The sequence below is a fragment of the Deinococcus sp. JMULE3 genome (assembly GCF_013337115.1).
In the GTDB taxonomy this organism is placed as follows: domain Bacteria; phylum Deinococcota; class Deinococci; order Deinococcales; family Deinococcaceae; genus Deinococcus.
Genome location: NZ_SGWE01000004.1, coordinates 2,343,765 through 2,456,860, shown reverse-complemented (window position 1 = coordinate 2,456,860; position 113,096 = coordinate 2,343,765). Strand labels below are relative to the sequence as shown.

Annotated in this window: 101 protein-coding genes, 5 tRNA genes and 1 pseudogene (2 of these 107 cut by a window edge); 66 read left to right on the top strand and 41 right to left on the bottom strand. The window is 69.5% G+C overall.

All coding sequences use genetic code 11. The features are described from left to right. Positions 1 to 310: the 5' portion of a cupin domain-containing protein gene (locus EXW95_RS14740; RefSeq protein WP_174368073.1), read on the bottom strand. 5 nt of this gene lie to the left of the window's left edge; only the first 310 of its 315 coding nucleotides appear in the window; it begins with the start codon at positions 308 to 310; its stop codon lies beyond the left edge, outside the window. A 445-nt stretch (positions 311 to 755) separates the two neighbouring features. On the opposite strand from EXW95_RS14740, the pseudogene dnaG reads away from it, so the two are divergent. Next, positions 756 to 2,533 (top strand): annotated as a pseudogene (gene dnaG / locus EXW95_RS14735) (DNA primase). A 267-nt stretch (positions 2,534 to 2,800) separates the two neighbouring features. Here the strand turns inward: dnaG and EXW95_RS14730 are convergent. From EXW95_RS14730 to ald, 3 genes are all read right to left on the bottom strand, one after another. Continuing rightward, a complete protein-coding gene (locus tag EXW95_RS14730; protein ID WP_174368072.1) occupies positions 2,801 to 3,694 on the bottom strand; it encodes an aldo/keto reductase in 894 nt (297 codons plus the stop codon). Between the two features lie 175 nt (positions 3,695 to 3,869). Continuing rightward, the gene (locus EXW95_RS14725) at positions 3,870 to 5,720 is read right to left on the bottom strand and encodes an ABC transporter ATP-binding protein (RefSeq protein ID WP_174368071.1); all 1,851 of its coding nucleotides are present in this window, start codon (positions 5,718 to 5,720) and stop codon (positions 3,870 to 3,872) included. A gap of 418 nt (positions 5,721 to 6,138) precedes the next feature. Beyond that, positions 6,139 to 7,245 (bottom strand): alanine dehydrogenase, encoded by a 1,107-nt coding sequence (gene ald / locus EXW95_RS14720; RefSeq protein WP_174368070.1) that lies wholly within the window; start codon positions 7,243 to 7,245, stop codon positions 6,139 to 6,141. Between the two features lie 162 nt (positions 7,246 to 7,407). On the opposite strand from ald, the gene EXW95_RS14715 reads away from it, so the two are divergent. From EXW95_RS14715 to EXW95_RS14695, 5 genes are all read left to right on the top strand, one after another. Next, the gene (locus EXW95_RS14715; protein ID WP_110831178.1) at positions 7,408 to 7,878 is read left to right on the top strand and encodes an Lrp/AsnC family transcriptional regulator; all 471 of its coding nucleotides are present in this window, start codon (positions 7,408 to 7,410) and stop codon (positions 7,876 to 7,878) included. Positions 7,879 to 7,896: 18 nt separating this feature from the next. Then, positions 7,897 to 8,109, top strand: a complete 213-nt coding sequence (locus EXW95_RS14710; RefSeq protein WP_174368069.1) for a hypothetical protein — start codon at positions 7,897 to 7,899, stop codon at positions 8,107 to 8,109. A gap of 68 nt (positions 8,110 to 8,177) precedes the next feature. Beyond that, entirely contained in the window at positions 8,178 to 8,936 is a 759-nt protein-coding gene (locus EXW95_RS14705) for a peptidylprolyl isomerase (RefSeq protein WP_254605641.1), read from the top strand. Positions 8,937 to 9,001: 65 nt separating this feature from the next. Next, complete coding sequence (locus EXW95_RS14700; RefSeq protein ID WP_174368068.1) at positions 9,002 to 9,661, top strand: phosphatidylserine decarboxylase; 660 nt, start codon at positions 9,002 to 9,004, stop codon at positions 9,659 to 9,661. A gap of 96 nt (positions 9,662 to 9,757) precedes the next feature. Beyond that, positions 9,758 to 10,690 carry a hypothetical protein gene (locus tag EXW95_RS14695; protein WP_174368067.1) on the top strand — a complete coding sequence of 311 codons (933 nt, stop codon included), beginning with the start codon at positions 9,758 to 9,760 and terminating at the stop codon, positions 10,688 to 10,690. Between the two features lie 120 nt (positions 10,691 to 10,810). On the opposite strand, the gene EXW95_RS14690 is transcribed toward EXW95_RS14695, so the two are convergent. Beyond that, positions 10,811 to 11,251 carry an Hsp20/alpha crystallin family protein gene (locus EXW95_RS14690; protein WP_174368066.1) on the bottom strand — a complete coding sequence of 147 codons (441 nt, stop codon included), beginning with the start codon at positions 11,249 to 11,251 and terminating at the stop codon, positions 10,811 to 10,813. A 353-nt stretch (positions 11,252 to 11,604) separates the two neighbouring features. Between EXW95_RS14690 and pyrR the strand changes: the two genes are divergently transcribed. From pyrR to EXW95_RS14675, 3 genes are read left to right on the top strand one after another with little or no spacing between them, the layout of a single operon-like run. Beyond that, positions 11,605 to 12,153, top strand: coding sequence for a bifunctional pyr operon transcriptional regulator/uracil phosphoribosyltransferase PyrR (gene pyrR / locus EXW95_RS14685; RefSeq protein ID WP_174368065.1), 549 nt, complete (start codon positions 11,605 to 11,607; stop codon positions 12,151 to 12,153). Positions 12,154 to 12,179: 26 nt separating this feature from the next. Next, the gene (locus EXW95_RS14680) at positions 12,180 to 13,106 is read left to right on the top strand and encodes an aspartate carbamoyltransferase catalytic subunit (RefSeq protein WP_174369001.1); all 927 of its coding nucleotides are present in this window, start codon (positions 12,180 to 12,182) and stop codon (positions 13,104 to 13,106) included. Positions 13,107 to 13,123: 17 nt separating this feature from the next. Next, on the top strand, positions 13,124 to 14,395 hold the full coding sequence (locus EXW95_RS14675) for a dihydroorotase (RefSeq protein WP_174368064.1): 1,272 nt from the start codon (positions 13,124 to 13,126) through the stop codon (positions 14,393 to 14,395). A 61-nt stretch (positions 14,396 to 14,456) separates the two neighbouring features. Here the strand turns inward: EXW95_RS14675 and EXW95_RS14670 are convergent, their stop codons facing one another. Together EXW95_RS14670 and EXW95_RS14665 are read right to left on the bottom strand one after the other, a co-directional pair. Then, on the bottom strand, positions 14,457 to 15,665 hold the full coding sequence (locus EXW95_RS14670) for an FAD-binding oxidoreductase (protein WP_174368063.1): 1,209 nt from the start codon (positions 15,663 to 15,665) through the stop codon (positions 14,457 to 14,459). An 88-nt stretch (positions 15,666 to 15,753) separates the two neighbouring features. Further along, complete coding sequence (locus EXW95_RS14665; protein ID WP_174368062.1) at positions 15,754 to 16,863, bottom strand: Gfo/Idh/MocA family protein; 1,110 nt, start codon at positions 16,861 to 16,863, stop codon at positions 15,754 to 15,756. Positions 16,864 to 17,005: 142 nt separating this feature from the next. Between EXW95_RS14665 and EXW95_RS14660 the strand changes: the two genes are divergently transcribed. The 7 genes from EXW95_RS14660 (at position 17,006) to EXW95_RS14635 (ending at position 20,663) form a co-directional block, all read left to right on the top strand. Continuing rightward, positions 17,006 to 17,458, top strand: coding sequence for a CBS domain-containing protein (locus EXW95_RS14660; RefSeq protein ID WP_217449205.1), 453 nt, complete (start codon positions 17,006 to 17,008; stop codon positions 17,456 to 17,458). Next, positions 17,455 to 17,586, top strand: coding sequence for a hypothetical protein (locus tag EXW95_RS21080; protein ID WP_256435015.1), 132 nt, complete (start codon positions 17,455 to 17,457; stop codon positions 17,584 to 17,586). Before EXW95_RS14660 ends, EXW95_RS21080 begins: the two co-directional genes overlap by 4 nt. A 1-nt stretch (position 17,587) precedes the next feature. After that, a complete protein-coding gene (locus EXW95_RS14655) occupies positions 17,588 to 18,178 on the top strand; it encodes a cytochrome C oxidase subunit II (RefSeq protein ID WP_371810087.1) in 591 nt (196 codons plus the stop codon). Beyond that, positions 18,175 to 19,905: a b(o/a)3-type cytochrome-c oxidase subunit 1 gene (locus tag EXW95_RS14650; protein WP_174368061.1), complete on the top strand. Its 1,731-nt coding sequence runs from the start codon at positions 18,175 to 18,177 to the stop codon at positions 19,903 to 19,905. Before EXW95_RS14655 ends, EXW95_RS14650 begins: the two co-directional genes overlap by 4 nt. A 5-nt stretch (positions 19,906 to 19,910) precedes the next feature. Next, positions 19,911 to 20,336: a cytochrome c gene (locus EXW95_RS14645; RefSeq protein WP_174368060.1), complete on the top strand. Its 426-nt coding sequence runs from the start codon at positions 19,911 to 19,913 to the stop codon at positions 20,334 to 20,336. A gap of 91 nt (positions 20,337 to 20,427) precedes the next feature. Next, a tRNA-His gene (locus EXW95_RS14640) sits at positions 20,428 to 20,504 on the top strand. A 73-nt stretch (positions 20,505 to 20,577) separates the two neighbouring features. After that, positions 20,578 to 20,663: transfer RNA gene (locus EXW95_RS14635), tRNA-Leu, on the top strand. 91 nt (positions 20,664 to 20,754) lie between these two features. Here the strand turns inward: EXW95_RS14635 and EXW95_RS14630 are convergent. Both EXW95_RS14630 and EXW95_RS14625 read right to left on the bottom strand, forming a co-directional pair. Next, the gene (locus EXW95_RS14630) at positions 20,755 to 22,080 is read right to left on the bottom strand and encodes a DUF262 domain-containing protein (protein ID WP_174368059.1); all 1,326 of its coding nucleotides are present in this window, start codon (positions 22,078 to 22,080) and stop codon (positions 20,755 to 20,757) included. A 1,851-nt stretch (positions 22,081 to 23,931) separates the two neighbouring features. Next, positions 23,932 to 24,807, bottom strand: coding sequence for a tyrosine-type recombinase/integrase (locus EXW95_RS14625; protein ID WP_174368058.1), 876 nt, complete (start codon positions 24,805 to 24,807; stop codon positions 23,932 to 23,934). Between the two features lie 67 nt (positions 24,808 to 24,874). Between EXW95_RS14625 and EXW95_RS14620 the strand changes: the two genes are divergently transcribed. The 9 genes from EXW95_RS14620 to EXW95_RS14580 all read left to right on the top strand — a co-directional run bounded on the left by EXW95_RS14620 (position 24,875) and on the right by EXW95_RS14580 (position 33,384). Next, positions 24,875 to 24,966: transfer RNA gene (locus EXW95_RS14620), tRNA-Leu, on the top strand. Between the two features lie 231 nt (positions 24,967 to 25,197). Next, positions 25,198 to 26,493, top strand: coding sequence for a trigger factor (gene tig / locus EXW95_RS14615; RefSeq protein WP_174368057.1), 1,296 nt, complete (start codon positions 25,198 to 25,200; stop codon positions 26,491 to 26,493). Positions 26,494 to 26,789: 296 nt separating this feature from the next. Continuing rightward, a complete protein-coding gene (locus tag EXW95_RS14610; protein WP_174368056.1) occupies positions 26,790 to 27,839 on the top strand; it encodes a beta-ketoacyl-ACP synthase III in 1,050 nt (349 codons plus the stop codon). Further along, complete coding sequence (gene fabD / locus EXW95_RS14605) at positions 27,836 to 28,741, top strand: ACP S-malonyltransferase (protein ID WP_174368055.1); 906 nt, start codon at positions 27,836 to 27,838, stop codon at positions 28,739 to 28,741. The genes EXW95_RS14610 and fabD overlap by 4 nt, the downstream gene beginning before the upstream one ends. After that, on the top strand, positions 28,738 to 29,295 hold the full coding sequence (locus EXW95_RS14600; RefSeq protein ID WP_174368054.1) for a DinB family protein: 558 nt from the start codon (positions 28,738 to 28,740) through the stop codon (positions 29,293 to 29,295). The genes fabD and EXW95_RS14600 overlap by 4 nt, the downstream gene beginning before the upstream one ends. Beyond that, entirely contained in the window at positions 29,292 to 30,041 is a 750-nt protein-coding gene (fabG, locus tag EXW95_RS14595; RefSeq protein ID WP_174368053.1) for a 3-oxoacyl-[acyl-carrier-protein] reductase, read from the top strand. The genes EXW95_RS14600 and fabG overlap by 4 nt, the downstream gene beginning before the upstream one ends. A gap of 189 nt (positions 30,042 to 30,230) precedes the next feature. Further along, complete coding sequence (gene acpP / locus EXW95_RS14590; RefSeq protein WP_046843145.1) at positions 30,231 to 30,461, top strand: acyl carrier protein; 231 nt, start codon at positions 30,231 to 30,233, stop codon at positions 30,459 to 30,461. Positions 30,462 to 30,692: 231 nt separating this feature from the next. Next, complete coding sequence (gene fabF, locus EXW95_RS14585; RefSeq protein ID WP_174368052.1) at positions 30,693 to 31,937, top strand: beta-ketoacyl-ACP synthase II; 1,245 nt, start codon at positions 30,693 to 30,695, stop codon at positions 31,935 to 31,937. Between the two features lie 109 nt (positions 31,938 to 32,046). Beyond that, positions 32,047 to 33,384, top strand: coding sequence for a S41 family peptidase (locus EXW95_RS14580; protein ID WP_174368051.1), 1,338 nt, complete (start codon positions 32,047 to 32,049; stop codon positions 33,382 to 33,384). A gap of 88 nt (positions 33,385 to 33,472) precedes the next feature. Here EXW95_RS14580 and EXW95_RS14575 read toward each other — a convergent pair whose 3' ends face one another. Further along, positions 33,473 to 36,394, bottom strand: a complete 2,922-nt coding sequence (locus EXW95_RS14575; protein ID WP_174368050.1) for an insulinase family protein — start codon at positions 36,392 to 36,394, stop codon at positions 33,473 to 33,475. 129 nt (positions 36,395 to 36,523) lie between these two features. Between EXW95_RS14575 and EXW95_RS14570 the strand changes: the two genes are divergently transcribed. The 5 genes from EXW95_RS14570 (at position 36,524) to EXW95_RS14550 (ending at position 39,440) form a co-directional block, all read left to right on the top strand. Next, positions 36,524 to 37,513 (top strand): Ig domain-containing protein, encoded by a 990-nt coding sequence (locus EXW95_RS14570; RefSeq protein ID WP_174368049.1) that lies wholly within the window; start codon positions 36,524 to 36,526, stop codon positions 37,511 to 37,513. Beyond that, a complete protein-coding gene (locus EXW95_RS14565) occupies positions 37,510 to 37,965 on the top strand; it encodes a hypothetical protein (RefSeq protein WP_371810086.1) in 456 nt (151 codons plus the stop codon). The genes EXW95_RS14570 and EXW95_RS14565 overlap by 4 nt, the downstream gene beginning before the upstream one ends. Then, positions 37,965 to 38,486: a hypothetical protein gene (locus tag EXW95_RS14560; protein WP_174368048.1), complete on the top strand. Its 522-nt coding sequence runs from the start codon at positions 37,965 to 37,967 to the stop codon at positions 38,484 to 38,486. Before EXW95_RS14565 ends, EXW95_RS14560 begins: the two co-directional genes overlap by 1 nt. Before the next feature lie 194 nt (positions 38,487 to 38,680). Then, on the top strand, positions 38,681 to 38,896 hold the full coding sequence (locus tag EXW95_RS14555) for an RNA-binding S4 domain-containing protein (RefSeq protein ID WP_174368047.1): 216 nt from the start codon (positions 38,681 to 38,683) through the stop codon (positions 38,894 to 38,896). 1 nt (position 38,897) lies between these two features. Continuing rightward, positions 38,898 to 39,440 carry a DUF1684 domain-containing protein gene (locus EXW95_RS14550; RefSeq protein ID WP_174368046.1) on the top strand — a complete coding sequence of 181 codons (543 nt, stop codon included), beginning with the start codon at positions 38,898 to 38,900 and terminating at the stop codon, positions 39,438 to 39,440. A gap of 57 nt (positions 39,441 to 39,497) precedes the next feature. Here the strand turns inward: EXW95_RS14550 and EXW95_RS14545 are convergent, their stop codons facing one another. Together EXW95_RS14545 and EXW95_RS14540 are read right to left on the bottom strand one after the other, a co-directional pair. After that, a complete protein-coding gene (locus tag EXW95_RS14545; protein WP_174368045.1) occupies positions 39,498 to 40,142 on the bottom strand; it encodes a ComF family protein in 645 nt (214 codons plus the stop codon). A gap of 49 nt (positions 40,143 to 40,191) precedes the next feature. Further along, complete coding sequence (locus EXW95_RS14540) at positions 40,192 to 40,710, bottom strand: hypothetical protein (RefSeq protein ID WP_371810085.1); 519 nt, start codon at positions 40,708 to 40,710, stop codon at positions 40,192 to 40,194. A gap of 174 nt (positions 40,711 to 40,884) precedes the next feature. Here EXW95_RS14540 and EXW95_RS14535 point away from each other — a divergent pair, with 174 nt between their 5' ends. Beyond that, on the top strand, positions 40,885 to 41,163 hold the full coding sequence (locus tag EXW95_RS14535; RefSeq protein WP_174368044.1) for a hypothetical protein: 279 nt from the start codon (positions 40,885 to 40,887) through the stop codon (positions 41,161 to 41,163). Between the two features lie 57 nt (positions 41,164 to 41,220). On the opposite strand, the gene EXW95_RS14530 is transcribed toward EXW95_RS14535, so the two are convergent. Beyond that, the gene (locus EXW95_RS14530) at positions 41,221 to 41,880 is read right to left on the bottom strand and encodes a hypothetical protein (RefSeq protein ID WP_371810084.1); all 660 of its coding nucleotides are present in this window, start codon (positions 41,878 to 41,880) and stop codon (positions 41,221 to 41,223) included. After that, positions 41,877 to 43,343 carry an Asp-tRNA(Asn)/Glu-tRNA(Gln) amidotransferase subunit GatB gene (gene gatB / locus EXW95_RS14525; RefSeq protein ID WP_174368043.1) on the bottom strand — a complete coding sequence of 489 codons (1,467 nt, stop codon included), beginning with the start codon at positions 43,341 to 43,343 and terminating at the stop codon, positions 41,877 to 41,879. The genes EXW95_RS14530 and gatB overlap by 4 nt, the downstream gene beginning before the upstream one ends. 254 nt (positions 43,344 to 43,597) lie before the next feature. Here gatB and EXW95_RS14520 point away from each other — a divergent pair, with 254 nt between their 5' ends. Next, positions 43,598 to 44,776, top strand: a complete 1,179-nt coding sequence (locus EXW95_RS14520) for a M20 family metallopeptidase (RefSeq protein ID WP_174368042.1) — start codon at positions 43,598 to 43,600, stop codon at positions 44,774 to 44,776. A gap of 2 nt (positions 44,777 to 44,778) precedes the next feature. After that, a complete protein-coding gene (sufU, locus tag EXW95_RS14515; protein ID WP_174368041.1) occupies positions 44,779 to 45,207 on the top strand; it encodes a Fe-S cluster assembly sulfur transfer protein SufU in 429 nt (142 codons plus the stop codon). A gap of 25 nt (positions 45,208 to 45,232) precedes the next feature. Here the strand turns inward: sufU and EXW95_RS14510 are convergent, their stop codons facing one another. The 3 genes from EXW95_RS14510 to EXW95_RS14500 all read right to left on the bottom strand — a co-directional run bounded on the left by EXW95_RS14510 (position 45,233) and on the right by EXW95_RS14500 (position 50,100). Continuing rightward, on the bottom strand, positions 45,233 to 47,911 hold the full coding sequence (locus EXW95_RS14510; protein ID WP_174368040.1) for an HD domain-containing phosphohydrolase: 2,679 nt from the start codon (positions 47,909 to 47,911) through the stop codon (positions 45,233 to 45,235). A 207-nt stretch (positions 47,912 to 48,118) separates the two neighbouring features. Next, positions 48,119 to 48,730, bottom strand: a complete 612-nt coding sequence (gene folE, locus EXW95_RS14505; RefSeq protein ID WP_174368039.1) for a GTP cyclohydrolase I FolE — start codon at positions 48,728 to 48,730, stop codon at positions 48,119 to 48,121. Between the two features lie 152 nt (positions 48,731 to 48,882). After that, on the bottom strand, positions 48,883 to 50,100 hold the full coding sequence (locus EXW95_RS14500; protein ID WP_174368038.1) for an adenylosuccinate synthase: 1,218 nt from the start codon (positions 50,098 to 50,100) through the stop codon (positions 48,883 to 48,885). A gap of 211 nt (positions 50,101 to 50,311) precedes the next feature. Here EXW95_RS14500 and EXW95_RS14495 point away from each other — a divergent pair, with 211 nt between their 5' ends. Then, positions 50,312 to 51,754, top strand: coding sequence for a tetratricopeptide repeat protein (locus tag EXW95_RS14495; protein WP_174368037.1), 1,443 nt, complete (start codon positions 50,312 to 50,314; stop codon positions 51,752 to 51,754). Between the two features lie 3 nt (positions 51,755 to 51,757). Here EXW95_RS14495 and EXW95_RS14490 read toward each other — a convergent pair whose 3' ends face one another. The 3 genes from EXW95_RS14490 to EXW95_RS14485 are packed head-to-tail and all read right to left on the bottom strand — an operon-like array spanning position 51,758 to position 53,070. Further along, the gene (locus EXW95_RS14490) at positions 51,758 to 52,183 is read right to left on the bottom strand and encodes a secondary thiamine-phosphate synthase enzyme YjbQ (protein ID WP_174368036.1); all 426 of its coding nucleotides are present in this window, start codon (positions 52,181 to 52,183) and stop codon (positions 51,758 to 51,760) included. A gap of 39 nt (positions 52,184 to 52,222) precedes the next feature. Beyond that, the gene (locus EXW95_RS20740; RefSeq protein ID WP_254605639.1) at positions 52,223 to 52,399 is read right to left on the bottom strand and encodes a hypothetical protein; all 177 of its coding nucleotides are present in this window, start codon (positions 52,397 to 52,399) and stop codon (positions 52,223 to 52,225) included. Further along, a complete protein-coding gene (locus EXW95_RS14485; RefSeq protein WP_254605636.1) occupies positions 52,330 to 53,070 on the bottom strand; it encodes a hypothetical protein in 741 nt (246 codons plus the stop codon). Before EXW95_RS14485 ends, EXW95_RS20740 begins: the two co-directional genes overlap by 70 nt. A gap of 195 nt (positions 53,071 to 53,265) precedes the next feature. Here EXW95_RS14485 and EXW95_RS14480 point away from each other — a divergent pair, with 195 nt between their 5' ends. The 5 genes from EXW95_RS14480 (at position 53,266) to EXW95_RS14460 (ending at position 56,648) form a co-directional block, all read left to right on the top strand. Further along, on the top strand, positions 53,266 to 54,609 hold the full coding sequence (locus EXW95_RS14480) for a DUF4403 family protein (RefSeq protein ID WP_254605633.1): 1,344 nt from the start codon (positions 53,266 to 53,268) through the stop codon (positions 54,607 to 54,609). Positions 54,610 to 54,706: 97 nt separating this feature from the next. Next, positions 54,707 to 54,994: a hypothetical protein gene (locus tag EXW95_RS14475; protein WP_174368034.1), complete on the top strand. Its 288-nt coding sequence runs from the start codon at positions 54,707 to 54,709 to the stop codon at positions 54,992 to 54,994. Between the two features lie 166 nt (positions 54,995 to 55,160). Then, entirely contained in the window at positions 55,161 to 55,415 is a 255-nt protein-coding gene (locus EXW95_RS14470) for a cold-shock protein (protein WP_174368033.1), read from the top strand. A gap of 172 nt (positions 55,416 to 55,587) precedes the next feature. Next, the gene (locus EXW95_RS14465; RefSeq protein ID WP_174368032.1) at positions 55,588 to 56,028 is read left to right on the top strand and encodes an acyl-CoA thioesterase; all 441 of its coding nucleotides are present in this window, start codon (positions 55,588 to 55,590) and stop codon (positions 56,026 to 56,028) included. After that, positions 56,025 to 56,648: a histidine phosphatase family protein gene (locus tag EXW95_RS14460; RefSeq protein WP_174368031.1), complete on the top strand. Its 624-nt coding sequence runs from the start codon at positions 56,025 to 56,027 to the stop codon at positions 56,646 to 56,648. The genes EXW95_RS14465 and EXW95_RS14460 overlap by 4 nt, the downstream gene beginning before the upstream one ends. A 52-nt stretch (positions 56,649 to 56,700) precedes the next feature. Here EXW95_RS14460 and EXW95_RS14455 read toward each other — a convergent pair whose 3' ends face one another. Together EXW95_RS14455 and EXW95_RS14450 are read right to left on the bottom strand one after the other, a co-directional pair. Beyond that, a complete protein-coding gene (locus EXW95_RS14455; protein ID WP_174368030.1) occupies positions 56,701 to 57,297 on the bottom strand; it encodes an HD domain-containing protein in 597 nt (198 codons plus the stop codon). 68 nt (positions 57,298 to 57,365) lie between these two features. After that, the gene (locus tag EXW95_RS14450) at positions 57,366 to 57,887 is read right to left on the bottom strand and encodes a DinB family protein (RefSeq protein ID WP_174368029.1); all 522 of its coding nucleotides are present in this window, start codon (positions 57,885 to 57,887) and stop codon (positions 57,366 to 57,368) included. 130 nt (positions 57,888 to 58,017) lie between these two features. On the opposite strand from EXW95_RS14450, the gene EXW95_RS14445 reads away from it, so the two are divergent. Both EXW95_RS14445 and EXW95_RS14440 read left to right on the top strand, forming a co-directional pair. Next, entirely contained in the window at positions 58,018 to 58,884 is an 867-nt protein-coding gene (locus EXW95_RS14445; RefSeq protein ID WP_174368028.1) for a response regulator, read from the top strand. Between the two features lie 111 nt (positions 58,885 to 58,995). Next, positions 58,996 to 59,505, top strand: coding sequence for a hypothetical protein (locus EXW95_RS14440; RefSeq protein WP_174368027.1), 510 nt, complete (start codon positions 58,996 to 58,998; stop codon positions 59,503 to 59,505). 180 nt (positions 59,506 to 59,685) lie between these two features. Here the strand turns inward: EXW95_RS14440 and treS are convergent, their stop codons facing one another. Both treS and EXW95_RS14430 read right to left on the bottom strand, forming a co-directional pair. Then, positions 59,686 to 61,344 (bottom strand): maltose alpha-D-glucosyltransferase, encoded by a 1,659-nt coding sequence (treS, locus tag EXW95_RS14435; RefSeq protein WP_174368026.1) that lies wholly within the window; start codon positions 61,342 to 61,344, stop codon positions 59,686 to 59,688. Between the two features lie 146 nt (positions 61,345 to 61,490). Next, positions 61,491 to 61,564, bottom strand: a tRNA-Gln gene (locus EXW95_RS14430). Between the two features lie 307 nt (positions 61,565 to 61,871). On the opposite strand from EXW95_RS14430, the gene EXW95_RS14425 reads away from it, so the two are divergent. Beyond that, on the top strand, positions 61,872 to 63,554 hold the full coding sequence (locus tag EXW95_RS14425) for a 30S ribosomal protein S1 (protein ID WP_174368025.1): 1,683 nt from the start codon (positions 61,872 to 61,874) through the stop codon (positions 63,552 to 63,554). 116 nt (positions 63,555 to 63,670) lie between these two features. On the opposite strand, the gene ppk1 is transcribed toward EXW95_RS14425, so the two are convergent. The 7 genes from ppk1 to lon all read right to left on the bottom strand — a co-directional run bounded on the left by ppk1 (position 63,671) and on the right by lon (position 74,033). Then, the gene (ppk1, locus tag EXW95_RS14420) at positions 63,671 to 65,791 is read right to left on the bottom strand and encodes a polyphosphate kinase 1 (protein WP_174368024.1); all 2,121 of its coding nucleotides are present in this window, start codon (positions 65,789 to 65,791) and stop codon (positions 63,671 to 63,673) included. A 123-nt stretch (positions 65,792 to 65,914) separates the two neighbouring features. After that, positions 65,915 to 66,433: a hypothetical protein gene (locus tag EXW95_RS14415; RefSeq protein ID WP_174368023.1), complete on the bottom strand. Its 519-nt coding sequence runs from the start codon at positions 66,431 to 66,433 to the stop codon at positions 65,915 to 65,917. Between the two features lie 55 nt (positions 66,434 to 66,488). Then, positions 66,489 to 67,430 carry a hypothetical protein gene (locus tag EXW95_RS14410; RefSeq protein WP_254605632.1) on the bottom strand — a complete coding sequence of 314 codons (942 nt, stop codon included), beginning with the start codon at positions 67,428 to 67,430 and terminating at the stop codon, positions 66,489 to 66,491. Between the two features lie 98 nt (positions 67,431 to 67,528). Then, entirely contained in the window at positions 67,529 to 69,889 is a 2,361-nt protein-coding gene (locus tag EXW95_RS14405; RefSeq protein ID WP_174368021.1) for a hypothetical protein, read from the bottom strand. 135 nt (positions 69,890 to 70,024) lie between these two features. Beyond that, complete coding sequence (locus tag EXW95_RS14400) at positions 70,025 to 70,552, bottom strand: YqgE/AlgH family protein (protein WP_174368020.1); 528 nt, start codon at positions 70,550 to 70,552, stop codon at positions 70,025 to 70,027. A gap of 41 nt (positions 70,553 to 70,593) precedes the next feature. Next, entirely contained in the window at positions 70,594 to 71,499 is a 906-nt protein-coding gene (locus EXW95_RS14395; protein WP_174368019.1) for a hypothetical protein, read from the bottom strand. Positions 71,500 to 71,585: 86 nt separating this feature from the next. After that, the gene (gene lon, locus EXW95_RS14390; RefSeq protein WP_174368018.1) at positions 71,586 to 74,033 is read right to left on the bottom strand and encodes an endopeptidase La; all 2,448 of its coding nucleotides are present in this window, start codon (positions 74,031 to 74,033) and stop codon (positions 71,586 to 71,588) included. 243 nt (positions 74,034 to 74,276) lie between these two features. On the opposite strand from lon, the gene EXW95_RS14385 reads away from it, so the two are divergent. From EXW95_RS14385 to EXW95_RS14375, 3 genes are all read left to right on the top strand, one after another. After that, a complete protein-coding gene (locus tag EXW95_RS14385) occupies positions 74,277 to 75,335 on the top strand; it encodes an alpha/beta hydrolase (RefSeq protein ID WP_174368017.1) in 1,059 nt (352 codons plus the stop codon). A gap of 49 nt (positions 75,336 to 75,384) precedes the next feature. Next, on the top strand, positions 75,385 to 76,695 hold the full coding sequence (locus EXW95_RS14380) for a hypothetical protein (RefSeq protein WP_174368016.1): 1,311 nt from the start codon (positions 75,385 to 75,387) through the stop codon (positions 76,693 to 76,695). Positions 76,696 to 76,895: 200 nt separating this feature from the next. Further along, positions 76,896 to 78,884, top strand: coding sequence for an alpha-amylase family glycosyl hydrolase (locus tag EXW95_RS14375; RefSeq protein ID WP_174368015.1), 1,989 nt, complete (start codon positions 76,896 to 76,898; stop codon positions 78,882 to 78,884). 63 nt (positions 78,885 to 78,947) lie between these two features. On the opposite strand, the gene EXW95_RS14370 is transcribed toward EXW95_RS14375, so the two are convergent. After that, positions 78,948 to 80,066, bottom strand: coding sequence for an META domain-containing protein (locus EXW95_RS14370; protein WP_174368014.1), 1,119 nt, complete (start codon positions 80,064 to 80,066; stop codon positions 78,948 to 78,950). Between the two features lie 154 nt (positions 80,067 to 80,220). Here EXW95_RS14370 and EXW95_RS14365 point away from each other — a divergent pair, with 154 nt between their 5' ends. Both EXW95_RS14365 and EXW95_RS14360 read left to right on the top strand, forming a co-directional pair. Further along, entirely contained in the window at positions 80,221 to 80,643 is a 423-nt protein-coding gene (locus tag EXW95_RS14365; protein ID WP_160980099.1) for a cobalamin B12-binding domain-containing protein, read from the top strand. Between the two features lie 24 nt (positions 80,644 to 80,667). Further along, positions 80,668 to 81,840 (top strand): MFS transporter, encoded by a 1,173-nt coding sequence (locus EXW95_RS14360; protein ID WP_174368013.1) that lies wholly within the window; start codon positions 80,668 to 80,670, stop codon positions 81,838 to 81,840. Between the two features lie 58 nt (positions 81,841 to 81,898). Here EXW95_RS14360 and EXW95_RS14355 read toward each other — a convergent pair whose 3' ends face one another. Both EXW95_RS14355 and EXW95_RS14350 read right to left on the bottom strand, forming a co-directional pair. After that, entirely contained in the window at positions 81,899 to 83,179 is a 1,281-nt protein-coding gene (locus EXW95_RS14355; protein WP_174368012.1) for a hypothetical protein, read from the bottom strand. A gap of 232 nt (positions 83,180 to 83,411) precedes the next feature. Continuing rightward, positions 83,412 to 83,501, bottom strand: a tRNA-Ser gene (locus EXW95_RS14350). A 101-nt stretch (positions 83,502 to 83,602) separates the two neighbouring features. Between EXW95_RS14350 and plsY the strand changes: the two genes are divergently transcribed. From plsY to EXW95_RS14325, 5 genes are all read left to right on the top strand, one after another. Next, the gene (gene plsY / locus EXW95_RS14345) at positions 83,603 to 84,193 is read left to right on the top strand and encodes a glycerol-3-phosphate 1-O-acyltransferase PlsY (RefSeq protein WP_174368011.1); all 591 of its coding nucleotides are present in this window, start codon (positions 83,603 to 83,605) and stop codon (positions 84,191 to 84,193) included. A 138-nt stretch (positions 84,194 to 84,331) separates the two neighbouring features. After that, a complete protein-coding gene (locus EXW95_RS14340) occupies positions 84,332 to 84,631 on the top strand; it encodes a hypothetical protein (RefSeq protein ID WP_174368010.1) in 300 nt (99 codons plus the stop codon). A 45-nt stretch (positions 84,632 to 84,676) separates the two neighbouring features. Continuing rightward, positions 84,677 to 85,201: a hypothetical protein gene (locus tag EXW95_RS14335; RefSeq protein WP_174368009.1), complete on the top strand. Its 525-nt coding sequence runs from the start codon at positions 84,677 to 84,679 to the stop codon at positions 85,199 to 85,201. A 234-nt stretch (positions 85,202 to 85,435) separates the two neighbouring features. Continuing rightward, positions 85,436 to 86,455, top strand: a complete 1,020-nt coding sequence (locus EXW95_RS14330) for an aspartate-semialdehyde dehydrogenase (RefSeq protein ID WP_174368008.1) — start codon at positions 85,436 to 85,438, stop codon at positions 86,453 to 86,455. Between the two features lie 363 nt (positions 86,456 to 86,818). Continuing rightward, complete coding sequence (locus EXW95_RS14325; protein WP_174368007.1) at positions 86,819 to 88,615, top strand: proline--tRNA ligase; 1,797 nt, start codon at positions 86,819 to 86,821, stop codon at positions 88,613 to 88,615. 14 nt (positions 88,616 to 88,629) lie between these two features. On the opposite strand, the gene EXW95_RS14320 is transcribed toward EXW95_RS14325, so the two are convergent. The 4 genes from EXW95_RS14320 to EXW95_RS14305 all read right to left on the bottom strand — a co-directional run bounded on the left by EXW95_RS14320 (position 88,630) and on the right by EXW95_RS14305 (position 91,551). Continuing rightward, entirely contained in the window at positions 88,630 to 89,235 is a 606-nt protein-coding gene (locus EXW95_RS14320) for an HAD family hydrolase (RefSeq protein WP_371810079.1), read from the bottom strand. A 9-nt stretch (positions 89,236 to 89,244) separates the two neighbouring features. Further along, entirely contained in the window at positions 89,245 to 90,261 is a 1,017-nt protein-coding gene (locus EXW95_RS14315) for an NAD(P)/FAD-dependent oxidoreductase (RefSeq protein WP_371810078.1), read from the bottom strand. Beyond that, positions 90,258 to 90,944 carry an SDR family oxidoreductase gene (locus tag EXW95_RS14310; protein WP_174368006.1) on the bottom strand — a complete coding sequence of 229 codons (687 nt, stop codon included), beginning with the start codon at positions 90,942 to 90,944 and terminating at the stop codon, positions 90,258 to 90,260. The genes EXW95_RS14315 and EXW95_RS14310 overlap by 4 nt, the downstream gene beginning before the upstream one ends. A 148-nt stretch (positions 90,945 to 91,092) precedes the next feature. Further along, positions 91,093 to 91,551: an Lrp/AsnC family transcriptional regulator gene (locus tag EXW95_RS14305; RefSeq protein ID WP_058977725.1), complete on the bottom strand. Its 459-nt coding sequence runs from the start codon at positions 91,549 to 91,551 to the stop codon at positions 91,093 to 91,095. A 106-nt stretch (positions 91,552 to 91,657) separates the two neighbouring features. Between EXW95_RS14305 and EXW95_RS14300 the strand changes: the two genes are divergently transcribed. Together EXW95_RS14300 and EXW95_RS14295 are read left to right on the top strand one after the other, a co-directional pair. Beyond that, positions 91,658 to 92,605: a DMT family transporter gene (locus EXW95_RS14300; RefSeq protein ID WP_217449204.1), complete on the top strand. Its 948-nt coding sequence runs from the start codon at positions 91,658 to 91,660 to the stop codon at positions 92,603 to 92,605. Beyond that, positions 92,595 to 93,755 (top strand): aromatic amino acid transaminase, encoded by a 1,161-nt coding sequence (locus EXW95_RS14295; protein ID WP_217449203.1) that lies wholly within the window; start codon positions 92,595 to 92,597, stop codon positions 93,753 to 93,755. The genes EXW95_RS14300 and EXW95_RS14295 overlap by 11 nt, the downstream gene beginning before the upstream one ends. A 654-nt stretch (positions 93,756 to 94,409) precedes the next feature. On the opposite strand, the gene EXW95_RS14290 is transcribed toward EXW95_RS14295, so the two are convergent. After that, complete coding sequence (locus EXW95_RS14290; RefSeq protein WP_174368005.1) at positions 94,410 to 96,218, bottom strand: N-acetylmuramoyl-L-alanine amidase; 1,809 nt, start codon at positions 96,216 to 96,218, stop codon at positions 94,410 to 94,412. Positions 96,219 to 96,302: 84 nt separating this feature from the next. Here EXW95_RS14290 and EXW95_RS14285 point away from each other — a divergent pair, with 84 nt between their 5' ends. Both EXW95_RS14285 and EXW95_RS14280 read left to right on the top strand, forming a co-directional pair. Beyond that, entirely contained in the window at positions 96,303 to 97,400 is a 1,098-nt protein-coding gene (locus EXW95_RS14285) for a GTP pyrophosphokinase family protein (protein ID WP_174368004.1), read from the top strand. A gap of 101 nt (positions 97,401 to 97,501) precedes the next feature. After that, positions 97,502 to 98,293 carry a hypothetical protein gene (locus EXW95_RS14280; protein ID WP_174368003.1) on the top strand — a complete coding sequence of 264 codons (792 nt, stop codon included), beginning with the start codon at positions 97,502 to 97,504 and terminating at the stop codon, positions 98,291 to 98,293. Between the two features lie 187 nt (positions 98,294 to 98,480). Here the strand turns inward: EXW95_RS14280 and tilS are convergent, their stop codons facing one another. Continuing rightward, positions 98,481 to 100,079, bottom strand: coding sequence for a tRNA lysidine(34) synthetase TilS (gene tilS / locus EXW95_RS14275; protein ID WP_371810077.1), 1,599 nt, complete (start codon positions 100,077 to 100,079; stop codon positions 98,481 to 98,483). Between the two features lie 36 nt (positions 100,080 to 100,115). On the opposite strand from tilS, the gene EXW95_RS14270 reads away from it, so the two are divergent. The 9 genes from EXW95_RS14270 to EXW95_RS14230 all read left to right on the top strand — a co-directional run bounded on the left by EXW95_RS14270 (position 100,116) and on the right by EXW95_RS14230 (position 111,014). Further along, positions 100,116 to 100,580 (top strand): peroxiredoxin, encoded by a 465-nt coding sequence (locus EXW95_RS14270; protein WP_174368002.1) that lies wholly within the window; start codon positions 100,116 to 100,118, stop codon positions 100,578 to 100,580. Between the two features lie 576 nt (positions 100,581 to 101,156). Next, positions 101,157 to 103,541 (top strand): VCBS repeat-containing protein, encoded by a 2,385-nt coding sequence (locus tag EXW95_RS14265; RefSeq protein WP_174368001.1) that lies wholly within the window; start codon positions 101,157 to 101,159, stop codon positions 103,539 to 103,541. Positions 103,542 to 103,570: 29 nt separating this feature from the next. Then, entirely contained in the window at positions 103,571 to 105,913 is a 2,343-nt protein-coding gene (locus tag EXW95_RS14260; RefSeq protein WP_174368000.1) for a VCBS repeat-containing protein, read from the top strand. Between the two features lie 34 nt (positions 105,914 to 105,947). Further along, positions 105,948 to 106,655, top strand: coding sequence for a collagen-like protein (locus EXW95_RS21190; protein WP_217449202.1), 708 nt, complete (start codon positions 105,948 to 105,950; stop codon positions 106,653 to 106,655). Positions 106,656 to 106,755: 100 nt separating this feature from the next. Next, positions 106,756 to 107,673 carry a collagen-like protein gene (locus tag EXW95_RS21185; RefSeq protein ID WP_217449201.1) on the top strand — a complete coding sequence of 306 codons (918 nt, stop codon included), beginning with the start codon at positions 106,756 to 106,758 and terminating at the stop codon, positions 107,671 to 107,673. Positions 107,674 to 107,780: 107 nt separating this feature from the next. Then, positions 107,781 to 108,713, top strand: a complete 933-nt coding sequence (locus EXW95_RS14245; protein WP_174367998.1) for a PEGA domain-containing protein — start codon at positions 107,781 to 107,783, stop codon at positions 108,711 to 108,713. A gap of 97 nt (positions 108,714 to 108,810) precedes the next feature. Further along, on the top strand, positions 108,811 to 109,803 hold the full coding sequence (locus EXW95_RS14240) for an MBL fold metallo-hydrolase (RefSeq protein ID WP_174367997.1): 993 nt from the start codon (positions 108,811 to 108,813) through the stop codon (positions 109,801 to 109,803). 133 nt (positions 109,804 to 109,936) lie between these two features. Continuing rightward, positions 109,937 to 110,398, top strand: coding sequence for a hypothetical protein (locus EXW95_RS14235; RefSeq protein ID WP_174367996.1), 462 nt, complete (start codon positions 109,937 to 109,939; stop codon positions 110,396 to 110,398). 175 nt (positions 110,399 to 110,573) lie between these two features. Further along, a complete protein-coding gene (locus EXW95_RS14230; RefSeq protein WP_174367995.1) occupies positions 110,574 to 111,014 on the top strand; it encodes a hypothetical protein in 441 nt (146 codons plus the stop codon). Positions 111,015 to 111,086: 72 nt separating this feature from the next. Here EXW95_RS14230 and EXW95_RS14225 read toward each other — a convergent pair whose 3' ends face one another. Next, on the bottom strand, positions 111,087 to 112,229 hold the full coding sequence (locus EXW95_RS14225; protein ID WP_174367994.1) for a citrate/2-methylcitrate synthase: 1,143 nt from the start codon (positions 112,227 to 112,229) through the stop codon (positions 111,087 to 111,089). Between the two features lie 177 nt (positions 112,230 to 112,406). Here EXW95_RS14225 and EXW95_RS14220 point away from each other — a divergent pair, with 177 nt between their 5' ends. Beyond that, positions 112,407 to 113,096 carry the 5' portion of a hypothetical protein gene (locus EXW95_RS14220; protein ID WP_174367993.1) on the top strand. It continues 84 nt past the right edge of the window, so 690 of the gene's 774 nt are visible here — the first part of the coding sequence; it begins with the start codon at positions 112,407 to 112,409; its stop codon lies off the right edge, out of view.

Here is a 113,096-nt window from a genome sequence, read left to right as displayed (position 1 = left end):
TGTCCGTGCCGGGGGTGTTCACTTCGACGGCGGTGAGGGTCTCGGTGATGCGGTACGTGTGGGGGGCACCTGCGGGCACGCAGTAGGAGTCGCCGGGGCGCAGGGTGATGGTTTCGCCGTTCACGGTGAGGTCCATCTGCCCTTCGGTGACGTACCCGAGGGTCTCGTAGGGGTTGCTGCTTTCGGGTTTGGCGCCTGCGGGTTCTTCGCGGTGCCACAGGCGCATGCTGCTCTGCTGGCCTTTGATGAGGTGGTGTTCGCCGTCTTTGCCGTGGGTGGTGTCGCTCTGGCTGACCTTGTATTGGCTCATGCGGTTCAGCGTGCGCCGCGTGGGTGGGTGCGGGCGTGATGGGCGCCTGAAGGTGGGTTCACGCGGAGTTGGCCGGAACTTGACGCTCACTCACCAGTGGAGAGGCGAGGGGTTTTCCCCTCCCCCTTGGCTTGCAAAGCTGCGAAGCAGAGGGGGGAGGCCGGGAGGGGGTGTCCACGGGCACCGCCCGTCTCTTTTTCCCTGCGTGCGCCTGTGCCCGCGTCGCGTTTTCCGCATGTGCCTGAGTACTGTTCCGCCCCTGCCTGCGCCGGGTGTCGTGGGTGGGTCGCGTGGCGTTCCCGTGCTGGACGTATGCCCCGGTGACTGTGTTTTTTTTACCGTCCTGGCGGTCATTTTTTTCCTCTGGCGGGTTGGGCGGGCGTGGGGTACACTGGGCGTCTCCGGGTGCCCTGTGGGGTGGCCGCTTGAAAGGGGGTGAGGGTGCATGGGAACGAAAGAAGAGGTTCGTTCACGCTTGAACATTGCGGATGTGGTGGGTGAGTACGTGCAGCTCTCCCCTGCCGGGCGCGGTCGCCTGAAGGGGTTGTGCCCGTTCCATAAGGAGAAGTCGCCGTCGTTCCAGGTGGATACGGAGCAGGGGTACTTCTATTGTTTCGGGTGTAAGGCGGGCGGGGACGTGTTCAGTTTCGTGCAGCGTACGGAGAACCTGAGTTTCGGGGATGCGATGCGCAAGCTCGCGGAGCGGGCGGGGATTCAGGTGGAGGCGCGGTACGGGGAGCGGTCCAGTCGGGACGTGTTCGACGTGAACGCGTTCGCGCTGGCGTATTTCCGTGAGCACCTGCATGGGCCTGCGGGCGAGGCCGCTTTGGCGTACCTGCGGCGGCGTGGGCTGACGGACGCGACGATCGAGTCGTTCGAGGTGGGGTTCGCGCCGGACGGCTGGGATGGTCTGCTGAAGCACGCGCGGGTGAAGGGCGTGTCGGAACGGCAGCTGCTGGAGGCGGGGCTCCTGATCGAGAATCCGGAGTCCGGGCGGGTGTACGACCGGTTCCGCGCGCGGGTGATGTTCCCGATCCGGGATCACCTGGGGCGGCTGGTGGGCTTCGGGGGGCGTGTGCTGGATGACAGCAAGCCGAAGTACCTGAACACCCCGGAGACGGACGTGTTCCGCAAGGGTGAACTGCTGTACGGGCTGGACAAGGCCCGCCTGGGCCTGAAGAACGGCGGGGAACTGGTGGTGGTGGAAGGCTACATGGACGTGATCACCATGCACCAGCACGGGTTCACGGGGGCGGTGGCGAGCCTGGGCACGGCCCTGACGGCGGAGCACGCGACGCTGCTGGAGCGTCTGGGCGCGCAGAGTCTGGTGCTGCTGTTCGACCGTGACGAGGCGGGCCTGAAGGCGACCCTGTCGGGGCTGGATCAGGTGCTGGGCGCGAAGTTCCGCGTGCGCGCCACGAGCGTGCCGAGCGGGAAGGACCCGGCGGACACCCTCCTGGCCGGGGACATTGAGTTGCTTCAGCGCGCGTTGAGCAGCGGTCTGGACGAGGTCCGGTACCGCGTGCAGGCCGCCATTGAACGGCACGGGTGGGCACCAGCGAGGGCAAACGCCGCATCCTGATGGAACTCCTGCCGCGCATGCAGAACCTCGATCCGCTGGACGAGATCGCCGAGGGGGTGCGCGGCGCGGCGTGCGAGACGCTGGGCATCAAGCCCGAGGCGCTCATGGAGTGGATTGCCAGCAAGGCCAAGAGGCGCACCCTGACGGACACGCACCTGGCGGGCATGACCAGTTCACGCAGCGAGGAGGACCGTGAGATGGCCCTCCTGAAGCAGCTGCTGGTCGATCCGTCTCTGCTGGCGAAACTGGACGGCAGCATGCCGTGGCGGAACGAGTCGGTCCGCAAGGTGATGCTGGCCGCGCGCGGCGCGCAGACGCCCGACGACATTCTGGACGTGTTCCGCGGTCAGCCCGAGGAGCAGATGCTGATCCGCCTGATGTTCGAGGGTCGCGACTCGGGCACCATCGGCCGGGAGAACAGCCACCAGTACGAGCAGAAGGTGAACGGGTACGCGGCGGCCGCCGTGGACGACATCCAGGTGACCCTCAGCATCGACGCGCTGCGCGCCGAGGTGGACCTCCTGAAGAAACAGGTGCCGGGTGCCGCCCCCACCGAGCAGCTGGGCCTCCTGCGGCAGATTCAGGACCTCCAGCGCGCCATCGAAGCCGAAAAACGCGTGCGCGGGGCTGCGAGAGCGTAAGGCGCGCCCCCTCACCCTTCCGTCGCTCCGCTCCTCCCTCCCTCTCTGCTGCGCAGCTCTGTGAGTCCCACGAGGGGAGAGGGCATTTTCGACCCTCTCTCCTCGTGGGAGAGGGTGCCCCGCAGGGGCGGGTGAGGGGGCGTGTGACCACCAGCCCCGCCCACCATCCTTTTCTCCTCCCCCTTGACTTGCAAAGCCGCGGAGCAGAGGGGGGCCTGATGTTTTCTCCTCCCCCTTGAGGGGGGAGGCCGGGAGGGGGTGCCGCCCTTACACTTCCCCGCCCCATTCCAGTCCGTGTTGCGTCCACGCGGCTTCGATGTGGGTCAGGACGTCCAGTGGGAGGGGGCCCTGCTGCACGAGGTCGATGTTGCGTTCGAGGTTGTGGATGCTGGCGGTGCCGACGATGGCGCTGTGGACGCCGGGGGTGTACGCGGTGAAGCGGAGGGCGAGGTCGAGCCAGTCGAGTCCGGCGTTCTGGCGGATGGTGTCCATGTTCAGGGTGCGCAGGCGCTCCCAGTAGGTTTCGGCGTAGTCGCCTTCGGGGCGGTGGGTGAAGCGCCAGGCGGCGTTGGCGATGGGGCGTTTGGCGATGACGCCCATGCCGCTCTCGGTGGCGGCGGGGAGGAGTTGGCGGCGGCTGAACTGGTCGGCGAGGTTGACGCTGGTTTCGATGCTGCCGAAGCGGCCGCTCTGGATGGCCCAGGCGAGGGCTTCGTTCTCGCCGCTGTACGCGGCGACGCGGATGAGTCCGGCGGTGCGGGCGTCGTCGAGTGCGCCGAGGAGGTCGTCGCGGCGCAGGGTGTCGGCGGGGCAGGAGTGCAGGTGGAAGATGTCGATCCAGTCGCAGCGCAGCCGGGTGAGGGCCTGTTCGATGCCGAGGCGGATGGCCTGCGGGGTCCAGTCGTCGGCGCCGTCGGCGCTGTACCCGCCCTTGCTGCTGAGGATGAAGTCGTGGCGGCGGTAGGCGAGGTGCCGGCCGATGCGTTCCTCGCTGAGGCCGTAGCCGCGCGCGGTGTCGACCAGGGTGATGCCCCGGTCGATGGCGCGGTTCAGGAGGGTACCTGCGTGGTCCTCGCTGAGGCTGCCGTCGCCGATCTGCCCGGCGCCGAGGCCGAGGACGCTGACGCGCAGGCCGGTGTTGCCGAAGTCCCGTTGTTCCATGACGGGTATTGTGCGCCGCCCATCTTCTTGTGGGATGAAATGGAAGCGCTCATCTCGTGTTCTCTTTCCATGTTCCCCTCTCCCCTCGTGGGAGAGGGAGGGAGTCGAGAAGCGACGGAAGGGTGAGGGGGCCACCGGGCGGCCCGGACGGATCAGCCGTCGTCTGCGTCCCGGTTCAGCTGGTGGTGAGGTTCAGGTCAGTCTGGGCGTCCTGTTCGGCGCGGAACTGGAGTTCGTACAGGTCGCGGTACATGCCCCCGGCGGCGAGGAGACCCGCGTGCGTGCCGTCCTCGGTGACGCGTCCGGCGTCCATGACGAGGATCCGGTCGGCGTTCCGGATGGTGCTGAGGCGGTGCGCGATGACGAAGGTGGTGCGGCCCTGCATGAGGCGTTCCAGCGCGGCCTGCACGAGAGATTCGGATTCGTTGTCGAGGGCGCTGGTGGCCTCGTCGAGGATGAGGATGCGGGGGTCTTTCAGGATGGCGCGGGCAATGGCGACCCGCTGGCGTTGCCCGCCGCTGAGTTTCACGCCGCGTTCCCCGACGACCGTGTCGTACCCGTGCGGGAAGGCGCTGATGAACTCGTGGGCGTTGGCGGCGCGGGCGGCGACCTCGACCTCGTCGGGGAGCGCGCCGGGGCGGCCGTAGAGGATGTTCTCGCGGATGGTGCCGCTGAACAGCAGCGTCTCCTGCGGCACGAGGCCCACCTGGGCGCGCAGGTCGGCCAGGGCGTAGTCGCGCACGTCCCGCCCGTCGACGCGCAGGGTGCCGCCCGTGACGTCCCAGAAGCGCGGGATGAGGTTCACGAGGGTGGTCTTCCCCGCCCCGCTCGGCCCGACGAGGGCGACGACCTGCCCGGCGGGGACGTCCAGCGTCACGTCGCGCAGCACGGCGGCCCGCGTGCCTTCCGCGTCGCCGTCGTACGTGAAGGACACGCCGTCGAAGGACACGCGGCCCTCCGCGCGGGCCAGCGGGGCGGGCTGCGCGGGCTGCGGGAGGTCGCTGCGTTCGTCCAGCAGTTCGAAGATGCGGCCCGACGCGCCCAGCGCCTCCTGGAACTGGTTGAACACGCCGGTCAGCGCGACGACCGTGCCGCCCACCTGCAGCGCGTAGAACAGGAACGTCACCAGATTCCCCGGCGTGAGGCTGCCCGCCATGACCAGCCGCCCCCCGTACCACAGGACCACGGCCAGCGCGCCGAAGGTCAGGAAGCTCATCACGCCCGCCATGAGCGCCTGAAGGCGGGCGCGTTTCAACGCCGCCAGGAAGCTCTGCGTGACGCCCTGCCCGTAGCGGCCCGCCTCCAGGGTCTCGGCAGTGAAGCTCTGGACGACGCGAACGCCACTGATGGCCTCCTCGGCGCTGGCGTTCGCGCCTGCCACGGCGTCCTGCACCTCGCGGCTCACGCGGCGGATCCGCCGCCCGATCGTCACCGCCGTGCCGATCACCAGCGGGATAACGGCCAGGGTCAGCAGGCTCAGGCGCGGACTGGTCGTCACCAGCAGCACCACCGCGCCCACCAGACTCACGGACTGCGCCGCCAGCTGCGCCAGCGCTGTGCTCGTCACGGTCTGCACGGTGCCCACGTCCGACGTCAGGCGGCTGGTCAGGTCTCCGGTCTTGTGCTCCCCGAAGAATCGCGGCGAGAGCGTCAGCAGGTGCGCGAACACCGCCCGGCGCAGGTCCGCCACCACACCCGCCCCCACCCGCGACAGCAGGAACGACTGCGCCGCCCCGAACACCGCCGACAGCGCGAAGATCCCCAGCAGCGCCACCACCGTCCGGTCCAGCTGCGACGTGTCCGTCGACCCCACCCGCAGGAACGACGCGTCGATCAACCGCCCGAACAGCGCGGGGAACACCAGATTCAACCCACTCGACACCAGCGTCGCCACCACACCCACCACGAACACCCACCGATAAGGCCGCGCGAACGCCAGCAACCGCACGAGCTGACGCGGATCACGCCTCACACGCGAACCCTCCGGACTCAGAGGCGAAGCAGCACGACCAGGACGGGAGAACATGACCACAGGGTACGCGGGAAGCCTACTGGGCAGTGGGGAGTGAGTTGTGGGGAGTGGGAAAGGAGGCTGCTGCGCAGCGGACCCCAAACCCCTCAGTCAGCTGCGCTGACAGCTCCCCTTGAAGGGGAGCCTGAACCCATGCTTCTGCCGAAGCGAAGAAAGTAGATCAGCGGCCCGGCGCGGCCCACCCGGCACCGGACCGCCGACTGCCACCGGCCGTCGTGCGCGCAGCGCGCGGGCCTACGAGGGGGGCGGCAGGATGGCGTCGAGGCCGGACCCGTCCCCGCCCACTGCACCTCCGACGCACAAGTAAAAACTCTTGCCCAGTGCCAACGAAACCCCCCCCTGCCCCCCTGGGGTAGGGGGCTGGGGGGTGGGGCCATCAGTAGAACCTCCAGGCCAGACGCCCGGAACTCGATCAGGCCAGAGCCGCTTCGGGCGCCACGTACGGCAGTTCGAACGCGTCGGCGACGCCCTGGTACGTGAGTTTGCCCTGGTGGGTGTTCAGGCCGAGCATGAGGGCTTTGTTGCGGTGCAGGGCGTTGGCGCCGTGGTCGGCGAGCAGCAGGGCGTAGGGGAGGGTCTGGTTGGTGAGGGCGAAGGTGCTGGTGCGGGGGACGGCGCCGGGCATGTTGGCGACGCCGTAGTGGATGACGCCGTCGACGGTGTAGGTGGGGTCGTCGTGGGTGGTGGCGTGGATGGTTTCGACGCAGCCGCCCTGGTCGACGGCGACGTCGACGATGACGCTGCCTTCGGGCATGAGGCCCAGCATGTCGCGGGTGACGAGGTGGGGGGCTTTCGCGCCGGGGATGAGGACGCCGCCGATGAGGAGGTCGGTGGTGGGGAGCAGGTCGCGGATGTTGGCTTCGCTGCTCATCATGGTGGTGATCTTGCCGAAGAAGACGTCGTCGAGGTACGCGAGGCGGCGCTGTGACACGTCGAGGATGGTGACTTTGGCGCCGAGGCCCATGGCCATCTTGGCGGCGTTGGTGCCGACGACGCCGCCGCCGATGATGGTGACGTGGCCGGGTTGCACGCCGGGGACGCCGCCGAGGAGGACGCCGCGTCCGCCGACGGGTTTCTGGAGGTGGTACGCGCCGGCCTGGACGCTGAGGCGGCCCGCGACTTCGCTCATGGGGGTCAGCAGGGGCAGGCTGCCGTCGTCGAGCTGGACGGTTTCGTAGGCGACGCCGGTGGTGCCTGCCTGCAGGAGGGCGTCGGTGAGGGGGCGGTCGGCGGCGAGGTGCAGGTACGTGAACAGGAGGAGGTCGGGGCGGAGGTAGTGGTATTCGCTCTGGATGGGTTCCTTGACCTTCACGACCATCTCGGCGGCCCAGGCGTCGTCGGCACTTCCCAGGGTGGCTCCGGCGTTCACGTAGTCCTGATCCGGAATGCCGCTGCCGAGGCCTGCGCCGTGCTGGACGGTGACGGTGTGGCCGCGGCGGACGAGGGTGGCGACGCCGCCGGGGGTGAGGGCGACGCGGTTTTCCTTGACCTTGATTTCTTTCGGGAGTCCGATGTGCATGGTGTGACCTCGCGGACCGCGCAGGTGTCTCCTGCCGGCGGGTTGATGCTGTGTTGAACGCAAGGTTAACAGTTGTCGGCGCAATCAGGATTGCCCGCACATGCACTTTCCGGCCCATACCCCGCAACGGGGTTGCGCCGTTCTGCTAGAATGCGCTTCATCATGTCTCAGAGTGATCTGGATGCCATCGACCGGCAGATTCTGGGGATCCTGCAACGGGACGCCCGCATTCCGAACACGGAACTCGCGGACGAGATCGGCCTGACCCCCGCCCCCACCCTCCGCCGCGTGCGCCGCCTGGAAGAGGAGGGCGTCATTCAGCGGTACGTGGCATTGCTCGACCCGAAAACTGTCGGGCGCGAACTGATGGTGATCGTGCGCGTCACGCTGGACAAGCAGACGAAGGCGGGCTTCGAGGAGTTCGCGAAGAAGATGCAGGACCGCCCCGAGGTGCTCGAATGCTTCCTGTGCCTGGGGGACATCGACTACCTGCTGAAGGTGTCCGTGCCGGACCTGGACGCGTACCAGCACTTCCTGGTGAACACCCTGGCCGCCATTCCCGGCGTGCGGAACACCGCCAGCACGATCGTCGTGAAGCAGGAGAAGTACACGACCAGCCTCCCACTGGAGTGAACCCGGTACGCTGGGAGCATGAACATCCGGCGTGGTTTCTGGGCGGACCTGTGGGCGTTCCTGCTGGACGAGGCGCTGCGCTGGACCATCGTGGCGGCGTCCGTGCTGCTGGCCGGGGCGGGCATCCTCCTGCTGGACTGGCCCGCCTGGACGATCCTGGCCGTGCCTGCCGTGCTGATCGGCGCGGGCCTGTGGGCGCTGCGCCGCTGGGGTCCGGAACGCCCCCGCTGAGGGCAGGGGGCTCGGCGGACACCGCCACTCATGGACCTTCTCTCATGGAGGCTGTGGAAGACTGGGGCATGTCCCGACGTGCCCTGATGACCGCTTCCGTCCTGCTGGGTGCCGCGCTGGTCGCCTGTGCGCCCGCCGCCACCAACCCGGCCACCGCTCCAACCACCACGCCGCCGGTGACCGCCGCTCCGGCTCCGGTCACGCCCGCGCCGGTCTCCCCTGCCCCCGCGCCCGCCCCGGTGCTGAGCTTCCAGGCGATGGCAGAGCTCACGCAGGCCCCGGTGCGCACCTTCACCAGTGCGCCCGCGCAGATCATCGACCCGAACAAACGCTACCGGGCGGTCCTGAAGACCAGTCAGGGCGACGTGACCCTGGATCTCTACCCGAAGGTCGCGCCGGTCGCCGTGAACAACTTCGTGTTCCTCGCGCTGAACCACTTCTACGACGGCACGCGCTTCCACCGCGTGATCGACGGGTTCATGGCGCAGGGCGGCGACCCTCTGAGCGCCGACCCCGCCCAGCAGGCCCGCTGGGGCACGGGCGGCCCCGGCTACCAGTTCAGCGCGGAACTCGTCAACGGCGTCCGCTTCGATAAGGCCGGGGTGCTGGGCATGGCCCGTTCGCAGAGCCTCAGTTCGCAGGGCAGCCAGTTCTTCATCACGGTCGCGCCCGCCGACTTCCTCAGCGGGAACTACACGGTATTCGGGCAGGTGATCGCCGGGCAGGACGTCCTGAACCGCCTTCAGCGCAATTACAACAACAGTGGTCCGATTGCCGGGGCGGGCGCGGACACGCTGCTGGGCGTGCAGATCCTGCAGGAGCAGTAAGCGCCTGCTCATCCCCCAAGATTCTCTCTCCGCGGCGTGGCGCGCGTGCCCTTTAGACTGTGGGCATGCGTGTTCGCCGTCTGATTCCTGTTGCGTTGGCTGCTGGCGCGGCCCTGTACCTACGTGGCGTGTACCGCTACCGTGACCCGGTGCGCCTCCCGAAGGTGAACGAGGGTGAGGTCCTGAGTGCCGCCGACGGCGTGGTGGGCTTCGTGCGGCGGGTGGAGGATGGCCGGGCGGACGGGCTGGACGTGCCGGCGCTGCTGGGTACGCCGGGCGCGGCGGACGGCTGGCTGATCGGGGTGCCCGTGGGGCCACTGGACGTGCATTACGTGTTCCAGCCGGTGTCGGGCGCGGTGTCGTACGCGACGCATGTGGGCGCGCGGGTGAACGTGCCCCTGCTGGACGCGGCGGGCACGCTGGGCGTGCTGACGGGCCGCGCGGTGGACGCGCTGTCGTCGCGCGGGGCGCTGGAGAACGAGCGGCAGGCGGCGGTGGTGGGCACGCCGGACGGGGACGTGACGGTGACGCTGGTGGCGGGCCGCGCGGGCCTGAGCGGCACGTCGTTCACGCGGGAGGGGGACGAGGTGCGCGCCGGGTACAAGGCCGCGTTCCTGCAGCAGGGTGGGCTGGTGCTGCTGCACGTGCCGCTGGCGTTCACGCCTGCCGTGAGTGTGGGGGACCGCGTGACGGGCGCGGAGACGGTCGTGGCCCGCCGGAGCTGAGAGGCTGGGTCTGAACGCCGCAGGGGTCACGGAGCGTACAGGGCGGGGTAGGGTATGCTGCCCGGCCCGGTCGGAACCGGGAAAGGGGGTGACGTGATGACGGAAGCAGGCAGGGAGAGGTCGGAGCGGCACTCGCCGGAACGGGTCGCGGAGCGGCTGGTCGCCGATCGCAAGGTGCGCGCCGTGGCGCAGGCGGGCAGTTTCGGCACGGAGTTCCAGTGGGCGGGGAGCGTCCCGACGTTCGTGACGTTCGAGCGTGGCCTGCTGAGTGCCCATTCGGACGCGCGGGCGGGCGTGATCGTCGAGCGCTTCCCGTTCGAGCAGCTGGAAGCGTGGCGGGACTGGGACGCGGCCCGCGCGGAGGCCCCGCTGGCGCTGCTGGCGACCAGTCGCGTGCTGTACGACCCGACCGGGCATTACGGGCGGATCCAGCGGACGCTATGGAACCTCAGTGCGTCGCAGCGGGCGGCGCACCGCGCGGAACTGCTGCTGGGCGCGCAGGACGCCCTGACCGCCGCGCGCGCCGCGCATACGGGCGCGGGGCACGGCGTGCAGGAGCAGCTGCTGGCCCTCGCGGACGCCCGCGACATCGCCCTGACGCGCCTGTACCCGGCGCTGCTGACCTGGGTGCACCTCTGGCCGGAATTCGAGATCCGCCTGCCGCACGCGTGGCGCGCCTCGGCGGGCCTGCGCTTCCCGAAGGCCGTGAATCACCTGGAGAGCCTGTACGCGTTCGGCGGCGAACCCGAGGCGCGGCGGGTGCTGCTCGCCACGCGCGGCCTGGGCCTCGTGGAGCAGGAACGCCGGGCGCGGGCCGCGTTCCAGGCCGGGTACTACGACGGCGCGGTGCGCTACCTGCGCGACGAGACCGCCCGCACGCACCGCGCCGACCTGCACAACTGGCTGAACCTCACGCCCGCCCGGCGCGAGAAGCTCGGCACGCTGATGGGCGTCACGCGATCCCCACTGGGCCCGGCGGCGCTGAACATCGTGCAGGACCTGCTGGAAGCAGTCCGCGAAGGCGAGTGAGTGGGAAGTGGTGAGTGGGAAGTGGAACGGCGACCCATCCACTTCCCACTTCCTACTCCCCACTGACAGAACAGGCAGGGCGAGCCACTTGGAAGGCTCGCCCCGCTGCTGAGTTCGGGTTTACGCGCTGGCGGTGTCGGTGTCGAGGACGTGGCCGGTGCGGACGGTGATGGTGCGTTTCTGCGCGGCCTCGCTGCGGGGCACCTTGAGGGTCAGGGTGCCGTGCTGCAGGTCCGCCTCGACCTTCGTCAGGTCGTACTTGGCGGGGACGCTGAAGGTGCGGGCGAGGGTGCCGTGGGCGCGTTCGACGCGGTGGGCGGCGCGGCCCTCGCGGCGGTCGTAGGTGCGGGTGGCCTGGACGGTCAGGGTCTGGTTCTCGGCCTCGATCTGCACCTGGTCGGGGCTGACACCGGGCAGGTCGAGGGTGAGTTCGAGGCCGTGCTCGTCCTCGTGGACGTCGACGGGCGGGGCGAAGCGGGCGGGCGCGGCGGGCTGGCCGAAGGCGCGGTCCATGCGCTGGGTGAGTTCCTCGATTTCACGGAAGGGATCGAATCGCATCATGTGGTGACCTCCTGAGACTGGAAGCGCGCCGCACTCCTGCATGACATCTGAGTGCCTTGCGCTCAACTGCGGTCATGGTAAAACCTGAGTGCCATCATGTCAAGTTTGGTGCGCCGCACGCTCCCCCACCGGGCCGGACAGGCGACATGACACCCCGGCGCCCGGCGGTGTACACTCCACAAGGCCCGCCGACTGGCGCGACCCACAACTCCACACCACGTCCCTTTCCCGGCAGTCCCGTGAGGCTGCACCCGCCCCGTGAGGCAGGAGAAGGAGCCCCATGAACCACCCAACCCCGACCCGTCAGCCCGCGCTGCACGGCCTTTTTTTTATGGCCCGCACCGGAGGACACCGTGACGCCTAAAGCCACGATCCTCACCGCCGACGAGGTCCGCCGCGCCCTGACCCGCATCGCGCACGAGATCATCGAACGCAACAAGGGCGCCGAGAACCTCGCCCTGATCGGCGTGCACACCCGCGGCATCCCCCTGGCCCGCCGCCTCGCCGAGAAACTCAGCTCCCTGGAAGGCGTGGACGTCCCCACCGGCATGCTGGACATCACCCTGTATCGCGACGACCTCAGCGAGGTCGCCCAGCAGCCCATCATCCGCGAGACGCAGGTGCCCTTCGACCTGCGCGACCGCCGCGTGATCCTCGTGGACGACGTCCTGTACACCGGCCGCACCGTCCGCGCCGCGCTGGACGCCCTGATCGACCTCGGCCGCCCCGCCGGAATCCAGCTGGCCGTGCTCGTGGACCGCGGGCACCGCGAACTGCCGATCCGCGCGGACTACGTCGGCAAGAACCTTCCGACCGCCGCCAGCGAGGTCGTGAAGGTCAAGTTGCAGGAAACCGACGACGTGGACAGCGTCGAACTGTGGGACATGGAGGCGCTGCGATGACGGGCGGACAGAATGGCCCCACCAGCATGGGCGCCCGCCCACCCCACCTCCTGGACTTCCAGGACTGGACGCCCGAACGCCTGGGCGCCATCCTCGACAACGCCGACACCATGCTCCAGGTGCTCGACCGGCCCGTGAAGAAAGTCCCGGCCCTGCAGGGCCTGACGGTCTGCAACGCGTTCTTCGAGAACAGCACCCGCACCCGCACCAGCTTTGAACTGGCCGCCCGCCGCATGAGCGCTGATGTCCTCACGTTCGCCGCCGGAGCCAGCAGCGTCAGCAAGGGCGAGAGCCTGCGTGACACGCTGGAAGTCCTGACCTCCTACAAGGTCGACGCGTACATCGTCCGTCACCACGCCGCCGGCGCCGCGCACCTCGTGGCGCGCTACAGCGGCAAACCCGTCATCAACGCCGGGGACGGCCGCCGCGCCCACCCCACCCAGGCGCTGCTCGACGCGTACACCATCCGCCAGGAATACGGCAGCCTGGAAGGCAAGAAGGTCGCCATCCTCGGCGACGTCCGCCACAGCCGCGTCGCACGCAGCAACGCCGAACTGCTCCCCAAACTGGGCGCGCAGGTCGTCCTGTGCGGCCCCACCACCCTCCTCCCCCCCGGCCTCGCGCAGATGCCCGGCGTGACCCTCACCACCGACCCCCGCGAAGCCGTGCGCGGCGCCCACGCCGTCATGGCGCTGCGCCTCCAGCGCGAACGCATGAGCGGCGGGTTCCTCGGCAGCCTCCAGGAATACGCCGACACCTACCAGGTGAACGACACCCTGCTGAAAGAAGCCGAGAGCGGCGCCATCGTCCTGCACCCCGGCCCCATGAACCGCGACCTGGAAATCAGCAGCGACGCCGCCGACGGCCCCCAGAGCCGCATCCTGAAACAGGTCGAGAACGGACAGGCCATCCGCATGAGCGTCCTGTACCACCTGCTGGTCGGACGGAACTGAAGGGCGAGGGAGCAACCATGATCACGATTACGAACATCAAGCGCGTCGGGTCGGAGAAGACCGAGAGCGTCACCATCGAGGGCGGCCTGATCAAGGGCTGGAACCTGCCGACAGATCAGCAGGGGGAAGGTCAGGTCATTGACGGGCAGGGCGGCACGGTCGCGCCCGCGCTGATCGAGCTGCACGCGCACCTGCGCGAGCCGGGGCAGACGGAGAAGGAAGACCTGAGCAGTGGTCTGGCGGCGGCGGCGGCCGGTGGGTACGGCACGGTGGTGAGCATGCCGAACACCAGCCCCGTCGTGGACGACCCGGCGATCGTGCGCAGCCTGATCGAGAAGGCCAATAGCCTGGGCTTCGCGCGCCTGCGTCCGGCGGCGGCGCTGACGAAGGGCCAGAAGGGCGAGGAACTGGCCGAACTGACCTACCTGAAAGAGGCGGGCGCGGCCATGTTCACGGATGACGGGCGCACGAACGAGAACGCCCGCACGCTGCGCCTGGGGCTGGAAACCGCCGGGAGTCTGGGCATGGTGATCAGCGTGCACGCCGAGGACGCCACCCTGCGCGCGGACGGCGTGATGAACGAGGGGCCGGTCAGCGAGGCGCTGGGCCTGCCCGGCAACCCGGCGGCAGCGGAGGCGGCGCGCGTGGCGCGGGATATCGAGATCGTGGCGGGCCTGCACGCGCAGGGTGTTCCGGCACGGCTGCACATCCAGCACCTGAGTACGGCGCGCGCGCTGGATCTGGTGCGCGCCGCGAAGGCACAGGGGCTCCCGGTGACCTGCGAGGTCTGCCCGCACCACCTGACCCTGACGGACGAGGCGCTGCGCTCCTTCGACGCGATCTACAAGGTCGCGCCGCCCCTGCGCACCCAGGCGGACGCCGACCACCTGCTGGAGGGCCTGCAGGACGGCAGCGTGGACTGCCTCGCCACGGATCACGCGCCGCACACCCGCGCGGAGAAGGAACGCGACCTGCTGGACGCCCCCAGCGGCATCGCGTACATCGAACTGGCGTTCCCGCTGATGTACACCCGCTTCGGCGAAACGCTGGGTCTGGAGCGCATCCTGGACCTGATGACTGCCGCCCCGGCGCGCGTCATGGGCTGGGATGAACCCACCCTGGACGCGGGCGCGAAGGCCGATCTGGTCGTCCTCGACCTGACCACCGAACGCCCCGTGAACCCCGCCGAGTTCAAGAGCAAGGCGAAATTCACTCCCTGGGCGGGGGAAACCCTGAAAGGCTGGCCCGTGCTGACCGTCGTGGACGGGAAAGTCGCCTACCAGCGCTGAACCGGAAGGAGGGAGTGAGCAGTGGAAGTCCGTTTCCCACTGCCCACTTCCTACTGCCCACTTACCGGTCCAGCCGGAAGATCCGCAGGTCGTCACTCTCCTCTCCCTGGATCAGATCGGTGAGGAGGCGGGCGGCCTGCACGCTGTACGTGATGCCGTTCCCGCCGTACCCGAGGGCGAACAGGAGGCGGTCGCCCTTTTGCCGGGGGCCGATGTACGCGAGGCCGTCCTTCGTTTCGCCGAAGGTGCCGGCCCAGGCGAAGGCCGTTTCCGGGTGGAGGTGCGGGAGGAGCTTCCCGAGTTTGCGTTCCAGGCGTTTCTGTTTGCCGGGCAGGGCGCGTTCGCGGCGGGCGGGGTTGTGGTGGTTGTCGTCCTCGCCGCCGATGACGACGCGGCCGTCCTGGGTGGTGCGGGCGTACAGGTACGGGCGGGCGGTTTCCCAGATGAGGCAGCCGGTGGGCCACAGTTCCCCGTCGGTTTCTGCGATGGGTTCGGTCGCCAGGGCGTAGGAGTTCTTCAGCTGCGCGAGGCGTTTTCCGAGGAACTTCTCGGCCTCGTACCCGGTGGCGACGACGACCCAGCGGGCCTGGATCTTCGCGTGCCGGTCGGTGTGTGCGGTGAAGTCGATGCGGTGCTCGTCCAGGCGGGTGACCTCGGTGCGGTCGTACACCCGCGCGCCGCGCGACTGCGCCCGTTGCAGGAGATGCTGCGCGAGGCGGTACGGGTCGACCTCGCCGCCGTCGGGGCTGAACAGTGCGGCGGGCGCCGTGATGCCAAAGCGGGCCTTGAGGGTGCGGGCGTCGAGGTGTTCGACGTTCAGTCCGGCGCGGGTGCGGGCAGCGTGTTCCTGCGCGAGCATGCGGGCGTCGCGGCGGTTGCTGGCGTAGTACAGGCTGCCCCGCTCGCGGAAGCCGCAGTCGTCGGGCAGTTCGGCGGTCAGGTCGCGGACCGTGTCGATCGCGCCTCGGCACAGGTGGTAGGCGCGTTCCGCGTCGGCCTGCCCGGTCATGGGGATCAGGTCCACGAGGTTCGTGTCGATCTCGTACTGCAGCAGGGCGGTGCTGGCGCTGGTGCTGCCGAACGCGGCGTCGCGCAGGTCCGTCACGACGACGTCCAGCCCGGCGGCACTGAGCGAGTCGGCGAGCAGGGCGCCCGTGATGCCCGCCCCGATGACGAGCACGTCGGCCGTCTCATCGCCGCTGAGGGGCGGGTAGGTGTGCATGAGTCCGTTCGTGAGGGGCCAGAACGCTCGTCCGCTGCGCAGATCCATACGCCCGATTCTGGGGGGGTGGATCTGCGTGCGGGTGGGCGCGCGGCTACGGTTTCACCGCGCGGGACGTTCAGGGTTCGTTGGGGATCTACTGCTGCTTCTGCGGCAGCTGCGGTTTCGTGCCCCGGAACGCGTCGCGCTTCGTGTGGGTGGGGAGGCGCACGACCTGCCCGGTGCGGGCGCTCTCGTACAGGGCGTCCATGATGACGTGGTCCTGCACGCCCTCCTCGCCGGGTGTCCAGGGGGTGTCGCCGCTGCGGATGCACTGCGCGAAGTGGTCGAATTCCAGCGTGAACTGGTCGTACTCCGGGAAGCTGGGCTGGCGGGTGCCGTCGTCACCGGACAGGCTGAGTTTCAGGCCGTCGTACGGGAAGGCGGGGTCCATGTGCAGGCTCCCCTCCTCGCCCATGACGCGCAGGGTGCCGGTGCGGTGCGCAGCGTAACTCGTCTGGATGGTCGCACTCACGCCGCCGGGGAAGCCCAGCAGGGCGCTCATGGACGCCTCGACCTCGCGGAAGCGCGGGTCGGCGTCGGGCTGGTGCTGCGTGGCGAACACCCACTCGGGTTCCTGCCCGGTCAGAAAACGCAGGGTGTTCAAGCTGTAGATGCCCACGTCCGGCAGCGGCCCGCCGCCCGCCAACTCGCGCTTCAGGCGCCACGCCTCGGGGTCGTCCTCGACCTGCGCGTGGATGGAATGCAGCAGCCTCAGGTCGCCCAGCGTGCCGTCCTGCACGGCGTCCCTGGCCGCCCAGTGTTCCGGGGTGTACTGGCAGCGGTACGCGGTCATCAGGAGCACCCCGGCCTCCCGGCAGGCGTCCACGATGGCCTGGGCGTCCTGGGCGTTCACGCCCAGCGGTTTCTCGCACAGGACGTGTTTGCCCAGGCGGGCGGCGCGGGTGGCGTACTCGCGGTGCAGGCTGTTCGGCGTGACGATGTACACCGCCTGCACGTCCTCGCGGGCCGCCAGTTCGTCGAACTGCTCGTAGGTGTAGGCGTCCGCGTCGGTCAGGCCCAGCGCGCGCGCGAAGCCCCGCGCCTTGTCCGCCTCGCCGCTCACGAGCGCAGCGACGTACGCGTGCTCGCTGGTGCGCGCGGCGGGAATGAGTTCCTCGGCGGTCAGCTTGCCGATGCCGACCAGGGCGAACCCCACCCGCGTGTCCTGCGCTTCGGGGGGCGTGATGTCCGGTTTCAGAGGCATGACCCACCGTACGGGCGCGCCCCCGCCGGATGGCGAGGCGCACCTTGAGGGCTTCTTGCGTGTCCGCCCCCGCACCGGTCAGGGCCCTCCCGTAATGGCCCGGTAATGCCCGCACCGGAGCCTCCGGGCATGGAGGTTTCGCATGCGAGTTCTTGATCTGATGACGGCCCCGGTGATCACGGCGGCCCCGACCCTGTCCCTGCCGGACGCGGCGCACCTGATGCGGTCGCGCGGCATCCGCCGCCTGCCCGTGCTGGACGGCGCGACCCTGGTGGGGATCGTGACCGACCGGGACGTGCGCGAGGCGCTGCCGGGCCGCGTGTCGAGCCTGTCCCCGTGGGAGGCCACGACGCGGCTGGCGGCGGTCTCGGTGGCGGACGTGATGCGCCGCTCGGTCCTGACGACCACGCCGGACGCGGACGCCCGCGACGCGGCGCACACCATGCTCACCCACCGGGTGGGCGCCCTGCCGGTCGTGGACGACGGGGGGCGCGTGGTGGGCGTCGTGACGGTCAGTGACGTGCTGCGCGACTACGCGTACGAGGACGGATTGAGGCCGGACGGGTCGCAGACGGGCGCGGAGGCGCAGGCGTGAGCGGCCCGCACCACCCGCCGGAGGGCGGCGAGGCCCCCAGGGGCGCGCTGGTCGTGGTGCTCACCCTGGCGCTGAGCATCCTGAGCCTGTGGCTGCTGGCGCTGGGCGTCCTGCACGGGCGGGCCTGACGTGGGGGCGGACATCCCTCCGGCCCGGCTGGATCACCGCGCGCTGGAACGGTACGAGACCGCGTGGCTGGGCGTGGCGGTCGTCATGACGGCGCTGCTGTTCGTGGGCGTGCTCGCCAGCGTGGTCAGCGGCACGTACCCCAGCCTGAAGGCCGACGCCGGGCACGCGCACGTGGGCGGCATCGTGCGGGGCCGCGTGGACCCGAAGAATCTGGCCGCGACGCCGTTCGCGAAGCCGGGGCTGGTCGTGGACGCCAGCGGTCAGCCCGTCATGAATGACCAGGGGACGCTGGACGCGTACCTCGTGGCGGGGAATTTCACGTTCCAGCCCGCCGTGCTGCGCGTCCCGGCGGGCGTGCCCGTCACGCTGCACGTCACCGCGACCGACGTCGCGCACGGCTTTCAGGTGACGGGCACGAACATCAACGCCGAGATCCTGCCCGGTCACGTCGCCTCCCTGACCGTCACGTTCCGCCACCCGGGCGAGCAGCACGCCATCTGCAACGAGTACTGCGGGGTGGGACATCACAACATGATCACCCGCTTCATCGTCGAGTCCCCCACCCAGTCCACCACCAAGGAGACGAAGTGACCACCGCCCTCCCCTCCCAGTCCAGTTCGCGCGCGGCGCTGCCGGGCCTGGACGCCGCCACGCTGAGCAGCCTCAAGAAACTGACGCAGTACTACGCCGTGACCGCCTTCCTCGCCCTGATGATCGGCGTGCTGCTGGGGCCGCTGCAGGCGCTGAACTACGGCGGCATCAACGTGTACGACCACCCCCTGCTGAAGGTCCTGATCAGGTCCTACTACCAGGGGCTGACGCTGCACGGCGTGCTGAACGCGCTGGTGTTCACGCAGTTCTTCATCAGCGGCTGGATGCTGTACCTGCCGGTGCGGGACCTGAACGTCCGCCCGAACATGCGCTTCGCCTGGTTCACGTACCTGCTGATGACGGCGGGGCTGCTGACGGCCGCCGTGCCGCTGCTGACGAACGACGCCACCGTCCTGTACACCTTCTACCCGCCGCTGGAGGGCAGCCCGGTGTTCTACATCGGCGCGGCCGTCATGGTCGCCGCGAGCCTGCTGGTCGCCGGGCAGGTCGTGTGGCTGTGGCTGGCCTGGAAACGCGCCCACCCGGGCCGCGTGACGCCCGTCGTGACGTACATGAGCGTCGCCACGTGGCTGATGTGGGTCGTCGCGGCACTGGGACTGGTGGTCGAGGTCGTGGTCCTGCTGATCCCCTGGTCGCTGGGCCTGACGCGCGGCGTGGACCCGCTGCTGGCCCGCACGCTGTTCTGGTGGACGGGGCACCCCATCGTGTACTTCTGGCTGCTCCCGGCGTACATCTCGTGGTACGCGTTCCTGCCGCGTCAGGCGGGCGGGCGCATGGCCAGCGAGGGCCTGACGCGCCTGGCGTTCGCGATGTTCCTGGTGTTCAGCGTGCCCGTCGGCCTGCACCACCAGTACGCCGACCCGAACGTGCAGAACAGCTGGAAGATCATCCACATGTTCCTGACGTTCCTGGTCGCGGTGCCCAGCCTGCTGACCGCGTTCAGCGCCGCCGCGTCCCTGGAGGACGCCGCCCGCGCCCAGGGCGGCCGGGGTCTGATCGGCTGGGTGCGCCACCTGCCGTGGGGGAACGCCAGCATGACCGCGCAGGTGCTGGCCATGGTGTCGTTCATCTTCGGCGGGGCGGGCGGCATCGTGAACGCCTCCATCGCGTTCTCGCCGGTGGTGCACAACACCGCGTGGATTCCCGGTCACTTTCACATCACGGTCGGCACGGCGACCACGCTGACGTTCATGGGCGTGATGTTCTGGCTGGTGCCGCACCTGACCGGCAAGCGGCTCGCGTCGCCCCGAGTGGCGCTGGCGTCGGTGTGGTGGTGGTTCACGGGCATGATGCTCTTCGCGCTCGGCATGCACTGGCAGGGACTGGCGGGCGTGCCCCGGCGCGCGCAGGTGAGCGCCTCGGCGCAGCAGGGCGTGTACGACGCCATGAACCTGGGCCTGCCCAAGATGATCACGGCCGCCAGCGGCATCGTGCTGTTCGTCGCGGCTATCCTCTTCTACGCGGTGCTGTGGCGCACGCTGCTCTCCCGGCGCGTGGACGACCCGGAACGCACCCCCATCCCCACCAGTGAGGCCATCAGCCCCGCCGGGGAGGTGCTGGCCGACGCGAGCCCGCTGGTGCGCCGCACCGAGCCGCTCCTGGCCCTGACCTTCGCCGCGCTGGTGCTGGTGATCCTCGTGTACGGTCCGGTCATCGCGCCAATGCTGGCGAACTACCAGTTCATTCCCGGCCAGAGGCTCTGGTGAGCGGCATGAACGACCCGCACGGGGGCTGGTTCACGCCGGGGCAGATCGCGGGCTTCGTGGGCCTGCTCGTGCTGGGCGCGGCGCTGGGCGCCGGTTCGTATCAGGCCGGGCAGCGGCTGGCCGGAACGGGCGGCGGCGCGGTCGTCACGGCGGCCAGCACCAGCGACACCCCGGATGGCCGCGTCCTGTACGCCGGGAACTGCGCCGGCTGCCACGGCGCGAACGCCGAGGGCGCCGTCGGCCCCGCCCTGAAGGTCGCCCAGGGCTGGAGTGCCGCCGACTTCCGGCACGCCGTGCTGGACGGCAGCACACCCGACGGCCGCACGCTGGGCGTCGTGATGCCCCGCTTCGCTGCCACCGGCCTGGACGGCGCGCCCCCCACCGACGCGCAGATGGACGCCATCCAGGCGTACCTGAAGACCCTGCCCTGACCGACCGGGGCCACCTGCCGCCCGCATGGGATTGACAGGTGGCCCCCCTGCCTTTAATCTGTGTGGGCCTGACAGGACGTGGGCCAGCGTGGTGGGTTTAGCTCAGCCGGTTAGAGCGCCGCTCTGTGGAAGCGGAGGTCGTGGGTTCAAATCCCATAATCCACCCCACACCGAAATTCCGGCCCCAGGCATCAGCCCAGGGCCGGATTTCATTTCATGCCAGGGCAGGTACAACCAGCGTGCGGGGATGGCGGAATTGGTAGACGCACCAGACTTAGGATCTGGTTCCCGTAGGGAGTGAGGGTTCAAGTCCCTTTCCTCGCACCACAAACACCGTCACAGACGGTCATATCCACGGAGCACGCGCTGCGCTGAAGCCATCATAACGGCACCAGACAGCGCGTGTCCTTACTGGGTGTTAAGCGTTGGACTTTTTGAGATTGCAAAGTCTGTGAGTCAGTCGTGCGTTTTCAGGAACTGTTAGACCCCCTTTCCAATAATGCACATCGTGATCGAGGGCAGCATCGTTTATTGTTTTTATCTCTTGATTACAGATGGCGCAGGATTTATCGGAAGCGTACATCTCTTCTTTCAATTTCTTTGAGAAGAATCTCTTTTTATCATTCGGAGGTTCAGAAGACATTACGGCCTTTAGTCGACTTCTCCAAGTATCAAAAGTATAGGTGATTGGAGCAAAACCACCAGTGGCCTGCGATAATCCACGAACGAAAGCCTCATCAGTATCCATAAGATCGATGAGCGCCTCGTTAATAGAGTCTGCCCTTCTCGTAATTTGACCTATATCGTACTCAGAGAAGCTCGTCGTGACCACTTGAAACAGAGATGAATTAATCTGAGTACCATACCTTCCCTGTCTTCGCAATCTAAATGCAGATGTACCAAAAACAGTCAAAGACGCCCTCATACAGTGCTTGAAAACCTTTTTATATTCCTTTGACTTTTTGTCACTTAAATTCCTCTGCTCGCTCATAAAATCATTAAGGAAGTTTTTCATCCCCTCTTTCGCTTTTTGAGGAGTTTTTTCATAGAATGCGAGAAAGCGCAGAACTAATGCACGATCAACCATTCTCTTGTCGATGTTGCTTTGATTTACAACTTCCTGAAAGTTTTTATCTTTTGCCAATTCAGGCAGCAGGTCATTTAAGTCGCCCCTATATATACAATTTCTTATCTCCATCTCATTTAATTGAATTCCACCCGTGTTTAGTCTTTGGAAAATCAGGAACAATAGATTTTGAGAAGTCTCAGGCGTTAGTTCAAAAGTTCTCAGAGTCGCGTCTCTAAACTTGTTTTGCATTGCATCATCCAAGTCTTTGAATGATTTACCATTTAAATCCTTTAATACCTCCAATCCCTTAAGGACTAACTCGTTTTTCATAAATAGGAAAATGGAGGTCAGCCTCTGTACACCATCAATTACTTCATATTTGTTTTCTTTATTTCTAGCCAGATACACCACAGGGACGGGTATATCTAGCAAAAAAGATTCGACTAATTGCGAAGAACGTCTCTTATCCCAGACGAACTTTCTTTGCCAAGAAGGGTCAAGAATAACTCTTCCAGCCTGCCTCCACCTGTAGAATTCAGATAGACTCCTATCTGCCTTCTCAATTATCAGTCGGTCCTTCTCATTGATTGAAAGCTCTCCTTCATCATTACCTTCTGCCAAAGTAGTATCAATCGCAGTACCCAGATCACTTATCTGAATCACATCGTCTTCCATTTCGCCTCCCATATTGACTTCGGCATAATTCTTCCACAGAGGAAGGCATTAAGTAGGCGCAAATGTGCCAGGGTCGCCCTCCTCCACTGTGCCCCACCCAAGGCTCACCCTCGCCTCAAGGCTCCAGATTTTTGCAAGTGTGAAACGTGGCGCATCTCTTCTGCATGCCCACGCCCTTGCCCTCGCGCCGATCCACCCCGAGCGCCACGCTCATTTGAGGGGGTGCCCTGACTGCACCCCCACCCCCCGAATTACCCACGCGCACCATGTGAGAAAAGTGCGTGCTCTACGGTCATACATATTTACTTATAGACAAATACGTCTATATAGTTGCGTGGGCTAATTCTATTTCGCAAGTTTTGCGTCATTTCCGGCAATATCGCAATCAATCAGCCCCTTTCCGTCTACTTTTATAATAAGCCAAGACGCGCGCATTCTTGCCATGCCTCATTTAAATTTACAGTTTCAGGGATCTTACTAACCTTGTGTGGTGGCAGGAGATTGATTATTCCCCCTTTGCCATCCGGCACTCGATCACGCCCTTGACTGTCGGTGATCCGGTTCGCTATGTACCACGGCACGCCATCACTCTGGACTTTACGCAAAGCGTTTACGGGCACCCACAGCAGTTCCGGCCCATCCGACCCAAAACGAGCAGACAGGATGCATTCCCCATCCGGCATTCGCACAAACCATCCCTACTCTTTGGTACGCGTGCTCATCTCAAGCACGATGCTCCGTCCGAAGGTCACTTTGGAATCTCCGTCCACATCCCCCACGCCGTGCAGATTCACGGTGAAGTCTCGCGTGGAGTATTCCTCTGCACGGTCCTCAAAACCAAGCACCAGAGGTAATCGCCCAAGCACGCCAGCCATCGTGAGGATGGGCTAGGCACAGCGTTCGATGACTTCGCCCGTCACCCTGTCAAAATCGAAGCGCTCGCTTGAGCCGATCGCCTTGTGGCGTGCTCGCAGGCGTGGCTAAGCTCTGGCAAGTTCCTTCAAGCGCTCTACATCGCCTGTGGTAAATGCCAGATCGAACGCTGCTAAGAAGTTGGCAGTCTCCTATCGGAGCGCTTCAGGTAACTGCGTGGGACTGTCCAGTCGTTCTAGCCGTTCGATCTCCCGGCGCGTAGGCACATCCTCAGGGCAGGCAAGTGCATGCGCTTCTAGCCTCGCCAGCTTCTACGCGAGGGGCATCTTGAACCAGTCCAGTGATCTGGTGAATTCGGGGAGTGTGCGCTAGTGCTCGGCACCGTAGATGTAGCGAGGAGTCATACTCCCCTCCCATCCTGCACAGCGCATTCAAGACGCCACTCGTGCATCACTCGCTCGATTTCCTGCCTTGCTTGGTCAGGCTCAGCGTTCCAAAGGTGCCGAATCGCTCTGCTCAGACGGGTGCGCCAGATTCCACGCTCGCCCTCAGCTCCCCTCTCCACGCCCTCCGTTGCTGCCGGGAGGTAGCGCAGACACCGTTCCAGTGTGCTGATTGCGTCCACGGTTCGATGGAAGTCCCGGTATCTCAGCGCCTACCGAATCACCGACTGAGCCTTTTCTGCGTCATAGCTGGTGTTTTTCATATTTACCTCTGTCGCTGCCTGTGTGGGTGCAGGGCGTGACAATGGATTGTGGCACGGAATTTCACCGTAGTCAGACTCCCAAAAAAGCCCCTCCTGAACGGAGGGGAAGCTATTACTTGAGCCGTCTGTGTGCTGCCCTAATCGCCTGCCGTACGGCCTCTGCCAACGACTGCCCATTCACGAGAGCGAGGTGCTAGAGGAGATCGTGTGAACTCTGGTCAAGGCGAATTTCAAGGCGAATGTTCTTCTACATGCGTATAGGATACGACGACTTAACGGACGCCAGCAGCAGCGAGGGGGGAGAAGCGCTCTAGCTTGCTCTGAAGATCTTCGGGCACAAGGTGCAGGTAGAGCGCTGTCGTTGCCAGCGTGGAGTGCCCGAGAATGCGCCTGAGGCTTGCCACATCACCCCCATTCCTGAGGTAAACCGTGGCTGCCGTGTGGCGCAGCAGGTGAGGCGTGATCCGGCGCTGAAAGCCAGCACGGTCACTCATTCGGGTAATCAGCAACGTGATTGTTCGACCCGTGATGGCTCTGCCGTTGTAAAGAAAGACGTTGGGATGGCTGCCACGCCTGCCGTGGGTGACATATCGGCGCAGGAGGCGCAGCGTCGTTCGGTCAATTGGGACCAAGCGTGCTCCCGTCTTACCAGACACCTTCACGGCGCTGTCCTGCCAATCCACGTCTGCCAGTCGGAGTGAGGCAACCTCGCCAGCGCGTAAGCCTGAGCCGATCAATAGCGCGAGAATGGCGCAGTTGCGCTCTGCATACCTTTGGTCACGGCGAGCGACTTCAAACAACCTGCGCACTTCCTCTGACGTGGCAATCTGCTTGATCTGCCATTGCACCTTTGGGCGCTTCCGGCCTTTCATGGGGTCGCGTGGAAGAAGCTCAACCCCGTGCAACCACGCTGTAAAGCCCCGTAAAGCCCTGTCGTAGTTGGCGAGGGTCGCTGCCCTCACTCCACGCTCGGCTGCCACATTCACGGCGCGTGAGAGCGCAAATGGGGTGAGAGATTCGACAGACGCTGTGAGGTGCTCACGCAAAAGCCTGAAAAGGGTGTCGCCGTACCACTTTACGGTGCGTGGGGTACTACCCCGTGCCTTGTGGTCACGCTGAAACTCAAGGATCGCTTCCTGTACGTTCATCGCTGTGCTCCCGGTAAGCGCAGCAGACTACGTGAAGCGTGGAGAACCCCGGAGGGTGAAAAGTGGCGCTAGGAAGGGAGAGCGTTTTTGAGGAGACGCACCAGACTTAGGATCTGGTTCCCGTAGGGAGTGAGGGTTCAAGTCCCTTTCCTCGCACCACACTCAGAGCGGCGGTCTCACCCACAGCGGGCAGGGGCCGCCGCTCTGCTCTGCCCCGTCTCCCTGCCCACTGCGCGTAAATGCACTATCATGCTCGGCGGCATGTCGCGCCCAGGCCCCCGCAGTGGTGGGGCGCCGGTGAGCGGCAGGGCAGATTCAACAGAGGAACGCGCCGCGACCGCCCGCACCCCTGAACCGGGGGCCGGGGAAGCGGCGCAGACGGGAGACCCAATGGCAGAGCTGATCAGCAGAGAAGGCAACAAGGTGGAATTCAAGGTGTCGGTGCCCGCCGCCGAAGTGAACCGCGCCTACGACCAGGTGTGGGCCGGTCTGGCGCGCGACGTGCGCGTGCCCGGCTTCCGCCCCGGCAAGGCTCCCCGCAAGGTCATCGAAGGTCGCGTGGGCAAGGGCTACGTCGAGCAGGAAGTCCGTGACCGCCTGCTGGAAACCCACTACACCCAGGCCGCCCGCGAACTGAAACTCAGCCTCGTGGACGCCAGCATCGAGCCGCAGACCCTGGCCAGCGGCCAGACGTTCGAGTTCACCGTGAAGGGCGAGACGTACCCCGAAGTGAAACTCGCGGACTGGAGCGGCCTGAGCCTCAGCGCCGCCGCGCCCGAGATCACCGACGAGGTGCTCGAGCGCACCCTGAACGACCTGCGCGAACGCAACGCCACCTTCGAGAGCGTCGAGCGTCCCATCGAGGCCGGCGACCAGGTGACCATCGAGGAAGAAGGCGAAGATGGCGGCACGTACCCCGTGTACCTGGATGTCGCCGAGGCGCACGTCCGTGACGCGCTGGTCGGCAAGGCAAAGGGCGACACCGTGGAGATCACCGTGCCCGCGCACAGCCACGGCGACCACGAGCACGCCGAGCACACCGTGACCGTCAAGGTCGTGGACGTGAAGACCAAGCAGCTGCAGGACCTCGACGACGCGTTCGCGAGCAGCCTGAACTTCGAGTCCCTGGAGCGCCTCAGGGGCGACCTGAAAGGTGAACTGGAGCGCCGCGCGCAGCAGGAAGGCGAAGCCGCCCGCCGCGAGGAGTTCATCACCGCGCTGATCGACGGCATGGAAGCCGACATTCCCCAGGCACTGCTGGACCGCCGCCGCGAGGGCATGCTGGAAGAGATCAAGGACGACCTGGGCCGCCAGGGCGTCAAGTGGGGCGAGTACGAGGCGTTCATGCAGGAGCAGGGCAAGCTGGACGACTTCATGGCTGACCTGGGCAAGAACGCCGAGAGCCGCGTGAAGCGTGACCTGGTGCTGGAGAAACTGGCCGAGGACCTGAAGGTGCAGGTCAGCGACGCCGAGTTCAACCAGACCATGAACGCCCTGGCGCAGGCCAACGGCCTGACCCCTGCCGAACTGAGCAAGCAGCTCGGGCCGAACGGCATCAACTCGTACTACATCAGCCTCGTGCGCGAGAAGGGCCTGCAGCAGGCCATCGCCCAGCTGTCCGGCGCGAAGAGCGAAGGCAGCGAGGCCGCCGAGAGCACCGAAACCGAAGAGCAGAGCGCGGAGTAATCCCGCGTGAAGGGCCGGGGCGTTCCTGCGGGAGCGCCCCGGCTTTTCTGCTGTCCGTGAACGGACGAGGCGAAGGTGGATGGTGGCCCGCCCGTCGGGAGAAGGATGCGCTCCTCTGTTGCGGGGCCGGGTGGAGGTCACGCCCGGCTGCTGCACGCCGGAGTGCGTCCTGTTGCGGGTTCTCGCGCCCCTCGGTGCAGATGGCGGTGGGCAGGGCACCCGCCGCCGGTCTGCACGCCACCAAAATCTGAACTCAATTCATTGAACGGCCGTTCAAAGAATGCTACGGTGCCCCCATGAGCGACCCCTCCCCCACCCGGCCCACGCTGGGCATCACGGCGCTGGGCATGTACGTCCCCGAACGCGTCGTGCCGAACAGCGACTTCGAGGCCCGCATGGACACCAACGCCGACTGGATCGAGTCCCGCACCGGCATCCGCGAACGCCGCTTCAGCGCGCCGGACGAGTACACCAGCGACGTGGGCGTCGGCGCCGTGCGCGACATGCTGCGCCGCGACCCGCAGGCGCTGCAGGACGTGGACGCCGTCATCTGCGCCACCGTCAGCCCCGACGCGCTGATGCCGTCCACCGCCGCGCTGATCGGCATGCAGGTCGGCCTGACCGGCGCGGCCGCCTTCGACCTGAGCACCGCGTGCAGCGGCTTCGTGTACGCCCTGAGCGTCGCGCAGGGCCTGATCCTCGCGGGCAGCGCCCGGCGCGTGCTCGTGGTGGGCGCCGAGGCGCTGAGCAAGGTCGTGGACCAGAACGACCGCAACACCGCCATCCTCTTCGGGGACGGCGCGGGCGCCGCCGTGGTCGGCCCGGTGCCCGCCGGGTACGGCTTCCAGGACTTCATCATGGGCGCCGACGGGAACGGTGGGTCCAGCCTGTACCTGCGCTGCGCCGCCCCCCAGCTGCCGGGCGGGTTCCCCATGGGCGAGTCGGTCGGCATGAACGGCCGCGAGGTCTTCAAGTTCGCCGTGCGCGTCCTGGGCGACAGCGGCACGCAGGTCCTCGCCAAGAGCGGCCTGACCACCGCCGACGTGGACTGGGTCATCCCGCACCAGGCGAACGTGCGGATCATCGAGGCCGCCATGGAGCGCTTCGGGCTGCCCATGAACAAGACCATCGTGAACCTCGACCGTTACGGGAACACCAGTTCCGCGACCGTGCCGCTCGTGCTGCGTGAAGGCGTGGACGCCGGGCAGATCACGGACGGGCAGCAGCTCCTGCTGATCGCGTTCGGCGGCGGCCTGAGCTGGGTGGCGGGCACCATGAAGTGGTGGGGCGGCGCGCCCAGCCTGCAAGCCGAGAGCAATGCCCAGCAGGCGGAGGTGACCGCATGAAGATCGCCGCACTGTTTCCCGGTCAGGGCTCGCACAGCGTCGGCATGGGCGCCGACCTGACCGCCGCGTTCCCCGAGGCGGCCGAGGTGTACACCCAGGTCGAGCACGTCCTGCCGGGCCTGCGCGCCGTGATCGAATCCGGCCCGCTGGAGGACCTGACCCTGACCGCCAACCAGCAGCCGGCACTGGTTGCCGCGAGCGTCGCCGCGTACCACGCGTGGCGAGCGCAGACCGGCCTGACGCCCGCGTTCGCCGCCGGGCACTCGCTGGGCGAATACTCCGCGCTGGTCGCCGCCGACGCCCTGAGCCTCGGGGACGCGCTGCGCCTGACCCGCCAGCGCGGCGAACTGATGCAGGCGGCCGTGCCGGTCGGCGCGGGCGCCATGAGCGCCGTCATGGGCGACCCGGCGGTCGTCGCCGAGGTCTGCGCCGGGACCGAGGGCGCACAGCCCGCGAACTTCAACGCCCCCACCCAGACCGTCATCAGCGGCACGAAAGATGGCGTGGACGCCGCGAACGCCGCCCTGAAAGCCCGCGGCCTGAAGGCCATCCCCCTGAAGGTCAGCGCACCCTTCCACTGCCCCCTCATGGCCCCCGCCGCGGCCGGGCTCGCCCCGGACCTCCAGACGACCGCGTTCGCGCCCCCCGCCTTCCCCGTCTATGCGAACGTCACCGCGCAGCCGAACACCGACCCCACCGCCCTGCCCGGCCTGCTGACCGAGCAGATCACCGGGGCCGTCCGCTGGGTCGAGACCATCCAGTCCCTCGCCGCCGCAGGTGCGGACGTGTTCATCGAGTTCGGCCCCGGCACCGTCCTGACCGGCCTCGTGAAGCGCATCCTGCCCGACGCCCGTACCATCAACGTCGGCACCGCCGCGCAGGTCCAGGACTTCACGCTGTGAACCCCCACCGCCGCGACGAGATCCTCACCGGACTGGCCAATGCCCAGGCCGAGTGGGTCACGTTCGCGGCGAGCCTCCCGCTGGACACGTTCTTCGCGGCCCCGGCGGGAGGCTGGCCGCCGGTCACGCACCTGCGGCACCTGACCCTCACGCACCGGCGCGTCACGCAGGGCCTGCTCGTGCCCCGCCCCGCGCTGCGCGCCCTGTTCGGACGGCCTGACACGCCGCGAACCTACCCGGAACTGGTCGCCGCGTACCGCGCGGCGCTGGCTGCCGGGGGCCGCGCACCGGCCCGCTACGTGCCCGCGCCGGACACCACGCCCAGCGAGGCCGTGCGCGCCGGGGTCATGGACGCATACACACGTGGCGCACAGGCGCTGCGGGCAGCCCTGGCCCGCTGGCCGGACGACCGGCTGGACCGCAGCGCCCTGCCGCACGACCTGCTGGGCCGCGTGAGTGCGCGCGAACTGGCCTTCTTCACCCTGTACCACGACCTGCACCACCTGCGGGGCGTGCAGACTGCACTGAAGCCTCAAGCACTGGAGATCCCATGACCGAAACCCCCCGTAAAGTCGCCCTGGTGACCGGCAGCAGCCGGGGCCTGGGCAGAGCCATGGCCCTGAACCTCGCCGCCAGCGGCTTCGACGTCGCCATTCACTACGGCCGGAACGCCGACGAGGCCCGCAGGGTCGCCGACGAGGCCGCCAAGCACGGCGTCCGCGCCGAGGTGTTCGGGGCCGACCTGACCGTCCCCGCGAACGCCGGAGCGCTCGTCGAGGACGTCATCAAGACCATGGGACGCCTGGACGTCCTCGTGAATAACGCCGGGATCACGCGGGACACCCTCGCGATCCGCATGAAGGACGAGGACTGGGACGCCGTCCTCCAGACGAACCTGTCCAGCGCGTTCATGGCGTGCCGCGCGGCGATCAAGCACATGATGCGCGCCCGCTCGGGCCGGATCATCAACATCGCCAGCGTGGTGGGCCTGATGGGCAACCCCGGACAGGCGAACTACGTGGCGAGCAAGGCGGGCCTGATCGGCCTGACCAAGGCGCTGGCCAAGGAGTACGGCGGGCGCGGCATCACCGTGAACGCCGTGGCGCCCGGCTTCATCGAGAGCGACATGACCGCGCAACTGCCTGAAAATGTGCAGCAGGCGTACCTGGGCGGCATTCCCCTGGCGCGCTTCGGGCAGCCGCAGGAGGTCGCGGCGCTCGTGGCGTTCCTCGCCAGCGACGGCGCGGGGTACATCACGGGGCAGACCATCGGCGTGGACGGCGGGCTGAACCCTCACTGAACGGGGTTCAGGGCGCCTGAGGGCACCGGTCCCGAGGGCGACCCACACCGGTCCGCGAGGGAACTCCCGGTGCCGACCCTGCGTCATACCCGCCTTTTTCCGGTCCTTTGGACCCTGTTCAAATCAGCCGACTCTCATGGGCGCCGCGTGTAGACTGGCGCAGACTTCAGTATCAGGAGGTACGAACTCATGGCAACTTTTGATGATGTGAAAGACGTGATCGTGGACAAGCTGGGTGTCGACGCCGACAAGGTGAGCCCCGAGGCCCGCTTCGTGGAGGACCTGGGCGCGGACAGCCTGGAGACCGTGGAACTGATCATGGGTCTGGAAGACAAGTTCGGCATCACCATCAGCGATGAGGACGCCGAGACGATCCGCACCGTGCAGGCCGCTGTCGACTACATCGAGAGCAAGCAGTAACTTCCCCGGTCGGGCCAGCCCGACCCGAGCGGAGCGAGCAGGGAGAGGGCGGCGCTGAACGCAGCGCAGGGCACGCAGGCGCGGTTTGCCGGAGTGCCCGGAGCGGAGTTCAGTGACGCCGCAGAAGTCCGCACAGGACGTAGGGCGGGCGGGGTGCGGGCACAGATCCGCCTCCCGCCTCTACTTTTTCCGGGTGGCCCCTGTGGGCGCGCCCAGTCAGGAGGGAAGCCAGTGGGTGTTTCAGGACTGAAAAGGGTGGTGATCACGGGCCTGGGGCCGGTCACGCCCATCGGGGTGGGCGCGCAGGCGTTCGCGCAGGCGCAGCGGGCCGGGAAGAGCGGGATTGCGACCATCACGCGCTTTGACCCGGCGGACACCGCCAGCAAGATCGCCGGTGAGGTGAACGAGGACCTGTCCGCGTTCGTGGATCCGCGCGAGGCGAAGAAACTCGACCGGTACGTGCAGCTGGCCCTGGCGGGCGCGGAGCTGGCCGTGCAGGACAGCGGCCTGAGCGAAGAGCAGCTGCGCGGCGAGCGCACCGGCACCGTGATCGGTAGCGGCATCGGCGGCGTGAAGACCTTCGAGGATCAGGCCGGGGTGCTGCACTCGCGCGGCGCGGGGCGCATCAGCCCCATGTTCATCCCGATGATGATCGCGAACATGGCCACCGGGCACGTCGCGATGCGCTACGGCGCGACCGGCCCGAGCAGCACGGTCGTCACCGCCTGCGCCACGGGTACGGGCGCGATCGGGGACGCGGCGCGGTACATCCAGCTGGGCCTGGCGGACGTCATGATCGCCGGAGGCAGCGAGGCCGCCATCACGCCGATTGCCATCGGGGGCTTCTCGAACATGAAGGCCCTGTCCACCCGCAACGACGAGCCGGAACTCGCCAGCCGCCCCTTCAGTGCCTCCCGTGACGGCTTCGTGCTGGGCGAGGGCGCGGGTGTCGTCGTGCTGGAGGAGTACGAGCACGCCGTGAAGCGCGGCGCGACCATCTACGCCGAGGTCGTCGGGTACGGCACCAGCGCCGACGCGCACCACATCACCATGCCCGCCCCCGAGGGCCGCGGCGCGCAGGTCGCCATGCGCATGGCGCTCGCCACGGCGGGCGTGAACCCCGATCAGGTCGGGTACATCAACGCGCACGGCACGAGCACGCACTTCAACGACCTGCACGAGACGCAGGGCATCAAGCACGTGTTCGGCGACCACGCGCACAAGCTGGCGGTCAGCTCCACGAAGAGCATGACCGGGCACCTGCTCGGCGCAGCGGGCGCCGTGGAAGCCATCGCGGTCGCGCAGGCGCTGAAGGCCGGCGTCCTGCCGCCCACCATCAACCTCACCGACCCCGACCCGGACCTCGACCTGGACTACATTCCCCTGGAGGCCCGCGAGGCGCAGGTGGAGTACGCGCTGAGCAACTCCTTCGCGTTCGGCGGCCAGAACGCCGCGCTGCTGTTCAAGAAGATTTAACGTACAACGATGAGGCCCCCTCCAGTGATCGGAGGGGGCCTCTGCTGTGTGCTGCGCGGGGCAGGTCAAATGGCCTAAGGGTGCGCCCCTGCCCCTATCCTGCCGGTCAATGACTGCAGACTGGATAGACCGGGCCGCAGCGGAACGGGACGCGCAGGCGTTCCAGAGGCTGCTGGAGGATCACTACGCTTACCTGCACGCCAGCGGGTTCGGGCAGGAACTGCCGGGGCTGCTCGCGGACGCGCTGCGGGGGGCGCCCGAGCGGCAGGAGCGGGGCGAGTGGGCGCAGGCGCTGCAGGGCGTGCTGTCCCGCAGCGTGGACGGGCACGCCCGCGTGCGGGAGTTCCGGCCGCTGCCCGGCGCGATTCCCGCGCTGATGCACGTGTCCGGGGACCGGGTGGTGGCCGTGCGGACTGACCGGTCCGGGTTCCTGCTGCCGGACTTTCCGTTTCTGACGGCCATCGATGGCCTGGGGGTGGAGGCGTGGCTGGCCCAGGTGGGGACGCTGGTCGCAGGGAGCGGCGCGTCGTGGCGGCGCGAGCGGACCGTGAGTGGCCTGCACCTGATCCAGCAGTCGCGGCGGCGCCTGGGACGGCCCGAGACGGACACGGCGACCCTGACGCTCTCGGACGGGTCGGTCAGCCGGGAAGTGCAGGTTCCAGTGGTGCCGGAGCGGCCAGAGTACGGCGTGTGGCCCGCGCCGCAGTCCCGCTGGATCGGTGACGTGGGGTACCTGCGCCTGCCGACCATGACGCCCCGCGCCGCGCCGGAGATCGCGCGGTGGCTGCCGGAATTCGGGCCAGCGCGGGGGATGATCGTGGACGTGCGCGGGAACCCCGGTGGCATGCGGGACGTGTTCCTGCCGCTGCTGCGGGCGCTGCTGCCCCGCGAGGCCGGGCCGCGGGTCGTGAATGTCGCCGCGAGCCGCCAGCTGGACGCCGAGGGTGCCGAGCGGCTCGCGGGCCGTCACCTGCACCCTGTGGACGGCACGCACTGGACGGACGAGGAGCGGGCGGCAGTCGGGGAGACCATGGCCGCGTTCCGGCCGACGTGGACGCCTCCGGCCGGGTCGTTCAGCGGGTGGTACGCGCAGGTGGTTCACCCGGCGGCGCCGGACCAGCCTCGCGTGACCTGCCCGGTGGTCGTCCTGACCGACGGCCAGTGCTTCAGCGCCACCGACATCTTCCTGAGTGGCGTGCAGGGGCTGCCGGGCGTCACGCTGCTGGGCGAGACGAGCGGGGGCGGCAGCGGTTCCCCGCGCGTCCACGCGCTGCCCAGTGGCCTGCAGTTCCGGGCGGCGTCCATGGCGTCGTTCCGTCCGTCCGGCGAACTGATCGAAGGGCACGGCAGCGTGGTGGACGTGCGCGTGCCCGCCGCGCCGGAATCGTTCCTGGCAGGCGGCGTGGACAACGTAGTGCAGGCCGCCCTGACCCGCCTTCAGGGCTGAACGACGCGGCAGGGGCCACCTCCGGCATGTGGAGGTGGCCCCTGCCCTTGTGCTGTTCCTACTACCTACTTCCCACTCCCTACTCCCCTCAGATGGCCTGCACGTCGAATGTCAGGCCCAGTGCGGCGAGGTCGTCGCTGTTGGGGTCGCGGCCGGTGACGACGCCGTATGTGGCGCGCCCTTCGATGAGGTACGTGTCCATGACGCGGCGCAGGTCGTCCAGCGTGACGGCCAGCAGGCGGGCTTTGTAGGTCTGTTCGAGGTCCTGGGTGTAGCCGGCGTGGTCGCCGTAGATGCGGCGGCGGCCGGCGGTGTCGGGGCTGGTGAGGGGGTCGAGAATCTTGCTGGCGGAGAGGATCGCTTCGGTCAGTTCGCGTTCGCCCAGGTCGCCGTTCAGGAAGGTGCGGGCGTCTTTGAACACCTGGTAGGTGCGGGTGACGTGCGGGTCGCGGTAGCTGCTCATGGCGAACACGCCTTCGCGCGGGTCGAAGCTGGCGGCGCCGCCGTACGCGCCGCCCTTCTCGCGCAGTTCGGGCAGCAGGTACTCGCTGCGCAGCACGCGGGACAGGACGAGCAGGGCGGGGCTGTCGGGGTGGGTGTAGGGGACGGTGGGGAACGCGACGGCGTTGTACGAGACGGGCACGTCGGTCGTGCGGGCCTGCGGGGCGCGCGTGGGCAGGGTGGGGGCGGGGCGGCCGACGGGGGCGTCGCCGCTGAACAGGTCCGTGAGGGGGCTCAGGTCGAGGTTCAGGTCGTCGGGCGTGGCGGTCAGCGCGAGGAGGGGTTCCGCCGTGCGGATCAGGTCCCGCAGGCGCCCGAAGCGCTCCAGGAGGTCGTCCAGGCCGCCTTCGCCTTCCACGGTGGCTTTCAGGGTGGCGAGGGCGGTCAGGCCGCTGAAGCGTTCCTGCACGGCGCCCGTGGCGTTCAGCTGCGCGGCGGCGAGGCGTTCGGCGTAGGCGTTCCCAGCCTGCACGACGCTGGCTTTCAGGCCCGCGAGGCGCTGCTTGAGCAGTTGCTCCAGGCGGTCGCGGGTGAATTCGGGCGCATTGATCAGGTCGCGCAGCACCTCGACCAGGGCGGGGGCGTTGCGGGCGAGGGCCTTGCCGCTGAAGGTCACGGCGAGGCGCACGGCGTTCAGGTCGTCCGGGGGGGTGCCCACGCCGACGGCGGCGCCCACGCCGCCCGTGACGGCCTCGATGCGGCGCGCGAGGCTCACGTAGTCCTGCCCGGCGGCGCCGCTGCGGGTCACGGCGAAGGTGTACAGCGGCAGCGCGTCCAGCAGGTCGTCCGGCAGGGCCGGGAGGCGCAGTTGCACGTCCAGGTACGTGAGGCCGCCGGTGGGCTGCGCGGCGCGGGCCACGCGGGCGCGGCCGGGCTGCTCGGTGTGGTAGGTCACGGCGGGCGCGGCGGTGGGGATGTCGTCCAGGCCCAGGGTGGGCAGGACGCTGCGGTCGGCTTCCTGACCCTGAAGTTCCTTCAGGCGCAGGCTGTCCGCGACGATGCGGGCGCGGTCCTCGTCGGTGAAGTCGGCGCTGAGACGCTCGACCAGCGCGGCCTCGTCGGCCTCGGCGCGTTCGGCCAGGGCGGGGTCGGGCGTGACTTCCAGCGTGACGCGGTGCGGGTTGGCGAGCAGGTCACGGAGCATCGGCTCGAACACCGCGCCCTGCGCGAGGTCGGCCCGCAGGCGAGAGAGCTGAGTGTCGAGGCGCAGGCCGGTGACGGGGTCGCCGCCCTGCATCCAGGGGCCGAGCAGGCGGAACATCACGCCCAGCGCGTAGGGGTAGCCGCTGTTGCTGACCTCTTTCTGCGCGATCTCGAACTGGTGGAGGCTGCTCTCGATCAGTTCCGGCTCGATACCCTGCGTGGCGATGTCCTCCAGGGTGCGCAGCACGAGCGTCTCGACCTCGACGGCCTTCCCGGCGGGGAGGCCCTTGAGTCCGGCGGCGAAGGCCCCCTCGCGGAAGTTGTCGCGATAGCCGCTGCCGTCCGCCAGGGCGCTGCCCAGCCCGGACTCGATCAGCGGGCGGGTCAGGGGCGCGGCGGGGTTGCCGAGCAGCACGTCACTCAGGACGCTCCAGCGCAGGTTCAGGTCCGGGTCGCTGGAATGCCCGAGTTTCCAGCCGACGAGCACCTGCGCGCCGCGTTCGACGTCCGTGCCGGGGTACACGGCGCTCTCGTGGCGGGGCGCGTCGAAGGTGGGCTGGTCGGGGATGCTGACGTCCAGCGTCTGCGGCGCGAACTGCGCCATGACGTGATTCTCGATGGCGTCCAGGATGCGCGCCAGCGGCAGCTGCCCGTACGTGTAGAAGAACGCGTTGCTGGGGTGGTAGTGCGCCGCGTGGAAGGCCCGCAGGCCCTCGTAGGTCAGGTTCGGGATCTCCTCGGGCGCGCCGCCGCTGTTGTTCGCGTACGTCAGGTCCGGGTACAGCGCCTTGCCGAACGCGCGCCACATGACCGAACCGGGGCTGGCCATGGCGCCCTTCATCTCGTTGTACACGACGCCCTGCAACTTCAGCGGCGTCGTGGGGTCGTCCGGGGTGGCGAATTCGAAGCGGTGGCCGTCCTGCCGGAAGCTCTCGTAGCGCATCAGCGGGAAGAACGTGGCGTCCAGGTACACGGCCAGCAGGTTGAAGAAGTCCTTCTCGTTGCGCGTGGAGAACGGGTAGGTGGTCCAGTCGCTGGCGGTCATGGCGTTCATGAACGTGTTCAGTGACCTGGGCAGCATCGAGAAGAACGGGTCCGGCACCGGGAAGCGCTGGCTGCCCATCAGGACGACGTGTTCGAGGATGTGCGCCACGCCGGTGCTGTCCTGCGGGACGGTGGGGAACGTCACGCCGAACGCCGAGTTGTCGTCCGCGCGGATCACGTGCGCGTGCCGGGCGCCCAGTTCGTGGCGCAGCAGCACCAGCGTGCCCTGCATCTCCGGCAGGGGTTCGACCCGTTCGACGGTATAGCGGCCCAGCGTCTCGCCGACGCGCGGCGCGGCGGGCAGTGAATCCATGATCGTCATATGCCCGGCAGTCTAAACCCGCTCCCGCCGGGCCGTGCGGGAAGTCGGGCACGATTCGGGCTGCGGCGAGCCCGGCGGTATCACGGTTCGTTCACCGCCGCGCGGCCCGGCGCGGCTACACTGCGGGGCATGGCACATTCGCGTTTCGCTGCCCGGCGGGGGCTGGGCGTCCTGCTGGCCTGCGCGCTGCCCCTGATGCTGGGTGCCTGCGGGCAGGACCTGACCGGCACCTCCAGCACCAGTGCGCGCGACGCGCTGTACTTCAACGACCGCGCCAGCGGCCTGCCCGCGGTGTACCTCCAGGAACCGTATTCGGCGCCCATCGAGGTCGCGGGCGGCGCGGGGCCGTACACCATCCGCAAGATCGAGGGGACCTTCCCGCCGGGCCTGAACCTGACCGGGAACGGCACAACCCTGAGCGGCACGCCCACGAAGACCGGGACGTACACCTTCACGCTGGAGGTCACGGATTCCACGCTGAGCAGCAAGCAGAAGTCCTACACCCTGAACGTGCAGGAACTGCCGCCGCTGAGCCTCAGCCTGACCCTGCCGACGGGTGAGATCCGCGGCGAGACGCGCGTGCCGCTGCTGATCGCCGCGCCGCGCAGCGTGCGGGCCGCGCGCGTCACGTGGACCCTGCCGGCGAACGTGACGGTCACGCGCGTGCAGCCGGAGGGGGGCGCGCTGCTGTTCTGGCGGCAGGACGGCCCGCGCCTGACGGTGGACCTGGGCTTCAAGGCGGTGCCCCGCAGCGGCGCGCGCGTGGCGCTGATCAGCGTGAAACCGGGCGCGCCCGTCACCCTGAGCAGCCCCGACCTGGGCTACGAGGCGCGCGGCGGGGACGGCAAGGTGCTCGCGCAGAAACTGACGGCCGCCGAGCAGAAGACACTCGACGAGCAGAAGGCCGCCGAGCAGAAAGCGGCCCAGGAAAAGGCGGCGCAGGAAAAAGCCCCGGAGGCGAAACCGGGCGACGCGCAGCCGGGCACTTCCACCCCGACCGACGCGCCGAAGACCGGCACGGACACCACCCCGCCCACCGAGGCCCCGAAGACGGACCCGCCGAAGACCGAACCGAACCCCACTCCTCCGCCTTCTGACGGCACCGGAGGTGGCAAGTGAACGCGCGCACGCTGCTGCTGGGCGCGGCCCTGACCATGCTCTCCCCTGCCCTGGCGACCACGGCGCCCACGCTGACGCTGGCGCAGCAGGCGCAGCGGGCCGAGGTGATCGTCCGCGCCACGCTGGGCACCCCCGCCGAGGTGAAGGACGGGGAGGTCACGTACCTCGCGTACCCGCTGACCGTCACCGAGACCATCGCCGGGGACGCCGCGAAGCTGCCTCAGCAGGACGGCAAGCCCGCCCTGTTCGTCCTGAAAGGCGTAGACGGCCTGCCCGACCTGCGCGCGGGGCTGGAGGTCGTGGCGTTGCTGTACGCGTCCAGGCTGGACAGCCCGGTCGTGGGCTTCAACCAGGGGCTGTACCCCGTGACCGCCGGGAAGGTCGCGGCGGGCGACATCACCGACCCCGCGAAACTGCGTGAGGCGCTGCTGGGCGCCAGAGGAGGCAAGTGATGCGCGCCCGGACCCTCCTGCTGCCTGCCCTGCTGACCCTCGCGGGGACCGCCGGTGCCGTGACCGTCAAACTCCGCCCGCAGGGCGAGGAACTGACGAAAGCCGTGCAGGCCGCGCTGGCCGCCCTGTCCACGCCGGACTTCCCGGTCACGCTGGACACCAGCGGCGGCCCCATCCTGACGCTGGGCGGCGCCGCGCCCTTCAGTCCGGACGTCGCCGCCCGCAGCTTCGGCAGCGGCACCGAGCGCCGCATCGAGTTCAACCCGCGCGGCCCGCTGAACCTGCAGGACGCCATCCGCGCCGAACTGACCCGCGAGTGGAACCTCACCGACTGGACGACAGCCAGCGCCCGCGCCCGCCTGAGCGGCGCGGACCTGAACGGCGACGGGAAGATCGACCTGACCGACCTGGCGCTGCTGATGAACAACTACGGCAAGTCGACCAGCATCGGCGACCTGGACGGCAACGGCAAGGTGGACGACGCCGACCTGAAACTGTTCAGCGCGCAGTACAAGCTGTGACTCCGCTGGGCTGGTCGGCACGACCAGTCCAGTCCGAGCGGAGCGAGTGGGAGACATGCGGGGTCCGGGCGTGGAGCTGACGACCCGGCGCCCTTCCGGGTCGTCAGCGGAACAGACGGAATCCGCCAGAGTGAGCCCACATCCCACAATCCCATCACAGACAGGTGGGGCGGGGCGCTGCTACGCTGCGCGGCATGACTGGTGAACGAGGGTATCCCGAGCAGGACACGATCGACCTTCAGGACTTCCTGAAGATGCGCGGCATGGTGGAGACGGGCGGCGAGGCGAAGTTCCGCGTGCAGGGCGGCGAGGTGCGCCTGAACGGTGAGATCGAGACTCGGCGCCGCAAGAAACTGCGCCGTGGGGACGTCGTGGAGTACGCCGGGGAGCGCGTGCGGGTGGATTTCTAACGTGACCGCCTCGGCGTACGAGGCGGCGGTGCTGGACTTCCGCCGCCGCAAGGACGAGCATTTCGCGGCGGGGCGCGGTCCGGTGGACCCGGCGGCGTTCGCGGGCCTGTCGTACTTCCCGCCGGACGAGGCGTGGGCGTTCACGGTGCTGCTCGACCCGCTGCCGCAGGACGGGGGCGCCGAGTGGACGCTGGAGACGAACACCGGCGAGACGCGCACCATGGCCCGCGTCGGGCATGTGCAGCTGCCCCTGCCCGACGGCGAGCGGACGCTGCTGGTCTTCGCCCCGCTGGGTGAGGATCGCCCGGAGCGGGTGTTCATTCCGTTCCGCGACGCCACCAGTGGCGACACCACGTACGGCGCGGGCCGTTACCTGGACGCCCCACTGGACCGGCAGCTGGGTGGGGACGGCGCGCTGGTGCGGGTGGATTTCAATCTGGCGTACCATCCGTACTGCGCGTACGGGGACGGCTGGACCTGCCCGCTGCCGCCCCGCGAGAACTGGCTGCCGGACGCCGTGACGGCAGGCGAGCGCCTGAGCTGACGCAGGCCAGGGCGGGAGGGGGGACGGGAAGAGCCCGCTGCGCTCCCGCTTTTCGCGTCAGCGGGCGACGACGGCGACGTACACCTGCGGCGCGCCCGCCTGTTTCAGCGCGTCCTGGCAGGCCTGCGCGGTGTGCCCGGTGGTCAGGACGTCGTCGATCAGCAGGACCGGGCCGCTGGGCAGGAAGCCCTCGTGCGCGCGGAACGCGCCGTGCAGGTCCTCACGCTGCGCGGCGTGCCGCCGGGCCTGCTGGGCTGTGGCGTGCGTGCGGATCAGGGCGGGAACGCAGGGGACCGCCAGGGCGCTGGCCAGGGCGCGGCCCAGCAGTTCGGCCTGATTGAAGCCGCGCTGGCGCTGCCGGTCGGGGTGCAGCGGGACGGGAATGACGGCCTGCACGTTCCAGTCGGCGGGAACGCCGGTGGCGAGCGCCTCGCCGAGAATGCGGGCGAGGTCGCGGGCCTGCGCGAATTTCAGTTCCCGCACGGCGCGTCGGCGCACGCCGCTGTAGGGGCCGAGCGTCACGAGGTGCGGTTCCGGCCGGGCGCGCAGGGGACTGTGGGCCTGCACCTGGGGGCGTAGGGCGGCGCGGCAGGCGGGGCACAGTCCGGTGTGCGCGCCGAGTTGCGCGCCGCAGCCGGGGCAGGCGCGGGGCAGCAGGGCGCGCAGCGCGCCGAGCAGGGCCGTTCCGAACGCAGCGGTCATGCGCCGAGTGAATCACGCCGCGCGGCGGGCCGCTGCCTCAGGTGAGCAGCTACGGGGCGGGCTGCTGCAGTTCGTCCAGGAAGAGGGGCGGGCGGGTCGCCTCGATCCGCTGCCACGCGGCGTTCAGGCCGTCCGGGTCGAGCATCGGTGCGGCCAGCGCGAAGCACGCGATGTGATGCGCGCACACCTGCGCGACGCCGCCTGCCCCGAGGCGGGCCTGCTCGGCGGGCGTCAGCAGGCGCGCGAACGCGGCCGGGTCGCCCAGCGCGGGGTGGCTGCCCTCGCGGATCGCGGCGCGCAGGAACGCGGCGACCTCCGAGGGGTTCAGCCAGAAGCCGAACATCAGCTGGTCGCTCAGGGTGTCCAGTCGGCGCATGCGCGCGCCGTCCAGACCGCGCCGCACCAGTGAGCGGGCGAGGTCCTGGCGTTCCAGGCGCAGCGCGGCGTACTCGCTCAGGCGCAGCTGCTCGCCGGGCGGCGTGACGCGGCCGCCCACGGCGCGGCGCAGGCGGTAGGCGAGCACGTATTCCTGGTATTCGCGCAGCAGGTCGCTGATGGGGGCACTCACGACGCCCAGTGTAGGGGCCGCCCATACTGCACACGGTTCTTTCACACCCGTTTGACACACGCGGGGCATGCTGCGTGGGACGGACATGCTGGACAACTTCTGCACGGTGGGGACAAAGGCCACCGGGTCACCGGGTAGGCTGGTGGCATCCAAGTCAGTTTCAAGGAGAACCCCATGCACCTGCTGAGGCGCAATCATCAATTTGAATTCCGTTCCCTGTCCGGGGAGGACCTGTTCGGCGCGGCCGACCTGTACAGCGACGCGGGGGCCAACCGCGCGGTGCTGGTGCTGCGCGGCGTCCCGGCCAGTGAAGCCTCCCGCGCCCTGGCGACCCTGAATCACTCCTGGCTGCCGTACCTGCTGCGGGCCGACACGACGCTGCTGGTCCTGACGTTGCGCCCCCGCGCGGACGGCGAGAAGGCCCGCGCGGTCGTGCTGCCGCTCAGCGCGTAACCCCCATTCACAGGAAGGCGCGGCCCCCGGAACGTGGTGGCCGCGCCTTCTTCTCGTTCAGGCCGGTTGGGGCTGTGGGGCGGTCTGCACGGCCTTCAGGGCCAACAGGGTGGCCGCCACGTCCAGCAGGGCGTGCAGGCCGTACACGCCCAGGCTGACCGCGTCGGGTGCTCCGCCCAGGCCCGCGACGGGTACGACGTTCACGACGCCCAGTGCGAGGCTCAGGGGCGCGGCGACGTTCAGCCACGACAGCAGCCGCGCGCGGGCCGCCGGGTCCTCCGGGTGGGGTGCGGCGCGCACGAGGCTGCCGTACACGGCGTTCTTCGCCAGGATGAACCCCAGTTCGATGCTGGCGATGGCGGTCAGCGCGACCGGGTTCGCGTTCACGCTGCCGCTGAGGTACACCAGGGCGCTCAGGGCCCACAGCGCCAGCCGCAGGGACGTCAGCCACGGGAACAGGCCGCGCAGGGAGCGCAGCACGCCGTCCCCGTCCGGGGTGGGCTGCGCCAGCGTGTAGCGCGCCAGGAGTTGCGTCCACCACACGAGAATCACGGCGGCCAGCAGGGCGCGCAGGGTCGCCAGCCACGCGAACTGGTCGTCCAGGCCCGCGCGCCACAGGCTGTACGCGCCCAGCGCGAGGGTCGCGGCGACCAGCGTCCACAGGGCCCCCAGGGCGGCGGCGCGCCAGCGCCCCGGGGTGATGGACCCGGGGGTCACGACAGGCCCAGTTTCGCGGTCAGGCGCTCGCGCACCACCTCCGGCTTGGCCTGCCCGCCCATGGCCTTCATGACCGGCCCGAACAGCGCGTTCATGGCCTTCGCATTCCCGCCGCGCACCTTCTCGACGGTGGCGGGGTCGGCGGCCATCGCGGCGTCGATGGCGGCGTCGATGGCCGCCGTGTCGGTCACGACGCTCAGGCCGCGCTCCTGCACCAGCGCGGCGGGGTCGTGCCCGGCCAGCACGTCGGGCAGCAGGTCCTTGGCGATCTTGCCGCTGATGGTGCCCGCGTCGATCAGGCCCACGAGTGCGGCGAGGTGCGCGGGCCGCAGGGCGCTGCCGTCCAGCGTCTCCTCGCGCGCGGCGAGCAGGCCGGACACGTCGCCCAGCAGCCAGTTCGCGAGTTTCTGGGCATCCAGCTTCTGGGCATCCACTTTCTGGGCATCCGGGCGGGATTGCGCGGTCAGCGCCTCGTCGAAGAAGCGCGACAGGGGCACGCTGAGGCTCAGGGTCTGCGCGTCCGCCGCGCGCACGCCCGCCGCGAGGTACCGCTCCAGCTTCTGCGCGGGCAGCTCGGGCATCCGCGCGCGGACGCGGGCGATCCACTCGGGCGTGATGTCCAGCGGCGGCAGGTCCGGCTCGGGGAAGTAACGGTAGTCGGCCTCGCCCTCCTTGGTGCGCATCAGGAACGTCTTCTGCCCGCCCTCGTCCCAGCCGAGGGTGTCCTGCGTGATGCGCCCACCGGCGTCCAGGATGCGCGCCTGCCGGGCCGTCTCGAACTCGATGGCGCGCGCCACGCTGCGGAACGAGTTGAGGTTCTTCACCTCGCACTTCGTGCCCCACGGCTCGCCGGGCCTATGCAGGCTGAGGTTCACGTCGCAGCGCATCTTGCCTTCCTCGGGCGCCGCGTCGCTGACGCCCAGCGCCTGCGCGATGGCCTGCACGCTCTCCAGGAACGCGCGGGCCTGCTCGGCGCTCACGATGTCGGCCTCGGTGACCATCTCCAGCAGGCTGGACCCGGCGCGGTTCAGGTCCAGCATCGAGTACGGCGCGTACGTGGGGTGCGTGAGTTTCCCCGCGTCGTCCTCCAGGTGCGCGCGCTTGATGCGGATACGGTGCGTGGTCCCGTCCTCCAGCGTCACGTCCAGGAACCCGTCCCGGGCGATGGGCCGGTCGTACTGGGACAGCTGGAAGTTCTTCGGGGCGTCCGGGTAGAAGTAGTTCTTGCGGTGGAACTGCGTGAAGCCCGCCACGTCGCAGTTCAGGCCCAGCCCGAACATCATGGCGAGTTCCACCGCCTCGCGGTTCAGGGTCGGCAGGGTGCCGGGCAGGCCCAGCGTGAACGGATCCGTGAACGAATTCGGCTCCGCGCCGTGATACTCCTGCGGGCACGCGCTGAAGATCTTCGATTTCGTCTTCAGCTGCAGGTGAACTTCCAGACCAATGACCGCCTGATACGCCATGACGCGCAGGATACCGCCGCGCGGCGCGAAACCCGGCGCTTAGGACTAGAGCATTTGCCATAAAGATGCAGTCTTTCTGGCCGAGCGGAGCGAGTGAATTTCAACGAGCAGGACGGAGAATGGAGGCATCAGGAGGCTCTTTTCCTGATGCCGTAATTCGGAGAACTGCTCTAGGAAGGGCCGCACGTCCCGCCTGCCAGGATGAGCCCGGGGGGCGTGCCCTCGTTCCGGCGCGTCAGGCGCTAGGCTGGGGCATGACCACAACAGGTGACCGGGTGGAGGAACTTCGTGGGCAGCTCGTGGCGTGGCGCCGCCACCTGCACATGCACCCCGAGGTGGGGTTCGCGGAGCATGAAACTGCCGCGTACATCGAGGGCGCACTGCGGAAGATGCCGGGCCTGAGCGTGTCGCGCCCCACCGCGACCAGCGTCCTGGCCGTCCTGCGGGGCGGGCAGCCGGGCCGCACCGTGCTGCTGCGCGCGGACATCGACGCGCTGCCCATCCACGAGGAAAACACCTTCGAGTTCGCCTCTCAGACCCCCGGCGTGATGCACGCCTGCGGGCACGACGGGCACACCGCGATCCTGCTGGGCACGGCGCAGCTCCTCGCCGGGGACGCCGCGAACGTGCCGGGCGAGATCCGCATGATCTTCCAGCACGCCGAGGAGATCGGTCCCGGCGGCGCCGAGGAACTCGTCATGAACACCCCCCTGATGGACGGCGTGGACGTCGTCACGGGCCTGCACCTGAACAGTCAGCTGCCCGCCGGGGTGGTCGCCGTGAAACCCGGAGCGTTCATGGCGGCGCCCGACACCATCGAACTCACCATCCGCGGGAAGGGCGGGCACGGCGCGCACCCCGAGGAGACCGTCGACCCCATCGCGGTGGGCGCGCAGGTCGTCACGAACCTCCAGCACGTCGTGAGCCGCATGGTGGCCGCGCAGGACGCGCTGGTGGTCAGCGTCACGAAGTTCACGAGCGGCACGACCCACAACGTCATTCCCGACACGGCGGAACTGATGGGCACGGTCCGCACGTTCGACCCGGCGCTGCGCGAGCGGGCGCCGCAGCTGATCGAGCGGGTCGTGCGGGGCATCTGCGACGCGCACGGCGCCACGTACGACCTGCGCTACGAGTTCGGGTACCGCCCGCTGATCAACACGGACTGGGTCGCGGCCCAGCTGAAGGACATCGCGCTGGACGTGGTGGGCGAGGAGCGCTTCCGGGACGCGAAACCCACCATGGGCGGCGAGGACTTCAGCGCGTACCTGGAAAAAGCCCCGGGGGCGTACTTCAACGTCGGGTCCGGCAGTGACGACGCCGACAGCCGCTGGCCGCACCACCACCCGCGCTTCACCATCGACGAGACCAGCCTGGAGACCGGCGTGCAGATGCTCCGCGCCGCCGCGCTGCGCCTCGCCCGCCCGGAGTGACCATGCTGCCCGAGGCGGTCGCCAAGCAGATCATCGCCGACCACCAGCGCCGACCGCGCCACACCGGAGCGCTGGACGGCGTGGCGGGGGTCACGCTGGACAACCCGGGCTGCGGGGATCAGGTGACCGTCTGGGCCGACGTGCCGCAGGGCCGCCTGGCGGTGACGTTCAGCGGGAAGGGCTGCGCGATCAGTCAGAGCAGCGCCAGCCTGATGACGGTCGCCCTGACCGGAAAGACGGTCGAGGAGGCCCACGCGCTGGCCCGGCAGTTCCGCGCGATGGTCATGGGCGAGGAACCGGGTGACGCGCACCTGGGTGACCTGCTGGCCCTGGCGGGCGTCAGCCGCCTGCATGCCCGGCGCAAATGCGCGCTGCTGCCCTGGCGGGCGCTGGAACAGGCCCTGGAGCAGGCGCCGCCCCCGCCGCCCTGAGCGCGGGCTGACGCACCCGGCGTGCTCAGGATTCCACGCCGGGCCGGGGCGTCACCACCCGGCAGAACAGGTCCAGCAGGTCCGGGTCGAACTGCGTGCCGCGCCCGTCACGCAGGACCGCCAGTGCCGACGCGTGGCTCATGGCGCGCTTGTAGGGCCGCTCGCTGGTCAGCGCGTCGTACACGTCGCACAGCGCGAACACGCGCGCCAGCAGGGGCGTCTGCGTGCCCGCCAGTCCGTCCGGGTAGCCGCGCCCGTCCCAGCGTTCGTGGTGCGAGCGCACGACCTGCTGCGCCTCGGGTTCCAGGAACGGAATGCGGGCCACCAGGGCCGCGCCCAGCGGCGCGTGCCGCTCGACCACCGCGCGTTCCTCGGCGCTCAGCGCGCCGGGCTTGAGCAGCACCGCGTCCGGGATGCACAGCTTCCCGATGTCGTGCAGGGCCGCGCCGCGCCGCAGGGCCGTCAGTTGCGGGCCGCTCAGCTGCAGCGCTTCGCCCATGCGCCGCGCGAGGTCCTGCACGCGCTGCGTGTGGCCCTGCGTCTCGAAATCCCGCGCCTCGAGGGCCACGCCCAGCATGTTCAGCGCGGCGTCCACCGTGACCTCCAGGTCCGTGACGTGCGCGCGGCCCTCCATGACCCGCGCGCCGACACTGGCGAGCATCTGCGCGAGCGCCTCGTCCGGCGTGCGGAAGGGCCGGGACAGGTCGCGCAGCAGGCACAGTGCGCCCAGCGGGTCCCCCGTGCGGGACAGCAGCGGCACGGCCATCAGTGCCCGGCGGTCCGGGTGGCTGACCGGCGGGCGGAACGCGCCGCGCGCCGCCAGGATGTCGTCCACGCGGATCACGTGCCCGGCGCTCAGCGCCCGCCACGCCAGTCCCTCGCCGCGCGCCAGGGTGGGCGGGGCCTCCAGCGGGCTCACGCCCAGGCCCGCCTCGGCTGCCGGGATCAGCGTGTCCGTGTACGGGTCGTAGCGCAGCAGCAGGGTGTACGTGGTGCGCAGCAGGTCGTGCGCGGTGTCCGCGAGGCGCGTGGCGAGCTGCTCGTCGTCCGCGCGGCTCAGGTGCGCGTGCAGGTGCGACAGCTGCTCCAGTTCCCGCCAGCGGTCCTGGAGTTGCAGCAGCGCCGCGATCTGCTGCGCGAACAGCTGCGCGTCCTGCATGACGCCCGGCGGGAAGGCGTCCTCGCGGGACAGGGAGTCGAGGTTCAGGTGCGCGACCACCTCGCCGTCCAGCACGACCGGCACGCACAGGTTCGTGCGCAGCTGGTCCCGGCGGCCCGCGCGGGTCAGGCGTTCGCTGTCGGTGCCGCTCAGGACGCTGTCCTCGTCCAGCCAGGCGCGCTGCATGTCGCTCATGGTGGCCGAGCGCGGCTTCCCGCGCCGCCAGTCCTCGGCCGGAGCGCCGTACCAGCGCAGCTGCGCGGACTCCGTGAATTCCAGGCCCAGCAGGTCCGGTTCGTAGCCGAACACGGCGCACATGCGGAAGCGGTTGCCTTCGCGGATGTTCAGGCTGGCGGCCTCCACGCCGTCCAGGGTGTCCACCGCGCCGCGCAGGACTTCCAGCCAGTCCGCGTCGGTCAGCGGGCGGCGCTGCGCGAGCAGGTTCAGCGTGGAGCGCTGCGCCTGCCACAGCGAGTGCCGGGGGCGGATCTCGCTGGCGGGCGCGGCGGCATTCAGGGCGCGCGGCGCGTGCGGGCTGAGCACCAGCCGGTTGCGGCCGTTCGCCTTGGCGAGGTACAGCGCCTCGTCCGCGCGGTGGCGCAGTTCGCCCGGCTGCTCGCGCGGCAGGCGCGTCGCGAGGCCCGCCGAGACGCTCAGGTTCGCCCACGGCACCTCGCCCGGATCGGCCAGGCGGGCCTGCACGCGCTCCACGACCGCGCGCGCGGCCGTCTCGCTGCCCAGGTCCAGCAGCAGCGCGAACTCCTCGCCGCTCAGGCGGTACGCGTCCTCGCCGACCTCGTCGCGCAGCACCTGCGCGATGTACCGCAGCGCCCGGTCCCCGACGGCCGCGCCGAATTCCTCGTTCAGGCGGCGGAACTGATCGACGTCCAGCAGCACCAGCTGGTCCCCGGCGGGCAGGCGCGCCAGCCGCTCGTCGAAGGCCTGCCGGTTGCCCAGTCCGGTCAGGTCGTCCCGGCGGGACTGCTGCCGCGCCTCGTAGGTCAGGCGCAGCAGTTGCAGCCTCGCGTTCAGGACGCCCAGCACCGCCAGGGTGGCCGCGCCGTGCAGCGCCAGCATGCCCAGGTACAGCCACGGCGCCAGGGGTTGCGCGCCGGGCACCGCGAACACCGCCAGTCCCACGCCCAGGAACGGCACGAACAGCAGCGGCCACTGCGACACGCGCAGCCCCTTCAGGTTCAGCCGGGCGCGCAGCACCCCGCCCAGCAGCAGGACGCTCAGGGCGTTGGCGAGCGCGACCGCGCCGCCCACCTCGGATTCCAGGAGGCGCCACCCCACCGGCCCGAGGGCCACCAGTGCGCCCGCCCCGATCCCGTAGCGCAGGGTCACGAGGGCCACCGGCACGTACCGCAGGTCCACCTTCAGGTCGCCCAGGGACGCGCCGTACTGCACCAGCAGCAGGGCGGTCAGCGCCGCGAACGCCACGCGGGCCCAGTGCGCCGCCGGGGCGCGCCGCACGGGCCACTCGCGGTACGAGAGACTCAGCACGAACGCCGCCGTGAGCAGCAGGCACAGGTTCAGCAGCACGTCCACCTCGGCAGTCCGGGGCCTCGTCCGCAGGCGCCCGCTCCCGGCCCCCCCGGAACGGACACGACACCGTCAATCACCGCGTGACGATCCACACCGCCCAGCGTACCTGTCCGCTCCTGACGCGCCCATCACCGCCCCTGAAGATTGAGGGGGAACCGCACAGCAGCTCCCCCCCGGTCCTCTCGACGGGCCTCTTGACGGTCCTCAGCGTCCGCGCAGGGTCCCCTGCACCGCGCTCATGAATTCGGCGCGGGTGCGGGCGTCACTCTTGAACAGGCCGCGCATGGCGCTGGTGGAGGTGCTGCTGTTCTGCTTCTGCACGCCGCGCATCGCCATGCACAGGTGCACGCCCTCCATCATGACCGCCACACCCTTGGGTTCCAGCAGCTCCTGCACGGCGTCCGCGATCTGCGTCGTGATGCGTTCCTGCACCTGCAGGCGGCGGGAGTACAGATCCACGATCCGCGCGAACTTGCTCAGGCCCAGGATCTTCCCGTCCGGGATGTACGCGATGTGCGCCCGGCCGTAGAAGGGCAGCATGTGGTGCTCGCACATGGAGTAGAACTCGATGTCCTTCACGATGACCATCTCGCTGCCGTCCGCCGCGAACACCGCGTCCCCGACGGCGTCCTGCAGGGACTTGTGGTACCCGGCGGTCAGGAACCCCCAGGCTTTCGCGACGCGGTGCGGGGTCTTCAGCAGCCCCTCGCGGTCCGGGTCCTCGCCGATGGCGCCCAGCCACTCGTGCGTCAGGGCGCTCAGGCCCGGCACCTCCTGTTTCTCGTCAGCGGCGCTGATCAGCGGTTCTATCGTCATGATGCCTCTCCTTCTCACCCCGCACTCAGCGGCGCGAACATGAATGCGCGGAGTGTAGGCTGACGCCCACCCCGCCAACTGTCAAATGCCTTGCAGGCGAAACGGGAGAAGTCCCCCACTCAGGGAACCCCTCCCGCCCCACGGTGAAGCCCTTACGTCCAGCTGACCTCGCCGTACGTCTGCTCGCGCGCGGGCCCGGCCGAGAAGATCACCACGGGGCAGCCCACGGTCTCCTCGATCAGGTCCAGGTACGCCTGCGCCTCTTTGGCGAGGGTCGCGCGGCTGTCGGCGCCGTCGGTGGTGGCCCAGCCCTTCATCTTCTTCCAGACGGGCTGCCCGTCCGCGTCGTACGCGACGCACACCGGGATCTCGTCCAGGCCCGCCAGGATGTCCATCTTGTTGATGACCAGCCCGTCCAGGCCGTTCACGTCCACCGCGTACTTCAGCAGTGCCAGGTCCAGCCAGCCCACCCGGCGGGCGCGGCCCGTCGTCGTGCCGAACTCGTCCCAGGGTTTACTGCCGTCGCCACGCAGGCGCAGGATGCCCGCGTCGTCGTGCACCTCGGTCACGAACGGCCCGTGCCCGACGCGGGTGTTGAAGGCCTTCGCCACGCCGTACACCTTGTGGATGGCCTTGTGGTTCACGCCGGCACCCACCAGGATGCCGCCCACCGTGGGGTGACTGCTGGTCACGAAGGGGTACGTGCCGTAGTTCAGGTCCAGCAGGGTCGCCTGCGCGCCCTCGAACAGCACGTTCCGCCCCGCCTTGATCGCCTCGCGCAGCTGCGCGCCGGTGTCCTGCACGAACGGCGACAGCGCCTCACGCGTGGGGGCCAGGGCCTCCATGGCGACCTGCACGCTGGTCCAGCCCGCGTCACGGGTGCTGTTCGGCTTGGCCTCCAGCAGCCGCTCCACGCGCTCGGTCAGCACGCCGTCGTCCAGCAGGTCCCCGAAACGGATCCCGACGCGCCGCGCACGGTCCGCGTACGCCGGGCCGATCCCGCGCCCCGTCGTGCCCACGAAGTCCTTGCGGCCATCCACGAACTTGTGATGCGGCAGCACCAGATGCGCCCGGTCACTGATCCGCAGGTCCGGGTTCAGGCCGCCCGCGATCAGATTCCGGCGTTCCTCCAGGAACTTGTCCGGGTCGATCACCATGCCGTCGCCCAGCACGCTGACGGTCCCGTCGTGCAGCACGCCGCTGGGCAGCAGGTTCAGCTTGAACGTCTGCCCCTTGGCGGTCACCGTGTGCCCGGCGTTCGCGCCACCCTGGTAACGCACCACGAACTCGGCTTCCGGCGCGAGGAAATCCGTGATCTTCCCCTTGCCCTCATCGCCCCACTGGGCGCCCACAATTGCGATTCCAGGCATCTCAGCCCTCCGGCCACGCGCACAGACTTGCCCCTTCCGCCCGGCCTGAAGCCCGGCAAAAAAAACACGGCGCGCAGCACCGTGCCTCAGTGTAGGGGAAACGTCAGGCGACCCGGCGGGACTTGTTTACCGTGGATGGACAGCGCGCCCCGGACCACCCGCCACTGAAGCTGTCCCGCCAACTGTCCCGCGCGCCGGTCATGATGAACGCATGACCCGAACCTCCCGGCTGAGCGCCCTGACCCTGACCCTCCTGCTCACCGTGGGCGGCGCCCACGCCGGCCTACCCGAAGCCTACGCCGCGTTCACGAAGGGCGACTTCACCCTCGGTATCCGCGAATACGAAGCCGCCGCGCAGGCCGGCAACACCCAGGCGCAACTTGAACTCGGTCAGATCTACTTGAAGGGGTACTACACCGGACGGAACCTGGAACGGGCGTACACCCTGTTCCGGCAGGCGGCCGCGCAGAACGTGCCCGAAGCCATGTACTGGCTGGGCGTCATGCAGGCCAACGCTGACACGGACGGCGTCCCCAACCCGCACTTCGACCTGAAGGCGGCGCTGATCACCCTGCAACGGGGAGCCGCCCTGAATTCCAATGACGCCATGGGTGCACTGCTCGCCATCTATGCCGGACAGGAACCCTTCTACGTCAGCCGAAGTCCGGCCCTGAGCGCCCTGAGAAACCCCCAGAAGGGGCTCGAGCTCGCGCGAAGCTGGGCCCAGAGTGGCTCGGCCGCCGGAATGGCCAGGGTGATCGAGGTCCTGAACGGGGAATTCGGCCTCCCCGCCAACCCCACGGAGTCGAGGTCGTGGCTGCTGAAACTCGCGGGCACCACGCCCCGCACCGCCGATGACCTGGGGCACGTCCTGCGCGCCCTGTTCACCCTCGCGGCCCTTCAGCAGAAGGAGGGCGGCCTGAAAGCCGCGTACCCCGCGTACGTCCGCGCGGCGGAGCTGGGCGACCCGGACGCCCGGGTGATCGTCGCGCAGCAGGTCTACACCCAGATGAACTCGCTGGTGGTCACGCCGCGCCTGCAACCCGACGTGCCCCCAACGGTCGCCGCGCGGTGGCTGGCCGAGATCATGGAGAACCCCGACCGTCCCAGCCGCGACGCCACCCGCGCCGGCGTGCTGCTCGCCCGGCTGCTGCACCTGGGCGAGTACGACCGCGAGGCGGAACGCGCCCTGCTGTTCGTCCTGAAACGCGAGGACCTCAGTGCAGCCGAGCAGGCCGAACTGCGGTACCGGCTGGGCGAACTGTACCTGCAGGACGACTCCGAACTCCCCCGCGACGCCGCCCGCGCCTACGACCTGTTCACGCAGGCGGCCGCTGCCGACCACCCGCAGGCGCTGGGCCGCATGGCCTTCTATTACCTGATCGGCGACGCCCGGCTGAAGAACCCGCACGACTACGCCCGCGCCCGCCAGTACGCCCAGAACGCCGCAAGCCGCAAGGACGGCCTGGGCACCCTGATGCTCGCCGTCATCTACCACCTCGGCTACGGCGTGACCGCCGACCTCACCCGCGCCCGCGCCGCCTACCAGGACGCCATCGCAGCCCTGAAAGCCTCGGACTGGGAGGACCGGGGCGACTTCCTGGCCATCGCCGAGAAGGAACTCGCGGACGTGCAGAAACGACTCGGGAAGTGACGCTCAGCCCGCCTCGCCACTGAGCGTGAGGATCAACCTGCGGGGGCCGCCGTGGTCGCGGTGTTCGCAGAGGTACACGCCCTGCCACGTGCCCAGCGCGAGGCGGCCCTGCTGGACGGGCAGGGTCAGGCTGGGGCCGAGGAGGCTGGCCTTGATGTGCGCGGCCATGTCGTCCTCCCCTTCCAGGGTGTGCGTGAAGGGCGCCCAGCCGTCGGGCACGGCGTGGTTGAAGTACGTCTCGAAGTCGGCGCGGACGTCGGGGCTGGCGTTCTCGTTCAGGGTGAGACTGGCGCTGGTGTGCTGAAGAAAGACGTGCAGCAGCCCGGCGCGGGTCCGCCCCAGTTCCGGGACGGCCCCGGCGATCTCGCGGGTGATGAGGTGGAAGCCGCGCCGCCGCGCGGGCAGGGTCAGGGTGTGCTGGGCCCACATGCCCTTCAGGGTACGGGAGCGGCGCCGGTGTCCCGGTGGTCAGCGGGCGAGGCCGACGGTCAGGGTGGCCGAGTACCCCTTGGTGGCGTTCCCGGTAATGGTGGGCAACTGGGCGGCGTATCCGTCGCTGAAGATGTTGTCGCGGCTCAGGCTGGTCTGCGAGAGGAAGCGGGCGCTGCTGCCGTACGCGGGCTGGGTGTACGTCTGCTGGCACATGGCCTGCGGGAGGGCCAGCTGTGACGTCTGGATCTTGCTGCGGGCGTTCGTGGCGCTGGCGAGGGTGGGGTACACCTCGAAGTGGATGTGGGCCAGCGGCCGGGGTAGCAGCCAGGGACGATGGTCTGGAAGGTGACGTTGCCGCCCGCGTCGCTGACCTGCACGCCGCGCAGGTAGTCCTCGCCGACGACGCCGGAGCTGTACATGCTGTAGTTCCCGTCGGCCGTGCAGTGCCAGGCGTACACGGCGTACCCGCGCAGCGGCGCGCAGCTGCCATTCGTGTTGACGAGTTTCAGCGTGAGGGTCAGGGGCACGCCGGGCGCCACGTTGCCGGTGCCGAGGCTGCGGCGCAGGTCGCGGCGGACGACGCCGCTGCGCGTCAGGACGTTGAGGCTCTGGCCGCTGGCGACCGACCCGTCGGCGGGGTACGGCCCGGCGGTCTCGCTGGGGATGGGGGTGCAGGCGGCGCTGGTGCCGGTGGCGGCCCCGGTGGCAGCGTTGACGCGGCTGCTGGCCAGCAGCCCGATGCCGAGCAGGCCCAGGCCCAGCACGTGGCGGCGGTCGAGGACGCTGCGCGAGAGCATGTTCGTGTCGGCCTGCAGGCCCAGGTTGTTCAGGTCGTCGTGATGGTCGTGGTCGTCGGCGGGGTACGGGCGGATGGGCTGGGTCATGTGGGGGCTCCTGCGCGCGCCGGGGATCGTGGGGCGGATGGTCGCGCTGCACCGTGAAGGTAGTCACGCTTGGTTAATCCACGGGGTAAGACCTCATGCGGGCCGGGTAGCGTCTGGAGGATGCCTGCCTCTGCTGTGCTCCGCTCCTCCGTTCGCCTGATGCGTGGTCTCACGCCGGTGGTGTTGACTGCCCTCATGTCTGCTTCTGTTGCGCTGGCTGCCCCTGCTCCCTCGACGGTCACGGTGCCGGTGTCGGTGCCAATGGCGGGGGTGCAGGGCGCGGCGAACGCGCGGGTGCCGCTGGAGTTCGCGCGGGTGAACGAGGACCGTTCGTTCCTGGGGGGGCTGCTGCGGGTGTCGCTGTCGGGAACGGTGACGCGGGCGGGGCACGTGCAGGTACAGGCGCTGCCGGACGGTTCGGGGCTGCGGGTCAGCGTGCCGATTCGCGCGGCGTTCCGCGCCGAGCCGGGTGGGGTGGGGGCGTTCCTGGCGCGGGACTTCGGGGGTGAGGCGACCGTGGCGCTGACGGTGGTGCCGACCATAACGCCGGAGTGGGAGGCGGACGTGACCGTGAAAGGGGACTACACCTGGACCGACCCCTTGAGTGTGGAGCTGGCGCAGGGCGTGCGGGTCAGCGTGCAGTCGCTGGTGGACGCGCAGGTGCGGGCGCAGCTGGACGCGCTGGCGGCGCAGGTGCGCGCGGCGGTGCGGGAGCAGGCGCGGCTGCGCGAGCGGGCGGGGACCCTGTGGGCGCGGGCGCAGCAGCCGTGGGCGCTGCCCACCCCGGACGCCGCGTACGCGCGGGTGACGCCGCTGAACCTGAGCGTGTCGCCGTTCCGGTTCACGCCGGACGCCCTGAAGGTGACGCTGGGCGCGCAGTTGCGCCTGGACGCCGGGCTGGGCCGCGCGCCCACGCAGGCGGCGCTGCCCCTTCCGGCCCTGCGCCGCAGCGACACGCTGACCCCGGACGTGAACCTCAGCGTGCCGGTGCGTCTCCCCTACCCGGAACTGTCGGCGGCCGCCACGCGCGAGGCGGCGAAACGCACGTTGACGCTGCCGGTGCCGACCTCGCCGACGCTGCGGGTCACGGGCGTGACGCTGACACCGCGGGGGGCGCAGCTGAACGCCGCCGTGCAGCTTCAGATCAGCGGGCCGCTGGGCCTGCGGTTGAATGCCACGACGGACGTGCGTGGCACGCCCACCCTGGACGCGGCAGGGCAGGTGCTGACGCTGCGGAACGTGACGGTCACGACGCGCCGCGCGGGCCTGACCGGCCGGGTGCTGGCGTGGCTGGCGGACGCCCGCGCGCAGGCGTACGTGACGCAGGCCGCCCGGTTCGACCTGCGGCCCCGCCTGGATGGGGTGCGGGCACAGCTTCAGGGTCGGCTGCCGTTCTCACCGGCGCCCGGCGTGACGCTGGGCGGCACACTGCGCGCCCTGAAGGTCACGGACGTGCGGGTCACGCCGGACGCGCTGATCGTGACCGGCGAGGCGCTGGGGACGCTGGACGCCACGGTCGACGTGACGTCCACCCGCTGACGGTCCTGGGATTGACGGACAGGGCAACGTGCGGGCAGGGCGTTCATGGCGCACACTGGGAGTCTGGTGAGCACCCTGGGCCAGGAAGGAGTGTCACATGACAGCAGCCGATCCGGCCAATCTGAGTTTCACCTGGGTGCCCGGCACCATGGACCGCGTGCGGTTCACGCGCGAGGGTCGCACGTACACGGTGTACCTGCGGGACGTGGTGCGTCAGGCGCAGAGTGACAGCGCGCTGTACCTGCAGGGACGCGTGGTGCTGCCGGTGTCCGCCGGGCACCTGCGGGAGCTGATGGGGCGACTGTGCCTGTCGAATACCCGCAGTGAGCTGCCCCGGTCGGCCGTGCCGGGTGAGGTGGCGCGCACGCCTCTCGAACACCCCTGACCACGCACCCTCCTGCCGGTCATGCCGCCGGCCGACCGGTGGGCTACACCGGCAGGGGGAATGGTGTATACTGCCCACTGTAGTTTTCCAAGTTCGCATCATGATCGCGCGCGAGGCAAGAGCTCGCGCGCGTTTTGCGTCTTCCGGAGAACAAGGAGTTGAGATTATGGCAGCAGGCATCGTGAAATGGTTCAACGCGGAAAAAGGCTTCGGTTTCATTCAGTCCGAGGGCAGCCCCGACATCTTCGCGCACTTCAGCGCGATCCAGGGCAGCGGCTTCAAGAAGCTGAACGAAGGTGACGAAGTCGAATTCGACATCGAAGACGGCCAGCGTGGCAAGGGCCCCCAGGCCAAGAACATCGTCGTGACGAAGGCCGCTCCCGTGAGCGACTTCGGCGGCCGCCGCAACGACCGCTGGTAAGACCCACCGGGTCTGAAGGGAGCCCCCACGCGGGGTTCCTTTTTTTGCTGTCTCCTTCCTGTGCCCTGCGCAGCCTGTTCCCGGTGCAGGCACGCCGCGCCCGGCTTCTGGGGGCGCCCTGTACACTGTCAAGGTTGACGTGCCCCCACGCGGGCGGCGCGGGGAGGACGCTATGGACGAGACGATGAAGGCGCCGCGCAGCCGGGCGCGCATGCTGGAACTGGTGTTCCCGAAGGACACGAACTACCACGGGACCGCGTTCGGCGGGTGGGTGCTGTCCCTGATGGACAAGGCGGCGAGTATCGCGGCGGTGCGGCATGCCGGGGGGAACGTCGTGACGGCCCGCATGGACGGCGTGGATTTCCACGTGCCGATCCGGGTGGGGGACGCGGTGGCGCTGGACGCGCAGGTGGTCCGGGTGGGCCGCACGAGCATGACGATCCGGGTGGACGTGTACCGCGAGCACATGCCGACCGGGGATCAGGAACTGGCGACGACGGGCTTTTTCGTGTTCGTGGCGCTGGATGAGCATGGGAAGCCGCGTCCGGTGCCGTCCCTTCCGGCGGGTCAGGATACGAGTGCGGCCGAGCCGGATTTCGAGGCGCGCCCGTGAGCGAGTCGCCCTTGCACCTGACGCTGGTGCGGCACGGCGCGACCGACTGGAACGGCGCGGGCCGCTGGCAGGGCTGGTCGGACACGCCGCTGGGCGCGGTCGGGGAGGATCAGGCGGCGCGGCTGCGACCCCGGCTGGCGGGGCGGGTGTTCGACCGGGTGTTCAGCAGCGATCTGGCCCGCGCGGCCCGCACGGCGGAGCTGAGCCTCCCGTCAGCGCCCCTGACGCTGGACGCCCGCCTGCGTGAACTGCACTTCGGGGTGTTCGAGGGCGTCACCACCGACGAGGCGCAGCGGGACGACCGCTACGCGCGGTGGCAGCTTGATCCGTGGGCTACGCCCGCCCCGGACGGCGAGAGTCTGTCGCAGGTGGGCGCCCGCCTGCGCGACTGGGCGGACGGCCTGCCGGGCGGGCGCGTGATCGCGTTCACGCACGGCGCGGCGATCCGCGCGCTGCTGTGCGACCTGTTCGGCTGGCCCGCCCGGCCGCAGCCGGGGTACGTCCTGCCGTTCCCGTACCAGCTGTCCCACACGAGCCTCACCACCCTGACCCGCACCGGGCAGGGTGAGGGGGCGCGCTGGGCGCTCGTGACGTACAACGACCACGCGCACCTGGAGTAGCTGGTTGATGGTTGATAGAGGTCACCGTCCATCAACCATCAACCGTTCACCATCACCCCTGCTGGGGCGGTGCGATTTCGAGTTCGCTGGCGAGTTCGGCAAGGAACGCGCGCATGGTCAGGGTGCGGCGTCTGGCCTCGGCCTGTCCGGCGTGGGTCAGGAACGTGCCGTCCAGGCGCAGGAGTTTCGTGAAGAAGTGGTCGATGGTGTACGCGAGGTCGTCGGGGGCGCGGTTCTCGGCCCAGGGGTCTCCTGGGTGCATCAGGGCGCGGCCCAGCTGCCCGCCGACGCCCGCGACGCGCAGGACACCCAGCGCGCCCAGTGCGTCGAGGCGGTCGGCGTCCTGTAGCGCGCGGCCCAGCGGGGTGGTGGGGGTCGCGCCGCGTGAGTAGCTGTGGTCGCGCACGGCGTCCGCGATACAGCGGGCGTCGTCCGGGGTGAAGCCCCGGCTGGGCAGCTGTTTCAGGATGGCCTGGGCGCTCAGGTCGCTGGCGTGGGCGCGGTCCGGGTGGTTCTTGGGGAGGTTCACGACGTCGTGCGTCAGGGCGGCGGCGACGGCCAGCGCGGGGGGCTGGTCGGGGGCGCAGCGGATCGTCCAGCGGGCCACGCGGGCCAGGTGCGCGTCGTCGTGCGCGGCGTCGGGTCGCATCTGTGACTGCACCCAGGTCCACACGCCGGGCAGGCGCGGGTCGAGGGCCAGCAGGGGCTGCAGGGCGTTCAGAGGGTCCCCGTCAGGGCCAGTCTCGCCTGGGCGAGGTGGTGGCGCAGGTGCCAGTCGTGCTTGGCGGTCAGGTCCCAGAGGGTCTGCGGGCCTTCCTGCGGGTGCGTGAGGGTCGTGTCCAGCTGCGCGGGGTTCAGGGCGCGCAGCAGGGTGGCCCAGCGGCGGTTCGTGACGCGCAGCAGGTCCAGGGCGTCCCCCACGGGCAGCGTGGCGTCGGGCAGGGTCAGCCAGGCGTCCTGGTCGAAGGGCTGCACGACGTAGCCGGGGGTGGTCAGGGCGTACTTCAGGCGGCTCAGGCCGTGGGCGTGCGCGTCGGCGGTGTGGTGTGCCAGCTGCGCGACCGTCCAGCCGTGCGGGTGGGGTCGGGCGGTCAGGCGGCCTTGCGGGGTGGAGGTCAGGAGGTCGTGCCAGTCGTGCGCGGCGGCGTCCATGCGCGCGGCGGCCTCGGCGGGCGTGCCCGGCGTGTGGGCCAGCGGCGGGATCGGCCCGATGGGGAAACGGGGATCGGGGTGGGTCATGCGGGCAGGATATCGGCGGGGGCGGCGCGGGTCCGGCCAGCCCCGGCTTCATGAGCCGAGTGTGATAAATTTCATAGGTGACGGTGAGTGTATGAAGGCACGGACCCTCGGTGGGGGGTACCCTGGGGGCATGACCTCAGCGGCAACCCGGCGCCCCACGATCCTCATCGTGGACGACAGCCCCGGCGTCCTGCAGAACCTGGAGTACCTGCTCGCCCCGCACCTGAACGTCGTCACCGCCGAGAGCGGCGCCGCCGCGCTGCAGGCCATGACGTCCGACACGGCGCTGGTCCTGACCGACGTCCGCATGCCCGGCATGAGCGGCGTGGACCTCGCGCGGCAGCTGCGCGTCACGCACCCGGCCGTGCCGGTGGCGTTCATGACCGGCATCATCGAGGCGGACCTGCGCGCCGAGGCGCAGGAACTCGACGTGCTGGACGTCCTGCGCAAGCCCCTGCGGCCCGGCGTGCTGTTCCCGGCCCTCCAGGGCTGGCTGGGCCGCCGCGACGTGCTGCCTGCCGACGCGCCGGACGTCCGCCCGCCCCAGGCGAGGCCCACAACGGGACACTCCACGGCGTCCATCCCTGCGGCCCCGGCGCCAGCCCGTCCGGGGGTGGGCGGCGGGGCGGGCGTGGCGACCGTCAGCGTGCCGCCCACCCCCGAGCGGGTGCGGCAGCAGGCACAGATGTTCGTGGCGGGCCTGAGCGTCCTGCCGGGCGTGACTGCCGCGTGCGCCTTCGACCCGCAGGGCGAACCGCTGACCAGCCCCGACCTCCTGAACGCGCAGGTGGGCACGTACCTGAAGTTCCTGCTGACCGCCGCGCAGACGCTCGCGCCGCACCTGCGGACCACGCTGCCGCTCAAGGCCGCGCAGATGGAATTCCAGGACCGCGTGCTCGTCGTGTGTCCCTTCGACGGCGGGTTCGCGGCGGTGCTGGTGCGTGACACGCCCGGCGCGAGCAGCGTGAAGGCCTGGATGCGCAGCCGCATGACCTGAACTGCACACCGGTCAAAGGGTAGGGATCGTCCAGTTTGGCCGGACACCCCCGCCTCGTGAAAGCAAATGGACGTCCGGAGGCTGTGTTCCTGGGAAGGCTATGCTGCGGGCATGCTGACCTTCGCGGAGGCCCACGCTCCCGCCGCCCTCCCGGCCCCTGATCAGGCCGAGGTGACGCGCCTGCTGGCGCTCGGCACGCCCGGCGTGATCGTCCCGCCCGCCTTCGAGGAGGCCTTCTACCGGGGCGGGAACCTGCCCGAGCAGCTGCGGCACCTCTTCGCCAGGGTCCGCCCGGCCCGTATCGACGAGGACGCGCTGGAACCGCTGGCGGCGCAGGCGCAGGCGCTGATCCGCACGACGTGCCTGATGGACGACGCGGTGCAGGCGTTCTACCGCACGCTGGCCCGCGCGGACCTCCCGGCGGGTGGCGTGGTGCGGGCGCGCCGCAGCGGGGACGCGCACGGTGAGGACGCCGTGTTCCTGACGCCCGGCACGGCGGCCCTGCAGGCCATGAAGCGGGTGTGGGCGCAGGACTGGACCTTCGACGCGGTGCTGGGCCGCCTGGACAGCGCGGGCAGCGTCGCGCTGGAGGCCCGCAGCACGCTGCTGCACCCGGCCTGAGCACTCCACGGCCTGAAGGGTGGGCGTAGCAGCGTGGCCAGGGTTCGGGCGGATTCCGTCTGTGTCGTTCACAACCCGGAACCGCACCGGGTTGCCAACTCCACGCCCGGAACCCGTTTTTCTCCTACTCGCGTCCGCTCGGGTTGAAAGATTTTGCAAACCTTTCAACCGGAGTTCTTATCAGTTGATGCGCAGCCAGTAGTAGTCGTACTTCCCGAGGATCATGGGGTAGGGCGTCTCGCCGATGGCGGGGAAGGGGCTGGCGCCGGCCAGCGTGACCGGCACCCGTCCGGCGTACCGGGACAGATCCAGGTGGACCGACTGGGCGTTCCCGGCGAAGTTGCTGACGATCAGCAGCGTCTCGTCGTCCGTGCGGCGCGTGAAGGCCAGGATGGCGGGATTGTCGGTGTCCACGAAGGCCAGTTCGCCGGTGGCGAAGGCCGGGTGGCGGCGGCGGAGTTCCAGCTGGCGGCTGGTCCATTTCAGGAGGCTGCTGGGGTCCTGTTCCTGGCTCTGCACGTTCACGCGGCCGTAGCCGTACACGGCGTCCCCGATGGGCGGGAAGAAGCACTGATCCGGAGTGGCGGTGGAAAACCCGCCGCTCATGCCCGCGTTCCACTGCATGGGGGTGCGCACGCCGTTGCGGTCCGCCAGGGACAGGTCGTCGCCCATGCCGATCTCGTCGCCGTAGTACAGGATGGGGCTGCCCGGCAGGGCCAGCAGGACGGTGGTCAGGAGTTCCACGCGGCGCCGGTCGTTGTCCAGCAGCGGCGCGAGGCGGCGGCGGATGCCCACGTTGATCTTCATGCGGGTGTCCGGGGCGTACGCGGCGTACATGAAGGCGCGTTCGTCGTCGGTGACCATCTCCAGGGTCAGTTCGTCGTGGTTGCGCAGGAACGTCACCCACTGCCCGAACGCGGGGATGGCGGGCAGGCGTTCCATGATCTCGCGGATGGAGGTGGTGTCCTCCTTCTTCAGGCTCATGTACAGGCGCGGCATGACCGGAAAGTTGAAGCACATGTGGAATTCGGGGTCGGCGTCGGTCCCGAAGTACTCGGCGACCTCCTCGGGCCACTGGTTCGCCTCGGCCAGCAGGACGCGGCCGGGGTAGTCCTGGTCGACCATCTTCCGGAAGCGTTTGAGGATGTCGTGCGTTTCGGGCAGGTTCTCGCAGTTGGTGCCCTCGCGTTCGATCAGGTAGGGCACGGCGTCCACGCGGAAGCCGTCCACGCCGAGGTCCAGCCAGAAACGCGCGGCCTGCAGGATCTCCTCGACGACCCGCGGGTTGTCGTAGTTCAGGTCCGGCTGGCTGGCGAAGAAGCGGTGCCAGTAGTAGCGGCCGCTCTGCTCGTCCAGGGTCCAGTTGCTGGTCTCGGTGTCGGTGAAGATGATCCTGGCCCCGGCGTACTCGCTGCCGGTGTCACTCCAGACGTAGTAGTCGTGGTACTCGTTGGGGCTGCCGTCCGGGAGGGTCGGGCCGCGCCGGGCCGCCTGGAACCACGGGTGGTCGCTTGAGGTGTGGTTGGTGACGAAGTCGGTGATGACGCGCAGGCCGCGCGCGTGGGCCTCGCGCAGGAAGACCTTGAAGTCGTCCAGGGTGCCCAGGTCCGGGTGGATGCCCACGTAGTCGGCGACGTCGTAACCGTCGTCGCGCAGGGGGCTGGGGTAGCACGGGAGGATCCACAGGACGTCCACGCCCAGGCCCCGCAGGTAGTCGAGTTTGCCGGTCAGACCGGGGAAATCGCCCTTGCCGTCGCCGTTGCCGTCCGCGAAGGTGCGGACCGAGAGTTCGTAGAAGACGGCGCTCTTGTACCACTCCGGGGCGGGGGTCTGGGTCATGCTCCGGAGTCTAAGACACGCCCGGACTGGAATCGCTGCCACGGTGTTATGGCTGCCCTCACCGGGCCTCATGCGCCAGGGGCGCTGGACCTGTGGCGTGGCGAAACGAGACGAAATAAAAAACCCACCCTTTCGGGTGGGCGGTGTGGCTGGGGCACTAGGACTCGAACCTAGATCGACAGTGTCAGAGACTGGTGTCCTGCCATTAGACGATGCCCCATCACGGGTCCTGCACGTGCTTCGCTTCGCCGTGTGGTGAAGCGTGAGGGAGTATAGCGGCGTTCCCGGCGATCCGTCAAGCACCCCCCCTGGCACGCGCTGGGGCGGATTCCTTGACGTGAAGCTGTACAACCGGTCTGGACTGCGTTCACAGCGCAGTTGCCGCAACACTCTGAACTCTGGTACACTGAGGTGTTGCCGCCCCCACCCACCCCCCGCGCCCACAGGGCCGGGCCACAAGGGTCGGAAGCAGGTATCAGGCCGGTACGGACGCCGCAAAGCGCCCGCACCCAGGAGGACAGGAGTTCATGGAAGACAACACCCAGACCCCCGCCCAGCAAGGCGGGACTCAGCCCGCGACGGGCACCACCCCCAGCACCCCCACCCCCGTGGAGGAGCGCGAGTACCCCGCGATGACCATGGAGGACATCCTCGCCAGTGAGGCGCAGGAGCCCCAGAACGTCAGCCGCGGCGACATCGTCGACGGCACCATCGTGTTCATCGGCCAGGAAGGCATCGCCGTGGACATCGGCGCCAAGGTCGAAGGCATCATCCCCCTGAACCAGCTGGGCGACGAGCCCGTCACGCTGGAGCAGGCCCAGGAGATGTACAAGTCCGGCGAGCAGATCGAGGCGTACGTCGTGCGCGTCGACCTGCCCAACAGCCAGATCGTCCTGAGCAAGAAGCGGGCCGATCAGGACAAGGGCTGGCGCGTCCTGGAGAAGATGCAGGAAGCCGAGGAAGCCTTCGAAGTCGAGGTGCTCGAGAAGGTCCGTGGTGGTCTGGTCGCGCAGGTCGAGGGCATCCGTGCCTTCCTGCCCGCCTCGCAGGTGGACACCCGCCGCGTGAACGACCTCGACCCCTACGTCGGTAAGCCCCTGATGGTCAAGCTCATCGAGCTGAACCGCAAGCGCAACCGCGTGATCATCAGCCACCGCGCCATCCTGGAAGCCCAGAAGGCCCAGGCCCGTGAAGCCACGGTCGGCCAGCTGGAATCCGGCGCGCAGTTCGAAGGCGAAGTCGTGGAAATCACCGACTTCGGCGTGTTCGTGAACCTGGGCGGCATCGACGGCCTCGTTCACCGCAGCGAACTGACCTACGGCCGCTTCAACCACCCCCGCGACGTGGTCAAGGTGGGCGACAAGGTTCAGGTGCAGGTCATGGACGTCGACAACGACCGTGAACGCATCAACCTGAGCATGAAGGCCCTGACCCAGGACCCCTGGGAAGGCGCCACCGACCGCTACAGCATCGGCCAGAAGGTCAACGGCAAGGTCACGAACCTCACCAACTTCGGTGCGTTCGTCGAACTGGAAAGCGGCCTCGAAGGTCTGGTGCACGTCAGCGAGATGAGCTGGACCAAGCGCGTCCGTCACCCCAACGAAGTGATGAAGGAAGGCGACGAGGTCGAGGCGATCATCCTGCGAATCGATCCGAAGGACCGCCGCATCAGCCTGGGTATTCGTCAGACCACCGACGATCCCTGGAGCGCCCTGCCTGACCGCTACCCGCCCGGCACCCCCGTGAAGGGCAAGATCACCGGCATGACCGACTTCGGCGTGTTCATGGAGATCGAGGAAGGCATCGAGGGCCTGATCCACATCAGCGAACTCGACCTGAACCGCGTCAACAACCCCGCCGACCTGTTCAAGAAGGGTGACGAGATCGAAGCCGTCATCCTGAATATCGACCCCGTCGAGCAGCGCGCCAGCCTCAGCCGTCGTCGCTTCCTCGGTGGCGGCGCGGCCCCCACCCAGCGTGACTACGTCAGCCAGGGTGGCGGCGCCCGCAGCGACCGCTACAGCGGCGGCCAGGGTGGTCAGCGCAGCGGCGGCGGCCGTCGTCGCGAAGGCGGCGCGGACTACGCGTACAACGCCAAGGACGCCCAGCAGGGCGGCAAGATCAGCACCAAGCTCGGCGACGTGTACGCCGACCTGTTCGCCCAGTTCGGCCTGGGCGGCGACAAGAAGACCGAAGAAGAGCAGGGCTAACCCCCCCCTCTTCAAGGCCCCCCGGTGTCCGCACCGGGGGGTTCTTGTTGGTCTGTACAGCACGGAGGGGAGGCGCCTACAGTGTGGCCTCCCCTCCCCCTCCGGTGACGCTGGGATTACAGCGGATGCCGGGCCGCCGCGAAGGTCCCCTGCGCGCTGAAATCCCCCGGGATCTTCATGTACTCGCCGTCCGCATTCAGTTCCCACGACCCGCGCGTGTCGGCCCACTCGGTGTCGAGGATGCCCAGGAACGACTCGCGGTGCCGGTCGTCCAGCACGGGCGCGATCACCTCGACCCGGCGGTCCAGGTTGCGGCTCATCCAGTCGGCACTGCCGAAGTACACCTCGGGACTGCCGCCGTTCCCGAAAGCGTACACGCGCGCGTGCTCCAGGTAACGGCCCAGCAGGCTGCGCACCCGCACGTTCTGCGACAGGCCCGGCACGCCCGGACGCAGGCAGCACACCCCGCGGATGATCAGTTCCACCCGCACCCCGGCCTGCGCGGCGCGGCACAGCGCCTCGACCATGCCGGGATCGGTCAGCTGGTTCACCTTCACGCGCGCCCAGGCGTCCAGGCCGTCGCGCGCGTGGGCAGCCTCGCGTTCCAGCAGCGCCTCGAAACCCGTGCGGGCGGTGTCGGGCGCGACCAGCAGGTGCGTGTACTCGGCTTCCGCGTACCCGGTCAGGTGATTGAACAGTTCCGCGATGTCCGCGCCCAGGTCCGGGTTGGCGGACAGCAGGCTCAGGTCGGTGTACAGCCGCGCGGTCTTCGCGTTGTAGTTCCCGGTCCCGATGTGCACGTACCGGCGCAGGCCGCCCTCCTCGCGCCGGACGATCATGGTGACCTTCGCGTGCGTCTTCAGGCCCGCCACGCCGTACACGACGTGCGCCCCCGCCCGCTCCAGTTTCCGCGCCCAGGAGATGTTGCGCTGCTCGTCGAAGCGGGCCTTGAGTTCGATCAGCGCCACGACCTGCTTGCCGTTCTCCGCCGCCGTTCGCAGCGCCGCCAGGAGACGCGGGTCGTCCCCGGTGCGGTACAGGGTCTGCTTGATCGCCAGCACACGCGGGTCCCGGCTGGCCTCCTCCAGGAAATCGAGGATGTTCGTGAAGCCGTCGTACGGGTGGTGCAACAGCACGTCCCCGTCACGCAGCGTGTCGAAGATGCCGCTGTCCTCGTCCCCGTCGAGGTCCGGCACGGCGGGCGCGAACTCCGGGAAGCTCAGGTCCGGGCGTTTCACCGGGAGGCCCATCAGGTCCGCCGAGCCGAGCGGGCCATCCAGCAGGAACACGTCCTCCGGCGCGAGCCGCAGCCGCTCCTGCAGGAACGTCGTGATGACCGCCGGGGTGTCCCGCATGACCTCCAGCCGCACCGCCGACCCGAAGCGCCGCCGCCGCAGCCCGTCCTCGATGGTGGCGAGCAGGTCCTCGGCTTCCTCCTCCTCGAACTCGTAATCGGTGTTGCGGGTCACGCGGAACGCGTGCGCGGCCAGCACCGTGCGGCCCTTGAACAGCTCGCCGATATGCGCGGCGATCACGTCCTCCAGCAGCAGGATCGTGTCCGCGATGCACACCGCGCGCGGCAGCACCCCCACCGGCACCTTCACCCGCGCGAACTCCGGCGCTTCACCCTCGCCGCCGTCCAGCAGCACCGCGAGGTTCAGGCTCAGGTTGCTCAGGTACGGGAACGGGTGACTGGGGTCCACGACCAGCGGCGTCAGCACCGGCTGAATCTCCGCGAGGTAATGCTCGCGCAGCTGCGCCCGCGCCCGCTTGCCCAGGTCCGAGACGCGCGCGAACCGCACCCCGGCCGCTACCAGATCCCGCAGGGTCCTGCGGGTCACGCGTTCGATCTCCCGGAGCATCACCTGCGTCCGCTCGCGCACCAGCGCCAGCGTCTCACGGGGCAGCAGACCGTCCGGGCCCGGCGTATTCACGCCCGCCGCGATCTGCCGGTGCACGCCCGCCACGCGCACCATGAAGAACTCGTCGAGGTTGCTGCCGCAGATCGCCGCGTACTTCAACCGCTCCAGCGGCGGGTTGCGCTCGTCACGCGCCTCGGCCAGCACCCGCTCGTTGAACGCCAGCCACGACAACTCCCGGTTCAGGAAGGGACTCTCGGGGTTGGCGACGGTGCTGTGCGTCCGCACGTCACCCCCTCCGGGTTCCTCCTTCCGCCGGGGGCGGCCACGCGAGGACACGGAACGGGCAGGCAGGGACTTTTCAACAGGCACAGTCATGACTCCTTCGGCAGTCAACAGGTCTTCGGTCAGCGGGCCGTCACCGCATTACAGCACGGCCCACCCACACGCGCCCGCTCACAGCGCCCACCGGGCCGCCCACAGGCTCATACGGACCCCATATCAGGCCACCGGTTCGGGCCGCGCCTCCGGGACGTCCTCACTCTCTTCCACGTCCCCGGCGTCCTGCGCGGCGAGCATCACGTCCCGGAAGGCCCGCACCGCCTCCTGCACGAACGACAGGTACCGCGGCAGGGCCGCCACGAACTCCTGCGGCTGCGCGTGCAGCGCCTCCACCCCCGCCCACACGTCCCCGTCCACCGTGTGCAGCTTCACCAGCTTCGCCTCGCGGTTCACGGCGTCACACGCGAACAACGCCTGCCCGTACTCCTCGTCGGACTCCAGCGGCCAGAAGTTCGGGAACAGCAGGTGATAGAACCCCGCGTCGTCCCCCTGCGCGGGCACGTAGTACTGCCCGCCCTCGAACATGAACGCCAGCCCGGACTCCGCGTCAGCCTGCACCGCGAACCCCAGCTCCCCCAGCGCGTCCCGCACCGCCGCCAGTCCCTCCGGCAGGGGGGCCGCCGACCGGGGTGGGGGGGCGACCTTCACGACCTTCTTCTTCACCGTCTGCGCAGCCATGTCATTCCTCCGGTATGCACCCGCCCACCCACACCGGGGCGGCGGGACAGGGGGCTCAGTTGGGGCGGTTGGACTCGTCCGAGTACAGCTCCTCCGGGAACTCCTCCGCGAGGAACGTCATGTACCGCATGTTCAGCAGGTGCCGGGTCGCCACCCGCTCGAACGCCGCGCCGTTCTCCTCGGTCTTCGCGTTCCCGAACCCGTACTCGCCCACTACGAACGTCCCGTCCGGCCGGAAGTACACGATGGCCGACCCGGCCGGATCACGGAAGTTCCAGCCGCTGTCCGCCGCGTTCCCCGGCTCCCGCACCGACTGCGCGAGCCGCTCCTGAATCCGCACGTACCGTCCGTCATCCATCACGGCGTGCCGGAAACCGCGCGTCGCCGTCTCGACCATGTACCCGAAGCGCCACCCGAAGAACCGCACGTCGAAGCGCAGCGGCCCCGACGCGAGCAGAATCGACGTCGCGTCCCGACCGAGTTCCTCGGCCTGGTACTTCTTGCGCATGAACACCGCGAACGCATCCGACGCCGTCGGGTACACGTTGAACCCCTCACCGTAATGGAAGCCGCCCAGCCACTGCGACACGCTGGGCCGCACGGCCTCCGTGAACGGCAGACCCAGGTACGCCCGCGCCGCCATCACCCCCTCCTCCAGCATGAACAGCGCCACGTCGATGAGCGTATCCGCGCGGAACTGCCGGTCGAAGCCCGCCGACTCCACACCCAGCACCAGCTCGCCGGACACCGGATCGAACAGCGCCCGCACCCCCGCGCACGTCGCGCACACGTGATCGATGCAGCGGTACGCGAACGCCTTCTCCGCCACCGACCCCGCCCGCAGAATGTTGCACTCCGGCACCCGCGTCGTCAGAGACAGACCGAGCGCATTGCGGATGAATGGCGCCTCGACATGGATTCCCCGGTAGTCGAATTGAACATCCTCGGTCTCTTCATCCATCTGGTAGTGCGAGAGAGTGTCATCGAGTTTAGCCATCTCATGCATAACGAGATTGGCCGAAAGCCGCATCTCCCCCACCTCGACACCCTGGCGCAGGTGCGGTTCCGCCTGCTTTTTCCTGAACAGCCCGAACATCAGTCTCCAGCCTTCATGTTCATCTGCTTGGCGGTGTCGTCCACGATGTCGTCCGGGTTCAGGCTGGGGAAGAGTTCCTTCAGGATGTCCTCGGCGACCTTCAGCAGCCCACTGGCTTCTTCCTCGGTGGCTTTCTTCTTCGGCTTCTCGTCCTTCTCGCCCTTGAGTTCCTTCGCCTTCGCCTTCACGGGCGCGGCGATGGCCGACTCGGCGGCCTTGCTGAGCACCTCGTCCACGGCTTCCGATCCCACGGTGACCACCGACGCCAGCGGCGTGGTGCTGCGCAGCGCCTGCACGACCTTGCCGTACTTCTCGATCCGCTCGTTGATCGGCACACGGGCCGGGGTGGTCAGGGCCATGCCCAGCCGTTCGAAGGCACCCTTATCAGTGGCGTTCTTCCCGAAGTACCGCTCCATGGCCTTCTTCGACGCGTTCAGCGCCTCGGTCTTCATGGCCAGCGTCTGCAGGGCCGGGGAGGGATGCCGCGCGACGAACGTCTCGGCATGACGGGTCAGCAGGTCGGCGGCTTTCGTCACCTCCTGATCCGCACGCAGTTGCGCGTCACGCTTGATGCTCTGCCTCATCTGGTCACTCAACGCGGCGCTGTTTCCGCTTCGGCGTGCCAGCAGGGCCGCCTCGGTATCCTGCGCGACCTTGTCCCGCAGGCGTTTCTCGGCCAGGGCGCGGGCGTGGGCGACTTCCGCCCCGTACGTCAGGGGGGCGCCCTGCTCGGCGAGGGCCTTGAAGTCCGCCTGGACGCTGCCGTGGCGGCCCAGCAGGCGCGAGAGGTCCTTGTTCAGGTCGTGGCTGGCGTCCGTCCAGACCTTGTTCAGGTGCGTGCGGATGGCCGCGCCGCTGGCGCGGAATTCCACGATGGCCTTGGCGACGTGCCCGTCGGGGTTGCGGGCGATCAGGTCGTCGAGGCGCTGGACGGTGGTTTCCTTGAGGTGGCGGGCGTGCCGGGCGACGCTGGTCTTGCTGATCTTGCCGCCCAGGGTGGCCTTCCAGGCGTCCACGTGGTCGGCGGCCTTGACGCGGCCGTTCGTGAGTTTGCGGCTGAGGGTGTTCCCAGCGCCGTCCACGGCGTCCCTCAGTTTCCGGGCGGCTTTCAGAATGGGGCTCTGGCGGACGTGGTTGCGCAGGCCCGTCAGGAGGTTGCGGTCGAGGGTGCGCAGGCCCTGCACGCCCTTGCGGACGGTGCCGGTGATCGCGCCCGCGCCCTTGCTGGCGAGCTTCCGGAGGGTGGGCGTCTGGGCTTTCAGGTACGCGCGGGCCTGCCGGGCGCGGCGGGTGGTCATGACGCGGACCTTGCGGGCGGCGTATCCGACCTTCGCGGCGGCGTTGCTAACGCCGGTCGTGACGGCGTTCTTGACGTTGGTGGCGGCGCGGGCCACGGGTTGCGTGAGGTACTTCTGCGCCAGTCGCCCGGCGTTCTTCAGGACCGTTTTCGCACCGACGGGCAGGACGCGCCGGGCGAGTTTCGCGGCGGCCTTCCCGCTGCCTTTCAGCGCGCTCTGTGCGAGGTGCGCCAGTCCCCGCGCGGCGGGCGTGAGGCCCTTCCCGAGGGCGCGGCCCACGCCGACGACGGCCTTCCCGGCGAACTTGAACACGGGGCCGCCCACGCTGCCGACGATGGCGTCCACGGCGATGCTCTTGGCGGTGACGCCCTCGAAGGTGGCGCGCTTCTTGAACGTGTACTTCTTGTCCTTCTGCGCCTTGGCTTTCGCGGCGGCGTTGAAGACCTTGTTTTCCACGACCTGCGCGGCGATGCCACCCCCGGCGCTGATCCCGGCGGCCAGGGCCAGCGCGGGCGCCGTGAGTGCCCCGCCGGTCGCGACGGTGACGGCCGCGACGGCGGTCAGGGCGACGCCTTTCCAGAATTTCGCCTTGCCTTCCGGCGTGGCGTACCACTTCCTGAACTGCTCGACTTTCGCCCCGGCGAACTTCCCAGCGGCTTTCGCACCGTTGACGACGCCCTTGACCGGGTTCTTCGCGAACGCGGCGGCGCCGCCGACGACTTTCTTCGCGCCTTCCAGCAGGCCCGGCAGGTTCTTCGCGGCGCTGGCGTGCAGGCCGGTCAGCTGCTTGCGGAAGAATCCCATGACGCCTCCGGCCTCGCGGGGTGGGGCGGCGGGACGGCCCGTGACCTTCAGGTTCGGGGTGGGCAGCGTCCTGGGTGTGGTTTTGCGCGCGCCGGGCGGCAGCTGTGGGCCGATCATGGGCGCGGCCTTCACGCCCTTGCGGGGCGCGGCGGGCGTGCGTCCCACCTTCAAGGGGGTGGACTGAGCGGGACGCGCGGCGGTTTTCGTGGGTTGTTTCGGTTTGGCCTTCTGGCCCTTGCGTTGCGGTTGTTCGAGCATGACGGCACCTGCTGGAATCGGATCGGGAGGCGGCGCGGCAGAGTGGACACGCCAGTCTAGAGGTGACCAACCGTTCACACAAACGGAAATGACCGGCCATGCAGACCGGTCAACCCTCCATGAAGCCGCTGAACCCTATGCCTGAGCGCCGCCCGGCACGATCCGCGACGCGTCCACACCCAGCCGGTCCAGCGCCCCCTGCCAGCGGTCCTCTGCGGGCACGTCCCACAGCAGTTCCGGCGTGGACTGCTCCACCCACACCCACGTCCCCTCACGCGCCTCGTCGGTCAGCTGGCCCGGACCCCACCCGGCGTACCCCAGCACCAGCATGAACGGCTGCCCGCTGCGCTCCACGGCCCGCAGCACGTCCAAGCTGCTGGACACCGTCAGGCCCGGCAACAGGCGCAGTTCACCCTCCATGTCCACCGGCTGCGCGTACAGGCACCACCCCAGCGTCGGGTCCACCGGGCCGCCCAGCCACGCGACCTCCGGATGCCCCGTCAGTTCCGGCATCAGCTCCTGCACGCTCTGGGTCATGGGCGCGTTCACGATCAATCCCATCGCGCCCTTCGTGTCGTGCTCCAGCAGCAGGATCACGGTTCCCTCGAACAGGCTGCCACGCAGGTGCGGGCTGGCCACCAGGAACGTCACGGGCGCACTCATACGCACAGGATAGCGCGCCCCAGGCGTCCATTCAGGCTCGTTCAGTACGTGATCCGGCGGGTGACCGTCATGAACGTCTGCCCCTGCATCGTGCCGATCTGCCGCACCCAGTTGCCCTGCGCGTCGTACTCGATCTGCCACTGTTCCTGCACGTCCCCCAGGTCCGCCATCTCGATGTGCGTCACGCGCCCGGCCGCGTCGGTGGTCAACAGCATGGCGGCCAGCGGTCTGCCGTTCATTTCCCCCTCCATGCGGATGCCCGAGCCGTCCGGCAGATAGATGTATCGGGTGATTCTTTCACTCGGCTCGAGTGCGGTTCCCGGTTGGCCCAGTTCAGTGGTTCGTGTGTCCGTCCGGGTCACGCGCCCCTGTTCGTCGAACTGGACGGTCGTGATGAAGCTGAAGCGGTCTGATCTGCTGATGCGCTGCGTCACCTGCCGCCGGGTGTCCGAGTACGTGCAGCTGACCTTCTCGGGGTAGGCCAGGAGCGTGGTGCGCTCCTCCCACATGCCGCTGTAGGACGTCAGGCGGCCCTGCGGGTCGAAGCTCAGGGTGACCGGGTCGGGTTTGACCTTCAGGGCGCTGGCAAGGCTGGCCTTCCAACCCTTGAGCATGCCGATGAACTCGACGCTGGAGCGTTGGTACGTCCCGCCGGACTGGTCAGGTCTGAGTTTCAGGAGGGTGTACGTGTCGTCGCCGGGCGAGCTGGCTTCCACTTGCGTCACCCGTCCACCCTGCAGGCTGTACGTCCGGGACGAGATCAGCGGGTTCCCTCCGTCACTGAGCGTCTGCCACACCTCCGCCACCTTCTTCGGGTTCCCCTGGAAGCGGGGCAGCAGGGAACGGTCCTCACCGGGCATGTCGAAACAGTAGTTTCCCGCGGCGAACACGTCTGCGTGGGCGGTGGTCAGGGTGGTCAGGAGAATGAGGGGGAGCAGGCGGCGCATCTCCCGGCAGGATAGTGCGATTGCGTGTGCGCGGCGTGCAAAAAAACGCCCCATCCGTAATGGACGGGGCGCACTGTTGAGTTCGGTTACGCGCGGGCGTCGCTGCGGCGGGCGCTCTTGCGTTTGGGTGCGGGGAGGGTGGGGGCGGGGCTGCCGTCGCGGGGCGTTTCCAGGGCCTTCAGGCCGCCGACGAGGGCCACGTCCAGCACCTGATCCACGGTCTCGCAGGGGTGGAAGCGCATGGTGGTGCGCAGGTGCAGGGGGATGTCGCGCAGGTCGCCTTCGTTCGCCTTGGGCAGGATGATGTGCTTGATTCCGGCGCGGCGGGCGCCCAGCACTTTCTCTTTCAGGCCGCCGATGGGCAGGTAGCGGCCGGTGAGGGTCATCTCGCCGGTCATGGCGACGTCGTGGCGGGCGGGGATGCCGGTCAGGGCGCTGATGAGGCTGGTGACCATGGCGCCGCCGGCGCTGGGGCCTTCCTTGGGGATCGCTCCGGCGGGGACGTGCACGTGGATTTCGCTGTCGTCGATGCGGGCCTTGTCGATGTGGAAGCGTTCGGCGTTCGCCTTGATGTAGGTCAGGGCGGCGCGGGCGCTTTCTTTCATGACGTCGCCGAGCTGGCCGGTCAGGACGAGGCCCTTGCCGGGGCTGGTGCTGGTCTCGACGAACAGGATGTCACCGCCGACCGGGGTGTAGAACATGCCGGTCGAGACGCCGACCATGTCTTCCTTGCCTTCGGTTTCGGGGATGTGGCGGGCCTGCCCGAGGTAACGGTCGAGTTCCTTGTCGGTGACCTTGACGCGCTTGACCTCGCCGGTGGCGATGCGGCGGGCGACCTTGCGGGCAACCGTGCCGATCTCGCGTTCCAGGTTGCGCACGCCAGCCTCGCGGGTGTAGTGGCTGATCAGTTTTTCCAGCGCGGAATCGGTGAACGCGATCTGGTTGGCTTTCAGGCCGTTCGCCATGAGCTGGCGGGGCAGCAGGTAGCGTTTGGCGATCTCCAGTTTTTCCTGCTCGATGTAGCTGTTGAAGTCGATGACTTCCATGCGGTCCATCAGCGCCGGGGGGATCTGCTCGGGGTAGTTGGCGGTGGCGATGAACATGACCTCGCTCAGGTCGAACGGCACGCCGAGGTAGTGGTCGGTGAAGTGCTGGTTCTGCGAGGGGTCGAGCACTTCCAGCAGCGCGGCGCTGGGGTCGCCCTGGTAGGAACTGCCGAGCTTGTCGACCTCGTCGAGGAGGATGACGGGATTCTTGGTGCCCGCGGTGCGGATGCCCTGGATGAGGCGGCCGGGCATCGCGCCGATGTACGTGCGGCGGTGACCACGGATGTCCGATTCGTCGCGGGCGCCGCCCAGGGCGATGCGGACGTACTTGCGGCCCAGCGCCTTGGCGATGCTCTGCGCGATGCTGGTCTTGCCGACGCCGGGAGGGCCGGTGAACACCAGGATGGGGCCCTTGTTGACGTCCTCGGCGCTCAGTTCGCCACGTTCGGCGCGTTCTTTACGCAAGCGGCGCACGGCCAGGAATTCCAGGACGCGGTCCTTGACCTTTTCCAGGCCGTAGTGGTCGTCGTCGAGGATCTGGGAGGCCTGCATGACGTCCAGCTGGTCGTCGCTGCGGGTGTTCCAGGGCAGTTCGGTGATCCAGGTGAGGTACGTGCGGATGACGCTGGCCTCGGCGGCGTCGGGATGCATGCGCGCCAGGCGGTTCACTTCACGGTCGATGTCCTTGCGGACCTCGGGGCGCAGGTCCAGGGTGTCCAGCTTGGCGCGGAAGGCTTCGGCCTCGTCGCCGTCCTCGCCGTCCTCGCCGCCCTGGAGTTCCTTCTGGATGACCTTCATCTGTTCGCGCAGGTAGTACTCGCGCTGGTTCTTGTCGATCTCTTCCTTGACCTGCGCGCGGATCTTGGCCTGCACGGCCTGCACTTCCTGTTCGGTGTCGAGCAGGGTGAGCAGTTTGCGGATGCGGGCGGTCAGGCTGGGCAGTTCCAGCAGCGCCTGCTTGTCGTCGAGTTTGAAGTCGAGGTTGAAGGCGATGTGGTCGGCCATCTCGCCCAGGTCTTCCTTGCTGTGGATGGTCTGGACGGTCTCGGCGTTCAGCTTGCCGCCGCTGGCCAGCGCGTCGAAGCGTTCGCGCAGTTCGCGGCCCAGCGCCTGGAGTTCGACGGGGTTGTCGTCCTCGGCGGCCAGGGGGGTGATGTCGGCGCTGAGGTGGTCACCGCGCACGTAGTTGGTGGCGCGGACGCGCGCGACGGCGGACACGAGCATCTGCACGGTGCCGTCGGGGTTCTTGCGGACGCGCAGGACGTTGCAGGCGGTGCCGACGTCGTACAGGTCGCTGCCCTTGGGGTCGTCGATGTCCTTGTCGCGCTGCGAGACGATCAGGATGACCTTGTCGCTCTGCATGGCCGCCTCGATCGCGCCGATGGACAGGGCGCGGCTGGCGTCGATGTGCTGGACCATCGTGGGGTAGATCACGCTGCCGCGGACCGGGCAGACGGGGACGTTGCTGGGGAGGGTGTTGGTGGGCATCTCGGAACTCCTTTTCGCCCGGGTGGGGTCTTGGTGAGAGCGGGTTCCTGAAACTCCTGCATCCAGGAAACTTGAGTGCGACTATATCAAGTTTCCGGGGTGGGGGCAAGCCGCAGCCGACCCGGACGGGATCACTTCAAACCTCGTCCTCCACGACAAAAGCCTACCCCCGCTCGCCTGACACAACCCTCACCCGAAGCTGACGAGACCTTCACCCGTGCCGGACCCTCCTAGACTGACCGCATGCCCCGCGTGACCTTCAGGCTGACCCTGCCGCCCGGCACCCCACCGGGGACGCTGTTCCTGACCGGCGACCACCGCGCCTGGAGCGACGACCCCGCAGGCTGGACCTTCCAGGACGGCGTTCTGCACGCCGACCTGCCGGACGGCCTGCTGGCGCAGGTGAAGGTCCGCCGCGTGAACCCGGACGGCACAACCGAGGAGGGCGACGCGTGGGGCGGCCGTGCCCGCGCGCACCGCATCAAAGTGCATGGGGAGACCATCGTGCCCCTGACCGTGGCGGCCTGGCAGGACGCCAGCGGCGGGGCCGCCCGTCCACCACGCAGCGCCCCACCGCGCGAGGAGACCGTGCTGGACGCCCCCTGGGGCGCGCAACCCCTGCGGCTGTGGTGGCCCGCCGGGCACGAGGGACCGCTGCCGCTGCTGATTCTCCACGACGGCCAGAACGTGTTCGACGAGGCCCGCACCTTTGCGGGGGACAGCTGGGACGCCGCCGGGGCCGCGCAGGCTCTCGCGGACGCCGGGCACCCGGTGCGGATTGCCGCGCTGCCCGTGAACGAGGACCGCAGCCGCCGCTACGTGCCGTTCCCCTTCGACCTGAACGGCTTCGACAGCGGCGCGGACGAGTACGCCGACTGGATCAGAGGCACCCTGCTGCCGCACCTGCACGCCCGCTTCGGCGCGGTGCCCCCGCAGGACACCGCGCTGGCCGGGTCCTCGTTCGGCGGGCTGATCACCGCGTACGCGGGCCTGCGCGACCCCGGCACGTACGGCACGCTGGGCGTGTTCAGTCCCGCCGTGTGGCCCGCCGACTTCGCCTTCCCGCGCTGGATGGCGGGGCGCGGCGACCCGCACGCGCGCGTGTGGGTGGACATGGGCGACCACGAGGGGAGCAGCGTGCAGGGCGCGCAGGAGGTCATCACGCTGGCCCGCGACCTGACCGCGCAGCTCGCCCCGCACGTCGCCGAGGCGCACTTCACCATCGGCGAGGGCCACTGGCACGACGAACCCGCGTGGCGCGAACGCCTGCCCGCCTTCCTGCGCTGGTGGCGCGGCGGCTGAGCCAATCGGCGGATGTTCCCGCCCGGCCCGTCTGGCAGGCTGACCGGGAATGACGCTCCCCCCGATGGACTTCACCGACGCGTTCCAGGCGGGCCTGGGCCGCGCGCTGGTGCACCTCTCTGAACACGCCGACGATCCGCGCCTCCGGGACGCCGTGATTCACGGTCTGCTGCATGATCAGGCGTACGATTCCCAGTGCGAACCGCCCCGCACCGCGTACCTGCTGGAGGCCTGCGCGCGCCTCTCACCACCGCTGGACGCTGCCTCACTGCTGATCCCCAAGCTGACGCACGCCCGGAACGCCACGACACGCGGCTGGAACGCGCAACAGTGGGTGAACATACTGGTGGCACTGGGCCAACAGGGAGATGAGCGGGCCGCGCGTGCCATTCGCGAGAAATACCGCCGGGCGGCACAGACCGAAACGCCCCTGTGGGATCTGCTCGGCCCGGCACTCGTGCAACTGGATGGCCTGAATGGCCTGCGGCAGATCGTGAGGGATCAGCACCGCTTCACCGCAATCAGCCCGGACGCCCGTCATCATCCGTACGTGTGGAGGGCCCGCACCCTGCTGGGCGACGACGTCGTGGACGCCGAACTGAGGCACTTACCTGAAGCCCTGCGCCCCAACCGGAAGCGCAGGAAGAAAGAGACGAAGAAACCAGCGCCCACCGACCCCTACCAGCACGTGCAGATGATCATTCAGGAGGCTCTGCAGCCCCGTCTGCACCCGGTGTTCATGCTCCCTTACCAGCTCATCCAACGACTGACCCCGCCGGACTGGCAGCGACTGACCACTGATCTCGACACCGAAGATCTGGCGAAACTTCGCCTGCTCCTCAGCCTGTTCATGCGTCACGGCGTTCCGGATGCGCTGGAGCGGCTGCTGAGATTGGTCCGGCACAACGATCACGAGGTGGCCTTCCGGGCCCTGCGCGCCCTGGATCACCTCCAGGACGAGCGGGTGCGTGAGTTCGCCCTTGAACTTCTGCGCACCCCGCAACGGTTCAGTGAAGAGGCCACCTCATTGCTGCGATTGAACTACCGACCCGGTGACGAACAGCCGATCCGCTCCCGGCTCGCCGCACTGCCTGGACGACAGCACTCGACAGACCGGCACAACCTTCTCTTCGATCTTCCGGACATGGCCGAGGCGTCTCCCGACGACGGACTGCTGACCCTGCTGGCGGACGCGTTCCACCAGCAACCCTGCTCGGCCTGCCGACGACGGATGCTAGCGGTGCTGATCGAGCATGACGCCGCGCCACCCCACCTGCTGGCCGAGGCGCGACTGGACGCCAGCCCCGAGGTCAGGGCGCTGGCCGTCGCAGCAGTGGGTGAAGCAGATTCATCGCGGTGATCGGCTGCTGGATGGCGCGGGTGTGGGTGGGCAATTGGCTTGCCCTGCAAGCAGATCTGGACAACCTGTCTAGATTTCAGGCTGTCTGGACCGGCGGGGTCTCTTGCGGGAACGGGTGTGCTGTCGATTATGATTGCCGGGCACCATAAATTCTGAAACCGGTTCCACGCCGTTGTGGAACCATTCCATGGAGGTTTCGCATGAACCGTTCTGTCCTGGCCCGCTCTGGCGCGGCAGTCCTCTCGGCTGCCCTTCTTCTTTCCGCCTGCTCCTCCGCCCCGACGCCTGCCCTTGATGGAACCGTTTCCAACGCGAATGGCAGTTCACAGCCTGTCAGTGCACAGGCCATCAGTGGCACGAACATCGACGCCTGGCGGCAGCAGGTGATCTACCTCGTCATGCCTGACCGTTTCTCGAATGGAACTACTTCCAACGACGGTCTGGGCCAACCGAACTGCTTCGACCCGGCCAGCCCCACCAAATTCCACGGCGGCGACCTTCAGGGCCTGCGCAACAAACTCGGGTACATCCGCGACCTGGGCGCCACCGCCGTCTGGACCACCCCCGTGTACAAGCAGGTCGGCATCGTCAACGGGAACTCCTGCGGGTACCACGGCTACTGGCCCGACTACACCAACCCCAACGACACCGCCATCGAACCCAAGTTCGGCACGAGCGCCGACCTCACCGGCCTGATCAGCGACCTGAAGGCCGGCGGGCAGAAATACATGATGGACATGGTCGTCAACCACGCCGGGTACGGCGCGCGGATCACCACCCAGAACCCCTCCTGGTTCCACAGCAACTGCACCGGCGACGAGATCGTCTGCCCGCTGGCGGGCCTGCCGGACTTCCGCCAGGAGGACAGCGCCGTCGCCACGTACCTGACCAACCTGAGCAAGACCTGGGTCACGAACTACGCCGTGGACGCCATCCGCATGGACACCGTCAAGCACGTCCCCAACACCTACTGGCAGAACTCCTGGGTGCCCGGCGTCCTCGCCGCGCGGCCTAACACGTTCCTGCTGGGCGAGGCGTTCCTGTCGGGCAGCGCCTCGCAGCTCAAGCCTTTCCTGGACGCCGGTTTCGACTCGACGTTCAACTTCCCGCTGCGGCAGGCGCTCGTGGACTCGGTCGGACGGGGCGGCAGCCTCGACCGGGTCGCGGGCAGCATGCAGGACACCCTGGGCACCCTGGGCCTGGACCGCACGCTGCTGCAGGTGAACCTGCTGGACAACCACGACGTGCCGCGCTTCGTGAACGAACCCGGCAGCGCCGTCGCCGAGACCGAGATCCGCGCCCGCTACGGGAACGCCATGGGCCTCCTGATGACCCTGCCCGGCATCCCGCAGGTGTACTACGGGAACGAACTCGGCATGTACGGCGGCAACGACCCCGACAACCGCCGCGACATGCCCGCCTGGGCCTGGACGGACACCGGCCGCAACGCCACCCAGGCGACCTTCGTGGCGGGCGGCGGCACCCCGAAGGTCACGTACGACCTGACGAAGAAACTGATCGGGATCCGCAAGGGCAACGCCGCCCTGTGGAAGGGCAACTACGCCGAGATGTGGCGCCCCAACGGCGGGCAGAACGTGTACGCCTTCTACCGCGGCAGCGGCACCAACCGCGTCATCGTTGTCGTGAACACCTCGGGCAGCGCCGCGACCGTGAACCTGGACATCCAGGGCAACGCGGGCATCAGCGCGACCGACAAGAGCGCCCTGAGCAACGGCACGGTCTTCAACGACCTGCTCGCCGAGGGAGCCCCGGCCAGCGCCACCGTCGCCAGCGGCAAACTGCCGGTCACGATCGGGGCGGGCAGGATGGGCATCTACCGCGCCGGGGCGACCGGCACCGGCGGCACGGGCGGCGCGGCCGTGCAGGTCACCTTCCAGGTCAGCGCCAGCACGTACTTCGGGCAGGACGTGTACCTCGTCGGGGACCGCGCGGAACTGGGCGCGTGGAACACCGCCTCCGCCATGGCGATGACGCCCAGCGGGTGCTCGGGCAGCACCTGCACCTGGAAGACCACCGTCAGCCTGCCGCCCAGCGTCGCCGCGCAGTTCAAGTTCATCAAGAAACCCGGCGACAGCGGCGCCAGCGTCACCTGGGAAGGCGGCAACAACCGCACCCTCACCACGCCCGCCACGGGCAGCACCACCTACAACGGCGGCACCTGGCAGTAACGCCCATCCATGCAGAGGAGGCCCCACGGGACGTTCCCCGGGGCCTCCTCTGTCTGACGGTGCTCAGCGGGCCTGGAATTCCCAGGTGTCCTCGGCCGTCTTCAGGATCAGGGTGCTGCCCTGGACGCTCAGGGTAGGCCGCTGCTCGAAGAACGACTGGAAGCCCAGGTCCGGCTGGTCCGCGCAGGCCATCCGCGTGCTGGTCAGCCCGCCGCCCAGTTCCACGCGGCCCGCGCGGATCACGTAGGCGCCGCCCACGCTGTTGCAGCCGTCACTGCCGCCCAGCCGCCCGTCCTTGAAGGTCAGCGTGACCGGCCGCAGGGTCTGCGGAGCCGGCTGCCCGTTCAGGCGCGTCAGGGTGTACGTCGCCGCCGGGTCCGGCGTCACGCTGCTGGCGGGCGCGGGGACGGGCACGCGGGTCAGGGTCAGCTGCCCGCTCTGGCCGCGCAGGACGAGTGCGGCGCCCTGCCGCTCGACGCTCAGCGGGGCGCGCAGCAGGCCCAGCAGGCGGTTCTCGGCCACTCCCGCCGTGCCGGGGCACATGCGGCGGGTGGACATCACCGGGCCCAGCACGACCTGCGGCCCCACCAGCGCGCCCGAGGCGGTCACGGTGTTGCAGCCGGTCAGGCCCGCGACCGTCACTTTCGAACCGCCGAACGTGAAGCGCAGCGCCGCCTGCCCGCGTTCCGGTCCGGCCGGGCCGGGCGTGACGCGCATCTGCCAGGTGCCGTCCAGGGAATCGGTGGGGGTCTGGGTCATCGCGCCTCCGGTGCGGGTGAAGGTCAGGCGGCCCGCCCCGCCACTGAGGATCAGGGTGTCGCCGCTCAGGTCGTAACGGGTCGTGGCGTTCAGGAGGCGCAGGTAGTCCTCGCGCAGGCTCAGGGCGGCGTCGGTGCAGCGCTCGCTGCCGCCCGCCTGCACGCCACGCACCACGAGCGCGCTGCCCTTCAGCGCGGCCTGCGCGCTCAGGGGGCTGCACCCGGTGTTCCCGGTGAGTTTCAGCGCCGCGCCGCTGCCGTCCAGGCGCAGGGTGGGGCGCGCCAGGGACGCTCCGGGCGTGATCGCGCCGCGCCCGGCGGGCTGGATGGTGCCCAGCGTCCAGGTGACGCCCGCCGGGCTGGCCGGGGCGGAGGATGGTGCGGCCAGGGCGGCCAGGGTCAGCGAGGTCAGCAGGGCACTCATGAGAGGGTTGTACACCGTGAATCTGACCGGCGGGTGATGACGGCTGGGCCGGACGCGCGGTCGGGTCAGCGCGTAGAATGCCCCCAAACGCCCGTTAGGTTCCCTGAGCCCTGCCCCGCGCAGGCGCCGCGGCCCGGCGGGCACCGGAGGAACCATGGAAGACCGCCGAATTCGAGTGCTGATCGCCAAACCCGGCATGGACGGCCATGACCGGGGCGCGAAGGTCGTGGCGCGCGCCCTGCGCGACGCGGGCATGGAAGTCATCTACACCGGCCTGCGCCAGACCGCCGAGATGATCGTGAACGCCGCCGTGCAGGAGGACGTGGACGCCATCGGCCTGAGCGTCCTGTCCGGCGCGCACATGCACTACTTCCGCGAGGTGATGGGCCTGCTGCGTGAAAAGGGCGCCGAGGACATCATCGTGTTCGGGGGCGGCATCATCCCCGATCAGGACCTGCCCACCCTGCAGGAACTGGGCGTGGGGCGCGTATTCACGCCGGGCGCCAGCACCGAGGACGCCGCCACGTACCTGCGCGGCGCCGTGCAGGCCCGCTGGCAGGCGCAGGGCGAGGCGTGATCCCTGCCCTGAGCACCGCCTACCGTGAGTGACGCCGCCCGCCCCGCCGCGCTGAGCGGGGCCGCGCGGCTGGCGCCGCTGTACGCCGCGCAGGCGCTCGCGACCGGGGCCACCACCGTCAGTACCGTGCTGGCGAGCCTGATCATGTCGGGCCTGGGCAGCGAGGCGCTGGCCGGGCTGCCCAGCACGCTGATCCAGGCGGCGGCGGCCACGTCGGCGGGGCTGTTCGGGGCGCTGATGCTGCGCCGGGGCCGCCGCACGGGTCTGAGCGTGGCGTTCGCGCTGGGAACGGTCGGGGCACTGGTGGGCTTCCTGGGTGCCCGCGCGGGGGTCACGCCGCTGTTCCTGCTGGGCGCCATGATGATGGGTGCCGCACAGGGCGGGTACCAGCAGGCCCGTTACGCCGCCGCCGAGAGCGTCCCCGAAGCGCGGCGCGGGACGGCATTGGGCGCGCTGATGCTCATGAGCGTGCTGGGGTCGTTCGTGATGACCGGGTTCTCGCACCCCATCGAGCGGCTGGGGGCGGCGCTGGGCGCCACGCCGGAGGTCACGGGCTGGCTGGTGGGCGGCGCGCTGCTGGGCGTGGCGGCACTGTTGATCCTGTCCTGGCAGCCCCTGAGCGGCCCGAGCGTGGTGAGGCGCGAGCGCCTGTCCCTGGCGGAGGCGTTCCGGATTCCCGGCGTGAAATCCACGGCGCTGGCCGTGGCGACCGCACAGGGCCTGATGGTCACCCTGATGAGCCTCACGCCGCTGCGCGCGCACCACATGGGGATGGATCACGCGCAGGTGGCCGCGCTGATCAGCGGGCACATCCTGGGCATGTTCGGCTTCGGCTGGCTGACCGGCCCGCTGATCGACCGGCTGGGTCTGCGCTTCGGGTACGTGAGCGGCGCGCTGCTGCTGTCGGCGGCGGCGCTGAGCGCCCTGAACGGCGGTCAGGCGTGGCTGGCGGTCAGCATGTTCCTGCTGGGCCTGGGCTGGAACCTGGCGTTCGTGGCGGGCAGCAAGGCCCTGACGCGCTTCCCCGCCGCGCAGGGCGTCACCGACGCGCTGGGGTACGTCGCCGCGGGGCTGGGCACCCTGCTGGGCGGCGCGGTGATCGCGCGGGCGGGCTTCCCGGCGCTGGCGATCACCTGCGCGGTCCTGGCGGCCCTGCCGCTGATCAGCGCGTGGCGCGCCCGACCCAGCCCGGCGTGACGCAGGGCAGAGGGGGCACCGGGAGTTGCTTCCCCGGTGCCCCCTCCCCTTCCGGCGATCAGGGGTTCGCGGCGCTGACGAAGGTGTCGTCACCGGGGGTGGTGGTGCTGCGCCCGGCGTTCTGGTCGTAGCGCACGCCGCTGTTCATGACGGTGGTCGCCCCGCTCAGGGTGTTCGCGGCGCTGACGGCCGTCTTGGCGGCGAAGGATTTGCTCCACAGGTACCAGCGGGGCGCGACGCCGTGCTTGCGGGCCACGCCGCTGGCCGGGTTCAGGTCGAACACGTACTCGGGGAACACCTCGGTGCGGCTGATGAACTTCGCCATGCCGGTGTTGTTGTCGCCGCCCAGGTCGTTCACGCGGCTGGACTTGATCCACTCGACCGCCACGCCCTGCCCCTTGAGGGTCTGCGCGATGCGGGCGCTGCGCGCGGCGGGGTTCACGTCGGGGCTCAGGAACGCGTAGCTGTGCCCGTACCCGGCGCTGGCGGGCGTCCAGTACGGGTCGGCCAGGACAACACGTTTGGGCCGTTTGGCGGCGGTCAGGGCCGTGTCGGCGTAGGCCTTCTCGGTCATGGCGAGGGCCATCTGCGAGCCCAGCGAGTGCCCCATGACGCGCACGCCTTCGGTCCCGGCGTACGTCCACTGGCTCAGAGCGCTCTTGTACGCCGTGTAGAACAGCTGCCCGGCGCTAACGGTGGGCATGCCGGTCGTGGCGTACGTGCCGCTGGGGGTGCGGTAGCGCATGTTGATGCTCTGGGTGCGGCCCAGGGTGTCCTTATAGGTGTAGGTGGGCGTCCAGATCTTCGCCTGCGAGTGGTACGGGGCGCCGCCCGTGCCCTCGTCGTCGGCCAGCTGGGTCCACTGGTACAGGGCGACGTTCCACCCGGCGTCGATCCAGGCGTCGGCGACGTTGCGGCTGGCCTCGCTGAAGTAGAAGTTGTCGCGCACGCCGGCGACGGTACTGCCGTTCTGCCAGCCGTGCACGAACACCAGCACCGGCTTGGCGGGGTCGTAGTAGCCGGTCATGGCGGCGCCGTCGCTGCGGGCCTTGCAGCCGACGCCACCCAGGGAACCGGTTTCGCCCTTGCTGTACCAGTACAGGCCGGTGTCCAGGCCGCTCTGGCCGTACGGGAGGGCCAGCTGGGTGGGGCAGGTGGCGGCCTGGGCGCGCAGGGTACCGGAGGTGCCCCCCTTGGCAGCCTCGGCGACGAGGGCGGCGCTGAAGTCCTCGGGCAGGCCCGGCTGGGCGGTGGGGGTGCTGGTGGGGGTGGTGGGGCTGCCGCAGGCGGCGAGCAGGGCGGGCAGCAGGAACGGCAGGATGGCAGGACGACGGATCATGATGGGCCTCCGGGCAGAGAAAGATCGCCGGAAACCGGTTTCCGGCTGGGGATGAGTTGTTGGTGCGACGCACACCGTACCCCCCTGCCCGGACAAAAAAAAGTCCTCCCGGTCCAAAAATCGACTCGGTCCAACAACTCTGCGGCAGCACACGCCCGCCTGTTGTGGTAAAGCCCGCCACCCCAGCATCAAAGGAACGTCGGGACTCCCGATTCAGGAGTCCCGACGCATCTGGCGGAACGGGAGGGATTCGAACCCTCGATAAGCTTGCACCTATACACGCTTTCCAGGCGTGCTCCTTCAACCACTCGGACACCGTTCCAGCGCACAGCAGAGTAGCGGCTTCCGGGGGGAAGTGCAAGCCACGCCCTGAACGCCCCCCGAAGTAAACCCGGTGTAAGACGACTGGCCTATCATGCAACGGTGACCCTTTCTGCCGTGCTGACGGTTCTCTTCTCCTACCTGCTCGGGGCGATCCCCGCCGCCGCGTGGGTGGCCCGCACCCGTGGCGTGGACATCCGCACGGTCGGCAGCGGCAACAGCGGCGCCACCAACGTGCAGCGCTCCCTGGGCAACGGCCCCGGCCTGGCGGTCGCCCTCTTCGACATTCTCAAAGGCGTCCTGGCCGTCCTGGCCGCGTACCAGCTGGACCTGGGCCTGCCCGTCATGGCCGCGTGCGGCGTCGCCGCCGTCATCGGGCACAACTTCAGTCCGTTCCTGCGCTTCCGGGGCGGCAAGGGCGTCGCCACGACCTTCGGCGCGGTCGCCGCGCTGCTCCCGGTCGCTGGCCTCGCGTTCTTCGTGATCTTCATGACGACCGTGTGGCTCACGCGCTTCGTGTCCGCCGGGAGCATCCTGGCCGCGGTCGCGGCCGCCTTCACGGCGTTCCTGGTCGGCCCCGGCTGGCTGGGCCTCGTCGTGACCGCCCTGGCCGCGCTGCTGATCTGGCAGCACCGCGACAACGTGAACCGCCTGACCGCCGGGAACGAACGCCGCTTCGGCCAGAAAACCTGATCCGCACCCGAGAAAGGGGCAGGTGCAGCCGTCACGCCGCACCTGCCTCTGCATTTGCGTGCCCTGTACGCTATGCTGACCGCGTCCCACAACCCACCCCACCCTTCAGCCCGCGCGGGCGGGCACCCCGAGGAACGCATGACGGCCAGGATTCGCGTGTACGGCAAGGAAGCCACCTTCACACAGGGTCACTGGACCTGCGACGACGAGAGCCTGCAGGCCATGCTCCAGGCACTGGCCGACCCCCGCGCCGTCACCGAGGAACAGGAACGCACCCACGCCCTGTACGCCGCCGGACGCCTGGGCGGCCTGATCGCCACCGAGTACGGCTGGGAAGCCGCGCCACACCCCGAAGCGGAAATCAGGATGGAGGACTTCGCCCCCGCCCGGCAACCCGAACGCGCCGGGTGGCTGAGCTTCCTGCGCCGCCGCAAGTAACGCACCTGCGGCAACTCCTACCCGTCCGCCCGCGTACCGTGAGGCATGACCCGCTCCCTGCTTCTGGCCGCCCTGCTGACCCTGCCTGCCGCTCAGGCCCAGACCGCTCCCACCCCGGTCAGCGCCGCGCCGACCACGCTGGCGCAGGTGGCCGTGACCGGCACCGCGATCTGGAAGACCGGACGCGACGGATTCATCGTGCGGAGCCTGACCGAACCGGATTTCTTCTTCTCGTTCACCACGAGTGCCGCGCCGAAACAACCCATCCGCGACCTGAAGATCATCGTGCCCAGGCACGCCCTCAGCGGCACGCAACTGAACCTGATGCAGGAGTTCCTGGGCCGCGCCGGACGCACCTGCCTGAACCTGAGCGGCCCGCAGGTCCGCGACCTGACGGACTGGCTCGCCACCCAGAGCCTCGACCCCCGGACGTTCGGGACGCTGACCGTCCAGCGGGACGGGGTGGTCTACATGAACACGTTCACCTCCATGACGACCATCACCCTGACCGTCCCCACCGCCGGGCCCTGCATCCACCAGGGCGTGGACGGGTGGCCCGTGAACCTCTGACCCGCATTTCCCCAATGCCGCAGCGTCGCTCGGCCATGCGCCCTGAACCCCAGCGCGAGTCGGGGCCAGCTCCACGGTCCCTTCACGCTAGGCAGGCAGCCTTGACCCCCATGCCGGCAGCCCCTACGCTGGGGCGCATGACCGTCATGACCACCATTACCCCGTGAGGGCGGTGCTCTGTGACAGCCGCCCCGCGAGATACGCCGGGCGGTTTTTTCATTCAAGGAGACGAGCATGCGCGTAGCGATTGTCGGAGCGACCGGAGCGGTGGGCCACGAACTTCTCAAGGTGCTGGAAAGCAGCACGCTGCAGTTCGACGAACTGCTCCTCTATGCCAGCCCGCGCAGCGCGGGCACGCAGCTGACCTTCAAGGGCCAGCCACTGACGGTGCAGGTCACGCCGGAAGGCGCCATCGACGCGGACGTGATCCTGGCGTCGGCGGGCGGCAGCATCAGCAAGGCCCTGGCCCCGAAGTGGGTGGAGGGTGGCGCGGTCGTGATCGACAACAGCAGCGCCTTCCGCTACGACGCCGACGTCCCGCTGGTCGTGCCCGAGGTGAACGGCGACGCCGCGCTGGCCCACAAGGGCATCATCGCAAACCCGAACTGCACGACCGCCATCGCCGTGGTCGCCGTTGCGCCCATTCACCGCGCGTACGGCGTGAAACGCATGATCGTCAGCACCTACCAGGCGACCAGCGGCGCGGGCGCCAAGGGCATGGAGGAACTGCTCGAGCAGACCCGCGCCGAACTGAACGGCGAACAGGCGCAGGCGAGCGTGTTCGCGCACCCCATCCCGTTCAACGTCATCCCGCACATCGACTCCTTCCAGGACAACGGGTACACCAAGGAGGAAATGAAGGTCGCGTGGGAAACCCGCAAGATCATCGGGGACGACAGCCTGAAGATCAGCTGCACCGCCGTCCGCATCCCCACCCTCCGCACCCACAGCGAGGCCATCACCCTGGAACTCGAACGCCCCGCCACCCCCGACGCCGTCCGCGACCTGCTGGCCGGGGCCGCCGGGGTCGAGGTGCGCGACAACCCCGAAGGCAAGCTGTACCCGATGCCCCTGACCGCCAGCGGCAAGTACGACGTCGAGGTGGGCCGCATCCGCGAGTCCCTGGTGTTCGACGGCGGCATCGACCTGTTCGTCGCGGGCGACCAGCTCCTGAAAGGCGCGGCGCTGAACGCCGTGCAGATCGCCGAGTACCTCCAGCAGAAAGGCGCGCTGAAAGCGAAACAGCGGGCGTGAACGGGAAGTAGGGAGTGGGCAGTGGGGAGTGGGGCGCGGCCCTCCCCCACCACTCGCCCAGCCCAGTCGAGCGGGGCAGCCGGAGCGGACGCTTCTGGCTGCCCTGTTCCTTTCCACTCACCACTGCCTGCGCTGCACATTCGCTTGACCGCCCCTGGCGTCGCGTCTAGTCTGGGCGGCATGAGCGAGCAGATCTCCCCCACCATCCGGATCGGTGCGGGCCTGCCCGTGCTCCCGCCACCCTCCGGGGTGTGACGCTGCCATGTCTGGTTGGTGCTGTCCAGCGTTGAGCTGGATGCTTCGTCACATCGCGACTGTCTGAGAGACCGGCCTGCGGGTGGTCTTCCCTGAGGGGTGTTTGCCATGAAATTGAGTGAGAGTCTGTTCCGCACGTGGCGGGAGACGCCGGAGGGCGCGGAGACGCGCGGGGTTCAGTTTCTGCTGCGGGCGGGGTACGTGCGGCGGGTGGGGAGTGGCCTGTACGCGCACCTGCCGCTGATGACCCGCGTGATGGGGCGGTTGGAGGCCCTGATCCGTGAGGAGCTGGAGGGCGTGTCGCAGGAGGTGAGCTTCCCGGTGTTGCAGCCGCGGGCGCTGTGGGAGGCGTCGGGGCGCTGGGAGGCGTATACGCAGGCGGAGGGGATCATGTTCACGGTGACGGACCGCGCGGGGCGGGCGCACGCGCTGGGGCCGACGCATGAGGAGGTCGCGCTGGACGTGGTGGGCGGTCTGGTGCGCAGTTACCGGGATCTGCCGGTCAGCGTGTATCAGTTCGGGCGGAAGTTCCGGGACGAGCTGCGCCCGAGGTTCGGGTTGCTGCGCACGCGGGAGTTCGTGATGAAGGACGCGTACTCGTTCCACGCGGACCCGGCGAGCCTGGAGGCGCATTTCGAGGCGATGAGCGGGGTGTACGGGCGGGTGCTGTCGCGGCTGGGCGTGGCGTGGCGGGCGGTGCAGGCGGACAGCGGGAACATCGGCGGGGCCGAGAGTCGGGAGTTCATGGTCCTGAGTGACGTGGGCGAGGACGAGGTGCTGTTCACCCCGGACGGGCAGTACGCGGCGAACGCCGAGCGGGCGGCGTCGCGGGCGTCGGTGGCGGCCCCGAGTCCGTTCGTGGGTTTTGCGCGGCGGCACACGCCGGGCACGGCGACGGTAGCGGACGCGTGCGCGGCGCTGGGGTGCGACGCGGCGCACATGCTGAAGAACGTCCTGTACGACGCGGTGTTCCTGCGGGCGGGGCGGCGGGTGCTGCGGCCGGTGCTGGTCAGTCTGCGCGGGGATCACAGCGTGAACCCGGTGAAACTGTGGAACGCCGTGCAGGCCCGCGTGGACGGGGAACTGGTGGGGTTGGAGGTCGCGCAGCCGGACGCCTGGGCGGCGGGGTCGCTGCCGCTGGGGTACATCGCGCCGGACCTGCCGGACCGCGCGATTGCGGCGCGGGAGGACGTGCAGGGATCGTTCCTGCGGCTGTGCGACCCGGCGGGCGCGGCGCTGCGGGACTTCACGACCGGCGCGAACGAGACCGACTGGCACGTCACGGGCGCGAACTGGGGCGCGCCGTACGCGCTGCCGGAAGAGGTGGACGTCCGGCAGGCCCGCGCGGGCGAGGCGGCGCTGCACGATGCTACGCAGATCCTCCAGTCGGCGCGGGGGATCGAGGTGGGGCACGTGTTCCAGCTCGGCACGCGCTACTCGGTAGCGATGAACGCGACGTTCACCGCGGCAGACGGCAGCGAACGCCCGTTCCAGATGGGCTGCTACGGGATCGGCGTGTCGCGGCTGGCGCAGGCCGTCGCGGAGCATTTGTCCGACGAGCGGGGGCTGGTGTGGCCGGACGCCCTTGCGCCGTTCCACGCGCACCTGATCGTGGTGGACATCCGCCATGAGGCGCAGCAGGCAGCCGCGCGGACCCTGTACGCCGCGCTGCGCGCCGCCGGGCTGGCCCCGCTGCTGGACGACCGCGACGAACGCGCCGGGGCGAAATTCGCGGACGCGGACCTAGTGGGCGTCCCGTACCGCGTGACGCTGGGCCGCACCCTGGAACGGGGCGAGGTCGAACTGAAGGACCGCCGCAGCGGCGAGACGTTCACCCTCCCGCTGGCGGAGGTGGCGGGCTGGCTACGCGCCCGCTTTCAATCACCGATAGCCCGGGCAGGCTGAGGACGCCGCGCAGGTCATCGAGCGTGGCGTCCGGCTCCTCGCCGCGCAGGGGGGTGGGTGGTGGGCAGCCACGCGGCGCGCAGGCCCACCGCCTGCGGTCCGGCGATGTCGTTGCGGGGCGAGTCGCCCACGAACCACGCCTGATCCGCGCGGACACCCAGGCGGTCCAGCGCCAGCTGGTAGATCGCGGGGTCGGGTTTGCTGAGCCCCACGACCTTGCTGATCACGAGGTCGTCGATCAGCCCCGTCAGGCCGCACACGTCCACGCAGGTGCGCTGGAGGTTCTCCCAGCCGTTCGTGACGACCCCCACCCGCACGCCCCGGGCGCGCAGTTCGCGCAGGACGGCGTGCGCGTGCGCCATCGGCACGGCGTGCTGCACGTGTCCGGCGTAGGTGTCCAGCAGGGTGCGCGGGTCGTGCGGCAGCGCGAACTCCTGCACGAGCTGCGGGATCACCTCCGCCTTCGGGCGGTAGCCGTGGTCCTCCAGTTCCAGGAAGCGCTCGGCGTACCCGTCCGGGAGGCCGAACTGTCGGACGTGCCTGGCCAGCCACGTGCGCAGCGTGACGGCGCGGTCGTGCAGGGTGCCGTCCAGATCGAACAGGATCGCCTTAATACTCACATGAGTATCTTACTCGTCGCGGCTGTCGGGATCGCGGGCCCCCTCGTTCTCCGGGCTCTTGTGGAACGCCGCGCCCATGGAGTGCACCGCCGCGTGGATCAGGCGCGTGTTGATCACCTGCGCCGCGTGCATGCCCGCCGCGGCCGCCTGCACCACGTACTGCGGCGCGCCCGTCATGTCCCCGATCGCGAACACGCCCGGCAGGCTGGTTTCCTGGTTGCCGTCCACGGTCACGCGGCCCTTCCCGTCCAGCGCGCAGCCCAGCGCGGCGGGCAGGTGACTGCCGCCCTGCTGCTCGGGCGCGATGAACACCGCGTCCACGCTCAGGGGCGGGGCACCCACGAACGTCACGCACACCGGGGCGTCCTCCAGAGGGCCGCCACTCACGCGGCGCACCGACTGCGTGCGGACCGCCACGCCCACCCGCTCCAGATCGAGCGACTGCTCGGGCGTCAGGCACGGGTCCCCGTCGCACAGCAGCGTCACGCGGGGCGACCACGCCCGGACCGTCAGGGCGAGGTGATGCGCCGACTGCCCCGACCCGTACACGGCCAGGGCGCGGCCCTCGTGCTCCCAGCCGTCGCAGTACGGGCAGTGGAACACGCCCTGCCCCCAGCGTTCCCGCAGGCCCGGCACCGGCGGCAGGATGTCTCGCACGCCCGTCGCGAACACCAGCACACGCGTCCGCTGCCACGCGTCCCCGACGCGCACGTCGAAGCACTCGCCCACCCGGCGGACCTCACGCGCGCCGTCCGCCCGGACCGTCACGTCGTACGGTTCAAGATCCGCCAGGGCCGCCGCCTTCAGCTCCTCGGGGCTGATCCCGTCGCGGGTCAGGAGGCCGTGCCCGGCTGACACACTTGCGTTGCGGGGCGGCCCGCCGTCCAGCAGCAGCACCCGCCGCCGCGAGCGGCCCAGCGTCAACGCCGCACTCAGGCCCGCCGGGCCCGCCCCCACGATCAGCACGTCCCACAGGCCCGGCACGACCTCGCCCGCACGCGGGGCAGGCAGGTCAGGGCCGCTCACTGCGGGCCGGGGCGGACGCTCAGGTCCGGCAGCAGCGCGTCCCGGGGCGCATTCAGCGCGAACGCGATCAGCTTTGCGACCGACTCCGGCCGCACGAACGCCTCCGGGGTGTACGGCGCGCCCTCCTGCGACCGTACCTTCTGCTGCATGGGCGTCGCCGTGCGGCCCGGATACACGCTCGTGACCCGCACGCCATGCGCGGCCTCCTCCTCACGCAGCGCGTCCGCCAGGGCCTTCAGGGCGAACTTGCTCGCCGCGTAGCTGCCCCAGCCCGCATTCGCGCGCAGGCCCGCCCCGCTGTTCACGAACACGACCGACCCCCGCTCGGCGCGCACGCGCGGCAACAGCAGACGCGTCAGTTCCGCCGGGGCGACCACGTTCACCGCCAGCGTGTGCGACCACACCGCATGCCCCTGATCCACCACCGCGCCCAGTTCGACCACCCCCGCGTTGTGCACCACGTTCGACACGCGCCCCAGCCCCGCCAGCGCCGCCCCGAACGACTCCGGGCGGGTCAGGTCCAGCACCAGCGGCGTCCCCCCCACCTCCGCGCACAGCGCCTCCAGCGCCCCCACGTTCCGGCCCGACAGGATCAGGTCATGCCCCGCCGCCAATTCCCGGGCCAGCGCCGCCCCGATCCCACCCGCCGCACCCGTCACCACCGTCACCGGACGAACACTCATGGCCCGACGGTAGCAGGGGTGTGGGGACTGGGTTGTGGGTTGTAGGGAATGGTGAAGAGGTCAGCCGTGAGTGGGCGGTGTTCGTGTGCGCGACGCCTCCGCCCGAAAGCCCCGACCCACTCCCCACTGCCCACTCCCTACTCCCCTGTCACCCCAGCTGCGGATACACCGTCGCGCGTTTCACACGGCCATACGCGAAACTGGTGTCGATGGAAGCGATACCCGGCACGGCGTGCAGTTCCCGGCGCACGAACGCCTCGTAGGCCTTCAGGTCCGCCACGAGCACCCGCAGGAGGTAGTCGGCCTCGCCGGTCATGACGTAGCAGTCCAGCACGGCGTCCATGCGGGCAATGGCGTCCTCGAACGCGCGGATGCTGGCGGTCGTGTGCAGCTGGAGCCGCACACGGACGAACGCGGTGACGGTCAGCCCGTACGCCTCCTCGTCCACGAGGGCGGTGTAGCCCTGGATGACGCCGGAGTCCTCCAGCTGCCGCACGCGCCGCAGGCACGGGGACGGCGAGAGGTGCACCTGATCCGCGAGGTCCTGGTTGCTGATGCGTCCGTTCGCCTGCAGCGCGGCGAGGATGCGGCGGTCGCGGTCGTCCATGGGTGAATTGTGGCAGATTCTGCCTCTGGTGCTGCCCGTGGGGGCAGGTTTTGGCAGCTTCTGACCATTCCAGGGTGATACGCGCCTGCTGCCGGACCATGAAGGCGTGAGTCAACTCAACCCCACGTTCCCGCAGGACGCCGGGCGCGGCCTGCCTGCTGGTGCGCTGCTCGGCTGGGCGGCGCTGGCCGTCACGGTGCTGATCTGGGCGGCGTTCGCGCTGACCATCCGCGCCATCGGGCACTCGCCGCTGACGCCAGGGGACGTGGCGTTGATCCGCTTCCTGATTCCCGCCGCGCTGCTGCTGCCGCTGCTGCCCTCGCGCCTGCCCGCACTGCGGCGCGTCCCACCGCACGCGGCCCTGATGATCACCGCCGGGGCGGGCCTGCCGTTCTTCCTGATCACCGCCGCCGGGGGGGCCAGCACCTCCGCCGCGCACGTCAGCGCCCTCGTCGCGGGGACCACCCCGCTGTCCGTCGTGCTCGTCGGCGCCGCGCTGTTCCGCGACCGCGTGACCGCCGCGCAGTGGCCGGGCCTGGGCCTGATCCTCCTCGGCATCGTCCTGCTGGTCGTCGGGCTGGGCACAGTCGGCGTCTCTCCCCTGACCGGGATCGCGCTGCTGCTGAGCGCCAGCCTGCTGTGGGGCGGGTACACCCTCGGGATGCGCCGCGCCAGACTCGACCCGCTGGGCGTCGCCATGCTCGTCACGTACCCCTCCCTGCTCATCCTCGCGCCCCTGCTGCTGACTGGCACGCTGCCCAGCCACCTCACGCAGGTGCCCGTGCAGGACCTGCTGCCGTTCATCGCCGTGCAGGGCCTCGGCGTCGGCGTCGTCGCGTCCCTCACCTACCCGTACGCCCTGAAACACCTCGGCACGCTGCGCTGCGCCACCGTCGGCGCGCTCGCGCCCGTCCTCGCCACCCTCCTCGCCCTGCCGCTGCTCGGCGAGCGGCCCAGCGTCGCGTCCGCCATCGGCGTCGCCATCGTCACCACCGGCGTCCTCGTCTTCAACCTCATGCCCACCCGAACCAAAGGAGCTGCCCATGTTCAGTGACCTGCGCCCCCTCCCCCTCGACCCCCTCTGGGCCCTGCAGAACGCCCACCGCGACGACCCCCGCCCCCACAAACTCAACCTCGGCATCGGCATCTACCGCGACGCCCACGGCCACACCCCCGTCCTGAACGCCGTCCAGCACGCCGAACAGGCCCTCGCCGACGCGGCCCCCAGCAAGGTCTACCGGCCCCTGAGCGGCAACGCCGACTTCAACGCCGCCATGACCCGCCTCCTCCTCGGCGACCACACCCCCACCCAGGACCGCGCCGTCACCGTGCAGACCGTCGGCGGCACCGGCGCGCTGCGCACCCTCGCCGACCTGATCGCCAGCGCGAACCCCGAAGCGACCGTCTGGACGTCCAACCCCGGCTACGCCAACCACCACCCCCTCATGCGCGCCGCCGGACTCCTCACCGCCGAGTACCCCTGGCAGGACGACGGCACCGGCACGACAGACCTCACCCCCATGCTCGGCGCGCTCGACGCCGCCCAGCCCGGCGACATCCTCCTCGTGCAGGGCTGCTGCCACAACCCCACCGGCATCGACCTCAGCCAGGAAAGCTGGCACGCCCTCGCCAGCTACTGCCAGGAGCGCGGCCTCATCCCCCTGATCGACATGGCCTACCAGGGCCTCGGCAAAGGCCTCACCGAGGACGCCCAGGGCCTGCGCATCATGACCAGGCACCTCGGCACCGTCCTCATCACCGCCAGCTGCTCCAAGAACATGGGCCTCTACTGCGAACGCACCGGCACCGCCACCGTCCTCGTCCCCCACCCCAACGAAAAACCTGCCGTCCTCAGCGTCCTCGAAGGCATCGCCCGCCGCACCTACTCCATGCCCCCCGAACACGGCGCCGCCATCGCCACCACCCTCCTGAACAACCCCCACCCCTGGCACCAGGAACTGGGCACCATGCGCGACCGCATCCGCACCGTCCGCGAAGCCCTCGGACACGCCCTGCGCGCCGCAGGCGCCCCCCACGACCTCCTGAGCATCGAACACCACCAGGGCATGTTCAGCCTCCTCCCCCTCACCCCCACCAGATGGACACCCTCCGCGAACACCACGCCATCTACGGCACCCGCGAAGGCCGCATCAACATCGCCGGCATCCCCGACCACGCCATCACCCCACTCGCGCACGCGCTGATCGCCGTGTACGGGCGGGAGGTTGTCGGGCGGTAAGGGATTCGGGCGGCTCTACCCGCCGGACATACGTTGGAAGGGTTGCGCCTGGCGGCGGGCTGGCCTACTGAGTTGGAGTGGCTGCGCCTGCGGCGGGCTTCCCACCCCCCAGCCCCCTACCCCAGAGGGGCAGGGGGAGTTTTCGCTGCGCTCGGCAAGGTATTTCTCTGAGGTGGTCGGCGAGTATGTGGCGGGTTCGGCCACTGATGGGTCTGCATTCCTCCGGTTTCGCGGCGGGCGCCCCGCGCGCTGCGCGCACGACGGGCTCGGCTGCCACGACGATGGGGTGGCCCCACGCCTTGCCGTGACCCGGAAGGTTCTACTTTTTTTCGCTTTTGCGATAGCGGCGGTTTTGAAAGTCGATCAGCGGCGCGAAGCGTCCCACTGATCACCTGACCGCAGATCACCACCGGCCGTCGTGCGCGCAGCGCGCGGGCCTACGAGGGGGGCGGCAGGATGGCGTCGAAGCCGGACCCGTCACGGCCCGACACACCTCCGCCACGCCGAAAGAAACTCTTGCCGAGCGCAGCGAAAACTCCCCCTGCCCCTCTGGGGTAGGGGGCTGGGGGTGGGGAGGCCCGCCGCTAGGCGCCCACCTTCCAACCCCACCCCCGAATCCCTACCGTCCCGCCAGCCCCGCGTAGTACGCGCTGATGCCGTCGGCGATGGCCTGCGCGACGCGCCGTTGTCCGTCTGGGCTGTTGAGGAGGCGGAGGTTGCCGGGGTCGGTGAGGTATCCGGTTTCGATGAGGAGGCTGGGTTGGGTGGTGGGGCGCGTGAGGGCGAGGTCGGCGTCGGGTTTGAGTCCGGTGCCGGGGCCTAGGTCGGGGAGTTGGGCGCGGAGGGCGGTGAGGATGGCCTGCGCGGCGGCTTTTGCTTGTTGGTGGGTGTAGTAGATCTCGGGTCCGCGGGTGCCGCGGGGGTCGCGGCCGTCTGGGAGGGCGTTGGCGTGGATGCTGATGAGGAGGTCGCTGCTGGTTTGTTCGGCGATCAGGCCGCGTTCGTAGAGGCCGAGGGTGGTGTCGGTGTCGCGGGTGAGGTTGACGGTGGCGCCCTGCGCCTGGAGCAGCTGGGCGGTCATGAGGGCGATGGGGAGGTTGAGGTTCTTCTCGGGCGTGCCGAGGCTGCCCGCGCCGCCGTTCTGGGTGCCGCCGTGGCCGGGGTCGAGGGTGATGACGCGGCCCAGCAGGGGCTGGGTGGGGTCGGGGGTGGGGGGCTGGCGGGCGGTGAGGAGGAGGCCCTGGTCGTCGTGGTCGGCGTGGAAGCCCCAGATGGGGTGGGTGAGGGTGCGGTCGAGTTGGGTGACGCCGGGGGTGGGGGTGGTGATGGTGAGCCGGTCGAGACGGGGATCGTTTTCCTCGGGCGCGGTGAGGGGCTGGCCAGGGGTGGAGTACAGGGTGAGCCGCAGGGTGCGGTCGCCGGTCTGCACCAGGGTGAAGGGTGGCCGTGCGGTGCCGAGGGGGAGGTGCAGCTGGAGGTGGTCGGGGGTGCTGCTGAGGGTGAGGGGGCCGCCGCCTGGGGCGGGTGGGGGCGTGAAGCCCACCGGGGTGGTCTGCGCGGCGGTGATCAGAGCGCTGATTCCGGGGGCGAGGCGGACGCGCAGGTCGGGGCCGACGCGGCCGACGGCGCGGTAGGTGGTGCCGTCGCGGGGGTAGAGCAGCGGGGCGCCCTGGGTGGTGGTGAGGCGGGTGCTGCTGGCGTTCAGGCCGGGGCCGGGGATGGTGCCGGGTGGGGTGGTGACGGTGCGGGCGGTGCCGGGGGTGCTGGTGACGGGGCCGGGGGCGGGGGCGCTGGTGGTGCGCCCGTCGCGGCCGGTCAGAGTGACGGTGAGGGCGGCGCTGCTCAGGCGGGCGGTGGGGGGCAGGTCGAGGGTGCCGCTGTACGTTCCGGCGGGCCCTTCGCGCAGGGGTTGGGCGGGCAGTCCGGTGATTCGGGCGCTGGCGCGGCCGCCGGGGCTGCCCTGGAAGCGCACGGGAATCTGCCGGTCCTGAGGGGTGTCCCCGGCGGGGTCCCACAGTTCGGTGGGCTGCGCGGGCGTGATGCTGGCGCGGGTGATGGTGGTGGGCGTGGCGGGCAGCGTGCGGGGGACGGTGCGGGTGACGCGCAGGATGCGGGTGGTGCTGCGGGCGCTCTGGCCGGGGCGGGCGGGGGTGCGGGCGATCAGGCGCAGGTCGTTCACGCCGGGCTTCAGCGGGAACCAGCTGATGTACAGGCCGTCGGGTCCGGTGGGAACGGGCGTGCCGCTGACCGTGAGGGTCGCGCCGGGCGGGACCATGCCCTCCAGGATGACGTGGTCGAACGCGACCCGGTGGCCTTCGGGTGGGTACGCGACGAGGATGCCGGGGACCGGACTGGGGGTGGCGGCGGGGGCCGCGCCGAGGGTCAGCAGGGCGGTGCCCAGGAGCAGGGCGGGCAGGGCGGGGCGCATGTCTGGGGATAGCACGCGGCGCCGGGGGCGCGGGTGTGGACCTGCGCGCCGGACGGGGCAGGCGCGGGTTTAAGCTGGGGGCACATGAACGGTCAGCTACTCCAGGCGTACGAGGACGGGTGCGAGACCTTCGAGGGACTGCGGGACGCGGCGGTGGCGCACGTCACGCGCTTGATCGCCGGGGCGGGCCTGAACATCCATCACGTGACGGGCCGCGTGAAGAAACGCGCGAGTCTGGAGGACAAGCTGCGGCGCAAGCCGGGCCGGTACGGGTCGCTGGCGGACGTGACGGATCTGGTGGCGGTGCGCGTGATCACGTACTTCGAGTCGGATGTGAGCGTGGTGTCGCGCCTGCTGGAGGAGCATCACGTGATCGACTGGGAGAACTCGATCGACAAGAGCAAGATGCACGACCCGGACCGGTTCGGGTACATGGGCGTGCATTACGTGGTGCAGGTGGGGCCGGACTCGCCGGACCTGTCGGGGTTCGCGGGCCTGAAGTTCGAGGTGCAGATCCGGTCGATCCTGCAGCACGCGTGGGCGGAGATCGAGCATGACCTGGGCTACAAGAACCGCGAGGCGATCCCGCGGGAGGTGCAGCGCCGCTTCTACCGGCTGGCGGGGCTGCTGGAGATGGCGGACGAGGAGTTCATGACCCTGCACCGCCTGTCGCAGGAGTACGCGGCGACGCTGCCTGCGCGGGTGGTGGACGCGCCGGACGCGGTGTTCGTGGACGCGCCGAGCATGAAGCACCTGCTGGGGGTGGCGCCGGTGCGGGATCTGGATCAGCAGGTGGCGGCGGCGCTGAACGTGCTGCTCCTGACGGACTGGCCGGACCCGGAGCGGCCGCAGCGGCTGGCGAGCCTGCTGCATTACGTGGGGGTGCATTCGGTGGGGGCGCTCCAGAAGGAGTTGCGGCGGCATGAGGCGGAGGTGGTGCGCTTCGCGTCGCTGCTGCTGCCGCGCCTGCGCGAGGCGTGGACTCCGGCGGGCGGGGCGCGGCCGGGGACGAGCGTGGTGCATTACGCGCTGCTGCGGGCGTGCGCGAATCCGCTGCTGGACCCGCATGAGATTGTCAGCATGCTCGACCTGCGCGGCGTCCTGAGCGGGGATCAGCTGGTGGCGGCGGTGCGTGAGGCGTACGCGCAGGTCATGGCGGACGGGTCGGCGCGGGTGGGCTGACGGGCGCCTGACACGGGGCGCGCACGCTGATCGTGACGGGATCACCAGCGTGGAGGCCGTCCAGGCCGACCGGCAAGCCGTGTCCCGTCAGGGAGTGGGCCATGAGCCACGAACGAATGAGCGGTCAGCTGAATGTCACCCCGGACCTCCCCACCCTGCCCCTGCTGCCCCCGCTGTGGGACGAGCTGCGCGCGTACGCCCTGCCGGACGGCCTGCTGGCCCGCGTGAGCCGTGAGCAGCGCTGGACGCCCGCCTACGCGCAGCGTGCCGCGCAGGAGTATCGCCGGTTCCTGCTGCTGTCCACGCTGGGCGCGCCGGTCACGCCGTCCGCGGTCGTGGACGAGGTCTGGCACCTGCACCTGCTGTTCACCCGCGACTACTGGGAGCGCCTGACGCCGCTGCTGCCCGCGCCGCTGCACCACGAGCCCGGCAGCGGCCAGCCGGGCGACCCGGCCCGCTTCCGCGCGCAGTACGAGGCGACGCTGGACGCCTACGCCCGCACGTTCGGGGAGCGGCCCCCGGCGGACATCTGGCCGGACCCGCGCCGCGCGCCGAACCGTCAGGGGCACGTGCAGGGCAGCGCACGCCGCTCGGGCCTGTGGCTGGCGCTGGGCGTGGCGGTCGTCACGGGCCTGACCTTCGCCTGGAGTCACGTGGCGCTGCTGCTGGCCCTGGGCGCGGGCCTGATCGCGCTGCTGATCGTGACCCTCACCCCGCCGGAGCTCTCCCCCACCGCCCTGCGTCGCCGCGCGGACGGGGACACGGGCGTGACCTGGATGGGCGGCACCTCGGGCGGCGACTGCGCGCCCGGCAGCGACAGCAGCTGCTCGGACGGGGGCAGCAGTGGCGGGTCGAGCTGCGGGTCCAGCTGCGGCGGCGGGTGCAGCAGCTGATCATCCGTCCAGGCGGCAGGGTCGGTCAGTCGGCGGATGCGGCGCCCGGAGTGGCGCGGGTACGGTGGCGTATGCGATTCGAGATTCCCGGACTGCACACCGGCCCCACGGACACTGCCGTGGCGCAGCTGGGCCTGAGCCCCGAGCAGTTCCGGGCGCTTCAGGCGTCTCTGGCGGCGCTGAACCGCTAGGACCGCTGGGCGCGCAGCTGGCTGAACACGTCTTTCAGGAGGCGGGCAGCCTCACGGGCGCGGAGGCCGGGCGTGACCGTGGGCGCGTGGCCCCAGTGCGCGGCGAGAAGGTCGGTGACGCCACCCAGCGCTCCGGCTTTGGGGTTGGCGGCGCCGTAGACGATGTGTCCGATGCGAGCTTCGAGGGCCGCGCCGAGGCACATGGGGCAGGGTTCCAGGGTGACGACCAGCGTGCAGGCGGTCAGGTAGGGCGTGCCGAGGGTGCGGGCGGCCTCGCGCAGAGCGGTCAGTTCGGCGTGGCGGGTCATGTCGCCGTGCTCGCGGCTGGTGTTGCGCCCCCGCCCGATGACGGTGCCGTCCGGGCCGAGGACGACCGCGCCGACCGGGACTTCCTGGGCGCCTGCGGCCTGCCGGGCCTGCGCCAGCGCCTCGCCCATCGCGGCGTGCAGGGGGTCGGGGGGCTGGGCGGCGTGTTCGCGCGCCCCGCTGGCCCAGATGGTCGGCTGGAGGCCGATCCACTGCACCCCCGCGTCACTGGTCAGGAGCGGCACGCGGTCCCGGTCGGCGCGCGGCACGTGCCGGTCGGTCAGCACGTCGCTGAGTTTGCGGGTGCCGCCGGGCAGGTGGATGCGGTCGCCGGGCTGCCGGGTGCGGCGCGTCCAGCCGTCCGGGAGGGGGAAGTCGGGGTCCGGGTACGTCTGCGGGGTCAGGTGCAGCCTCCCCCCGGTGACGGTGACGGGGTGCGTGCCGGGCAGGTCGAGGTGCGTGGTACCTCCCGACGTCAGGGCGCCTTGCAGGGTGTCGAGGTGCGTGGCGTGCGCGTCCAGGCCCGCGTCGTGCAGCCGGGCGCGCAGCCAGCGGCGCAGCACGGCGGGCGGCACGGCGCGCAGCGGGGCGTGCGCGGTGATCTGCGTGGCCTCGGCGCTCAGGGCGTCGTCGTCCTGCGCCTGATGCCGCGCCACGCGGGCCAGGGTGGCCTCCAGCGCGGGGTAGCGGGCGGTCAGGATGGGCATCACGTCGCGGCGCAGCCACGCGCGGGTGTACGCGGGGTCGTCGTTGGTGGGGTCCTCGCGCCACTCCTGCCCCTGCCCGCGCAGGAACACTTCCAGGTCGGCGCGGGGCACGTCCAGCCAGGGCCGCCGCACCCGCCCGCGCGCGGCAGGAATGCCGTGCAGCACCGCCTCGCCGCGCAGCAGGGCCGTCAGGACCGTCTCCGCCTGATCGCGGCGGGTGTGGGCGGTCAGGATGACCGGCGCGCCGTGCGCCTTCGCGGTGCGGGCCAGGAAGTCGTAGCGCAGGCGGCGGGCGGCGTCCTCGGTGTTCCAGCCACGCTTGGCAGCGACCGCGCCCACGTCCACCCGCGCGCCCGCGAACGGCACGTCCAGCCGCGCGGCGAGCGCCTGCACCCACGCGGCGTCCTGCGCGGAGTCGGGCCGCAGGGCGTGGTCCAGGTGCGCCGCCACCGGCCGCGCGCCCGCCTGCCGCAGGGCCAGCAGCAGCGCCACGCTGTCCGCCCCGCCGGACACGCCCACGACCACCACCGCCCCCGCGTACTCGCGCAGGGGCCGCAGCAGGAACTCGGTGGGATCAGGCACGGGCGCATTGTACGGGCGGCCCGTACAATCGGGCGCATGAGCGTCACGCCCGGTCAACCCGCCCCCGACTTCACGCGCCGCAGCGACGACGGCCGCACCGTCAGCCTCGGCGCGCTGCGGGGCCGCTGGGTGGTCCTGTACTTCTACCCGCGCGCGGGCAGCGCCGGGTGCAGCATCGAGGCGCAGCGCTTCGAGGCGGCCCTGCCGGAGTTCGAGCGGCTGGGCGCGCAGGTGATCGGCGTGAGCACCGACACCGAGGCGCGGCAGGCGGCGTTCCGGGACTCGTGCCGCCTGAGCTACCCCCTCATCCCGGACGGGGACCGCAGCCTGTGCCGCCAGTACGGCGTGATGGGCACGCTGGGCGGCCTGCTGAACATGGCGTCCCGCGTGACCGTCCTGATCGACCCGGACGGCACGGTCGCCTGGGTGCACCGCAGCGGCAACCCCCTGACGCACGTCAGCGGCACGCTAGCGGAACTGGAGCGGCAGGTCACGAGCTGACCACGCCGGGCCGACCCCGTTGACGTCAATGCCGTCCGAAACGGAATGAGAGCGACTCGCTGCCGACGGTGTCGCGTTCCCTTGTCGCCTCTGCCCCTGTGGGAATCGTGGAGCTGCAGTGCAGTGGAGCGAAGCGACGGAATGAGGGGTCTGCCGGACGACCCCAAATGGCGATGGATCAATTCAATGCCGTCCGAGACGGCTTTCCCACCCGGAGACGCGCGGGACTTTTTTGCCGGTCACGGTGCGGTCACTGCTCGACTGGCACGCTGACCTCACCCCAGGGGAGAGGCCGCGCCGGGGACCGGAGGTTCCGGTCCGGGCGGTCCGTGGGGCATGGAGGGAAACCATGGACCGAGCGCCACCCCAGTCCGGCTGACCTGCGTCCTGACTACCGGGAGCGACGCTGCCTGAACGCGGCGCCCGCCCGGCCCGTCCCCGCGCGACTGAACGCCTGCCGTTCGGTCCCGTCCGGGAATCCCCGCGTCTGAACGCGTGGCCTGAACCGTCCCGTCTCGTGCGGGTCGGGAGGTGCCGTGTTGTCCTGACGCGCCGCGGTTCCCACAAGGAGTGTTCATGCCGAGACTTCGATTGCTGCTGCTGAGCGCGGCGCTGCTCACCGCCTGTGGTGGGCCGGGCGCGCCACACACGACACCGCCGCCCGGACCAGCCCCGACACCCACGCCCACTCCAGCGCCCGCCAGGCAGTCGCGGCCCTTCCGGGTGACGATCATGGGTCTCGGGTCGGGGACGCCCACCGCGCAGGTTTCGCGGCCCGGCCTGAACGGGCAGGCACTGAACGGCCTGGATCAGGTGGAGATCGGGGACGTGCTGGTGCGCGCCACGACCGACCTGGTCCCGCCGGGGCAGGCGCGCACGGCGGGCGCGCGGTACGTGTTCGTGACGCTGACCGTCAAGAATGGCGCGTACAACGCCGTGCCGAACCTGACGGTGATCCCGGCGGGCCTGGATACGAACACCGCGCAATCGGCGTTCACGGACCTGCAACGCTACCCCGGACTGCCCGCGTACTCGGCGGCCGAGGCGCAGACGCTGGCGCTGAGTATCCACCCGGCCAGTCCGGTCACGCAGGACCCCCTGACGCTGCAACCGTCCCTGCTACCCGGCGAGGAGGACACCCTGCAACTGTTCGACGAGTCCGAGGTGTCGCTGCTGGGCATCGCGAACGGTTTTGACGGCGAGAACCTGCCATACGGGTTCGTGGCGCACAACCGCAGCAGCCGCACCATTCCGGGGTTCGACGGAACAAATCCGGGCGTGGGGACGGTCACGCTGGGCTTCCGCGTGCCGCTGCAGGCGCAGGCGAAGGATGACCTGTACAGCCTGAGCGGCTGGTTCACGTTCGCGCAGGACACCGTCACGAGCGCGACCGAATCCCTGGAAGCGCAGCTGCCGGGGAACCGCGCGGCGTTCGACCGGATGCTGTCGCAACTGTTCCCACAGGGGCAGCAACAGCAGGTGCGGGTTCTTCCCGGCACGGCGCGGCGGACCTACTTCGATCCGTACGGTTATTTGAACGTGAATGTGCAACCGGTGTGCGGCGTGCGCCTGGGCGGCACGGCCGCGAACCCCACGGGTCTGATGCTGAACGGCCCGGCCGCATTCGCGCCGGACGGCCCGCGCCTGGGTCAGTCCTCGCCGCTGTCGCTGGCACTGTGCCGCACGAACCTGCTGGACGACACGTCGGTGACTGGCGTAACGGTCGTGAACCACTGGTCGCAGAACGCCCCGTCGCGCGGCACGCCGACCGCAGCGGGCAACCGCGTGACCGTGCCGGTCTGGACGGACAGCAACGGAAATCAAAATGGGGGATATACCTCCGGCCAGACGGTGGACGTCACCCTAACCGCCGGTGTGACCGCCGGGGGGCAGCCCGCGCCGGGCCTGCCGTTCGTGTACCGCACCCGCGTGCAGACCGCACCCGCCAGCGGCACTTACAGCGTCGGGGGTGGTGCACAGATTTACGAATACACCGGCAATCAATACGAACAGCTGACCAACCTGTCCGCGATCACCCTGGCAGACCTGAGCGGTATGGGGTATGGAGGCAATCATAAGCTGATCACCAGTCGCACCGCGAACAAACTGTGGCTGGAATCCGGGACCGTCTATACCGTCGGCACGGCTCCCAGTGACGTGGGGACTGGCGACCTGAACGGCGACGGGCGGCTGGACGCCTTCACCAGCAACGCGGGCAGCGGGGATGTCTCGATTCTGCTGGGCAACGGGGACGGCACGCTGCAACCCGCCACGAGTGTCGCGGTGGGGGCCGGGCCGGAAAGCATCGACCGGGCTGACCTGAACGGCGACGGGCAGCTGGACCTGATCACCGCCAACCGCACGGCGAACACCGTGTCGGTGCTGCTGAACAGTGGCGGCACGTTCAGCGCGCAGCCTGCGGTCAGCGTGGGTGCGCAGCCGTCCGAAGCGGTCACGGCGGACGTGAATGGCGACGGGCGCATGGATCTGCTGGTCGCCGCGACCGGCGGGAACGCCGTGAACGTGCGCCTGGGCGCCGGGAACGGCACCTTCAGCGCGGCCGCCGATATTCCGGTCACGGCCCCGATCCGCGTGGCGAGCGGGGACTTCAACAATGACGGGCGCGAGGACGTGGCGGCCCTGAGCAGCACCGGGGTGCACGTGGCGCTGGGGAACGGGGACGGCACCTTCGCCGCGCCCACCACCCTGGGTGTGGGCATCGACCCGCGTGACCTGCTGGTCGGGGACGCGAACGGGGACGGGTGGCTGGACGTGCTGACCGCCGACTACGGCAGCAGTTCCCTGAGCGTGCTGCTGGGCGGCGCAGGCGGTTTCACCGCGCAGGCTCCCACGCCACTGTCGTACGCCCCGAACCGACTGGTGCAGGGCTTGTCCTACAACACCCAGCTGTACCTCGTCACGCTCGGTGACGATACCTACACCAGCCTCTACCCGCAGTGACCGGCCCTCACCAGGGCAAAGGACCACGCATGAAACGACCCCTTCCGTTCCTGCTGACCACGGCGCTGCTGCTCGGCGCGTGTGCTCAGCCATCCCGCACCAGTACGCCCCCACCTCCCACCGCCAGCACCCCCGGCGGTCCCGTGACGCCCGCCGGGGCGGCGTTCACGCTGCGCTTCAGCGGGCTGGGCACCCCGGACTTCGCGGCCAGCATCGAGCCCCCGCTGGGTGCTCAGGCCCTGACCAGCGAGCAGGGTAACGTGACGCCCGTGCGGGTGGTCTCGCGCGGCACCATGGACGTCCTGCCCGCAGCGGGCCGCCCGCGCACCGAGGGCTACCGGTACATCTACGCGGTCGTGTCGGTCACCAGTCCCAGTGCGCTGGAGAACGTGTCGTTCCTGGGCGTGCGGACACCCGGCACGCTGCCCGCCGCCACGCACGACACGGCCATCAGCACCTTCGTGCGGGCGCCCGGCGGGGCCGCGTACACCGCCGCCGAACTGGACGCCCTGGCCCTGAGCGTTCGGCCCGCGCAGGCCAGCGCCCTGAACACGGCCACCATGCGCCTGAGCACCATTCCCGGCAGTGACGACAGCGTGCAGTTCCTGCCGGAAGACGAACTGACCTTCACGCCGCCCGGTTTCGTGGGCCTCCTCCCGTACGGGTTCACGGTCCTGAATCCGCAGGGGGGCCGCACGCTGGCGACCGGCACGGAAGCGAACCGCATGATCGTCGGCATGCGCCTGCCGCTGCAGGCCACCCCGCAGGACGACCCGTACGGCTTTGCGTTCACGGCGGTGCCCGTGCGCGACAGTACCCGCCGCGTCACGCAGACACCCGAGGGACTGCGCAGCGGCAACAGCCTGAAGGTGCGGCAACTGGCCGCCAGCCTGAACGCCACGTTGCAGGTGCAGCCCTTCAGCCCCGTGCCGGGCGACCCCCTGTGCAGCGTGCGCAGCGCAGGCAGCGCCGCCGCGCCCACCGGCACGGTGTTCACCGCGCCACCCCTGGCGGTACCGGGCGCGAACGGGCACGCGGTGGGCCTGAATGACACCCTGACCGCCCGTTTCTGCGGCGTGACCCTGGACTCCGCCAGCGCGCAGGCGACCAGCGTCAGCGTGCGCCCCAGCCAGAGCGCCCCGGCGGCCAGCACGCCTGACGCCACCGGCGACCGCCTGCTGATTCCCGCCCGGACTGGCGGGTACCACGCGGGCGAACAGGTCGAGGTGACGCTGCACAACACCCTGACCGCCGGCGGCAGCGCCGCGCCGGGCACGCCGTTCGTGTTCTCGTTCCGCGCTGCGACCGCGCCCGCCACTGCGACCTTCACTGCGCAGACCGAACGGGCCGCCGGACAGGACATACGCGACCTGCTGGCCGCCGACGTGAACGAGGACGGCAAACTGGACGCGATCAGCACCGACAGCAGCGCCAACACCGTCAGCGTGTTCCTTGGGAATGGCGACGGTACCCTGCAAGCCCGCACCGCGTACACCGCCGGAACAGGCCAGGCCCCGACCGACCTGGCGGCCGCCGATCTGAACGGCGATGGGCGACTGGACCTGACCGTCCGCCGCAACGACAGCACGCTGGGCATCCTGATTAACAAGGGCCTGGGCAAGTTCAACCCCATGACCAGCCTGGAGATTGAAGCAGGTGTGACGGACCTCAGCGGGTACACCCTGAAGGACGTGAACGGCGACGGGAAACCCGATCTGGTTGCCTGGATACGCGACGCCAGTTACGCCAACTACAGTCTACGTACACGCCTGGGGAACGGGGACGGCACGTTCGCTCCTGCCATCGATGCCCTGCCCAATCTGATCAACCCGCTGTACTACTACGCCAGTAACTCAGCACCTCTACTGGCCGACCTGAACCACGATGGTCGCCTGGACTTCGCGGCGTCTTCAGACCGGCTGTACGTCATGTCCGGCAACGGCGACGGAACGTTCGCCGCAGAGGCAGCTGCCACTGGGCCAGCAAATGTGTACTCCTCCGATCTGGTCCCGGCGGATGTCAACGAGGACGGGCACCTCGACCTGTACGCCCGCAACAGCACCACGCTGCTGCTCGGGAACGGGCGGCTGGGCTTCACCGTGACGCAACTGGATGCCAGTGGTTACGCCCTGGCCGACCTGAATGGTGACGGGCACCTGGACCTGATCAACAACAACCAGTTGACTCGGGGTTTTGGGAACGGCACCTTCGACCGCACGCCAGTCAACACGAACTTCTACGGCGGTTACTACACAGTTCCACAGGACAAGGCCCTAGGGGATTTCAACGGGGACGGCAAACTCGACGGTCTCACCAGCGCGTACTCCGGCACGTTACAAAGCCCAATCGTGTATGTCGCCCTCAACCAGTAAGCCTCTCCTCTCTCTGCACGTACAGGAGCGCACCATGAAACGAACGGCACTGATCATCACCGCCCTGCTGGGCCTGTCCGCCGCCGCCCACGCGCAGGAAGTCATCCCCACGCCGCCCGGCATGACCCTGACCCCTGCTGACGAAGGCAAGATCGTGATCGTCCGCAACGGTCAACTGGTCCTGATCGACCCGCGCACCGCGCCCGAACTGAAAGTCATCCAGGGACCAGCCGGTCCTGCGGGTCCCGCCGGTCCGAAGGGGGACAAGGGCGACACCGGCGCCGCAGGGGCCACCGGAGCGAAAGGCGAGAAGGGCGATACCGGTCCCGCCGGTCCTCAGGGAGCCAAGGGCGACACCGGCGCAACCGGCGCCGTCGGCCCCGCTGGCGCCAAGGGCGATACCGGTCCCACCGGTCCCCAGGGAGCCAAGGGTGACACCGGCGCAACTGGCGCCGTCGGCCCCGCTGGCGCCAAGGGCGATACCGGTCCCGCCGGTCCCCAGGGAGCCAAGGGCGACACCGGCGCAACTGGCGCCGTCGGCCCCGCTGGCGCCAAGGGCGATACCGGTCCCACCGGTCCCCAGGGAGCCAAGGGCGACACCGGCGCAACCGGCGCCGTCGGCCCCGCTGGCGCCAAGGGCGATACCGGTCCCCAGGGAGCCAAGGGTGACACCGGCGCAACCTGGCGCCGTCGGCCCCGCTGGCGCCAAGGGCGATACCGGTCCCCAGGGAGCCAAGGGTGACACCGGCGCAACTGGCGCCGTCGGCCCCGCTGGCGCCAAGGGCGATACCGGTCCCACCGGTCCTCAGGGAGCCAAGGGTGACACCGGCGCAACCGGCGCCGTGGGTCCCGTTGGTCCGATCGGCCTGACGGGTCCTATCGGTCTCACCGGTCCGATCGGGCCGCAGGGCGTCAAGGGCGACACGGGCGCTGTCGGTCCTGTCGGCCCCATCGGTCTCACCGGTCCCGCTGGTCCCATCGGCCCGCAGGGCATCCAGGGTGAGGTCGGCCCGATCGGCCTGACAGGTCCTATCGGTCTCACCGGTCCCATCGGACCGCAGGGCATCAAGGGCGACACGGGCGCTGTCGGTCCTGTCGGCCCCATCGGTCTCACCGGTCCCACTGGTCCCATCGGCCCGCAGGGCATCCAGGGTCTGGTCGGCCCGATCGGCCTGACGGGTCCTATCGGTCTCACCGGTCCGATCGGGCCGCAGGGTATCCAGGGTGAGGTCGGTCCCATCGGCCTGACCGGTCCCATCGGTCTCACCGGTCCCATCGGACCGCAGGGCGTCAAGGGCGACACGGGCGCGGTCGGTCCTGTCGGCCCCATCGGTCTCACCGGTCCCGCTGGTCCCATCGGGCCGCAGGGCATCAAGGGTGAGGTCGGCCCCATCGGCCTGACCGGTCCCATCGGTCTCACCGGTCCCATCGGACCGCAGGGCATCAAGGGCGACACGGGCGCTATCGGTCCTGTCGGCCCGATCGGTCTGACTGGTCCGGCGGGTCCCATCGGGCCGCAGGGCATCAAGGGTGAGACCGGGGCGACCGGGGCGACGGGCGCGGTCGGGCCGCAGGGTGCGACCGGCGCGAAGGGTGATACGGGCGCGCAGGGTCCGCAGGGGATCCAGGGGCCGAAGGGGGACAAGGGCGATACGGGTCCGGTGGGGCCGCAGGGTCCCGAGGGTCCGCAGGGTCCGGCTGGTCCCTCGGTGATTCCGCTGACCGAGCGGCGCGAGCAGGAAGTCACCGGTCTGGTGTAATCCAGGCCGGGTGGGGGCGGGTGGGTTGCGGCCCCCGCCCCTGCCTGTGGGTGCCGGAGTGTGAGGACGGTCAGGTGCGGGTCACGCGCGTGTCTTACCCTGGTCATATGAAACGTGGTGTGGTGGGCGCCGGGCTGGTCCTGGCGGGGTTGCTCAGTGGGTGTGTTCCGGCGCCGCTTAGGGCGCAGCCGGGCGCGCAGGTGCGTCTGACGGTGGCGCCGGGGTCGCGGGCCGTGCAGCCGGTGACGGGTGAGGAGGCGTTGTACCGCGCGCCGGGGCCGGGGTCGCTGCTGGTGGGGACGGACCGGGCGGCGTTCGTGACGTCGGTGGTGCTGCCCGCGCAGGGTGGGGCGCTGGTGCTGCCGACGGTGCAGACCCGTCCGGGTGAGGTGGTCCCCGCACCGCTGCCGGCGACGGTGGGCTTCACGCAGGTGTTCACGGTGGCCAGCCTGCAGCCGATGCCGCTGGACGCGGCGGCCGGGGCGCGCAGCGTGTCGGACGTGTCGCGGGTGGTGGAGGCGGCGGCGCGCGCGCTGCCTGCCGGGGCGTACACGGTGGGGACGACGGTGTACCGCGTGGTGCGGTTCGGGACGCTGGACGTCACGTCGAATGTCGGGGACGCGCTCGTGCGGGTGAATGGCGTGCGGGTGGGGGTGGCGCCGCTGAGCGTGCCGGATCTGCCGGAGGGTCAGGTGTCGGTGGAGGTGTCGCGGAGTGGGTTCAAGACTGTCACGCAGCGCGTGGAGATCGCGGGGGACAGCGTGAACCGCGTCAACGTGACGTTGCGGCCCATCACGGGGACGTTGTCGGTGCGCAGTGATGTGCCGGCGGACCTGCTCATCGAGCGGCGACCTGCGGGCGTGGTGGAGCCGGGTGTGGGGCTGGATCTGGCGCTGCGGCCGGGTGTGGTGGCGTTGAACGTGGTGCCGCGTGACCGGCGTCTGGCGGCGCAGAACCTGCTGGTGCGGGTCACGGCGGACAGGGTCAGTCCGGTGATCTGCGAGACCGTGGCGGGTGCGTACGCCTGCAAACTGCCGTAAACGGTTGAATCTTCCGGGGGGGCCGCCTGGCCTCCCTTTTTTGTTGTTCCTGTCAGGGTTTCCCGTGCCGGGCGGGCGTGGTGGTACGCTCGGCGGCATGACGGACGCGCCACTGCTGACCCATGTTCTGGGTGACCTTCACGCCCTGCAGGTGCCGATTCCGTACCCGATGAAGTACGTGACGGTGCTGCTGGACCGCCCGGCGGGTGGGCCGGTCACGATGATCGACTGCGCGCTGGACACGCCCGAGGCCCGCGCGGCGCTGGAGGACGGACTGGCAGCATTGGGCCTGCACTGGCCGGACGTGGACCGGTTGATCATCACGCATCACCACCCGGACCACTACGGGCTGGCGGGCGTCGTGGAGGAACGCAGCGGCGCGCAGGTGCAGATGCTGGACGTGGAGATCGGGCGCGGCGAGCGGTACTGGCACCTGTGGGAGGAGTGGCTGCCGGGGCACCTGAAGCACATGCGCGATCACGGTCTGCCGCCAGAGTCGTTAGGCAGCATGGGCGCCGACAACCGCCGGGGCCGCGAGCGGGTGCATCCGGCGTCGCGCGTGCAGCCGCTGCGCGAGGGGCAGCACGTGGAACTGTCCGGGCAGCCGTGGGAGGTGCTGTGGCTGCCCGGTCACGCGGACGGGCACCTGGGCCTCTGGAATGAGCACGACGGCGTGCTGATCGCCGGGGACGCGATCCTGCCGCGCATCAGTCCGAACGTGGGCCTGTACGCGTACACCCGACCCGACCCGCTGGGCGACTACCTGCAGACGCTGGGGAAACTGGAGGCACTGAACCCGGCGCGGGCGGTGGTGGGCCACCACGGGCCGGTCATGACCGGCGTGCAGGCCCGCGCGCGCGAACTGCGCGCCCATCACCACGAGCGGCTGGACTTCATGGCAGCAGAGGCGGCCCGCGAACCCCGCAGCGCGTACGAGCTATCCCTGGCGATGTTCCCGCGTGACCTGAACGTCTCGGGTCGCCGCTTCGCCCTGGCCGAGACCCTGGCGCACGTGGAGCACCTGCGCCTGCTGGGGCAGCTGTACCGCACCTGGAACGAGGCGCACGGCGTATGGCTGTACCACGCCTGAGAGGGGTTCAGGGTGATGGTTGAAAGTTGATGGATCTTTCCCCCTCCATCGACCTTCAACCATCACCCATCTCCCCACCGGACCGTGGACCCCGTGACCGTCCCGGGCTTGCGTGGGCTCTATACTCCGGCGCATGACAGCATCCCAGTCGGAACTGCAGCGGATCATGGCGGCGCTGCAACAGAGCGGCCTGACTGTCGAGGCGGTCGAGGACGGCGCGCTGATCCAGGACGGGGACACGCGCGTGGCGATGTTCGCGGAGGCTGATCCGCAGGGCGGGGTGATCGTGCGCCTGCACCTGGACCTGGACCTGTACGTCGAGGAGGACAGCCTGCCGGACATCCTGATGGGCATGAACCTGATGAATCAGGGCCTGGACTACGGGATGTTGAACCTCGACCCGGTGGACCCGGACGAGGACGCGGATGAGGACGCGCCGCTGACGTTCGCGGTGCTGGGCCGCAGCGTGCTGTGGCTGGCGGATCTGGGCGTGGCGGAACTGGACCGCCTGCGCGAGCACCTGCGCCGCTTCGAGCAGGAAGTCACCGAGACGGTGGAACGCACCCTGCACGGCAGCCGTGGCCTGAGCGCGTAACGCTTCGTCGGGGTCACGGGCGCGCCGGTGCCCGTGGCTCTTTCCGTATGCTCGGGCCTATTCCGCGTGGTCCGGGCGGCGTACGGTGGGGGCCTGAACTGACGGTTGGCGCGGTGGGTGGTCGCCGGAACGTGGTGCTGCTCGGGTGGGCAGCGGCAGTCATGAGGTGATGGGCATGACCAGAGGCGTGCAGGGTCGAGGTCGGGCGGCGCGGGCGGGCGCGATGCATTTCACGATGCTCAGCCGGGGCCGGGTGTACGGACTGTTCCGGTCGCTGGACGGCGTGCAGGCGTGCACGTCGCGGCTGCTGGCGCTGGGACTGGGGGATCAGTCGGTGCAGCTGCTGATGGGTGAGGACGGCGTGGCGGCGCTGGACGCCGACGGGCGGCGGCACGGGTTGTGGGCGCAGCTGCTGCGGCTGATGCAGGGCGCGACCGACGAGCGCGTGCATGTGGAGCGTTACGTGGAGGCGCTCGGCTGGGGCGAGATTCTCCTGAGTGTGGACGTGTCGGATCAGCCGGGCCGCCTGCCGGACGTGGCGCAGGCGTTCCGGGGGGCCGGGGCGCACTTCGTGAATCATTACGGGGCGTGGGTGGTCGAACCGATCTGCGCGTAGGCGGCAGGAACGGAACAGGCAGAGGGGCAGGCCAACCCACGCGGGTCAGCCTGCCCCCTTCTATCCTGCCGGTTACTGGCGGTCTTGGAGTTGCACGTAGTGCGCGTCGGTGGCGCCGGTGTACACGGCGTCGGGGCGCAGCAGGCGGTTGTTGCCGGTGTACTCGATCAGGCTGGCGCACCAGCCGCTGATGCGGGCCAGCGCGAAGATGGGCGTGAAGTATTCCTTCTTGATGCCCAGGTCGCTGTACACGGTGCCGCTGTAGAAGTCCACGTTCGGGTAGATGCCCTTGGAACCAATCCGGTCCACGACGACCTTCTCGATGGTCTCGAGAATCTGGTAGTAGTTGCTCTTGCCTTCCTTGCTGGCAACCACCTCGGCGTAGTCGCGCAGGACGCGGCTGCGGGGGTCGAAGTACTTGTACACGCGGTGCCCGACGCCCATGATCTTCTCTTTGTTGTCGAGCTTCTTCGTGATGTAGCCTTCGGCCTGATCGGGCGTGCCGACCTCGTCGAGCATGTCCATCACGGCCTCGTTCGCGCCGCCGTGCAGGGGGCCTTTCAGGGCGCCGATGGCGCTGGTGATGCAGGAGTACATGTCCGAGAGGGTGCTGCCGGTGGCGATCGCGGTGAAGGTGCTGGCGTTCATGCCGTGGTCCACGTGCAGCACGAGGGCGATGTCGAACAGGCGGGCCTGCTCGGCGGTGGGTTCCTTGCCGCTGAGCATGTACAGGTAGTTCCCGGCGTGCGTCAGGTCCATGCGGGGCGCGATGATGTCCTGCCCTTCCTGCGCGCGGTTGATCGCGGCGATGATCGTGGAGAACTGCGCGATCATGCGCGTGGCGATGGCGCGCCGCGCCTCGGCGCTGGTGTCCTCGGACTGCGGGTCCAGCAGGCCCAGGTAGGACACGGCGGTGCGCAGCGCCTGCATGGGGTGCACGCCGCGCGGCATGCCCTTGATGATCTCGATCAGCGCTTCGGGAATGGCGCGGTTGGCTTTCAGGTCCGCGTCGAACTGCGCGAGCTCGGCGGCGGTGGGCAGCTGGCCGTTCAGGAGGGCCAGGGACAGTTCCTCGAAGGTGCTGTTCTCCGCCCATTCCTGAATCGGAATGCCCAGGTGGGTCAGGATGCCTTCGGTGCCGTTGATGAACGTCAGTTTGCTCTCGGTGAAGAGAACGCCTTCGAGTCCTTTGGCGATACTGGCGGTGTTCGTCATGATGATCGAGCATACCACCGGGCCGCTTTCCACCGCCCCCCGATCACGTTCCCGGCGGGGTGACAAACGAGTACGGGTCGGGGCAACCGGCCGTGCGGTGAACCGGCCGCTTCATGCACGCCGAGACCCATTCGTGACCACAGTTGGACAGCACAGCCCTTCAGGGCATCATGAATCATGCCGCTGGGATTGAATGATCTGCCTGAACGACGAATTCTCAGCAGGGACGTGCAGACTACACTCGACCATCTCTTCGATGTGTTCAGTCGCTACACGCCGCGCGACCTTGATCCTGACTGGCACGATTTCTGGCATCCGGCAGAACAGGCTGAGGTCGACAGCCTGCCGGTGCGTCAACTGTCCGAGGATCTGATGGGATGCGTTCTTGCAAACGTGATCTCAGTGTATGGGTCCACGCCAGATCTCAAATATTTCCTTCCTCGCCTGCTCGAAGTTGCCATCCAGAAACCCATGCGCGAGGAAACGACCGCTGTGCTGCACAGGGCTAATCAAACTGGATTACGGAGTTGGCCTGAACCAGAGTTCAATTCGGTGTGCCACTTCGTCCTGGCCTGGTGGCGTCAGGCGCTGCAGGAACCCGTCAACTTCAACTCCTTTCCCGTGGATGACGCGTTGTGCGCAGCTTCTTTCGCCTTCGATGATCTGGGCGCGCTGCTGGATGAGTGGGCAGGCGACCTGAGTTTGAATGCCACGTTGCACATCATGAACACCGCGCGGCTGAATCTGCACGCGGAAAACGGCGAAGCTCAGCTGATCCTTGAGACGTATTGGGAAGATCGGCCGGTTCAGACGGCACAGGTGCGCGCTTGGCTGTTGAGCCCAGCTGTATTGGCACGCTTACAGGCA

Coding starts and splice junctions, on each gene's coding strand:
- EXW95_RS14730 (WP_174368072.1), bottom strand. CDS start 3,694: ATGGAACAACGGGACTTCGGCAACACCGGCCTGCGCGTCAGCGTCCTC.
- EXW95_RS14725 (WP_174368071.1), bottom strand. CDS start 5,720: ATGTTCTCCCGTCCTGGTCGTGCTGCTTCGCCTCTGAGTCCGGAGGGT.
- ald (WP_174368070.1), bottom strand. CDS start 7,245: ATGCACATCGGACTCCCGAAAGAAATCAAGGTCAAGGAAAACCGCGTC.
- EXW95_RS14715 (WP_110831178.1), top strand. CDS start 7,408: ATGTCTCAGAGTGATCTGGATGCCATCGACCGGCAGATTCTGGGGATC.
- EXW95_RS14710 (WP_174368069.1), top strand. CDS start 7,897: ATGAACATCCGGCGTGGTTTCTGGGCGGACCTGTGGGCGTTCCTGCTG.
- EXW95_RS14705 (WP_254605641.1), top strand. CDS start 8,178: ATGTCCCGACGTGCCCTGATGACCGCTTCCGTCCTGCTGGGTGCCGCG.
- EXW95_RS14700 (WP_174368068.1), top strand. CDS start 9,002: ATGCGTGTTCGCCGTCTGATTCCTGTTGCGTTGGCTGCTGGCGCGGCC.
- EXW95_RS14695 (WP_174368067.1), top strand. CDS start 9,758: ATGACGGAAGCAGGCAGGGAGAGGTCGGAGCGGCACTCGCCGGAACGG.
- EXW95_RS14690 (WP_174368066.1), bottom strand. CDS start 11,251: ATGATGCGATTCGATCCCTTCCGTGAAATCGAGGAACTCACCCAGCGC.
- EXW95_RS14680 (WP_174369001.1), top strand. CDS start 12,180: ATGGGCGCCCGCCCACCCCACCTCCTGGACTTCCAGGACTGGACGCCC.
- EXW95_RS14675 (WP_174368064.1), top strand. CDS start 13,124: ATGATCACGATTACGAACATCAAGCGCGTCGGGTCGGAGAAGACCGAG.
- EXW95_RS14670 (WP_174368063.1), bottom strand. CDS start 15,665: ATGGATCTGCGCAGCGGACGAGCGTTCTGGCCCCTCACGAACGGACTC.
- EXW95_RS14665 (WP_174368062.1), bottom strand. CDS start 16,863: ATGCCTCTGAAACCGGACATCACGCCCCCCGAAGCGCAGGACACGCGG.
- EXW95_RS14660 (WP_217449205.1), top strand. CDS start 17,006: ATGCGAGTTCTTGATCTGATGACGGCCCCGGTGATCACGGCGGCCCCG.
- EXW95_RS14645 (WP_174368060.1), top strand. CDS start 19,911: ATGAACGACCCGCACGGGGGCTGGTTCACGCCGGGGCAGATCGCGGGC.
- EXW95_RS14630 (WP_174368059.1), bottom strand. CDS start 22,080: ATGGAAGACGATGTGATTCAGATAAGTGATCTGGGTACTGCGATTGAT.
- EXW95_RS14625 (WP_174368058.1), bottom strand. CDS start 24,807: ATGAACGTACAGGAAGCGATCCTTGAGTTTCAGCGTGACCACAAGGCA.
- tig (WP_174368057.1), top strand. CDS start 25,198: ATGGCAGAGCTGATCAGCAGAGAAGGCAACAAGGTGGAATTCAAGGTG.
- EXW95_RS14610 (WP_174368056.1), top strand. CDS start 26,790: ATGAGCGACCCCTCCCCCACCCGGCCCACGCTGGGCATCACGGCGCTG.
- fabD (WP_174368055.1), top strand. CDS start 27,836: ATGAAGATCGCCGCACTGTTTCCCGGTCAGGGCTCGCACAGCGTCGGC.
- fabG (WP_174368053.1), top strand. CDS start 29,292: ATGACCGAAACCCCCCGTAAAGTCGCCCTGGTGACCGGCAGCAGCCGG.
- acpP (WP_046843145.1), top strand. CDS start 30,231: ATGGCAACTTTTGATGATGTGAAAGACGTGATCGTGGACAAGCTGGGT.
- EXW95_RS14580 (WP_174368051.1), top strand. CDS start 32,047: ATGACTGCAGACTGGATAGACCGGGCCGCAGCGGAACGGGACGCGCAG.
- EXW95_RS14575 (WP_174368050.1), bottom strand. CDS start 36,394: ATGACGATCATGGATTCACTGCCCGCCGCGCCGCGCGTCGGCGAGACG.
- EXW95_RS14570 (WP_174368049.1), top strand. CDS start 36,524: ATGGCACATTCGCGTTTCGCTGCCCGGCGGGGGCTGGGCGTCCTGCTG.
- EXW95_RS14560 (WP_174368048.1), top strand. CDS start 37,965: ATGCGCGCCCGGACCCTCCTGCTGCCTGCCCTGCTGACCCTCGCGGGG.
- EXW95_RS14555 (WP_174368047.1), top strand. CDS start 38,681: ATGACTGGTGAACGAGGGTATCCCGAGCAGGACACGATCGACCTTCAG.
- EXW95_RS14545 (WP_174368045.1), bottom strand. CDS start 40,142: ATGACCGCTGCGTTCGGAACGGCCCTGCTCGGCGCGCTGCGCGCCCTG.
- EXW95_RS14535 (WP_174368044.1), top strand. CDS start 40,885: ATGCACCTGCTGAGGCGCAATCATCAATTTGAATTCCGTTCCCTGTCC.
- gatB (WP_174368043.1), bottom strand. CDS start 43,343: ATGGCGTATCAGGCGGTCATTGGTCTGGAAGTTCACCTGCAGCTGAAG.
- EXW95_RS14520 (WP_174368042.1), top strand. CDS start 43,598: ATGACCACAACAGGTGACCGGGTGGAGGAACTTCGTGGGCAGCTCGTG.
- sufU (WP_174368041.1), top strand. CDS start 44,779: ATGCTGCCCGAGGCGGTCGCCAAGCAGATCATCGCCGACCACCAGCGC.
- folE (WP_174368039.1), bottom strand. CDS start 48,730: ATGACGATAGAACCGCTGATCAGCGCCGCTGACGAGAAACAGGAGGTG.
- EXW95_RS14500 (WP_174368038.1), bottom strand. CDS start 50,100: ATGCCTGGAATCGCAATTGTGGGCGCCCAGTGGGGCGATGAGGGCAAG.
- EXW95_RS14495 (WP_174368037.1), top strand. CDS start 50,312: ATGACCCGAACCTCCCGGCTGAGCGCCCTGACCCTGACCCTCCTGCTC.
- EXW95_RS14490 (WP_174368036.1), bottom strand. CDS start 52,183: ATGTGGGCCCAGCACACCCTGACCCTGCCCGCGCGGCGGCGCGGCTTC.
- EXW95_RS20740 (WP_254605639.1), bottom strand. CDS start 52,399: ATGTGCCAGCAGACGTACACCCAGCCCGCGTACGGCAGCAGCGCCCGC.
- EXW95_RS14485 (WP_254605636.1), bottom strand. CDS start 53,070: ATGACCCAGCCCATCCGCCCGTACCCCGCCGACGACCACGACCATCAC.
- EXW95_RS14480 (WP_254605633.1), top strand. CDS start 53,266: ATGTCTGCTTCTGTTGCGCTGGCTGCCCCTGCTCCCTCGACGGTCACG.
- EXW95_RS14475 (WP_174368034.1), top strand. CDS start 54,707: ATGACAGCAGCCGATCCGGCCAATCTGAGTTTCACCTGGGTGCCCGGC.
- EXW95_RS14470 (WP_174368033.1), top strand. CDS start 55,161: ATGGCAGCAGGCATCGTGAAATGGTTCAACGCGGAAAAAGGCTTCGGT.
- EXW95_RS14465 (WP_174368032.1), top strand. CDS start 55,588: ATGGACGAGACGATGAAGGCGCCGCGCAGCCGGGCGCGCATGCTGGAA.
- EXW95_RS14455 (WP_174368030.1), bottom strand. CDS start 57,297: ATGCGACCCGACGCCGCGCACGACGACGCGCACCTGGCCCGCGTGGCC.
- EXW95_RS14450 (WP_174368029.1), bottom strand. CDS start 57,887: ATGACCCACCCCGATCCCCGTTTCCCCATCGGGCCGATCCCGCCGCTG.
- EXW95_RS14445 (WP_174368028.1), top strand. CDS start 58,018: ATGACCTCAGCGGCAACCCGGCGCCCCACGATCCTCATCGTGGACGAC.
- EXW95_RS14440 (WP_174368027.1), top strand. CDS start 58,996: ATGCTGACCTTCGCGGAGGCCCACGCTCCCGCCGCCCTCCCGGCCCCT.
- treS (WP_174368026.1), bottom strand. CDS start 61,344: ATGACCCAGACCCCCGCCCCGGAGTGGTACAAGAGCGCCGTCTTCTAC.
- EXW95_RS14425 (WP_174368025.1), top strand. CDS start 61,872: ATGGAAGACAACACCCAGACCCCCGCCCAGCAAGGCGGGACTCAGCCC.
- ppk1 (WP_174368024.1), bottom strand. CDS start 65,791: ATGACTGTGCCTGTTGAAAAGTCCCTGCCTGCCCGTTCCGTGTCCTCG.
- EXW95_RS14415 (WP_174368023.1), bottom strand. CDS start 66,433: ATGGCTGCGCAGACGGTGAAGAAGAAGGTCGTGAAGGTCGCCCCCCCA.
- EXW95_RS14410 (WP_254605632.1), bottom strand. CDS start 67,430: ATGGCTAAACTCGATGACACTCTCTCGCACTACCAGATGGATGAAGAG.
- EXW95_RS14405 (WP_174368021.1), bottom strand. CDS start 69,889: ATGCTCGAACAACCGCAACGCAAGGGCCAGAAGGCCAAACCGAAACAA.
- EXW95_RS14400 (WP_174368020.1), bottom strand. CDS start 70,552: ATGAGTGCGCCCGTGACGTTCCTGGTGGCCAGCCCGCACCTGCGTGGC.
- EXW95_RS14395 (WP_174368019.1), bottom strand. CDS start 71,499: ATGCGCCGCCTGCTCCCCCTCATTCTCCTGACCACCCTGACCACCGCC.
- lon (WP_174368018.1), bottom strand. CDS start 74,033: ATGCCCACCAACACCCTCCCCAGCAACGTCCCCGTCTGCCCGGTCCGC.
- EXW95_RS14385 (WP_174368017.1), top strand. CDS start 74,277: ATGCCCCGCGTGACCTTCAGGCTGACCCTGCCGCCCGGCACCCCACCG.
- EXW95_RS14380 (WP_174368016.1), top strand. CDS start 75,385: ATGACGCTCCCCCCGATGGACTTCACCGACGCGTTCCAGGCGGGCCTG.
- EXW95_RS14375 (WP_174368015.1), top strand. CDS start 76,896: ATGAACCGTTCTGTCCTGGCCCGCTCTGGCGCGGCAGTCCTCTCGGCT.
- EXW95_RS14370 (WP_174368014.1), bottom strand. CDS start 80,066: ATGAGTGCCCTGCTGACCTCGCTGACCCTGGCCGCCCTGGCCGCACCA.
- EXW95_RS14365 (WP_160980099.1), top strand. CDS start 80,221: ATGGAAGACCGCCGAATTCGAGTGCTGATCGCCAAACCCGGCATGGAC.
- EXW95_RS14355 (WP_174368012.1), bottom strand. CDS start 83,179: ATGATCCGTCGTCCTGCCATCCTGCCGTTCCTGCTGCCCGCCCTGCTC.
- EXW95_RS14340 (WP_174368010.1), top strand. CDS start 84,332: ATGACGGCCAGGATTCGCGTGTACGGCAAGGAAGCCACCTTCACACAG.
- EXW95_RS14335 (WP_174368009.1), top strand. CDS start 84,677: ATGACCCGCTCCCTGCTTCTGGCCGCCCTGCTGACCCTGCCTGCCGCT.
- EXW95_RS14330 (WP_174368008.1), top strand. CDS start 85,436: ATGCGCGTAGCGATTGTCGGAGCGACCGGAGCGGTGGGCCACGAACTT.
- EXW95_RS14325 (WP_174368007.1), top strand. CDS start 86,819: ATGAAATTGAGTGAGAGTCTGTTCCGCACGTGGCGGGAGACGCCGGAG.
- EXW95_RS14310 (WP_174368006.1), bottom strand. CDS start 90,944: ATGAGTGTTCGTCCGGTGACGGTGGTGACGGGTGCGGCGGGTGGGATC.
- EXW95_RS14305 (WP_058977725.1), bottom strand. CDS start 91,551: ATGGACGACCGCGACCGCCGCATCCTCGCCGCGCTGCAGGCGAACGGA.
- EXW95_RS14295 (WP_217449203.1), top strand. CDS start 92,595: ATGTTCAGTGACCTGCGCCCCCTCCCCCTCGACCCCCTCTGGGCCCTG.
- EXW95_RS14290 (WP_174368005.1), bottom strand. CDS start 96,218: ATGCGCCCCGCCCTGCCCGCCCTGCTCCTGGGCACCGCCCTGCTGACC.
- EXW95_RS14285 (WP_174368004.1), top strand. CDS start 96,303: ATGAACGGTCAGCTACTCCAGGCGTACGAGGACGGGTGCGAGACCTTC.
- EXW95_RS14280 (WP_174368003.1), top strand. CDS start 97,502: ATGAGCCACGAACGAATGAGCGGTCAGCTGAATGTCACCCCGGACCTC.
- EXW95_RS14270 (WP_174368002.1), top strand. CDS start 100,116: ATGAGCGTCACGCCCGGTCAACCCGCCCCCGACTTCACGCGCCGCAGC.
- EXW95_RS14265 (WP_174368001.1), top strand. CDS start 101,157: ATGCCGAGACTTCGATTGCTGCTGCTGAGCGCGGCGCTGCTCACCGCC.
- EXW95_RS14260 (WP_174368000.1), top strand. CDS start 103,571: ATGAAACGACCCCTTCCGTTCCTGCTGACCACGGCGCTGCTGCTCGGC.
- EXW95_RS21190 (WP_217449202.1), top strand. CDS start 105,948: ATGAAACGAACGGCACTGATCATCACCGCCCTGCTGGGCCTGTCCGCC.
- EXW95_RS14245 (WP_174367998.1), top strand. CDS start 107,781: ATGAAACGTGGTGTGGTGGGCGCCGGGCTGGTCCTGGCGGGGTTGCTC.
- EXW95_RS14240 (WP_174367997.1), top strand. CDS start 108,811: ATGACGGACGCGCCACTGCTGACCCATGTTCTGGGTGACCTTCACGCC.
- EXW95_RS14235 (WP_174367996.1), top strand. CDS start 109,937: ATGACAGCATCCCAGTCGGAACTGCAGCGGATCATGGCGGCGCTGCAA.
- EXW95_RS14230 (WP_174367995.1), top strand. CDS start 110,574: ATGACCAGAGGCGTGCAGGGTCGAGGTCGGGCGGCGCGGGCGGGCGCG.
- EXW95_RS14225 (WP_174367994.1), bottom strand. CDS start 112,229: ATGACGAACACCGCCAGTATCGCCAAAGGACTCGAAGGCGTTCTCTTC.